Here is a 115,343-nt window from a genome sequence, read left to right on the forward strand (position 1 = left end):
AACGCGGCCCGAACCCGCCCTACGCGTCCTGCTCCGAGCCCAGATCGCGCTGGTACTCCAGCCCTTCCTGACGCACGCCGCCCTGGTTGTGTTCGCCGTCCGGCGGGGCGTCGGGCGCGACGCGGTTCTGCGCGGCCGGATCGTGCGACGCGGGTGAATCGGGCGGATTGGCCAGATTATCGGGCGGCCCGCTCTTGCTGCCGCCCGGCCGGGCGTCGCGCTTCGTATGGCGCGCTGAGCGTCGCAGTGCTGGATGTCTCATGTTCGATGCCTCCAAGGGAAGCCCGCCGCAAGATGAGCGGCATCAGTACAGTCTAGGGGTCACGACGGCAAATTGCCGGTAAAAGAGTCGTCGGCTTTGTAACAAGTACATAAAATCGCTGCGCCGAACTGTGGCGCAGCGCACCAAGCGTGTCAGAGTTGCATGCGCGGCGAGTCGGACGGCGGTCGCATGCTGGCTTGTGGCGTTTGCGTGGGTTGCGGCGGCGGGTCGCCGATCGGCGGGCCGACCGGTTCGATGGGTTCGATAGCGGGCGGCGCCGGACTCGGCACCGTGTCGGGCTCGCCGGGCGTGGGCGGAGGAATCGGCGGCGCCGACGGCGGTTCGATCGGCTCGGGACGATGAGCGTGCTTCGACAGGGGAAGCGCGGGAGCGGCGGTGGTGTCCGGCATATGGGTTATCCTCGTTTGCGTTCCGGTGCTATGGAATGCAGCAAGGCGTGTGCCGTTGTAGCCGCGGCCGCGAGGCGCTGAAGGGATGACGCGGGGCATGAAGCGTTCACGCTTGAACGCCTGGCTGTCTGCCAGGCGAGCCCAAGCCGTGACGCGCTTCAGCGTCCGCGATTAAGCGTCTGCGCCGCCCAGGGCGCGCGATTCATCGGCGGCATCGCCGTCGTCGCGCGCGTCGTTGCCGTACTCCACCAGACGGTTGTACAGCGTCTTCAAACTGATGCCGAGAATCTCGGCCGCACGCGTCTTCACGCCGCCGCATTGCTCGAGCGTGGCCAGAATCAACTGACGATCCGCTTCGGCGAGCGACGTGCCGAACGGAATCGTGATCGCCGTACCGGCCGCGGGCTTCGACAGCGTGATCTGCAACGGCACCGTCGCGGTGCTGTCCGAGTCCGTGCCCGACATGATGTGTGCGCGCTGCACGTAATTCTTCAACTCACGCACATTGCCGGGCCACGGATACGACATCAGCATGTCCTTCACGGCGGCGGGGAAATGCTTTTTCGTGGCGTGGCGCTCGTTGAGTTCGTCGAGGAACGCCTGCGCCAGCAGTTCGACGTCTTTGCCGCGATCGCGCAACGGCGGCAAGCTGATCGGAAACACGTTCAGCCGGTGATACAGGTCGAGCCGCAGCTTGCCTTCCAGCACCGCCTGCTCCGGATCGCGGTTGGTCGCCGCGATCAGCCGCACGTCGGTTTCGATTTCCCTGGTCGTGCCGACCCGCATGAACATGCCGGTTTCCAGCACGCGCAGCAGCTTTACCTGCAACTCGATCGGCATCTCGGTGATTTCGTCAAGGAACAGCGTGCCGCCGTTCGCGCGCTCGAAATAGCCCTTGTGCTGACGGTCCGCGCCGGTGAACGAACCGCGTTCGTGGCCGAACATTTCCGACTCGATCAGATTCGGCGAGATCGCGCCGCAATTGACCGCGAGGAACGCGTGTTTGCGGCGCAAGCTCAGTTGGTGCAGCGTCTGCGCGGCGACTTCCTTGCCGGTGCCCGATTCGCCCACCAGCATGACCGAGGCCGCCGTCGGCGCAACCCGGCCGATCTGGTCGTAGACCTCCTGCATGGCCGGCGAATTGCCGAGCATCAAACCAAAGCGGCCCATGCGGCGCAGCTCGCCGCGCAAGGTGCCGATTTCCGCTTTCAGGTCGCCGGCACGCGGCAGGCGCGACAGGATCGCCTTCACGCGCTGCATGTTGATGGGCTTGACCAGATAGTCGGTGGCGCCCATTTTCAGCGCGTTCACGGCCGACTCGACCGTCGCGTGACCGGTAATCACGATCACTTCCACGCCGGAGCGCGGGTCCAGATCTTCGAACAGATCGACCCCGAGGCCGTCGGGTAGCTTCAAATCCGTAAAGACGACATCCGGCATCTGCCGGACCAGTTGAATGCGCGCTTCGCGCAAATCGCCCGCGGTGGCGGTGGTCAGGCCGTCTTCCCCGATGATGGCGGCAAGCGCCTCGCGGGTACTCGCGTCGTCATCGACAATCAGTACATGTGGCATCGCGTCTCGAAAGCCTGCAAGCGTGAGTGGAGAAACATGCTGGGACGCATGTCTAAAAGCGGCTCGGCGGCACTGCGCCCGGCTGCGGCGCATGGTGTTGCGACGTGAGCACACGCTAACTTCGCATACCCTGCCAAACCGGCAACCTGGTTCAATACTGCAACAATTGACGACAAAACACCGGTTAAGCTACCGTCATTGTTGTTGATTTACCTATTATAAAGCTTTATCGAGACAGTTTAGCAAGGTGCACCTTGCACCCCTGGTTGCACCGCCGGGCAGAGCGGTGCGCCTCCTCATCTCACTGCCAAGCCCGCTGGCCGCGTCTTCGCCGCGATCGATCCTGCCCTGTCCACGCACCGGCGGCGCACTAACTGGCGCACTACCTAACTGCGCGGAAACGGCCACGCGGCGTCGTGCCCGTTCGGATGCGCCGCGCCGTTGGTGCCATGCGCGCCCGGCGTGTCCGGGTTGACCGCCGCTACCGTGGCGGCCGGCGCCACCGGCGCCGCGACCGCGCCGCCCTCGCCTTCCCAGCGGCTCAATTCACGCGCCGCCGGCCCCTGCGCGGCGCGGTTGCGCTGCTGCACGTAGCGAACCGCGAGAAAGCCGCCAAGCGCCATCAGCGCGCCGAAGATACCGATCCTGGGTCGTCCCATCGTGAACTCCTTATGGTCTTAAAGCGAACGGATAGCGTGCCGCGCCTTAGCGCGCGGTCAGCACGCCCAGCACGAAGCCTACGCCTGCGGCAATGCCGATCGAGCGCCACGGGTTATGCCGCACGTAGCGTTCGGTATTGACGGTCGCCGTGCGATAGCGCCGCTGGGCATTCTGCTGCGCGTCGCCGAGCGCGGACTGCAGCGTCTCGACATGGGTGCCAAGCTTGTCGCGCAGCGCGTCGACGCCTTCGCCCGGCACATTGGCGGCAAGTCGCAGCATCTCTTCCGAGTCCTTCAGCAGCACCCGCAGATCCTCGACGATCTTCTGCCCGCCGAGTGCAAGCTGTTGCGTGGTGTCAGTCATCATTCACTCCTGGTCTGAGTTCGGCGTTGGCGTGGGCTTTTCCCTTTTCCGCGCCTGTGCGGGCTGGCGAACCGCCAGCGCCGCGCTCGCCTTGCTTCAATGGATGGCGCAAAAGCACACGCGTGTCGGGTACTAGGCGCAAACGCCGTGCCCGGTAACTTTGCCTCTTCGCAATGCGAGCGAATTCGCGTCAGGCACTTTCGACCGAGCGTGCGGAAAGTGTTTTCGGCGACCGTCACATCGTTTGCCGGAAGCGGCGTCGAAGTGGTTAAATCGACCTTTGTGAGATATTGGCCGTCGCGGCCGATCTCGTTTCAGGCCTGCGCGCCGCAACAACGCAACCCATTTGCACAGGACTCCCCGTTTATGGCGTCAATCGATCTGGACTCGCCCGTCTCCGCCGGCGGCAATACTTCGGCACAGGCGAAGCAGCGCGTCGCGGACGGCATCGCGGGACTCAAATCGTACGGGCTGTTATACGGCTCGTCGCCGGTCATGCTCGATCTGTACGAGCAGATCGAACGCGTGGCCGGCACCGACGCGACCGCGTTGATCATCGGCGAATCCGGCACCGGCAAGGAGCTGATCGCCCGCACGATTCACGATCAAAGCAGCCGCAAAGACATGCCTTTCGTCGCCGTGAACTGCGGCGCGATTCCCGACGAGCTCATCGAAGCCGAACTGTTCGGCCATGAAAAAGGCAGCTTCACTGGTGCGGTGCAGGGCCGCGTCGGCTATTTCGAACACGCGAACGGCGGCACGCTGTTCCTCGACGAAATCACCGAAATGGCGCCGGTGCGTCAGGTCAAACTGCTGCGCGCGCTCGAGACCGGCACGTTCTTCCGCGTCGGCGGCAACGATCTGATCAGCGGCAATGTGCGCGTGATCGCCGCGACCAATCGCGACCCGGCCGTGGCCGTGAAAGAGAACGGACTGCGCGAAGATCTGATGTACCGTCTCGCGGTTTTCCCGTTGCGCGCGCCGCCGTTGCGCGAACGCGAGGGCGATCGTGAATTGCTCGCCCAGCACTTTCTCGCGTTGCTGAACCAGCAGGAATCCGCCAGCAAAAGCTTCAGCAAACGCTCGCTCGAAACATTGCGCACCTGGTCGTGGCCGGGCAATGTGCGTGAGTTGAAAAACGCCGTGTATCGCGCGTTCATTCTCGCGGAGAAGACGGTCGAATTGCCGCATCCGCATCTCGCGTCGCGCGTGAAAAAACCCGTGACGCAGGGCGATGCGATGAGCGTGTGGATCGGCACACCGCTCGCGGACGCGCAAAAACAGATCATTCTCGGCACGCTCAAATATTGCGGCGGCGACAAACGACGCGCGGCGAAAGCGCTCGGCGTCAGTCTCAAAACGCTGTACAACCGCTTGAGCGCCTACGGCGACGAAGGCGGCGCGGACGACGAAGTCGAGCAGTAGAAAATTCCGTCGCGCGGCTTCCTGGCACGCTGACAAGCGCGTCAACAATCCCTTCGCATCGCCAATCAAACGGGTGACTGTCAATCAGAAACCCGCTTGAATCGCACCACTTTTTGCAATTGCTTGCACTTTCCCACTGCCAATTACAAATGGCATCCTGCAAAATGCGGCAGCACGTAGTGCCGCGTAGTTGTCGCATTGGATGACGTGCCGTTCGCTCACCCGGCGCTGTTCGCGCGTGAAACGAAAGGCACTTGCAGGAGCAGAGACAGGGAAATGCAAAAAAGTATGGTGTGGGCCGAATGGGTAAAACAGACGGCCGGGCGTGGACGCCCCAATGCAACCGCGGTCGTTGCACTGGCCGTGGCGATCTCGTCGGCGTTGAGCGGCTGTAGTTCGCTGTACTCGGAAGGCGCCGTGGCCGGAGCCGGTATTGGGGGCGCCGCGCTCGCGGCCAAAGTCACCAGCAATGCGGCGGTCGCCACCGGCATCGGTCTCGGCGCGGTCGCCGCGGCCAAAGCGGGCGTGCAGTACTCGGAGCGCGTGGTCCACACGAATACGCAGGACGGCATCGCCAAGATCGCCGGACCGCTCGACGTCGGCGCGATCGCGCCGTGGAGCGTGACCCACTCGTTCCCGATCGAAGACGACGAACACGGCCGCGTGACCGTCAGCCGCGCGATTAGCGCGGGCGCGCTCGACTGCAAGGAAATCGTCTTCTCGGTCGATACCACCGCCACCAAGAATGTGCCCGCCAGCAGCGCGTTTTACGTCGCGTCGATCTGTCGCGACGGCGACAACTGGAAATGGGCGTCGGCCGAGCCGGCTACCGAACGCTGGGGTGCGCTGCAATGATGGCGGGCTCGTCTGCGGCTTCTTCGGCCGCCTCAGGGGCGTACGTCGTCCGTTGCGTGCCGCGCTCTCAGGTAGCCCGTTGCGGCTCGTGCTGGCCGGCGCAGTGTGCGTCGGCGCGGCGCTGTTGACGAGCGGCTGCTCGTCGGTCGGCGCGGCGAGCGGTGCGGCCGCCGGGGTCGCGTCGGGTCTGGTGACGTCGAACCCGGCGATCGGCATCGGCGTCGGCATCGCGGTGCAAGCCGCAACCGACGAAGCCGTCGGCCGCTACATGCGCAACATGCACGAAGACCAGCAGAACCTGATCGCCGCGCTCGCGGGCGCGATGCCGGTCGGCGAAACGCGACCATGGGCGATCAAGCACACGCTACCAATCGAGAACGGCCACGGCCAGGTGCGCGTGACGCGCGCATTCGGCTCGGCGCTCGCGCTGTGCAAGGAGTTCGTATTCTCAGTGCAGGACGGCGAGGGTGCGAAGGCGCATGAGGACTGGTATACGGCCAGCGCGTGTCAGCAGGATAAGGGCTGGAAGTGGGCGTCGGCGGAACCGGCGGTCGAGCGTTGGGGCAATCTGCAATAAGCGCTCGGCGATAAGCGTTTAGCGGCAAGCACTCGGCGATAAGCGCTCGGCACCAAGCACGCCGCCCCAAGCACACGGCAATAAAAAAACGGCAGGGTCTCCCCTGCCGTTTTTGCCTGCTGCGTCCGGCGAACGAACCGAACCGCGCCAACCCTCTGCGCTTAAGACTCCACGTCTTCCAGACTGAAGATTTCGGTCTGGTCGTTATACGAGAAGATCTCGCCATAACGGCCCCAGTTGATGACCGCGTCGAGCGTCTCTTCCGCCGCGCTGTCCGACAGAAAATCCTCCAGCTCCTGCTCGAAGCGCACGCGCGGCGCGCGATGCCCCGGCCGTTCGTTCAGCACCTTCTTGATCCGCGCGGCGAGCGGCACATGCCGCAGCAGATGCTCGGCGAACATCATCTTCCGTTCCTGAGTGCCGAACTCGGAGAACACCCGCGCCGGCGGCGTCAGGAAAATATCGCCCTCGCGCACGTCGGCGAAACCGAGGTGTTGCAGCACTTCGGCCACCGGGAACAGATCGTCGACCTCCAGATGCAGCGAGCGGGCGATTTCCGGCATGTCGGCGCGGCCGTGGTACGGCGCGGCGGCCAGCGTTTCGATCAGACCCGCCATCAGGTTGGTCGACACATGCGGCAGCCAGCTATGCAACTCGAGACCCTTCTTGGTCTTTTCGTCGGTCTGACGCGCGGTCATCTTCGCGTAGATCTCATCGACGAGGCGGCGGAACGCCGGGTCCAGACGGTTGCGCGGATGCTTGAACGGCACCTTGATCTCGGCGATCACGCGGCCCGGATTCGACGACAGCACCAGAATCCGATCGCACATGAACACCGCTTCCTCGATGTTGTGCGTGACGATCAGCACCGCCTTGATCGGCATGCGGCCTTGCGTCCACAGATCGAGCAGGTCGGTACGCAGCGTTTCGGCGGTCAGCACGTCGAGCGCGGAGAACGGCTCGTCCATCAGCAGCAGCGTGGGGTCAACCACCAGCGCGCGGGCAAAGCCGACGCGCTGACGCATGCCGCCCGACAACTCGCGCGGATAGGCGTTTTCGAAGCCGTCCAGACCGATCAGATCGATCGCAGCCAGCGCGCGGGTGCGCCGCTCGCTCGCGCCGACGCCTTGCGCCTCGAGACCCGCTTCCACGTTCTGCAGCACGGTCAGCCACGGGAACAGCGCGAAGGTCTGAAACACCATCGCGATGCCGCGCGCGGGACCGCTGAGCGGCTTGCCCAGATACGTGACTTCGCCGTCGGTCGGTTCGATCAGACCGGCGATGATGCGCAACAGCGTCGACTTGCCCGAGCCCGAACGGCCCAGCAACCCGACGATCTCGCCTTCGCGCAGCGACAGATTCGCGTCGTCGAGGACGAGCAGCTCGCCCTGCGACTTGTTGAACCCGCGGCACACGTCCTTGACGCGCAGGATCTCTTCGCCGAGGCGCGGCGGCATCGGCGGAGTCTGGATCGGCGCGGCGGTCATAGCAGCTTTAGGATTTTGCATCGCGTTTAGCCTTTATTACTTAATCGAGCCGGAGCTTGGCTTCGGCATAGGCGTACATCGGACGCCACAGCAGGCGGTTGAACAGAGTCACGAACAGGGACATCACGGCGATGCCCATAATGATCTTCGGATAGTCCCCGGCCGCCGTGGTTTGGGCGATGTAGGCGCCGAGGCCGTGCGCGGCGACCTTGGTGTCGCCCCACTGCACGAATTCCGCGACGATACTCGCATTCCACGCGCCGCCCGACGCGGTGATCGCACCGGTCACGTAGTACGGGAAGATGCCCGGCAGCATGATCTGACGCCACCATTGCCAGCCGCGAATCTGGAAGTTCTTGGCGGCTTCGCGGTAGTCGTTCGGGTACGAACTGGCGCCGGCAATCACGTTGAACAGGATATACCACTGCGTGCCGAGCACGATCAGCGGCGACAGCCAGATGTCCGGGTTCAGGTGAAAGCGCACGATCACGATCACGAACACCGGAAACAGCAGGTTGGCCGGGAACGCGGCGAGGAACTGCGCAAGCGGCTGGATCTTTTCAGCCAGCGCCGGACGCAGCCCGATCAGGATCCCGATCGGCACCCAGATCACCGAGGCGATCGCGATCAGCAGAATCACCCGCAACAGCGTGATGAGCCCGAGGACGAACACGTGGCCGACCTCGTCGAGCGAGACGCCGGTACGCACGTAGGTGAACACGCGGTACACCACGTACACCGTGGCGACCAGCACCAGCGCAGCCCACAGCATGTCGCCGAGCTTCGAGCTTTTCTCGCGCTGCGGAATCTGGAAACGCGGCGCGTTGAACGCCGGCAGGCGGAAATTCACCCGCGCGGCCCGCGCGAACATCCAGCCGACCGGCACCAGCAGACGGTGAATCAGACGGGTGCGGCGAATCAGGTCGAGCAGCCAGGATTCCGGCGCGTCGCCCGAGCTGGTGTTTTCCATGCGGAACTTGTCGGCCCACGCGACCAGCGGACGGAACAGGAACTGGTCGTACGCGAGAATCACGACCGTCATGGCGAGAATCACCCAGCCGATCGCGTGCAGGTTTTTGTCCGAGATCGCCTGCGCGAGATACGCGCCGATGCCCGGCAGCGTGATCGTGTTGTTGCCGACGGTGATTGCTTCCGAAGCGACCACGAAGAACCAGCCGCCCGACATCGACATCATCATGTTCCAGATGAGGCCGGGCATCGAGAACGGCACTTCGAGCTTCCAGAAGCGCTGCCACGAGGTCAGATGAAAGCCGCGCGACACTTCGTCCAGATCGCGCGGCACCGTGCGCAGCGACTGATAGAAGCTGAACGTCATGTTCCACGCCTGGCTCGTGAAGATCGCGAAGATCGCCGCCAGTTCGGCGCCGAGCACGCGGCCTGGAAACAGCGCGAGAAAGAAGGTGACCGTAAACGAAATGTAGCCCAGCACCGGCACCGACTGCAGGATGTCGAGAATCGGCACCAGCACCAGACCGGCGCGCCGGCTCTTGGCCGCCAGCGTGCCGTATACGAGCGTGAAGAACAGCGACGCAACCATGGCCGCGAGCATGCGCAACGTGGTGCGCATGGCATATTCAGGCAGGTTCGACGGGTCGAGCGAGATGGCCTGGGTCTTGAGCGTCGACATCGGCGCCAGCGTTTCGTGGAAACCGATCGCCGCCATCGCGATGATGCAGATGATCAGCGGAAACGCGACGAAGTCCCAGCGGTTGGGCAACACCCGCCATGCGGACGCATTGGCGGTGCGCTTCAGGTTGAAGCTGAAATCCATCAGAGGCCCTCCCCGTTGATGAAAGCGAAACGTACGAAGGAGGCCGAGGCAGGCGCGCGACGGTCTGAAGATCGGTCCGGAAAGCGGAAATCAGGCATGGCAAAAACGCGTGGGCGCGGTAAATCGTTAGCGTTGGAGACACGTGGGCCGGTGACGGCCGTGTCCGTGGACGAGCCGCCCGGACCGCAACCATCGAGCCGGACTCCTGTCGCCGCAGGCGCCGCCCGAAGGCTGGCGGGCTTTCCTTGTTTTGGACGGCACGACACTACACCATCCTATGTTTCAGGCACAACCTTTAGCGGTAAATAGCGATATCTCGCGGCAAACGCCTGGTTAAAGCCTGGCGGGGTTTCGAGGCAGGCTTGATCCAGTCGTCAGCTTCGCGTGCGGAAAACCCGCACGACCATCAAGAAACGGGCTGAACTGCCGTTATCAACCTGATCGCCGCGACACACCGTTTGCATTCCCGCAATAACGGTGGCGTCAGGCCCCATGACGGTTAAAATCAGGAGACGACGCACCGGCCGGCGCTCTGTCCGGCCACCGCGCCGCGACACGGCAGCGGCGCATCGCGAGCCGCTTCCACGAGAGCCGAACAGCGCCAGCGCGCTGCCACGAACGAGCTAGTTGCATGTCACAGCCAGACGGATCAGAGGGTCGATGAACAGGACAACCTTGCGCCAGGCAACCGGACCGATCAGCTTCGCGCTGATCGTACTGGTTTGCTGGTTCGTGGCCGGCATGGTCGCGGACCGGATGGTACAGCAAGAGCTGGACGCGGCCCTGCACACGCAGCGGCAGATGTCCACGTCGATCGTCGACAACATGGCGGAAGTGATTGCCAGCGACCTTGCGATGTCGCGGGCCATTCCCGCCACCATGGCCGAAATGGACGTTGTCCAGCACGCTCTGGTGCAATCGCAGAATTATGCCGCGAACGGCGCGGCGGCGGAACCCGCCCTGCACGCCGCGCTGTTAAAAGACGCCCGCATGAGCGCCGTGAGCGAGTTCCTGCACGACGCGCAAGGCTTCTCCGGACTCGACCAGATCTGGCTCGTCAACGCCAACGGCATCTGCGTCGCGTCGAGCAATTCCATCAGCAATCCGCAGGCGGCGCAGCAGTCGTTCGTCGGCATCGACATGCGCGAGCGCGGCTATCTGGCCAACGCGCTGCTTGGGGCTTTTGCGGAAGCCTATGGCGTCGGCCGGGCGAGCGGCGAGCCGGGCATCTTCATCGCCGCGCCGGTTTATGCCGATGGCCTGCTGGTCGGCGTGGTGGTCGCCAAGGTCGGGATCGCGCGGTTGCGCCACTGGGTCGCGCACGCCGGCACCTTCGTCGCCGATGAAAACGGCGTCATCATCATGGCGCACAACAGCGCGCTCGAAGGCCACGCGCTGCCGAATTCGCGCGTCATGCAGATGAGCGACGCCGACCGCAAGATCGTCTACCGCCGCGAAGCATTTACCGATATCAGCATTCAGGTCGACACCCAGGTGCGCGACCAGGCGCCGTGGGTGCCCGCGTCGATCGCCGGGCAGTTGTTCGGCATGAGCGAGCGGCCGGTGCCGTCGCTGTATCAGGCCCGCACCGGCTTGAACTCCGGGCTCTCCGCGCATCTGGTCGATCCGCTGGCGGCCTGGCCCGAACTGTTGCGCAATCACAAGCGAGATCATTTGCTGGTGTTCCTGACGCTGGCCGGCACGGTCGCGCTGGCCTGGGTGATCACCGTGTCGTATGTGCGCGAGCGGCGCCACCATCGCGCCACGCGCGACCTCGCCGAGCAGTTGCAGTCGGCCAATACGCTGCTGTCGGCCGAGGCGCGTCACGACGCGCTGACCGGGGCGCTGTCGCGGCGCTACTTCCTCGACCTGTTGCGCCACGAGATCGAGCGCGCGCATGCCAACAACGAGCCGCTGTGCATGGCGATCGCCGATCTCGATCACTTCAAGCAGATCAACGACCGCTTCGGCCACGCCGCCGGCGACCGCGCGCTCGAACATTTCGTCGACACCTGCCGCGCCGAACTACGCGGCTCGGATGCGATCGGCCGGCTGGGTGGCGAAGAGTTCGGGCTGCTGCTGCCGGCTACCGATCTGGCCGGCGGCCATGAAGTGGTGGAGCGGTTGCGGTTGCGGCTGAAGGCGATACCTTCGCCGAAGTTGCCGGCTTCGGTGGGCTTGAGCGTGAGCATCGGGATTACCGAGCTGTCGCCCGACGACCTGCCCGAACGGATCATGAGCCGTGCCGACACCGCGCTCTACGCGGCGAAATCGGGCGGCCGCGACCGCACCGAAGCCTTGCCGCCCGACGACACCGCGCCGCCCACGCGTACCGTGGCCAACGTCTGGTGAGCATGGCGCCGCGATTGCCGCCGCGGCTTCGCGACACACGCCGCCGGCGCACGTAGCGAAGCGCGCCTCGATGCAGCGCCACTGACGCAACGCAAGTCCCTCCCTCGTGGCTCCCGTAATGAAGCAGGTATGATCGACCCTGATATCTAGGTTGCCGCTACCGCTTTAACGGGAGATTCGCATGAAGGGAAATTTGGTCATCGTCTGTCGGGATCAGGATGCGCACGCATTCGATCATCTGCTGGCTGAATACGGCGCGTTCCAGACGCGCCTGTCGTCGACCACGTGGTATCTGAAGCTGGACGTTGCGCCGGAACTGATTCAGGAGGAGATCCTGGCGCGGCTCGGCAAATACACCACGCACTATATTTTCGAAGCCGAAACGGTGACGTGGAATACGGTGGATGGCGACGCGGCCAATGCGCTGAACACGCTGTTCTCGGACTAGCGTGGATTGGCGTATTGAACTAGAAAACTAGAGAACCCGAGAAGTAAGCGGCCGCGCATGAGCGGCCGCGCGCAGGAAATTACCAGACGCTTTCCGAGATCGCCGCGATTCGCGGCACCGCCTCAAACGGGAAGCTAATCAACACGCGCAAGCCACGACCGCCGTGGTTGCCGATCTCCCACTCCCCGCCTGCCCGCCGCACCAGCCGCTCGACGATCGCGAGCCCGAGCCCGCTATGGCCGTTGCCGCCGCGCGCCGGATCGAGCCGCACGAATGGCCGGCTGGCATTGATCAGATCTTGCGCGGCGATACCGCCGCCGCTGTCGCTGACCGACAGCGTGTAGCCCTGCGCGGTGCGCGCGGTGGCGACGACGATCGGCGGCGCGCCATATGCATGTGCGTTATCGAGCAGGTTCGACAGAATCCGGTCGAGCGTGGCGGCCGGCAGCAGGAACGCGGGCCCCGCGTGCAACTCGGTCTGCACGGCGGGCACACCGCCAGCTACCGCGCGATAGCTGCGCACTACCCGCTCGCATTGCGCGTCGACTTCGACGGCTTCGCTGCGATCGGCGCCGTCGTGCGCGAACACCAGGAATTGCTCGACGATATGCGTCATCGAATCGACGTCGCGGACCACGCCGTCGCGCATTTTCACTTCTTCCATCATTTCAGCGCGCAGCCGCAAACGCGCGAGTGGCGTCTTGAGGTCGTGCGCGACGCCGGCCAGCATCACCGCGCGATCGTTTTCCGTGCGCGCCACTTCCTGCACCATCTGATTGAAACCATGGGTCAATTGCCGCAACTCGCGCGGACCACGCTCCGGTACCGGCGGCACCGGCAAGCCGCGGCCGAAACGCGCCACCGCCTGCGCAAGCGAACGCAACGGACGCTGCAAGGCCCACGCCGCGAACAGCGCCGCCATCACGGCGAACGAGAAAATGATCGCGAGCCACAGCATGGTGCGGTCGAGCGAGCGCGGCGGACGCAACGGCTGCACCGGCACGACGATCCAGTTGGCGTCTGACGCACCGCGCACCCACAGCGTGGGCGGGCGGCCCGGCTCGCCGACGCGCACCTGGGTGCCGGGCGGCATGCGGTCACGCGCGTCTTCGATAAAGCGTTCGAGCGGCGCCGGCATGTCGGCTCGCTCCGCCGGCACGTCCGGGCTGGACGGATCGACCAGCTTCACGCGCGACGGCAACGGCTGATCCGGCGTATGCGCGACGTGCTGACGCACCGCGTCGACGAGGAACGTGGCTTCTTCCACCGCGTAACGCGTCTGCAATTGGCTGCGCTCCAGGCGCATCAATGCGAACCACGCGAAATGCGACAGGAGCAGAACCGCGACGACTAGCAGCGCCAGTCGCCCGAAGAGCGAATCAATGGGCCGACGCATGCTGTTCGCCATCCGGCACGAACACGTAACCACGGCCGCGCACCGTTTGAATGAAGCGCGGCGTGGACGGATCGGTTTCGAGAATGCGACGCAGACGCCACACCTGCACGTCGATACCGCGGTCGGTGCCGTCATATTCCGGACCGTGCAGCAGTTCGAGCAGGCGTTCGCGTGTCAGCGTGCGCATGGGGTGATTGACAAAAATCTTCAGCAGCGCGAATTCGCTGCCGGACAGCGTGAGCGGCTTGTCTTCCAGATTCAGCGTGCGCGACTGGAAGTCGAGCGTAAAGCGGCCGAAGTTGAACGGCTCGCGCTGTTCCGGCGCGGCCGCCGACGGCAACGTGCGACGCCGCCGCAGCACCGCCTGCACACGCGCCAGCAACTCGCGCGGGTTGAACGGCTTGCCGAGGTAGTCGTCGGCGCCGAGTTCCAGCCCGACGATACGGTCGACGTCGTCCGCACGCGCGGTGAGCATGATCACGGGGATGTCGTCGCCCGACGCGCGCAGTTTGCGCAGCGCAGTCAACCCGTCGACGCCCGGCATCATCAGGTCGAGCACGATCAGGTCCGGGCGCTCGCGTTCGAGCCTGCGCTCGAGCGAGCCCGCGTCGTGCAGCACCGAGACTTCGATGCCCTGACGGGCCAGATAGTCGCGCAGCAGATCACGCAATTCGACGTCGTCGTCGACAACCAGTATTTGAGTAGCCATGGGATGGAGTTTAACGCGCAGCTGAAAGGGTTTTCGTTTCCGGACGGCCTTCAAGGGTTACCGGGTGTTACGGTGAAAGCCACCCGTAATGACCCGTAATAGCCGAATCAAGCCACGTAACACAGCGCACGACGCAGTTCTCTACGCTGTGTCTTACCGAATGCAGGCCGTCCACGTTTATCGGTTGCATCGTCGGCTATTCCATTACAAGGAGCCTTACATGTCCACCAAAAAGATGTCGCGCGTTCTCGCCGTTGCCGCCACTGCTCTCGCCATCGGCGCGGGCGCAGCCTATGCAGCCCAACCCGCCGGTCACGGCGGCCCCGGCGGCTGGCACGCCGGTTTCATGAAGCAACTCACGCAGCTGCACGACCAGTTGAAGCTCAACGCGGATCAGGAAAAGCAGTGGCAAGCCGCGCTCAACACAATGAAGCAGAACCATGAGGCAATGCGCGCCAACCACGAGCAGATCAAAGATCAGTTCAAGGCCGCGCAGCAACAGCCGATCCTGGATCTGAACGCAATGTCCGCCGCGCATCAGCAGGTCGAGCAGAAAGATGCGCAACTGCGTCAGCAAACCTCCGACGCGTGGCTGTCGTTCTACAACGGCCTGAACGATCAGCAGAAAACCACCGTCAGCACGGCGCTGAAGCAGCGCTTTGCCAGGATGGAAGCGCGTCACGACAAGATGCGCGAGGGTTGGGAACATCACAAGGGCGCAGCGTCGGCGCCGGCTGCGAATCAGTAATGAGCCGCAGTGTAGGCGGAAGGGGGCGGCTGCCGCCGCCTTCCGGATGCAAAAACGCCACGGAAATTTTCCGTGGCGTTTCTGTTTGGTGGGGCGCGCCGCCCTCCAGTTCAGGCGCGGCGGCGTTCAGGCGCCCAACGAAGCAGACGCTCGAACGCCAGGCCCATCATCCGTTCAGCGGCCCGAGATCGAACAGCAGCACTTCAGCGTCTTCGCCCTTCTCCAGCGTCACCGTGTCGATCTCGCTGAGCTTGGCTGCGTCGCCCGCATGGAGCGCTTCGCCGTTCACCGTCAGCGCGCCGCGCGCTACATGCACATACGCGAGACGCCCCGCCGGCAACGTCAACGTCGCCTGTTCCGCACCGTCGATCAGCGCCGCGTAGATCGAGGCGTCCGCGTGGATCGTCACCGAACCGTCGCGGCCATCGGGCGACGCGACGACGCGCAGACGGCCGCGCTTGTCGGCGTCGACGAAACGTTTTTCCTCGTAGCTGGGGACGTCGCCCGTGCGTTGCGGAATCACCCAGATCTGCAACAGATGCGCGGCGTCCTCCTGCGACGCGTTGTACTCGCTATGCTGCACGCCCGTGCCGGCGCTCATGCGCTGCACGTCGCCCGGACGGATGGTCGAGCCGTTGCCCATGCTGTCGCGGTGCGCCAGCGCGCCGTCCAGCACGTACGTGACGATCTCCATATCGCGATGGCCATGCGTGCCGAAGCCCTGGCCACCGGCAATGCGGTCTTCGTTGATGACCCGCAGCGGGCCGAAATGCACGTGTTGCGGATCGCGATAGTCGGCGAAAGAGAAGCTGTGATACGAGTCGAGCCAGCCGTGGTTGGCGTGGCCGCGTTCTTCGGAACGGCGGATCTCGATCATGGAAGGACTCCCGGTGAGTAATTAGCGATGTACTCAATGTAGGGGCGCACGGCGCGCTACACAATCGGCACGGGCGCACCGGATCGTTCCACAAATCCATGCAATCGAAGCCCGTGGGCGCGTGCGGCGGTTCGGGCCGACGGCGCAACGAGCGGCCGAACCGCCGCGCACGACGCGCGCGCGGCCGCGAGCTGAGCCCGCCGCGCCGGGCAACGTCGCGCTCGCACAACGGCTGGTCCGCCGAGTGGCCGACCCCGGCGCGCCGCACTGGCGCCGCGTCCCTGTTCGGGTAAAATACCGCCCTTTTCAAGACACGTGGGTGCCGAAGGCACGCCGGCCGGGCCTGACAGCCGGGTCGCAAGAGCGCGCCAAGCCGCAGCGGCTCCGCCGCCCCGTCTGAAAACGCAGCCCGCGAACCGATCCCCGATCCCGCGCGGCGCGACAATTTTGACCGCCTAGAATAGCGACGGCCGGCCACGAGCCGGCGTTCGTCGGGATCGAAGCACCACGACGATCAGTTTGATCCAGGAGAAACATGAAGAAGTTCGCACTGTGCGTGGCGCTTGCGGTCATGGCCACCAGCGCGATGGCGAAGGAATGGAAGACCGTGCGCATCGGGGTCGACGCCAGCTACCCGCCGTTCGAATCGGTGGCGCCGAGCGGCCAGGTTGTCGGCTTCGACGCCGATCTGACTCATGCGCTGTGCGCGCGGATGAACGTCAGGTGCGTGTGGATCCAGCAGGATCTCGACGGCATCATTCCGGCGTTGAAGGGCAAGAAATACGATGCGATCGTGTCGTCGCTGACCGTCACGGACAAGCGTCGCGAGCAGATCGACTTCTCCGACAAGCTGTTCGACGCACCGGCCCGCATGATCGCCAAAACCGGCTCGCCGCTGCTGCCGACGCCTGAATCGCTGAAAGGCAAACGCGTCGGCGTCGAACAGGGTTCGACTCAGGAAGCGTACGCCAAAGCGTGGTGGGAACCCAAAGGCGTGACCGTGGTGCCCTATCAGAACCAGGATCAGGTGTACGCCGACCTCGCCTCGGGCCGCCTCGACGCGACGCTGCAAGACGAAATCCAGGCCGACGCGGGCTTCCTCAAGACGCCGCGCGGCAAGGGCTTTGGCTGGGCCGGACCGGACGTTAAGGACCCGAAGACGATCGGCGAAGGCACCGCCATCGGCCTGCGCAAGGAAGATACCGATCTGAAGGCGATGTTCAACAAGGCGCTGGCGCAGGTTCACCAGGACGGCACGTTCAGGAAGCTGGAGAAGCAGTACTTCGACGTCGATATTTATCCAGGACATTAAGCTGGGCGCTGAGCTGGGCACCACGCGGGGCGCCGGGTCAAACCGCAACCGCGGCATCGTCCCGCTCACCGCACATGTCCAGCCGCAGTCAAACCGCCTCACGCAACACCCGCGCTTCTCGGGGCTCGCCCGCATGGGCTTTCCCCGGGCTTCGTAATACAGTCGTCGGCAGTCGGCGACCCGCTTCAGGCAGTCATCCGGCAGTAGCGTCACCCGCAGTAGCTTCACAGGCAGTTTTCATCACGAGAGTCGAAAAGCGCGCTGCAAGTCCGGCAACGGTCATGCAGTCATGATTTGCACAGCGGTGCGCTGTGCGCCGCCGGTCGCGGCGAGCCCCGGGCTCGCGGCAAACGCGGTGCGGAGCTGGCCGCGTCTTTCGCGGTGTGTCACAAGCACATCGTCAAGGACCCCCTATGTACCTTCAAGGCTACGGCCCGCTGCTTCTTAACGGCACCTGGCAAACCGTCAAACTGGCGGTGTTGTCGCTGGCGTTCGCTTTTGTGCTGGGCCTGCTCGGCGCGGCGGCGAAACTGTCCAGGAACCGCTTCTCCCAGGGCGTCGGCACCGTCTACACGACGCTCGTGCGCGGTGTGCCCGATCTGGTGCTGATGCTGCTGCTGTTCTATAGCATCCAGATCTGGCTGAACAACCTCACCGACCTGCTCGGCTGGGATCAGATCGATATCGATCCGTTCGTGGCCGGCGTCGCGGTGCTCGGCTTCATCTACGGCGCGTACTTCACCGAAACCTTCCGCGGCGCGTTTCTCGCGGTGCCGCGCGGCCAGCTCGAAGCGGGCGCGGCCTACGGCATGACCGGCTGGCAGGTGTTCACGCGCGTCATGTTCCCGCAGATGATGCGGTTCGCGCTGCCCGGCATCGGCAATAACTGGCAGGTGATGGTCAAGGCCACGGCGCTGGTGTCGATCATCGGTCTCGCCGACGTCGTCAAGGCGTCGCAGGACGCCGGCAAGGGCACGCTGCGGTTCTTCTTCTTCACCCTGCTCGCGGGGGCGATCTATCTCGTCATCACCACAGTGTCCAACTTCGTGCTGATGTACCTCGAAAAGCGTTACTCGACCGGCGTGCGAAAGGCGGATCTATGATCGAGATCATTCAGGAATACTGGCGCAACTATCTCTATACCGACGGCTACCGCCTCACCGGCGTGGCGATCACTTTGTGGCTGCTGGTGGTGTCGATCGGGCTGGGCTTCTGCCTGTCGATTCCGCTCGCGGTAGCGCGCGTGTCGAAGAAGAAATGGCTGCGCGGCATCGTTTGGCTCTATACGTACGTGTTCCGCGGCACACCGTTGTACGTGCAACTACTGCTCTGCTACACCGGCTTGTATAGCCTCGAGATCGTGCGCAGTCACGAACTCACCAACGCGTTCTTCCGCGACGGCATGCATTGCACGCTGCTCGCCTTCACGCTGAACACCTGCGCGTACACCACCGAGATTTTCGCCGGCGCGATCAAGGCGACGCCATACGGCGAGATCGAAGCGGCTCGCGCGTACGGCATGTCGTCGTTCACGCTGTACCGGCGCGTGATTCTGCCGTCGGCACTGCGCCGCGCGCTGCCGTACTACAGCAACGAAGTGATCCTGATGCTGCACGCCACCACCGTCGCCTTCACCGCGACCGTGCCGGACATCCTCAAGATCGCTCGCGACGTGAACTCCGCGACGTATCAGTCGTTCAACGCATTCGGCCTCGCCGCCCTGCTCTATCTGTGCATTTCTTTCGCGCTCGTGTGGCTGTTCCGCCGCGCCGAGCGCCGCTGGCTCGCGTATCTGCGGCCGCAAGGCAAGTAACCCGGGGCAACGCGCCCTCAGCCAGCCAGCACGCTCAAGGATCCTGATGAACACCAAGAAGCAGAAGCTCTTCGTCGACGAGCTTCACAAACAGTACGGCGACAACGAAGTCCTCAAGGGCGTGTCGCTGAAGGCCAATGCCGGCGACGTGATCAGCGTGATCGGCTCGTCCGGTTCGGGCAAGAGCACGATGCTCCGCTGCATCAACTTTCTCGAACAGCCGAACTCGGGCCGCATCTTCGTCGACGGCGAGGAAGTGCGGACCCAGCTCGCCAAGAACGGCGCGCTGCGCGTGTCCGACCCGAAGCAGTTGCAGCGCGTGCGCACCCGTCTGTCGATGGTGTTCCAGCACTTCAACCTGTGGTCGCACATGAACGTGCTCGAGAACATCGTCGAAGCGCCGATCAACGTGCTGGGTCTGAAGCGCAAGGAAGCCGAAGAACGCGCCCGCGAGTATCTGGAGAAAGTGGGCCTCGCGCCGCGTCTCGAGAAACAGTATCCGTCGCATCTGTCGGGCGGCCAGCAACAACGCGTGGCGATTGCGCGGGCGCTGGCCATGCATCCGGACGTGATGCTGTTCGACGAACCGACCTCCGCGCTCGATCCCGAACTGGTCGGCGAAGTGCTCAAGGTGATGCAGACGCTCGCCGAAGAAGGCCGCACGATGATCGTCGTGACGCACGAAATGGCGTTCGCCCGCAACGTCTCGAATCACGTGATGTTCCTGCACCAGGGACGCGTGGAAGAAGAAGGCCATCCCGACGAGGTGTTCAAAAACACCCGCAGCGAACGCCTCAAACAGTTCCTGTCCGGCAGCCTCAAATAAACACCGTCGAATAGCCCATCATTTGGGCTGTAGTCAAAGTAGCATTACAGGGCGCTTACGAGCGCCCTTTTTGTTTCGCTGAACTGCGCATTTGGGCTGTTTTGGCCGCGAAATCCCACTTTCAACCGTCCCCCACCCCCTCTTTTCGCCCTACTCTGCTGCTTTTCAAGCGTCAATAGTGGCAATCCTTAACGTTGTTGCCGCCGATCCGTGATTCCCTTGTCGCGTAAGGGTTTCCGCCTTTTTCGAAGGTGTCGCAAAGGGTCATTGCGCACATTCTTATTGCAATTTGGAGACATCGGTCGTGGCGGGTACTAATTTCTTCTCCCAGCGAAGTGTATTTTTGATAAATTAGTAACCAAAGTAGCAAAACAAAGTTGATTAAAAGTAGTTTCACTTCAAAAGCACAGAGGAGAACCGGTCGGCGAGGGATCGGCATGACGACCAGATAGCCCCAGGCTACACGTCACGGCAGGAGACCCAATCCACCCGCCAATCTCCCTGGTACCGATTTCTGTTCGGCGCATTTGCGTCCGAACACCATTCGCAGTACTGGGTTTCACTATTTGACAGGGTATGGAGGAGAAGATGAAGAAAGCTTTGCTCGCCGCGGCGCTGATGTCGGCCGGTGTTATTGCGCACGCCCAAAGCAGCGTCACGCTGTACGGCCGCCTGGATGCAGGCCTGGAGTACATGAGCGGCCTGTCGAACGGCAATGGCGGATCGACGAACCGTTTCAAGGCAGAAAGCGGCGACTGGGGTACCAGCCTGTGGGGTATGAAGGGCGTTGAGGACATCGGTGGCGGCAACAAGGTTCTGTTCCAGTTGGAAGGCTCCTTCAACACCATGACCGGCGCAGGCCCTGGCGGTGGCGGTCTCTTCAATCGTTGGGCAACGGTCGGCCTGTCGAACGACGCGTACGGTACCTTCACGATGGGCCGCATGCTGTACATCTCGAACGGCGTGTGGGACTTCGACCCGTTCGGTCAATCGAACTGGTCGTCGGCGTCGCTGGTGCGTGGCCGCAACTGGCCGCAATCGAGCAACAACTTCGCGTACCAGTCGCCGAAGATCGCGGGCTTTGACTTCTACGGTCAATACGCGCTGTCGAACGCAACGAGCTGGAACGGTAACGGCACGACGGCCCAAGGTCGCGAAGCTGGTGCACAGGTCACCTACACGTCCTCGCTGTTCCAGTTGCGCGGCATGTACGACGAAATCCGCAACCCGGCCAACGGCAGTCTCGGCGACCCGTTCAACTTCTCGCGTGAATACACGGGCGCAGCCAACGTTTTCCTCGGCCAGTTCAAGATTCAGGGCGCGTTCCAGGCAGTGCGCACGGCTGGCGTGACTGGCGTCGCGTACGGCACGCCGACCACCCTCGATCACGAATGGGGTGGTGTGACGTGGCAAGCTACGCCGGCAGCTGCGCTTATCGGTGCGGTCTATCACGTGAACGCCAACAACGGCGGTGGCAACGCAACGATCTACACGCTGGGCGGTTCGTACAACCTGTCCAAGCGGACGCTGCTGGACATCCAGGTCGCGACCGTGCGTAACAGCAAGACCGCCAACTTCGGTCTCGAAGCGAACTCGGCAGGCGCAGGCGGCCCGACGACGGGCGGCGGCTTCAACGACAACCCGCTGCCGGGTCACCAGCAATCGGGTGTGTACGCAGGTATTCAACACTCGTTCTAAACGAACGGCGCCCCGGGGGACATTCTTCGGGGCGAAGTCAGACAGTCTTCAAGAGAATCTTTTTCACGCTGCTGCGAGAGGCGCGTATCGGTGCGATGTCCGAAAGGGTATCGCACCGTTTTTTATTTCTGGGCGCGCTTTTGCCTCGGCCCCGGCGCACCGCTGCGGTGCATTCGCGGACCGCGTGGCGACCGCTGCGAACTCGAACGCGCGATCAAACCGCCGCTTCGTTTTCTTCGCCGGTGCGAATCCGGATCACACGCTCCACGTCCGCGACGAAAATCTTGCCGTCGCCGATCTTGCCGGTGCGCGCCGCGCCGATGATCGCGTCGATCACCTGGTCGCACTGATTGTCCGCGACCACGACTTCGATCTTCACCTTCGGCAGAAAGTCGACCACGTACTCTGCACCACGATAGAGCTCGGTATGACCTTTCTGACGGCCAAAGCCTTTGACCTCGGTCACGGTCAGACCCGTGAGGCCGACTTCAGCGAGCGCCTCGCGCACTTCGTCGAGTTTGAACGGTTTGATGACTGCGGTGATGCGCTTCATGGCGAACCTCGTCTCGTGATTGGAAGAGTGAAAGGAAAAGGGATGATTTTGATTCTACGCCGCGCCGGATGCGTTGCGGCAATCCGGCGCGTGCTTCAGGTTTAGCTTGAGGACAAGCGTGCCGCGATGGTTCGCTACCGCTCACTCCACCGGTTCGGTGTAGCGCGACGTGATCGGATAACGCCAGTCGCGACCGAACGCGCGATGCGTGACGCGAATGCCGATCGGCGCCTGGCGACGCTTGTATTCGTTGATCTTGATCAGACGCGTGACGCGTTTCACGTCGTCGACTGCATAACCCGCGGCGATGATTTCGGCGAGCGAGCGGTCCTCTTCCATGTACATGCGCATGATCGCGTCGAGCACGTCGTACTCGGGCAAGCTGTCCTGGTCGGTCTGGTTGTCGCGCAGTTCCGCCGACGGCGCGCGCGTCAGAATCCGCTCGGGAATCACGTCGCGCTTCGTGAATGTGGTGGCCTGGTTGCGGTAGTGGCACAGCTTGTAGACCAGCGTTTTGGCAATGTCTTTGATCACCGCGAAGCCGCCGGCCATGTCGCCGTACAACGTGCAGTAGCCCACCGCCATCTCGCTCTTGTTGCCGGTGGTCAGCACGATCGAACCGAACTTGTTCGACAGCGCCATCAGCAGCGTGCCGCGAATACGGGCCTGGATATTTTCTTCGGTGGCGTCTTCGGCGCGGCCGGCGAACTCTTCGGCGAGCGAACCGCGGAACGCGTCGAACATCGGCGCGATCGCGATTTCGTCGTAGCGCACACCGACGCGGCGTGCCATCTCGGCGGCGTCGGTCGTGGAGATGTCCGCCGTGTAGCGCGACGGCATCATCACCGCGCGCACCCGGTCGGCGCCGAGCGCGTCGCACGCGACGGCCAGCACGAGCGCCGAATCCACGCCGCCCGACAGGCCGATCAACGCGCCCGGGAAACCGTTCTTGTTGATGTAGTCGCGCACGCCCATCACGAGCGCGGCATAGACCTGCGCTTCGAGCGACAGCTCCGGCGCGACCGCCGTACTCAATGGCCGGCCGCCCTCGAATTCGACGATCGCGGTCGCCTCTTCGAACTGCGCCATCTTGGCCACTAACGCACCGTCGGCATCGAGCACGAACGAGCCGCCGTCGAACACCAGTTCGTCCTGCGCGCCGACCATGTTCACGTAGACCATCGGCAAACCGGTTTCGCGAATCCGCGCGCGCAGAATGTCGAAGCGCACCGCTTCCTTGTTCAGGTGATACGGCGAGCCGTTCGGAATCAGCAGCACTTGCGCGCCCGCCGCTTTCGCCATTTGCGCCGCCGACGCATGCCATGCGTCTTCGCAGATCACCACGCCGTACTTCACGCCGTCCAGTTCGAACACGAACGGCTGCGGGTCGGACGCGAAGTAGCGCTTCTCGTCGAACACCTCGGTATTGGGCAGATCCTGCTTGCGATACGTGCCGACCACGTCTCCGCCGACGATCAGCGAGGCCGCGTTGAACGTATCGACCGGCGGCACGCCGCGCTCGATCGGCGCGTTTGCATTACCATGGCCGTGCGCTGTGCTGTGGGCAACCTCGCGCAGCGGATGACCGACCAGCACATGCAAGCCGGCGAACGGCTTCAACTGCGTGGCGAGATCGGCCAGCGCCTCGGCGCTTGCGGTATAGAACGCGGGACGCAGCAGCAGATCTTCGGGCGGATAGCCCGATAGCGCGAGTTCAGGCGCGATCAGCAGCTTCGCACCATCGTTGTGCGCGGCGCGCGCGGCAGCGACAATCTTCGCGACGTTGCCGGCGAAGTCGCCGACAGTGACATTGATTTGAGCAAGAGCGATTCGGGTCTTCATGGCAGGATCGACAGGCAAGCCGGACGGCTTGCGAGTACCGCGGCTGGTCAGCTCGACGGCAACGGACAAATCGGATAAACGAACGGCGTAGTGCATCGGCACCGCGCGGTTCATTGGGAACAGTCACACAGATTGAACCAGGAACGCTTTGATTATCGCACGGGCATTCTGGCGTCGCCCTCCGAGGTAGACGCCGCTGAATGGAACGCGCTACTCGCGCAACAATCGCAACCCACGCCGTTTCTGCGGCACGAGTTTCTGAGCGCGCTGCACGCGACCCGCTGCGCGGTCGCCGATACCGGCTGGGCGCCGCAATTCGTCACGCTCACCGATCCGCGCACGGATAAGCTCGCGGCCGCCGCGCCGGTGTATCTGAAGGGGCACTCGTACGGCGAGTACGTGTTCGACTGGGCGTGGGCCGACGCGTACAAACGCAACGGCTTGCCGTATTACCCGAAGCTGCTGTGCGCGGTGCCGTTCACGCCCGTGCAGGGCAACCGCCTGTTGTCGGCGGATCCGCATGCATTGCGGCATCTCGCGGCCACCTTGATGGCGTTCGCCGAGCAGGCCGACGTGTCGTCCTTGCACGTGCTGTTTCCGACTGAAGCGGAAGGCGCCGCGCTGACCGACATGGGCATGATGCAGCGCGAAGGCGTGCAGTTTCATTGGCTGAACGACGGCTATCGCGACTTCGAGGATTTCCTGTCGACGCTCGAACAGAAGAAGCGCAAGAACATTCGCGCCGAGCGTCGCAAGGTGCAGGAAGCCGGCGTGACGATGCGGCGGATTCGCGGCGAAGACATTCAGGACGCGGACTGGCGCTTCTTCAGCAAGTGTTATCGGCAGACCTATCGCGAGCACTTTTCGAGTCCGTATCTGAACCTCGATTTCTTCCGCATGATCGGCGCGTCGATGCCCGAGAACCTGCTGCTCGTGATCGCCGAATACGAAGGCAAGCCGATCGCCAGTTCGCTCGTGGTGTATCAGCGCGACGCCAAAACCGGCGGCACGCTGTACGGCCGCTACTGGGGCGCGCTCGAACATGTGCCGTGCCTGCACTTCGAGACGGCCTACTACCAGCCGCTGGAGTTCTGCATCGAAGAAAAGCTCGGCGCGTTCGAAGGTGGCGCCCAGGGCGAGCACAAGATGGCGCGCGGCTTTCTGCCCACGGTCACGCGCTCGGCGCACTGGCTCGCGCATCCGGCTTTTGCCGATGCGGTCGGCCATTTCCTCGACAACGAAAAGAACAGCATCCACGCGTATGTGGATGAGCTGCGCGAACACAATCCGTTCAAAGGCTGAAGCGCATTTATGGCGTGGTTTCTTTATCTGCTCGAATGTTCGGACGGCAGCGTCTATACCGGCATTGCCACCGACGTGCAGGCGCGTTTCGACAAACACGTGAGCGGCATGGGCGCGCGTTATACGCGTTCGCGCAAGCCGGTGCAGGTGCTGGCGTCGTTCGAGCTGGCGGACCGGTCGAGCGCGTCGCGCGCCGAGTATTGGGTCAAGCGGCTGGCGCCGCCGGAGAAGCGGGCGCTCGCGGCGGGAGTGCGTACGCTGGAGTCGGTGGTGCCTGTGGCGCCGGTGGTGCCGGTGATCGAGGCCGTGGAAGAAAGCGAAGCGGAAGACAGCGCGTCCTGAAACGGCGCACCGATTGCCCTACCCCCGCGCTTCCCGCATCCGCTCCGTCAACAGTCGCTGCATCAAGGCAAGCTGTCCCACCGCGTCGGCTTCCAATGAGGTCAACCCATCCCGCGCCGGCAGTTCGTGGCGAACCGGTCGCAATGTCCGGTTCAACGCGGCGTCGATCTCCGCGCTCACGCTGTCCGCCCACTCGCCGAGTTCGTCGTGCGTATCCGCCGTATCGCGCCGGTTCGTGCTGAGCCGCAATTGCGTCGCGGTCCCGGCCATTCTGCGCAACAGGCTGAGCACGGTCAGCGTGACCGTATCGACCATCGAGTCTTCGAGCTTCTCCAATCGAATCCGCCCGACGGCCTCCTCCGCGTTATTGCTGGACAGGCCCGCGGCCCGGCGCAAGCGCTCCATGTCCTTATCGCTCTGTCCAGCCAATGTCAGCGCGGCCCGCAGATACGCGAGATTGGCGCGCACCGCGTCGTTCAGATACGCGCGGTAGTCGGATTTTTCGCGGGTCGGCCACAGATAGAACGTGGCCAGCAGCGCCAGCACGCAGCCGAGCACGTTGTTGCCGAGCCGCGTGAGCGCGTACGCGAATTCGCTGGCGCCCGGCGTCGCGAAGTCGGCGACCAGCACGAAGGTCGGCGTCAGGAACAGCACGAACAGGCTGTAGCTGACCGGACGCAGCGCCATGGTCGCCATCACCAGCGGAAACACCGCGAGCGAAATGCCGAGCGGCGAATGGATCGCGTAACCGATTCCCGCCGCCAGCACGCCGCCGACAATACTGCCCGCCACGCGCTCGATACTGCGCGGCCAGGTCGCGGCGATCGACGGTTGCAGGATCAGCAGCGTCGCCATGGTGGCCCAGTAGCCGAACGGCAGCCCGAGCGCGCGGATCACGAGAAAGCCCGTGGTGGTGGTCACGCCGACGCGCGCCGCGTGACGCAAGCCGACCGATTCGATCGACAGGTTCGCTTTGAGCGTCGCCATGATTCGCGTCGACAGCCGCAGCGCGCTGGCCTGCCAGGTTTCGGGCTCGGCGAAGGCCGGCGCGAAATCGACCAGTTCGAAGCCGGACTGCAGCTTCACCGGTTCCAGCAAGGCGGTTTCGAGGCGCCCGGCCAGACGTCGCAAGCGTAGCTGCAAACGGGCGAGGTGCTGCCATTGCGCGTCGCCGGCGGCCGTGCCGGTGCCGCGCAGAACGTTGCCGATCGCCGTCAGCAATCTGGACGCGCGGCGCACGCGCCAGGCGTCGTCCGGCACCCGTTCGCACGCGCCCGACACGGCGATCAGATACGCGAACAAGGCTTCGCCGTCGGTCAGCAACGCGAGCAGCGTGTCGTAGGTGTCGCGCCCGCCCGTTCTCGAGGCCGGCACCTTCGCCAGGATCTTGCGCGAGCGTTCGAGTGCAGCGCGCGCATCGGCGCGGAATTTCGCGGCATGCGTGGCCCATTCGCTCGGCGGTGCATGGCGTTCGAGCAGACGCGCGCTATCCAGCGCGATGTCCGCGAGCCGCAGATAAACGGTACGCAGCGACGCGCGGCTCGCGCCGAACGGATGAATCCGCCAGACGGTCAGACTCAACCCCACCGCGAACAGGCAGCCGATCAGATAGACGCCGAGAAACGCGAGGCCGGCGCGCCGATCGTGCATTGGCCGGTCGACCATCACGACGCAGGCGGTCGCGGCCAGAATCGTTACTTGCGAGGCGGCCGCGCCCCAGATCCGGCCGAACGCGCCGAGGCTCGTGAACAGCAGCAGCGCGATCGCCGCGCACAGCGTGCCCGCGCTGGAGGCGAGCGCGGTGAGGCCGCCGCACAGCGTGGACAGCAGCGCGAAGCCCATCATCGAAGCGAAGCGCGCGCGGTTCGAGCCGCCCGCGTCGGCGAGGCAGGTCCAGAACGCGCCGATCGCGGCCCACGCGAACGCCGGCTCGTGCAGCAGATTGCCGAGCGCGAGCATCGCGGTCGACGCACAGGCCGCCCTCAAGCCCTCCGACAGACTGGCCTCGCTCGTCGCGAACGACACCATCCATACCGGCCGCTTGCGGTAGATCGCGGTGCCGACAGCGTAGAGCCCGCTCGACCAGCGTTGCGGCCACGAGGATGACGACGGGTTGGACTTGCGATTCAGCATCCGGACGGTGTGCTCCTAAAAACGCGCGTTGATCTGGCTAATGACGAAATAGCGACGAACTAACGACGAACTAACGACGAACGCCGGCAAGCGGCAAATAATACGGGTTTACACCTAACTATAAAAATGGCTTCGGTTCATCCTGACGATGCACGCAGGCTATGCGCCCGCAGTCTCTAGAACCGTATGCGATCGGCTTGAAAAGCCCATGAAAAAACCGCGCGGCCCTGGCGGGCTCGCGCGGTTTTTTTTAGCTCGGTGCCGCCGATCGGTCACAACGGACCGATCGACCGGTTGGCAACAGGCGATTTACTTCTTGAAGTTCGCCACGCCTTCCGTGATTTCCTTGTGCGCGGCTTCGATGCCCGCCCAGCCCTCGACCTTCACCCACTTGCCTTTCTCGAGCGCCTTGTATTGCTCGAAGAAGTGCTTGATCTGGTCTTTCAGGTACGCCGGAACGTCGTCGATCGACTTCAGGTCGGCGGTCATCGGGCAGATCTTGTCGTGCGCGACGGCAACCAGCTTCGCGTCCACGCCCGATTCGTCGGTCATTTGCAGCATGCCGAGCGCGCGCGCGCGAACCACCGAGCCGGCAAGCAGCGGGAACGGCGTGATCACCAGCACGTCGACCGGGTCGCCGTCGCCCGACAGGGTTTGCGGAATGAAGCCGTAGTTGGCCGGATAGCGCATGCCGGTGCCGATGAAACGGTCGACGACCAGCAGGCCCAGATCCTTATCGGCCTCGTACTTCACCGGATCGCTTTGCGCCGGGATTTCGATGATGACGTTGAAATCTTGCGGCAGGTCTTTGCCCGCGGGGACGTGATTGAAGCTCATGAGCGCTCTCTGATCAGGATGGAATTCGGAACACGGCGCGCAGTGCATGCGCCCGGACGGTGTGAAGCGTGACGACTCGAATCGCCGCTGCCGCCTCGACATCGCCGCGGGCCGCGGCAGTTGCGGCCGGACAGTGCGGAATGCGCCATTATAGCCAATCGGCCGATGGCGCCTCGGCGAGGATCGGCGCGATAATCATCCGGCGTCGTTCGATTGTGCCTCTCGTTTGTGAACAGCACGTCACCGCCCGCACTTGCGTGGCGCTGCGTGTCACCTCAAGGAGTCTGCATGGAAGAAGCCCGACACTTCATCGGCGGCGAGTGGCGCGCCGCTTCAGGCGGCGAGACGATCGCCGTGCTCGATCCGTCGGACGGCCAGCCGTTCACCCAGTTGGCGCGCGGCACCGCGGCGGATATCGAGGCCGCCGTGCAGGCCGCCCGCCGCGCGTTCGAAGGCGCATGGGGCGCGGCCAGCGCCGCCGAACGCGGCCGCGTGCTGTACCGGCTGTCCATGCTGGTCGCGGCGCATCAGGAAGAACTGGCGCAACTCGAAGCGCGCGACACCGGCAAGCCGCTCAAGCAGGCACGCGCCGATTCGGCCGCCCTCGCCCGTTATTTCGAGTTCTATGCCGGCGCAGCGGACAAGCTGCACGGCGAAACGCTACCCTATCAAGCCGGCTACACGGTGCTGACCATCCGCGAGCCGCACGGTGTGACCGGCCATATCGTGCCGTGGAACTACCCCATGCAGATTTTCGGCCGCAGCGTCGGCGCGGCGCTCGCCACCGGCAATGCGTGCGTCGTCAAACCGGCCGAAGACGCTTGCCTGTCAGTGCTGCGCGTCGCCGAACTGGCGGCCGAGGCGGGCTTGCCGGCCGGCGCGTTGAATATCGTCACCGGCTACGGCCATGAAGCCGGCGCGGCGCTCGCCCGTCATCCCGGCATCGATCACATTTCGTTCACCGGGTTGCCGGACACCGGCAAGGCGGTCGCGCAAATGGCCGCTGAAAATCACGTGCCCGTCACGCTCGAACTCGGCGGCAAGTCGCCGCAAATCGTCTTCGCCGACGCGGATCTCGACGCGGCGCTGCCCGTGCTGGTGTCCGCGATCGTGCAGAACGCCGGGCAAACCTGCTCGGCGGGCAGCCGCGTGCTGATCGACCGCGCCATTTACGAGCCTTTGCTGGACCGCCTGAGCGGTGCGTTCCATGCGTTGCGCGTCGGCCCTTCGCAGGCCGACCTCGACTGCGGGCCGCTGATCAACGCGAAACAGCAGCAGCGCGTGTGGGACTTTCTGTCGGACGCGCAGCACGACGGCATTGCCATGGCGGCGCAAGGCGAAGTGATTTCCGACGCGCCGGAAAGCGGCTTCTACCAGGCGCCCACCCTACTGCGCGACGTACCCGCGAGCCATCGCCTCGCGCGCGACGAAGTATTCGGTCCGGTGCTCGCCGCGATGTCCTTCAACGGCGAAGACGAAGCGCTGGCGCTCGCCAACGGCACGCAATACGGCCTCGTGGCCGGCATCTGGACGCGCGACGGCGCGCGGCAAATGCGTCTCGCGCGACGTCTGCGCTCCGGCCAGGTGTTCATCAACAACTACGGCGCGGGCGGCGGTGTGGAATTGCCGTTCGGCGGCGTCAAGCATTCGGGGCACGGCCGCGAGAAGGGCTTCGAAGCGTTGTACGGTTTCACGGTGTTGAAGACCATCGCGATCCGGCACGGGTAGCGGCCGGCGATCGGCGGTTGGTCGGCGTTCCAGGCAAGCGACGAATTGATTGCAGTCACAACCAACAACGGAGACATCATGCGGTTGACAGGTAAAACGGCCATCGTCACAGGTGGCGGCTCGGGTTTCGGCGAGGGCATTGCGAAGACTTACGCGCGCGAAGGCGCCAACGTCGTGGTCAACGATCTGAACGGCCCGGCCGCGGAGCGCGTGGCGAGCGAAATCGCGCTGGCCGGCGGCAAGGCCATCGCGGTGGCGGGCAACGTCGCGCAGCGCGACGACTGGCAGAAGCTGCGCGAGGCCGCGCTCGAAGACTTCGGCAGCGTGCAGATCGTGGTCAACAACGCGGGCACGACGCATCGCAACAAACCCGTGATGGAAGTCACCGAAGCCGAGTTCGACCGCGTCTACGCGGTGAACGTCAAAAGCCTCTACTGGAGCGTGCAGGAATTCGTGCCGTATTTCCGCGAGCAAGGCGGCGGCAGCTTCGTCAATATCGCGTCGACGGCCGGCGTGCGGCCGCGGCCGGGTCTCGTCTGGTACAACGGCAGCAAGGGCGCGGTGATCATCGCGAGCAAGTCGCTCGCCGTCGAGCTGGGTCCGGACCGGATTCGGGTGAACTGCATCAATCCGGTGATCGGCGAAACGGCGCTGCTGTCGGAGTTCATGGGCGTCGAAGATACGCCGGCCAATCGCCAGCGCTTTCTCGCGGGGATTCCGCTCGGACGCTTTTCGACGCCGCAGGACATCGCCAACGCCGCGCTGTATCTGGCTTCGGACGAAGCCGAGTTCATCACCGGCGTGTGCCTCGAAGTGGACGGCGGCCGCTGCGTGTAGCGGCGGCGGGCTGACGCCTCAGTGTTTTCCCCCGGTATCGATTCGTGATCCAAAGCACCTGGCGCGACTAGAATCCATCGCAGGCGGTACTTCAATTCCACAAGAAAAGAGGAGACACCATGGCAAGTCCTGCAGATCCGCTCCACCACCCCGGCGCGGGCGCGCCCCCTTCCACGTTCGAGGAGGCCACCTACCGCAAGGTCACGTGGCGGCTCGCGCCGCTGCTGATGCTCTGCTACGTGGTCGCGTATCTGGACCGCGTCAACGTCGGCTTCGCGAAGCTGCAAATGACCAGCGACCTCGGCCTGAGCGACGCCGTGTACGGCTTCGGCGCGGGGATTTTCTTCCTCGGCTATTTCATCTTCGAAATTCCCAGCAACGTGATCCTGCACAAGGTCGGCGCACGCGTGTGGATCGCGCGGATCATGGTGTCGTGGGGCATCATTTCGATGCTGACCATGTTCGTCACCACGCCGGCCATGTTCTACGCGATGCGCTTCCTGCTCGGTCTCGCCGAAGCGGGCTTCTTCCCCGGCATCATCCTGTACCTCACCTACTGGTATCCGTCGCACCGGCGCGGCCGCATGACCACCTGGTTCATGACGGCGATCGCGCTGTCGGGCGTGATCGGCGGTCCGGTGTCGGGCTACATCCTGAAGAACTTCAACGGCGCGAACGGCTGGCATGGCTGGCAGTGGCTGTTTCTGCTGGAGGGCGTGCCGTCGGTGATCGTCGGGATTCTGGTGTTCGCGAAGCTGGACGACCGGATCTCGAAAGCCAGATGGCTGACGCGCGAAGAACAGCAACTGCTCGAAAGCCAGGTCTCCGCCGAAGAAGCAACCAAGCACGATATGCCGATCCGCCAGGTGCTCACGAGCGGCCGCGTGCTGATGCTGAGTCTGGTGTATTTCTCGTTCGTGATGGGGCTTTACGGCGTGAGCTTCTGGCTGCCGACCATCATCAAGGCGACCGGCGTGACCGACTCGTTCATGATCGGCCTGCTGTCCGCGATTCCGTTCGCGGCGGCGGTGGTAGCCATGGTGTTCGTGGCGCGCAGCGCGGACCGCACCCGCGAGCGGCGCTGGCATATCGCGGTGCCGGCCTTCGCGGGCGCGCTCGGGCTGGTGCTGTCGGTCGTATGGGCGCACAACACGGTGCTCGCCATGGCGGCGCTGACCCTCGCGACCATGGGCATTCTGACCACGCTGCCGCTGTTCTGGAGTCTGCCTACGGCGATCCTCGCCGGCACGGGCGCGGCGGCCGGCATCGCGATGATCAATTCGATCGGCAATCTGGCGGGCTTTCTGAGCCCGTACGCGGTGGGCTGGCTCAAGCAGGCGACCGCCGCGAACGACTCCGGCATGTACATGCTGGCCGCGTTCATGGTGCTGGGCGGTTTGCTCGCGATCAGCGTGCCGGCCAGGATGGTGAACAAGTGAAGCAGGTCGTCGCGTAACGTCGGGCGTTGGGCGGCAAGCGCTGTGCTGCGCTCGCTGCCTGCTTGACCGGCACAGCATCTGGCGATTCGACGCATCGACGAAAAACAAAAACCCCCGGCGTTCTGCAACGCCGGGGGTTTTTGTTTGTCTGCCTGCGCGGCCCGAATCAGCCAGCGCCCAAGGCAAACCTCACACCACGTTCATGGCCAGCGAACTCTCGCGATAATGCTGGCTCGCCTTATCCGAATCGCCAAGCTGTTCGTGCAAACGCGCCAGCGCACGATGCGAGCGAATCTTCAGCGTCTCGTTGTCGGCCAGTTTCAACGCGCGCTCGAGGAACGATTGCGCCTTGCCCCACAGTTGCTGATGCAGGCACAAACGGCCCAGCGCGAACATCAGGTCGGCATCTTCCGGGCGATCCTTCTGCCAGGCTTCGGCCTTCTGGATCAGCGGCAATGCGTCGCCCGCAGTGGTGTCCGGATAACGGCGCAACAGACGCGCGTCCCAGTTCTGCGCCAGCGCTTCCTCGACGATCTTGCGTGCGTCCTGCGGACGGTTCAGCGCCACCAGCAGTTCGGCGGCGAGATCGGCGAGACGCGGCGAATGACGCTCGGTGGCCGACAGCGAGGTCCACAGTTCAAGCAGCGCGTCGGCGTTATGCCGGCGATCGCGCAGCAGGTTTTCCGCCGCGAGTTGCCGCAAACGCACCGCCACCGCCGGATGAATCGCCTCGCGTTTTTCCAGCGTCTTGACGAGCTTGAGCACTTCGGCCCAGTTCTTCAATTGCTGTTGCGCACGCAACATGATCTGCTGCGCGTGAATACGCCGCGCGCCCTGCGATTGCATCTCGGTCAGCGCGGTCAACGCGCCGTCGGCGTCGCGGCCGTCGGCGCGCATGTCGGCGGTGGCCATCAGGCGGGCGTCGAGCCAGTCGGCTTCGTCGATCTGCGCGAGCCATTCGTCGCGCCGACCGTATTCGTGCATGCGGTGCGCCGCGGTGGCCGCGATCAAACCGGCCGCGCCCTTGTTGTCGCCATTGGCGAGCGCATCTTTCGCGGCCTTTTCAGCGCGCGAAAAACGCCCCGCATAGAGATTGCCGATCGCATCGCGCAACGCCGCATGCGCCTTGGCGACGCGCGAACGCGCGCGGTAAGCCGACACGCGCTGCGGCATGCGCCAGATATTGCGGACGATACGCAGCAGCGCGTACAGCAGGATGAACAGCACCACCAGCCCGACCACGAACAGATTCAACGAAATGTCGACACGGTAAGGCGGATAGATCAACAGCACCTGCCCCATATCGAAGCGCCCGACCACCGCCAGCACCACCGCGACGGCGAACAGCAACGCGAGCCATAGAAGTCCCCGGATCGCCATGATTAACCTCGGTTCCGGTATTGATTGACGGCTTGCAGGCTCGTGTTCAGATTCGGCAGTTCGACCGCGGCGGAACCCGCGTCCACCTGCTTGACCAGATCTTCCACGGTCTGCGTCTTCTTCGACGCGTTGTCGAAGTAGCGCGTCAGCGAAGACTGCGCGGCCTGCAGATCCGATTTCAGCGTGGTCTGGTTGCGCGACAGCAGCGCGAGACGCGCCGACAGCAGGCGCAGCTTCACATTCTCACGCACGAAGTAGCCCTGGTCGGGCGTGATCAGCATCGCGTCGGCGTTGTCGATACGGCGCACCTGCACGAGGCTCGTCAACTGCTGACCGATGCCGGTGCTCACTTCGCGCCACCACACTTTCCAGCGCGGCTCGCCGGTGGCCGCGGCCACCTTCGCCGTGTCGGCCCAGGTCGCGGCCTTCGGCGTGGCATGCGCGATCGGCGACTCGCCCGACAGCGGCAGGCTGTCGATCTGGTCGATCGCGTTGTCGAGCTTGATGGCGAGACCGGTCAGGTCGGTGGACGGCGCGGCCTTCAGCTTGTCGATGTCTTGCGCGATCGCCTTGCGCACCGTGACGGCTTGCGGGCTGTCCGACGCGGCCAGACGCGTGTCCGCACTTTGCAGCGCGAACAGCGCGAGCTGCGTGTTGCCGGTGAGCTGCAACTGCTGGCTCGCGGCCGACAGCATCTGCCCGACTTCGGCGAAGGTCCAGTCGTCGCGATTGCGGGCGAGATCCGTGTATTGCTGCTGCAACGCCTGCTGCGCGGTTTGCGCGTCGGCGAGCTTGCCTTCGAGCTGCGCAACCTGCGCGTCCGATTGATGCACCGTGGCCAGCGCCTGCTCGGTCTTGACGCGCAACTCGCTGGTCTGCGCGTCGTTGGCCTGCTGGCGTTGCGCGAGTTGCTGCTCGGCGCGCTCCACCTTGCGGTTGAGCGCAAAGCCGCCCACGCCCGCCGCACAGGCAAGGATCACGACGACAAACCACAGCAGCGGTCCGCTCGCGCTGCGGCGCTTTTGCGCTTCGTAGGGCGTGAAGGGGGGATTCGGCGGCAACCCGGTGGTCGCGGCCGGCTGGGGTGAAGCGTTCGTGGAAGCGGTCGTTTCAGTCATGCGTGATTGTGCCGGTGAATGAGCCGGGTTGGACGGTGCCGGTTGAACTACGGTCGGAACGGCGGCAAGCAGAGCGCGGGCAATCCGGTCGTCGCCCGCGCCGGACACCGTCATGCTATCAAAACCCAATGCCCGCGCGGTCTGCGCAATACGCGGATGCGGCGTGACGAGCGTGGCGTGTTTGAGCGCGGCGATTTCGCCGGTAGTCAGATGGTCTTGCGCGAGTTCGTGCAGATTGCGCACGCCTTCGGAACTGGTCAGCAGCCACGCGTGCGGCAAACCGGCGAGCAGTTCGTGCACGCGCGCCCAACCGCCGATCGACGGTTCGGGCACCAGACGCCGGTAAGCCGCGACCGTCTCGACCTCGGCGCCGGCTTCGCGCAGACGTTCAGCGAGCCATTCGCGGCCGCCGTCGCCGCGCACGATCAGCACGCGTTGGCCTTCGAAGCCGGTGGCGCCGAGCGCGGTTTCGAGCGCCGCGAACAGACCTTCGGAATCGAAGCGCGCGGTTTCCTCGTCGTTGCCCGACGGCGGGCTGATGACGTTGTACGCCGGCGCCGCGACGCCGTGGCGCGCGAGCGCCTGCACGCTGCCCGGACCGACGACGCCGATCGGCAGCGCATGCGGCCAGATCGCGTCACTGTGCGCGAACGCCTGGTCGATTGCGTTCGGCGACACGAACACGACCAGCGCGTAGCGTTCGAGCGAAGCGAGCGCCGCGCGCAGCGGCGCGGCATCGGTGACCGGTGCGATGTCGATCAGCGGGAAATCGAGCGTGGCGATGCCGGCCTCGGCGAGCCGCGCGATCAGCTCACTCGACTGACCGGCCGGTCGCGTAATCACGACCGTGAACGCCGTCTTGCCGACGGCGGAGGACGAGGTGTTGCCGGAGAAGTCGGCCGTCATCACTCGCCGGTCACCGCGCCGGGGGTTGTGTGGGGATTTGCGCTGTCTGCCGAGCCGGCAGCGGGACCGCTGGCCGTGCTGAGCGCACGCACGATCTCCATCGCGCCTTGCTGTTCGAGCTCATCGGCGACCTGCTGACCGAGCGCGATTGCGCGTTCGACGGTCGGCGCGGGCGCCGAGGCCTGCGCGCTCAACACGCGCTGGCCGTCGGGCGTCGCGACGATGCCGCGCAGATGCAACGCGCCGTCATGCCATGTGGCATAGGCGGCGAGCGGCACTTCGCAACTGCCGCCGAGCGCGCGCGAGACCATGCGCTCCGCTTCGACGGCCGCCGCCGTGTGTTCGTGATGCAACGGCGCGAGCCATGCCGCGAGGTCCACGCGATCGGCGCGAATCTCGATACCGAGCGCGCCCTGGCCCGCCGCGGGCAAGCTGTCTTCCGGATCGAGCAGCGCACGGATGCGCTCAGCGAGACCCAGCCGCTTCAGCCCGGCGGCCGCCAGAATGATCGCTGCGTAGTCGCCACGGTCGAGCTTGCCCAGGCGCGTATCCAGATTGCCGCGCAGCGGCCGCACTTCGAGATGCGGATAACGGATGCGCAACATCGCCTCACGGCGCAGGCTGGACGTGCCGACCACCGCGCCGGCCGGCAACGCGGCCAGTGACTCGTACTGATTCGAGACCAGCGCGTCGCGCGGATCTTCGCGTTCCATGATGGTCGACAACGCAAAGCCCTCGGGCAAGGTCATCGGCACGTCTTTGAGCGAATGCACGGCGAGGTCGGCGCGGCCATCGGCCAGTGCGGCCTCCAGTTCCTTGACGAACAAACCCTTACCACCCACCTTCGACAAAGTGCGATCGAGAATTTGATCGCCACGTGTCGTCATTCCGAGGATTTTTACGTCACAAGATGGATATAATTTGTGCAGCGCACATCGCACATGCTCCGCCTGCCACATGGCAAGGCGGCTTTCTCGCGACGCAATCACAAGCGTGTGGGGTGGCGTAGAAAACGTCTCGGTGTTCATTAGCTTGCTGATCGAATGTCGGGATGTAATAACAAACAATGTTAGCACGCGCCCTTATGTCTCAAGGCACGGCCAGCCGCCGTGCGGGCGCGGTATCGATGGAGGAGACAGGCTTCGCGCAGCGCACGCCTGCCCCATCCCAGCCTGTTCACGCACGGTCGTTCGCGCACCGCTGCCCGGCATGCGGGATGATGCAATGCGGCGCAAGCTGCACGCGTGGCCGACCCGGCCGGCGTGCATCGCATGCCGGCGCACGGTCACCCTCACCGGCGTTTCGGCGGTTCAGCGTGCTGGTTCCACAGCCGTTCTCCATCGGCACCTGTCGTTAGTGCTGTTCACATGCAGTCCGTAGCGCAGTTCCGCAGTAGCAGTTCATCACTCAACAGACCCCGGCTTCCCTGAGGAAACCCATCGTGACGTCTTCCGGATCGGCGCGCCCTGCCCGCCGCAACACTGCATCGCCCAACACCAACGCGGCCGACACCGCCGCGGCGCCTACCGCTTCCGCCGGCTCCACCGCGAGCGCCACGCAGTCGACACCGGCCAAACGCGCCGGCAAAACAGCCCGCGCCGCCCAGCCGGCCCATGCCGCCAAGGCCAGCAAATCCGCTAAAACGTCCACGTCCGCCAAGGCGGCCAAGCCCATGAAAACCGTCAAGACGGACAAGGCCACACCGGCTGCGGCCGGCGTGACTGCGCCGCAGTTGCAGGCCGTGTCGAAAGACACCAAGGTTTCCGCGCCGAAAACCAACGGCCGCACGCGCGAAGACAAGGACCACCCGCTGTTCCAGGACATCCGTTATCTGGGACGCCTGCTCGGCGACGTGCTGCGCGAGCAGGAAGGCGACGCGGTGTTCGACGTCGTCGAAACGATCCGTCAGACGGCGGTGCGCTTTCGCCGCGAGGACGACAGCGCGGCCGCGCAAACGCTCGACAAGAAACTGCGCTCGCTGAGCCCGGAGCAAACGGTCAGCGTGGTGCGCGCGTTCAGCTACTTCTCGCATCTGGCGAATATCGCCGAAGACCGCCACCGCAACCGCCGTCACCGGATTCACGCGCTGGCCGGCTCGACCTCGCAGCCGGGCACGATCGCCCATGCGCTCGAGCGGCTGGTCGCCGCCGGCGCGGCCGCGACGCCGGTGCTGCAGCAGTTCTTCAACGAAGCGCTGATCGTGCCGGTGCTGACCGCGCACCCCACCGAGGTGCAGCGCAAGAGCATTCTCGACGCGCAGCACGACGTCGCCCGTCTGCTTGCCGAGCGCGACCAGCAACTGACCGATCGCGAGCGCACGCACAATGAAGCGATGCTGCGCGCACGCGTCACGTCGCTGTGGCAAACGCGCATGCTGCGCGACACGCGTCTGTCCGTCGCCGACGAAATCGAAAACGCGCTGTCGTTCTATCGCGCCACCTTCCTCGAAGAAATCCCGGCGCTGTACGCCGATATCGAAGAAGCGCTCGCCGAGCACGGCCTCGAAGCGCGTCTGCCGCCGTTCTTCCAGATGGGTAGCTGGATCGGCGGCGACCGCGACGGCAATCCGAACGTCACGGCCGAAACGCTGGAAAACGCGATCACCCGCCAGGCCGCGGTGATCTTCGAACACTACATGGAGCAGGTCCACAAGCTCGGTGCGGAGTTGTCGGTGTCGAACCTGCTGGCGGGCGCGAGCGAGCCGCTCAAGGCGCTCGCCGCCGCGTCGCCCGACCAGTCGCCGCACCGCACCGACGAGCCGTATCGCCGTGCGTTGATCGGCATGTACACGCGGCTCGCCGCCAGCGCGCGCGTGCGTCTGGGCGAAGGCAGCGTGCCGGTGCGCAGCGCCGGCCGCGGCGCGGCGCCGGTGCGTGCGATCCCGTACGACGACTCCGCCGACTTCGTGCGCGATCTGCACGTGCTGATGGATTCGCTCGCCGAGCATCACGGCGCGCCGCTGGCCGCGCCGCGTCTGTCGCCGCTCGCGCGCGCCGCCGAAGTATTCGGCTTCCACCTCGCGAGCATCGACCTGCGTCAAAGCTCGGACGTTCACGAAGCCGTGATCGCCGAATTGCTCAAGCGCGCGGGCGTCGTGGAAGACTACGCGGCGCTGTCGGAAGCGGACAAGCTGGTCGTGCTGCTCGCCGAACTGGCACAGCCGCGTCCGTTGCGTCTGCCGTATGCCGAGTATTCCGATCTCGTGAAGAGCGAACTCGGCGTGCTCGAAGAAGCCCGTGTGACGCGTGAAAAATTCGGCGCGCGCGCGGTGCGCAACTACATCATTTCGCACACGGAAACGGTCAGCGATCTGGTCGAAGTGATGTTGCTGCAAAAGGAAACCGGCCTGCTGCACGGCCGTCTGGGCGACGCCAACGATCCGGCGCGCGCGGGCCTGATGGTGATTCCGCTGTTCGAGACGATTCCCGACTTGCGCAACGCGCCGCACATCATGCGCGACCTGATTTCGCTGCCGGGCGTCGACGCGCTGATCGAACATCAGGGCAACGAGCAGGAAGTCATGCTCGGCTATTCGGACAGCAATAAAGACGGCGGTTTCCTCACGTCGAACTGGGAGCTGTACCGCGCCGAACTCGCGCTGGTGTCGCTGTTCAACCAGCGCGGCGTGACGCTGCGGCTGTTCCATGGCCGCGGCGGCACCGTCGGCCGAGGGGGCGGTCCGACCTATCAGGCGATTCTGTCGCAGCCGCCGGGCACCGTCGACGGTCAGATCCGTTTGACCGAGCAAGGCGAAGTGATTGCCAGCAAGTTCGGCAATCCGGAAATCGGCCGGCGCAATCTGGAAACGGTCGTGGCCGCGACGCTCGAAGCGTCGTTGCTGCCGCACGGCAATACGCCCGCGCAGTTGCCCGAGTTCGAAGAGACCATGCAGCAGTTGTCGGACGCGGCCATGGCGTCGTATCGCGCGCTGGTCTATGAAACGCCGGGCTTCAAGGAGTACTTCTTCGAGTCGACGCCGATCGCCGAGATCGCCGAGCTGAACATCGGCAGCCGGCCGGCTTCGCGCAAACTGCAGGATCCGAAGCAACGCAAGATCGAAGATCTGCGCGCGATTCCGTGGGGCTTCTCGTGGGGCCAATGCCGTTTGCTGCTGACCGGCTGGTATGGTTTCGGCAGCGCGGTGGCCGCGCATCTGGACAGCGCGCCGAGCGACGCCGAACGCGCGCGCCGTCTCACGTTGCTGAAGAAAATGCACAAGAGCTGGCCGTTCTTCTCGAACCTGCTGTCGAACATGGACATGGTGCTGGCGAAGACCGACCTCGCCGTCGCTTCGCGTTATGCGGCGCTGGTGTCGGACAAGAAGCTGCGCAAGCACGTGTTCGAGCGGATCGTCGCGGAGTGGGAACGCACGTCGAAGGTTTTGTCGGAAATCACCGGCAAGAGCGAGCGGCTCGCGGAGAATCCGCTGCTCGCGCGTTCGATCAAGAACCGCTTTCCGTATCTCGATCCGCTGAACCACTTGCAGGTGGAGTTGCTCAAGCGTCACCGCGCGGGCGACACCAACGCACGTGTGCGGCGCGGGATTCACCTGAGCATCAACGGGATTGCGGCGGGGCTGCGCAATACGGGTTAAGCACACGGTTTGAGCGCGCAAGCGGCGTGGTCGGCCGCTTGAACGACAACGCCGGGCACGGAGTTTTTTCCGTGTCCGGCGTTGTCATTTCCGGCTGGGGGTTTTTCCTTCGCGGGTTCCTTTCTCGCTTTCTTGTGCGCGTTCGTTAGTGCGCCTCGACCATCAGCGCATCGAGCTTGAACGAGCCATCTTCCTGCACGTCGAAATAGGCGCGCACCTCGTCCGGCGAATGGGTCCACAGCGAACGGATCGCTACGACCCGCGGCTCCGGCGTGCGCATGCGCGCCACCCACGAACTGAATTCGATATCGATGCGCCAGCGCTCGCGAATCGACGCCTGAAATCCCGCCGCTTCGAAAAATGCGACCCATTCGTCGGCGCGGTAATCGCGGATATGCGAACCGTCGCGCAACACCTCGACCGCCTGCAAGTGCGTATTGAGCAACGGATGATCGCTACCGGCGATATCGATAAACAACACCTTGCCACCCGGCTTCGCCACACGCCGCACTTCCGCGAGCGCGAGCGGCACGTCGTGCCAGTGGTGCGCGCTCATCCGGCTGATCACCCAGTCGAAGCTGTGATCGGCGAACGGCAGCTTTTCCGCCGCGCCCTGCTGCGTGCGAATGTTCGCGAGGCCGCGCTCTTTCGCCGCGCCTTCGACCGTGGCGAGCATTTGCGGCGCGATGTCGTACGCGACCACCTCTTTCGCATGCTTAGCGACCGCGAAGCTCGCGTGGCCCGCGCCGCATCCCATGTCGAGCACCGTCGCGTCCGGCGTCGCGGCGATCGACGTCGCCAGCGTCTGCAGATCGGCGCCGGTGGCATGGGTCTGACTCGTCAAATACGCGGCGGCGGTCGAGCCGAAGGCGTCGGCGACCTGATCGTGATGCTTCATGGGGAGGCTCCGGTTATCGGTTATTGGGTGAAACCCAGCTGATACGGGAAGGCGTTGCTGCGTTCCTGCCGCTACAATAGGGCCCGCCGTGTACCAGTACAAGTTAAGCAATTATTCTGGTATCAAAAGCACCCCCAAAAAAGATCGCCCGAACAATCCTCAATAATCCCCTCTACGCCGCTCTACGCGCCGCCCGCTCAGAATGACCACGCCGCCCACCGCCGACCACCCGCCGCCGCTCGAAGCCACCCCCGCCCGCGCGCTCGGCGACTTCATCCGCGCTCACCGCGAGCGCCTGTCGCCGCAAGCGGTCGGCCTGCCGCCCGGTCCGCGCCGCCGCACGCCCGGCCTGCGGCGCGAGGAAGTCGCGCAACTGTGCGGCGTGAGCCCGACCTGGTACACGTGGATCGAGCAAGGGCGGCCGGTGTCGGCTTCCGCCGAGGCGCTCGCGCGGATCGCGGTCGCGTTGCAGTTGTCGCGCGCCGAGCGGGCCTATCTGTTCGAGCTGGCCGCCCAGCGCGATCCGGCCGAGCCCGATCCGGCCGCCGCCGAGGCGCCTGCCACGCTGCTCGAAACCGTGCGGCTGGTCAACGCGCCGGCCTATGTGCTCGACCGTCAGTGGACCGCGCTGGCGTGGAACGAGCGCGCCGCCGACCTGTTCGTCGGCTGGCTGGACGGCGCGCACGACCGCAATCTGCTGCGCTACACCTTCACCGAACCCGCCGCGAGCGAGCTGATCGTCGACTGGGAAACGCGCGCGCGGCGGCTCGCCGCCGAGTTTCGCGCCGACTCGATCCGCCATCTGAACGACGCGCCCACGCGCGCGCTGATCGACTCCCTCAGCGCCGCCAGCGACGCGTTCACGCGCTTCTGGGCGTCGCAGGACGTCGGCGGCCGCGAGGGCGGGCGGCGCGAATTCAACCATCCGCGCGACGGCCGCATCGTTTATGACCAGATCACGTTCAAACCCGCGCATCGTGAGGATCTGAAGCTGGTGGTGCTGGTGCGCGAGTAGCCGCGCGCGGCGCTCGACACGCCGCCCGGCGTGCGTGTCGCGACTCGTTCGCCGGGTGGGCAGCGCGTTCGCTGCCCACCGCCCTGTCTTCGGCCTGCTCCGCCGGTGTTAAAATCCCTGTCTTTCCGCGCTTCGGCGGCACCTCGCACGCACCGTGCCCTTGCGCCGTCAGCCTCTTCATCGCTCGCTCAACCCCGCTGCTTAACTGCCGCTCAACCGCCGCTTAACTGCCCAACACCATGACGTCCCAACTGCACAAAAAAGGCGAAGCCTGGTCGGCTCGCTTCTCGGAGCCGATGTCGGAACTCGTCAAACGCTATACGTCGTCGGTCTTCTTCGACAAGCGTCTGGCGCTCGTCGATATCGAGGGATCGCTCGCGCACGCCTCGATGCTGGCCGCGCAGAAGATCATCGCCGACGACGACCTCGCCGCGATCCAACGCGGCATGGCGCAGATCCAGGGTGAAATCGAGCGCGGCGAGTTCGAGTGGCAACTCGACCTGGAAGACGTCCACCTGAATATCGAGGCGCGTCTGACCGCGCTGATCGGCGACGCCGGCAAGCGCCTGCACACCGGCCGCTCGCGTAACGACCAGGTCGCGACCGACATCCGTCTGTGGCTGCGCGGCGAGATCGACCGGATCGGCGGCTTGCTGACGGAACTGCGTGTGGCGCTCGTCGACATGGCGGAGAAGAACGCGTCGACCATCATGCCGGGCTTCACGCACCTGCAGGTCGCGCAGCCGGTCACGTTCGGGCATCACCTGCTCGCCTACGTCGAAATGTTTTCGCGCGACGCCGAGCGCATGATCGATTGCCGCAAGCGCGTGAACCGCCTGCCGCTGGGCGCCGCCGCGTTGGCCGGCACCAGCTATCCGATCGACCGTCACGCGGTGGCGAAAACGCTGGGCTTCGACGGCATCTGCGCGAACTCGCTCGACGCCGTTTCCGACCGCGACTTCGCGATCGAATTCACGGCCGCATCGGCACTGGTCATGACGCACGTGTCGCGCTTCTCCGAAGAGCTGGTGTTGTGGATGAGCCCGCGCGTCGGCTTTATCGATCTGGCCGATCGCTTCTGCACCGGTTCGTCGATCATGCCGCAGAAGAAGAACCCGGACGTGCCCGAACTCGCGCGCGGCAAGACCGGCCGTGTGAACGGCCATCTGATCGCGCTGCTGACGCTGATGAAAGGCCAGCCGCTCGCGTACAACAAAGACAATCAGGAAGACAAGGAACCGCTGTTCGACACCGTCGACACGGTCGCCGACACGCTGCGCATCTTCGCTGAAATGGTCGCGGGTATTTCGGTGAAGCCGGAAGCCATGCGCGCCGCCGCGTTGCAAGGCTTCTCCACCGCCACCGATCTGGCCGACTATCTGGTCAAGCGCGGCCTGCCGTTCCGCGACGCGCACGAAGCGGTCGCGCTGGCGGTGCGTATCTGTGCGGATCGCGGCTGCGATCTGGCGGATCTGTCGCTCGAGGAAATGCGCGCGGATCTGCCGAACGTCGCGCATCTGATCGGCGACGACGTGTTCTCGTATCTGACGCTGGAAGGGTCGGTGGCGAGCCGCAATCATCCGGGCGGCACGGCGCCGGAACAGGTGCTCGCGGCGGTGAAGGCAGCACGGGCGGCACTGCAGTAAGCGGCGCCCGGTGTGCGATGAGTGCGCTTGCCGCGCGCTCGTCGCTGACGCTCAAGAAAGCGAATCCTTGAACCGGGTTCGCTTTTTTTTCGTCCTGAATGCGGCATATGAATGTGCCGCGCAAAAAAATAGCCCGCATAAAGCGGGCTAAATGAAAGACTTCCACCGATGCCTCCCGAAAGAGGCCAGCAGAGTGTAGGCGCGTTTTCGCCGCAAACAAATCTGCTCATATTTCAGGCTATTACAAGCTGCGGAGCGGCCCACGTCAGCAGGCCAAACGGGCCGAACTCAGGCGAAAACCGGACGAAAAAAACTGCGCTCATAACTCACGATGCAACGCGTTGCCTGCGCGTACGCGAATGCGGCCTGGCATTCGGCATCGTCCGTTGACTGAATACGGTAAGCCTCGTAAGCCGCCAGTGATTCGAATGTAAACATGGCGAGCGCGACGTTGCTCGCGCCTTCGGACGGCAAAAAATAGCCGTGATGCCGGCCGCCGAATTTCTCGACCAGCGGAATCCACAGCTTGCCGTAATGCTCGAATTCTTTCAGCTTGTACGGGTCGATGATGTAGCGCAGATAGCAGGTGACCATGGTTGCCGGTTTCCGTGTCGGAATGGGTGAATGGATGAAGGCCGGCACACATGATAGGTCAGTTCGCAGCGCCGGCATTTCGACGGCACGCAGGGACAACGCTCATTGAATCACGGCGGTTTTTGACTACCATCCAGCTACACCCTGCCTCAATGCTGCCGCGACCATGCTCATCCGCACACGTCACGTTCGCCGCTTTACCGGAAGGTTTATCGGACGCTTCGGCGCCTCGTCGCGAGCCCTCGTCACGGTGATGGCGTTCGCCATGACCGCCTGCACGTTCACGCCGCCAACCCGCCCGGCCCTCACGATACCGCCCGCCGCCATCAACAGCGCGACGCTCGATCAGTATCGCGACGCCGTCGCGCGACGCATCATCGAACGCAATCCGTCCTATGTGTTGCGCGGCACGCCGCAAGCCATGCTGCGTTCGCTGGTGGTGGTGTCGTTCACGGTGGATCGCAACGGCCGCGTGCTGCAGTCGTCGGTGTATCGCACCAATGGTGACGACGAAGCCGAAAGCACCGCGCTCGCCACCTTGCGACGCGCTTCGCCGCTGCCGCAACCGCCCGGCAAATTGCTCGACGGACGCGGCCAGCTTGAACTGTTCGAAGACTGGCTCTTCAACGACGACGGCAAATTCCAGTTGCGCGAACTGGCCTCGCCGCAAGCGCAAACCATCGACTGACGGCGCGGTCCTGTGCAGAGCGCATGCGTGAGCTCCCTGCACCGCCCTGCCGGGCCGAGCCCGCAGCCGCCCCAAGCTCGCTATAATTTTGCGATTCCCTGCGCCGGACCTATCCGGCATGGCTCACACCGCCCGCTCACCCGCCGGCGCGGCATCGGCCCGATTACCGCGTTGTCGCGCTACCCGCACGCGTCGCGCAAGCCCCTGGTTATTCCCCTGGTATCACCGCATTCCCGCGCGAACACGGCCAGCCGCCGTTGTAAGCTGTTGCTTCGTCGCCCCCGCCGCAGGTGGCCGCACCTCAGTCCACGTCCGACGCCGACGCCGAAGCAAGCCCGAACGAACCCAAACAGAGATGCCGCCCACGTGCGCGCCGCCGCTTCAAGACTCACGGCGCTCGCCGGCATCCACGACAAAAGGAGACCTTGCATGTCCACTTCGCCGATTTCCGCGGCCCAGCCCAATGCGGCCGGGCAGAACAGTAGCGCGCGGATCATCTTCGCGAGCTTTATCGGCACCGCGATCGAGTTCTACGATTTCTATGTCTATGCGACCGCCGCCGCGCTCGTGATCGGACCGGTGTTTTTCCCGCACGGCTCGGCGACCGCTCAGGCGTTGTCGGCCTTCGTCACGTTCGGCATCGCGTTCGTCGCTCGGCCAATCGGCTCGTTCCTGTTCGGCCATTTCGGCGACCGGATCGGCCGTAAATCGACGCTGGTGGCTTCGCTGCTCGTGATGGGTGTGTCCACCACGCTGATCGGCTTCGTGCCCGGCTACGACTCGATCGGCAGCCTCGCGCCGATCCTGTTGTGCGTGCTGCGCTTCGGGCAAGGCATCGGTCTGGGCGGCGAATGGGGCGGCGCCGCACTGCTCGCCACCGAAAACGCGCCGGCCGGCAAACGCGGCTGGTTCGGCATGTTCCCGCAGCTCGGGCCGTCGGTCGGTTTTCTGGCGTCCAACGGTCTGTTCTTCGCGCTGGCTCTGTCGTTGAGCGACGAGCAGTTCCGTAGCTGGGGCTGGCGCGTACCGTTCCTCGTCAGCGCGGTGCTGGTTGCGCTCGGTTTGTACGTGCGTTTGAAAATCGCCGAAACGCCGGCCTTCAAGGCCGCGATCGAACGCAAGGAACGCGTCAAGGTGCCGATCGCGACACTGCTGTCGCAACACTGGCTGCCCACGCTGCTCGGCGCGCTCGCCATGGTGGTCTGCTACACGCTGTTCTACAACGCGACGACGTTTTCGTTGTCGTACGGCGTCTCGGTGCTGCATATTCCGCGACCGACGTTCCTCGGCATGCTGTGCATCGCCGTCGTCTTCATGGCGCTCGCTACGCCGCTGTCGGCCTGGGCCGCGGACCGCTACGGGCGCAAGCCGGTGCTGCTCGTCGGCATTGTCGCGGCGATCCTGTCGGGCTTCACGATGGCGCCGCTGCTCGGCAGCGGACAGACGCCGCTGGTGCTGCTGTTCCTCGTGATCGAGCTGTTCCTGATGGGCGTGACCTTCGCGCCGATGGGCGCGCTGCTGCCCGAGCTGTTTCCGACCAACGTGCGCTATACCGGTGCAGGCGTGTCGTATAACCTCGGCGGGATTCTCGGCGCGTCCGTGGCGCCTTACATCGCCTCGGTGCTGGCGGCGCACGGCGGCCTGCCGTGGGTCGGCGCGTATGTGTCGATCGCCGCGGCGGTCAGCATGATCGGCGTGCTGTGCATGCGCGAAACGCGCGACACCCAACTGATGTGACGCGAGCGACGCAAGGCGGGGGACTTCTGAGTAAATTCCCTGCCTTGCGCGTCTTTTTGACTTGCCTATACTCAACTTCAATAACCCTAAGGCAAGCAGGGAGGCTCGGATGAACGTTCATCTCCACAACGCGGATATCGTCATGATCATTGCGCTGGCGCTACTGTGCTCGCTGCTGCTGGCCTTGCGCTTTCGCCCCGCCACCTGGAAAGGCATCGTGATCGAAGCGCTGGCCGCAAACGCGGCCGCCATCACGGCGGTCATCGCGTTCGAAATGCTGCTGGCGTGACGGCTTAGCGATAGTAGCCGCCGTGATGGTAGTAGCCGTAGCCGCCGCCGTAGTAGTAGCCGGGGGCCGGTGCGACGATGCAGCCGCCGAGGGCCGTGGCGAGCAGAGTGCCTGCGATCAGGGTCAGGATTAAGCGTTTCATATTGTTCTCCATCGAGTCAGATTCATTCGAGCCGAAACCCCGAATGATTTGATTGGACACGATGGCGCCTCGCGCGGGCGTTGCCATTTGTAAAGGAAGATCACGCGGGCGTTACAGGTTTGGGCCTCGCGTTTTCGCGTTATCCGACGCGGCGCCTTGCGAGACTCACATCAGAGGAAAACACCGCCTATACTGGGTTGACCATCAATATCCGGCGCATGCCTTGCTGGCTGCGGTTACGCGGCGCGGCAACCTGAGCGTGGATGTTGCAGCGACCCATTTACGCGCCGTTGAACACGGTTAGGCGGGCGAATCAAAGCGTCACGACTCGAGCCGTAGACGATTAGGTGCTCAACGAATAGCGACAGTTTTAACAGACGTGTAATGCGCGCGCAGAGCCGCAAACCGACTTCGACGCGCGCTACGTGTTCTTCGCGATGATTCCTCTCCGCCCGTTGTTCCCCGACGCGGGCGTTTTTTGGAGGCGCAACGTGGCAGCGTCCGTTCGCTCGGGCGGACTGTGCGTCGCGCCTCTTTTCTTTTTCAGCAAACGATTGCGCTGCGACGCAAGAAGAAACGCTCAGGCCGCCGAATCGTGATGATGCAGGGCCACGTCGTGCGGCTCGGTGTGGACGTAGTCGATCGCTTCGAGCGCGTCGCTGACGGACGGCATGGCGCCGCCGTCGCCGATCGAGATCGAGCGGAACGGCGCATGGATACCGCAATGCGATGGCGAGGTCGCCACGAAGATCATCACGGTGCGCTTGAGCAACGCGTGCGCCAGATGGACGAAGCCGGTATCGGTGCCCACCACCAGCGCGCAGGCGTCGATCATTTGCGCGATTTCAGTCACGCTCATTTTCGGCAACACGGTCGAGCCCGGCACCTGGGCGGCGATCTGCTCCGCCTCGGCGCGCTCGCCTTCCGAACCCCACGGCAACACCACCTTGAAACCGCGCTGCGCCAATTCGCGGCCAACCGCGGCCCAATGACTGAGCGGCCATTTTTTGTCGTCTTTCGAGGTGGCGTGAAAGAACGCCGCTACCGGCGCGGTCTCACCGCCGAACGGAGGTTTGGCCGGCTCGGGCAAACGCAGGTTGTAGATGGGCGGGCCTTCCACGACATAACCCAGCGCCTCGCTCGTGCTCACGCGCATGCCGTGCCACGCATCGCACTGCGGACGCGGGCCGAAGCGCCCGGTGTACGCAAACGCGGCGCCACGCTCGCCCAGATCCTGGTTCTGATAGCCGATACGCCGCGACGAACGCGTCAGAAAGGCGATGATCGCGCTCTTGTAGACACCATGAATGTCGACGACATAGTCGTAGCGGTACGCCCGCAACTCGGCGATCGACGCCGCGATCGCCTTGAAATCGGCCCAGCGGCGGGCTTTTTTGAAGCGCCGCAACGGCGCGGACAGCACGCGGTCCACGCTTTCGCTCCAGTGCACCACCTCGGAGAAGGATTCGTCCGATGCCCAGTCCACCTGAACGCCGGGGAACGCGCGCTTGATATCGGCGACCACGGGCAACGCCTGTACGATATCGCCGAGTGAAGTGACCTTAACGATAAGGACTCGCTTCAGCATCATTGAGGACCTATTAGTTGTTCGAACGTCAAACTATTTTAGCCGACGAATGGATTAATCTTGACCGAAGCCGGCAGCACGCAAACATGTCATTAATACAATGCATTACATCGTCAACCTTACAATAGACCGTTTGCGTACGTTTCAAAATACTTTCTCCCGGTTTTGATGCGTCTGCGGCCCCTATAATTCACCTTTTGCGCCAGCACACGGCTCACCTCTCATGTCCCGCGCTTACCCTCTTCTTTCTTCCGGAATCGTGCGTCGCGCGAGACGCCTGTGGCGGCAATACGGCATTTTCTGGCTCGGCGCGATCGCCGTCGGCCTGGTGGCCGTGCTGTATGCCCGATTGATCGATTGGGGCTACGGCGAATTTCGCACGATGCAGCAACAGCACGTGTGGGCGCCGCTGATCGTGACGCCCGCGGTCGCCGCACTGGCGGTCTGGCTCACGCGCAAATTCTTCCGCGGCGCCGAAGGCAGCGGTATTCCGCAAGTCATTGCCACGCTGCATTCGAAACCCAGTGAGTACGGCGCGCGCCTGCTGTCGTTCCGGATTCTGTTCGGCAAGATCGCCGTGTCGTTCCTGGCGATTCTCGGCGGCTTCACGATCGGTCGCGAAGGGCCCACCGTGCAGGTGGGCGCCGCGCTGATGTTCAATCTGCGGCGGCTCTATCCGCGTTCGAACGCGCTGATCGAGCGGCAACTGGTACTGGCCGGCGCGGCGGCGGGTCTGTCGGCGGCGTTCAACACGCCGCTCGCCGGGATCGTCTTCGCGATCGAAGAGCTCACGCGCAGCTTCGAAGCCCGCGCGAGCGGCGTGCTGATTACCGCGATCATCATCGCCGGTGTGATCGCGCTCGGCTTGAACGGCAACTACACCTATTTCGGCACCATCCAGATCGGCGCGCATTTCCCCGATCTGCTGGCGCTCGCCGTGCTGCTTACCGCGATCGTCACCGGCATCGCGGGCGGTGTGTTCGGCTGGCTGCTGCTGAACACCGCGCGCTGGATTCCGGCGCCGCTGCGTCAATTGCATGGCGAGCGGCCGGTCGCGTTCGCCGCGCTGTGCGGTTTTGCGATCGCGGTGGTCGGCCTGATCTCGGGCGGCACGACTTTCGGCAGCGGCTATGCGGAAGCGCGCGGACTGCTGGACGGACATGAGCATCTGTCGGTGTTCTATCCGTTTCTGAAAATGATCTCGATGGTCGGCTCGTATTTGCCGGGGATACCGGGCGGCATCTTCGCGCCGTCGCTGTCGATCGGTGCAGGCTTCGGCAATCTGCTGCACATGGTGTTCGGCTCGATGCAATTGCCCATGCTGATCGCGCTGGCCATGGTCGGCTATCTGGCCGCCGTCACGCAGTCGCCGATCACGTCGTTCGTGATCGTCATGGAAATGATCGACGGTCACGCGCTGGTGATTTCGCTGATGGCGACCGCGTTGATTGCGAGCCGCGTCGCGCGTCTGTTCGCGCCGCCGTTGTACGAGTCGCTGGCGGAGCGCTATATGAAGCCGCTGCCGCAACCGGCACCCGCGCCCGTGCCGGAAGTCCCCGAGGTCGAGGCGCCGGAACCCGTGGTCGTCAATGAAGCCGACGATGCCGACGAAACCAACAATACGGCGGAACATAAAACCCGGGACAGCGTTCAAGGCCTCACTGAAAACAACGCCAAGAACGACGCTGAAAACGGCACCGACACACCGCGTCAATAAACCACGACGCCCGGCGCGCGCACCACCAAAGGCCGCGCCGGTACAACGACACAACCGGCCAGCATCATCGCCAGCATGGCGATCAGAAGCAGATTCTTTTTCATCACTCGAGTCCTGAAAGTCTAGGGAAACGAAACGCAGGCGCGCGCATCCGCGCGAGGCGCATGTGCGGCGCCTGCGTGCTCTTTGTGTTCAATCGGGGAGAGGCGGCGCGAGCGACTCGATTAGCTCAATCGGCTTGAGCCGCGCCGCGCCAGTCACGCTGAAGGGAGGCGATTAAGCCCAGTGGCCTGCGACCCAGTGGTAATGCGGACCGAATGCGTCCCAGTGGCCCGGCACCCAATGAAAGCCGACGCGTTCGGCTTGCCAGTGACCTGCGGCCCACACATAGCGGCCATGGTCCCAACGCCAGTGACCGTGATCCCACACATAGCCGACGCGCGCAGTCGGTACGACTTCGTAACGCACGGGCGGCGGCGCGTTCGGCGCGATCACCACGACTTCTTCGGCCGAAGCCGATCCCACGGCAGCGACGCCGGCGGCGATCAGAACGGTGTTGGCGAGCAGCACACGCAAGGTCTTGTTCATTTTTCCCTCTGTAGTTGGACACCGAATACGGCGTTATCCGTTTAATGCGCGAGGGGTCGAACTGGCTGACGGCGGCCGTGTAACGGTCCACACGGAAATGCTACGGATTATTTCGCGGAGTGGAAAAGCAGCGAGAAAAGCACGAGGTGAACGGCGGGAAATGAGAAGCGTGGGATAAAAAGCGGAGAGTGAAAAGCGCGGAGAAAAAACCGCGCGCGGCAGAGCCGGCGTTCGCGCGCCGCGTCACATGATGCTTATGCAACACGGACGCGACGCGTCAACCGAACTGAACCGATGAGAACCGCCCAGCCGCTTACGCCGCCGGCGCTCCGGCTTGCGGTATCTCGATCTTGACCTCGAGCACTTCGAGGTCGTCCTGGCGTTCAAGACTCACGCGAATATCGTCGTCGGAGATCTTGACGTACTTCGAAATCACGGCCACCAGTTCGCGTTGCAACGCAGGCAGGTAATCGGCGGGCGCGTGGCCGCCGGCGCGCTCGTGCGCGATGATCAACTGCAGGCGTTCCTTCGCTACCGACGCGGACTTCTTCTTCTCGCCCAGCAAAAACGAAAGAATCGACATGACGTGCGCTCCCCTTACTTGGTGCCGAAGAGGCGCTGCAGCAGCCCGGGCTTCTGGTAATCGGTAAAGCGAAGCGACTTCTGCTCGCCGAGGAAACGCGACACGACGTCTTTATAGGCTTCGGCCACATCGGTACCGTCGAGGTGCACGGCCGGCAGACCCTGGTTCGATGCGTGCAGCACCGCTTCCGACTCCGGGATCACGCCGATCAGATCGATACGCAGAATTTCCTGGATATCGGTCAGCGACAGCATTTCGCCTTCGCTCACGCGCTTCGGGTTGTAGCGGGTGATCAGCAGGTGTTCCTTGATCGGATCCTTGCCTTCGATCGCGCGCTTGGTCTTCGACGACAGGATGCCGAGAATGCGGTCCGAGTCGCGTACCGACGACACTTCCGGGTTCGTCACGATCAGCGCTTCGTCGGCGAAGTGCATGGCGAGCAGCGCGCCCGATTCGATACCGGCCGGCGAATCGCAGACGATGTATTCGAAGTCCATCGCGATCAGGTCGTTGATGATCTTCTCGACGCCTTCCAGCGTCAGCGCGTCTTTATCACGCGTCTGCGAGGCCGGCAGGATGAACAGGTTCTCGCACTTCTTGTCCTTGATCAGCGCCTGGTTCAGGTTGGCTTCGCCCTGGATCACGTTGATCAGGTCGTACACCACACGGCGCTCACAGCCCATGATGAGGTCGAGGTTGCGCAGGCCGACGTCGAAGTCGATCACGGCGGTTTTGCTGCCCCGCAGTGCGAGGGCCGATGCAAAACTCGCGCTCGTGGTCGTCTTGCCCACGCCACCCTTGCCCGAAGTCACCACAATGATTTTTGCCATTACCCTTACCTTGTGTTCGTCAAATTCGTCAATTATGTGCGGCCCTCTTTGCCCTACCGTGCCGTGCTGCGCCGCGTGCCGTTGATTCGCTCAGGGCAACGCGCGCGTCGCGCCGGTTACGTGAGCCGCAGCGGTTCGATCATCAATTTCTCTTCGTCGAGCCAGATCTGCACCGGCTTGCCGTGCACGTCGGCCGGCAGCGGGTTCTCGGTCGTTCGATAGATACCTGCGATCGAGATGAGTTCCGGCTCGAGACACGTGCAGAAAATGCGCGCGTCGTGATTGCCCTGCACGCCGGCCAAAGCCCGGCCACGCAACGGCGCGTAAATATGGATATTGCCTTCCGCGATCACTTCCGCGCCGTAGCTCACGAGGCCGAGCACGACCAGATCGCCCTTCGCGTAGATCCGCTGGCCGGAGCGCAAGGGCTTGTCGACCACCGTGGTTTGCGACGACGTGGCAAGACGCACCGGCTCGGCGGCGGGCACGGGTTCGACCGTGGCGGCGCTGGCGGGCGTACCGTCGGGCGGCAGCAGACTTGCCTGAGCGTTGCCGTTGCCGGCGGTCGACGCAGCGGTGGCCGGGGTAACTGGGGCCGCCGCTGCGGCGTTCGCGGCCTCTTCCTCGGCGGATTTAGCGGTGCTGCCACGGCGGTCGCGCGCTTCCAGCAGCGGCAGCGCGGACTCGGCGGCCCACGTCTGATGCGGATTGGCGACCACGCCGACCGGCCGCATCCGCACGCTGTCGAGCAACTGCGCGATGTCGGCGAGCGGCACACGTTCCGTGTCGGCGAGGCGGCGCACGTCGATCGCGACGACGTCGTTGGCAAAGAATTCGGGGGTCGCCTCGAAGCGCCGGGTCAGCTCGGCACGCATCGCGTCGAGGTCGGTTGTCTTGACCACGAACAGGAGCGTATCGACCGAGCCGCTGCGGAGTTCGAAAAAGGGTGATTTCTTGGGCGACATAGCGTTCGGCAAAAAATTTTGCGTATTTTACAGGCGTCCACGCGCGCGGCCAGTTTTTTTGCCGTGGCAACGGGGAGCCACCGATGACGGTGCCGAAGACACCGCCACGAACGCTGCACAGACGCGGAGGGGAATCGAGCGGCAGGCTGCTGCGCCGCTCGCGAGATCACTGCTGAAATACCTGGGACGTGGTCGGCACGTGCCGCACCAGCAGACTTTCGGCTTGTTCCGGCGCGCGCTGAACGCGCCGGTGTTCGCCGGTCGGACCAAAGCCGAGCGCTTCGTAAAAGCGCATGGCGTTGCGGTTGGCGTCGGCGACCCACGCATAGATTTCCGTGGCGCTTTCGCTCGCGAGCCAACTGCCGGCCGTGTCGACCAGCAATTCGCCGCCACGCAGATGACGCACGGCCGGCGCCACCCACAGTTCGCAGACGAACGCGCGGCGTGCCGCGCTGTCGTCGAAATGCGCTTCGATCAGCCCGGCGGGATGGCCCTCGGTGTAGAGAATAAAAGTGGCGACGGCAAACGACACCGCGCGCTCGGCGGCGGTGGCGTCGAAACTGGCGACATCGGCCGACAACGCGTCCTCTAGCGTAGCGCCGAAGGCATACGGCGCCTCCCGCAGCGACGCGGTACGGAGTTCGCGAAAAACGGCGCCCTGATCAGCGGCGATACGGCGAACGGTCAATGACGGACTCATGCAGACGAAAACCCCTTGAAACCCTAAGGCGTAGCTTTAACCGAACCGGCGTGCGAGTCAAATCATTATTGACCGGATTTGACTCGCACGCGAGGTTTGATACGAGACGTGCGCACATCGAGCAGGCAATTCACGCGCCCGGCATGCAGAGCGCGTGTGATCGATGCAGCGCGCAACCCACGTTCAGGTTGCGCTCAAGGCGCTTCGTAACTGCCGGTGCCATCCGGCCAGGGGGTGAGGAGCTCGTAGCCGTCGTCGGTGACGGCGATCATGTGCTCCCACTGTGCGGACAGCGAGCGGTCTTTGGTGACCACGGTCCAGCCGTCGCGCAGCACCGTGGTGCCGGCGCGGCCCGCGTTGATCATGGGTTCGATCGTGAAGACCATGCCGGGCTTCAGGCGTACGCCCTGCCCCGGCTGGCCGTAGTGCAGCACCTGCGGGTCTTCGTGATACACCTTGCCGATGCCATGCCCGCAATAGTCGCGCACGATCGAGAAGCCGTCGCGTTGCGCCACTTTCTGGATCGCATGGCCGACGTCGCCGAGCGTGGCGCCCGGCTTCACTTCGCGGATGCCGGCAAGCATCGCTTCATAGGTCGTGTCGATCAACTGGCGGCCTACCGTGCTCGGCTGACCGACGCAATACATGCGGCTGGTGTCGCCGAAATAACCGTCTTTGATGATCGCGACGTCGATGTTGACGATGTCGCCGTCTTTCAGCACTTCAGCGCGATTCGGGATGCCGTGGCACACCACCTGGTTGACCGAGGTGCACACGGTCTTCGGAAAACCCAGATAGCCGACATTCGCCGGAATCGACTTTTGCGTATTGACAATGTAGTCGTTGCACAGCGCGTCGAGCTCCTCAGTGGAGACGCCGGCCTTGACGTGCTCGCCGATCATCGCCAGCACGTCGGCCGCGAGGCGACCCGAAATGCGTAACCTGGCAATGTCGTCGGGAGTCTTGTAGGTAATGGCCATGAATTCAGTCGATGGGGTTCGATGGTTCAAAGGACGCTGCGTAATCACATGCCCGCGCGTCCCGCTCTGCATGACCGGCGTGGCCGCCCTGCCGCCTGAAACGGCATGGCGAACCGGCCTACGCCGGCGATCGATCGGCCAATTGTACAGAGGATCGCGCGCCGGCCTCCGCGAACCGGGTCGAACTTGCCAGTCGGACACTTTCGCGCCGGGCGCCACGCGCCGCAAAAAATCCATCGACCGGTACGCGGCGCGCGATGCTGCAAACGCACAAGGAAATCTTTTGTGAGGTTTGCATCTACTCGCAGTTTCGTTCCGTAAAGGCGGGTGAGGACTCGCTTCTTCTGCCTGCATCGATTAGTTCTTCTCAGAAGAACCGAGGCCTCTTTGCGTCCGCGTTTTTGCGTTTTGCAACGCGTGAACAGCAGTCGAGCGCGTGGTTGCATCGCCAGTCCGCGGCATAGGCAGCGAACCAATTGAGGAGCACAGCCATGTCGGAGTCCAGCAGCAAATCAGCAGAGCTTATCGATGCACTCGATCGCCGGGTCGAACGGCGTTTGCAACGCAGACAGTTTTTCCGCAACGCCGGCGGCCTGGGTCTGGGCCTGGTCGGCGGCACGCTGATCAGCGCGTGCGGCGGCGGTTCGGGTTCGAGCGTGTCGGCTCAGACCGCGCCGACCGATCCGGAGATTCTGAACTTCGCGCTGAATCTGGAGTACCTCGAATCGCAGTTCTATACGTACGCGACGACAGGCGCCGGCTTGGCGGCCAGCATGACGGCCGGCGTCGGCACGATGGGCACCGTGATCCCTGGCCAGCAGGTGCCGTTCCAGGATCCCGTGGTGCAGGCGTATGCCAACGAGATCGCCAACGACGAACGCGAGCACGTCGCGTTCCTGCGCAGCGCGCTGGGTTCGGCGGCGGTGGCGATGCCGTCGATCGATATCGGCGGCACCGATCCGAACGGCGCGTTCTCGAACGCGGCGCGCGCGGCGGGCCTGGTCGGCGCGGGTGTCGCGTTCAACCCGTATGCGAGCGACAACAACTTCCTGCTCGGCGCGTTCATCTTCGAAGATGTGGGTGTGACGGCTTATAAAGGCGCCGCGCCGCTGATCACCAACAAGACCTTCCTGTCCGCCGCAGCCGGCATTCTGGCGGCCGAGGCGTATCACGCGAGTCTGGTACGCACGGTGCTGTATTCGAAAGGGATCGACATGACGAGCCTCGTCACGGCCGCCAACGCGATCTCCGCCGCCCGCGCCAGCCTCGACGGCGTCGGCAACGACGATCAGGGGATCACCGGCGCCACTGCCGGCACCTCCAACATCGTGCCGCTCGACAGCAACGGACTCGCGTTCAGCCGCAATTACAGCAACGTGCTCAACATCGTCTATCTGACGAGTTCGGTCGCGACCAAGGGCGGCTTCTTCCCGAACGGCGTGAACGGTGTGCTCAACATGAGCGCCTGACGCAAGCCGTTTGCTGCACCGGCAACGGGTCGCCGCGATGACGATCGCGCTCACCCGTTGGCCGGCCTTTCTCCGTATTGCCTTGAACGCTTGACGACGGACAGGAGCAGTCATGAACGAAGCGACAGGTCAGCCCACCGTGCCGCAAACCCTCACCGAGCAGGCGTGTTTCGACATTCGCGAAACGCTCGCGGGACGGCGACGCGGCCTGCGCGCGATGCTGCCGTTCGCCGGACCGGCGGTGGTGGCCTCGATCGCCTACATGGACCCGGGCAACTTCGCGACCAACATTCAGGCGGGCGCCGGTTACGGCTATACGCTGCTGTGGGTGGTGGCGGTGGCGAACATCGTCGCGATGCTGTTCCAGTCGTTGTCCGCCAAACTCGGGCTCGTCACCGGCAACAATCTCGCCGAGTTATGCCGCGCTGCGTTACCGCGCCGCTACGTGCTCGCGATGTGGGGCATCAGCGAAATCGCGGCGATGGCGACCGATCTCGCCGAGTTCGTGGGCGGCGCGATCGGCGTGTCGTTGCTCACGCATCTGCCGATGATCCCCAGCATGCTGATCACCGCCGCCGTCACCTATGCGCTGCTGCAGTTCGAAAAGCGTGGCTTTCGTCCGCTCGAACTCGCAATCGCGGCGCTCGTCGGCGTGATCGGACTGTCGTATCTCGCCGAATTGCTGATCGCGCCGGTGCATTGGCCGTCGGTCGTCAAACATACGTTCACGCCGGCCATGCCCGATAGCAATGCATTGACGATCTCGGTCGGCATCATCGGCGCAACCGTGATGCCGCACGTGCTGTTCCTGCATTCGGGACTCACGCAGAATCGCGTGACGCCGCGCAATGAAAACGAGCGCGGCAAATTGCTGCGGTTTTCGAATATCGAAGTGGTGGTTGCGCTCGGCGTCGCGGGGCTCATCAACATGGCGATGGTGATCATGGCGTCGAGCGCTTTTCATGCGGGTCACGCGGATATCGCCAGCATCGAAACCGCGTGGCGCACGCTTACGCCGCTGCTCGGCGGCGCCGCGGCGGGATTGTTTCTTGCGGCGTTGATCGCGTCGGGCGTGTCGAGTTCGGTGGTCGGCACAATGGCCGGGCAGATGATCATGCAGGGCTTTGTCGGCTTTCACATTCCCGTGTGGGCGCGGCGTTTGATCACCATGGCGCCGGCGTTCGCCGTCGTCGCGTGGGGCGTCGACGCGACGCGTGCGCTGGTATTGAGCCAGGTCGTGCTCAGTATTGCGCTGCCGGTGCCGATGATCGCGCTGGTGTGGTTCACGTCGCGCGGCGACTTGATGGGGCGCTACCGCAACCGTCGCTCGACGACGATCGCCGCCGTGGTCGGCACGATCGCGGTGTTGGCGCTGAATCTGGTGCTGTTGCTGCAGGTGGCGGGGATTTCGCCGTGGTGAGCGGCTGAGAGCGTCTTAGGCGCTGCGGGTCTGAGGCGCTGAGGATCTGGGGCGATGTGCCGCTGCATCCACTTCGCAGAAAGACACGTACATTGTTCGAACGAATCATCTCGAACGGATCGACTGTCATGCCTCGACGCCTGCTCACCCTGACCGCCGCGCTGGCGCTCGCCGCCCTGGGCGGTTGCAGCGCCACCGGTGTGCTCAACGCCGCCGTCTCGCCCAAGAGTTTCCACGCCGACGACGATATCGCCTACGGCGCCAATCCGCGTCAGAAACTCGACGTCTACACGCCCTCCGCCTCCGCGCCGCAAACTGGCGCGCACGGCCGTCCGGTCGTCGTGTTCTTCTATGGCGGCAGTTGGCAAAACGGCTCGCGCAGCAGCTATCTGTTCGTCGGTGCGGCCCTTGCCGCGCGCGGTTTCGTCGCCGTGGTGCCGGACTATCGGACGTGGCCGGAAACGGCCTTCCCCGGTTTCGTCGACGACGCCGCCAGCGCCGTGCGCTGGGCTCGCGATCACGCCGCCGAATTCGGCGGAGACCCGTCGCGCATCTTCCTGATGGGACATTCGGCCGGCGCGCATATCGTCATGCTGCTCGCTACCGACGGCCGCTATCTCGCCGCCCAGCAGATGAGCAAAAGCGACCTCAGCGGCGTGATCGGCCTGGCCGGTCCGTACGATTTCCTGCCGCTGCACGACGCCACGCTCGAAGACATTTTCCCGCGTGCGTTGCGTGCCGCGAGTCAGCCGATCAACTTCGTGCAGGGCGACGAACCGCCGATGTTCCTCGCCGCCGGCGAGCGCGACACGACCGTCGACCCGGGCAACACGGACCGGTTGGCGGCGAAGCTGCGTCTGGCGGGGGATAAAGAGGTGGAGGTGAAGCACTATCCGCGGATCGGCCACGCGATGCTGGTGGGCGCGATTGCCGGACCGTTGCGCGGTTTTGCGCCGGTGCTGGACGATAGCGTGGCGTTTATCAACAGTCAGGCGACGATCGCGGTGCGGCGGGACAGCACCACGCAGGCGCCTGATGTGGCGTCACAGTCGGCGCCGGTTTCACAGCCGTCCAGGTCCGACAACGTGATTCAAATGCGTCGCCGGATGAAGGCAGAGGCGGCGCCGTGCGAGGCGGCTTCAACGTCAGCATCGGCGTCGGCGTCGGCGTCGGCGTCAATGTCGCTCGCCGAAGCAACTTGCCCGAAACAGCGCACGCCGGGTCACGGCGACTGAACGGCTCACTCCCCGATCCCCAGCAAATGCTTGCGCAAGGTCGGCGCACGCGTCGACGGATCGAGCCAGATGCCGAAGAACGCCCGCGCGAACGCAGGATCGTCGAACTCGCCGGTCATGCGATCGCCGGCATAAAAGCGCACGCCCTTATCCGGCAGATTGACCGCGCTCAACTGATCGCCGGGCGCGACATCCACGAACGCCTGCATCATGTCCGCGCGCCAGCGCGCTAGCGTCTCGGCCGGAATCGGCGCATCGGCCAGACGTTTGATCTCGCCGATGCCCGTCTCCGCCAGCCGCTCACGCTTGATTCCGCGCGTATAGACAATGTGCAACGCAAAGCGCTCGTCGTAATCGACCGGCGTGCGTTCGCTCCACAGTTGCGCGCGATACAGCCGGAAGCCGAACACGGTGAAATCCCCTTCGCCGACGAGTTTCGCCGACTGCACGTCGCCGCGCCAATCGGCGCAGGCGGCGCCGGCCCACAGCATCAGCAGCACAGCGGCGAGCTTGCGCATGTCAGTCCGCCCGGACGAGCACGAACTGCATCACGTCCGTGCGGCCTTCGTCGAAGCCGGCCTCGCAATACGCCAGATACAGCCGCCAGGTCCGCACGAAAATCTCGTCGAAGCCCTGCGTCCGGATCGTATCGAGTTGCGCTTCGAACGCGCTACGCCAGCGGCGCAAGGTCTCCGCATAGTCGCGGCCGAATGCCAGCGACGTCGACGCCACCAGCTTGCCGCGCCGTGCCGCGTCGATGAAACGCTGCGGGCTCGGCAGCATGCCGCCCGGAAAAATGAATTCGCGGATGAAGTCGCTGGTGGCGCGATACGCGGCGAAGTGAGAGTCGTCGATTGTGATGGTTTGGACCACCGCGCGCGCGCCGGGCAGCAGACGCTCACGCAGAATGCTGAAGTACGTCGGCCAGAATTTCTCGCCGACCGCCTCGAACATTTCAATCGAGACGATGCCGTCGTATTGCCCGGTCAGCGTCCGGTAGTCACGCAGTTCGAGCTGCACATGCTCGTCGAGGCCCGCCTCGCGCACGCGTATCCGGCCGAATTCGAGTTGCGCCGGCGAGATCGTCACGCCATGCACCTGAATGCCCTGCCGCGCCGCATGCATCGCGAAACCGCCCCAGCCGCAGCCGATTTCCAGCACCCGCATACCCGCACGCAAACCGAGCGTATCGATGATGCGTTGATACTTCGCGTGCTGCGCGTCTTCGAGCGATTGATGGAAGTCGCCGTCGAACACCGCGCTCGAATACGTGAAGGTGGGATCGAGCCACTGCGCGTAAAACGTATTGCCGATGTCGTAGTGCGCGTGGATATTGCGCCGGCTGCCCGAGCGCGTATTCGGCCGCAGCTTGTGGCGCAACCCGTACCAGAGTTGCGCGAGCCAGCCCCCGTACACCGTGCGTTGCAGCGCACGTTCGTTGCGGATCGCGACACGCAGCAGCGCGGCGAGATCCGGCGTATCGACCCAGAACGAACGCCACGCGTCGGCGAAACCGATGTCGCCTTTGCGCAGAATCGCGCCGCACGCGCGCCAGTCACGCAACTCCAGACGCGCGCCCGGCGCCGCGTGCGGATCGCCGAACACATGCGGCTGGCCGTCGGGCGTGATCAGTTCCACATGCCCGACCTGAATCCGCTCGAGCAAGGACAGAAACAGACGGGCTGACGCGGGGGCGGAGGGGTGCCCGCTCAGGGTTCGGGAAAACGCCATGGCGCAATCTCCTCAATCGGACGAAATGGAACGCGCAGCGGTGGACGGTTGGCCCGCTGCGGCGTGGTCGGTGGATGCGTCGGCATTGCGCCCCGGCGCGGGATGTTTGCCGTAGAACGGCGCTTTCTTCAGCGCGAGGCGCACGGCCTGCCAATGAATTCTGGCGACGACGCCGAGCGTCAGCAGCGGCTGGCGCAGCAACGCGCCAAGCGCGCTGGCGCGCGTCAGCGGTTGCAGATGGCCACCCAGCGCGGTGCGGATCAGCAGACCGTCGGCGTCGCGGTAGTCGATCGCGACCGACGCGTGAAGCCGCGTCTCCCGGACGCGAAATGAGTAGCTGCCTTCCACGCGGCAAAACGGCGACACGTGCAGCACTTTTCTGCACATGAGTTGCGTCTCCGCGGTGATCGGCGCGTTGCCTTCGGCGCTCAACAGATAGCTGTGACGCGCGCCGAACGTGTTGCGAACTTCGGCCAGCAGCGCGCGCAGATTCCCGTCGCGGTCGTGACAGAACCAGAAGCTCACCGGATTGAACGCGTAGCCGAACACGCGCGGAAACGCCTGCAGCCAGATCCTGCCGTCCGCTTCGTCGATACCCGCCGCCGATAGTTGCGCGCGCATCCACACGGCGAGATCGCTGCCGTCGCGCGGACCATGGTCGCGCGTATGCAGACTGAGCGGCCGCCAGCGGTCGATACCGAACCAGCCGCTCGCGAGCGACGCCAGCCGGTCCAGATCGCAGCGCACGTAGAACACCGGATACGTGAAACGATGCGGCCGTGGTCGCAGACGCTCGTGCATCACCTGCCCGGTCAGGAGCCAGGCGGCCGGATCGACGCTGGCGCGGACGGCACTCATAGCTTCGCCCATGCCGGTGAAGCGTCGAAATCGGCGGCAACGCGCAGCGCCGATTTCAGGCCGTCCTCGTGAAAACCGTAGCCCGTCCATGCGCCCGCGAACCACGTGCGACGCTTGCCTTGCAACTGCGGCAGACGGTGCTGTGCATCGATCGCGGCCAGATCGAACAGCGGATGGTCGTAGACGAAGCGGCGCAGTTCGGTGCCGGGCGCGGGCTGCGTGACCGGATTCAGCGTAACGACCAGCGGCGTCTTGAACGGCAGCGGCTGCAACTGGTTCACCAGATAACTGACGCACACCGGATGCGTGCCGTCGACCCGGCGGCTGCCCAGGTAATTCCAGGCCGACCACACGCGTTGCCGGCGCGGCAGCAGGTTCGTATCGGTATGCAGCACGGCGACGTTCGGTTGATAGCGCACCGCGCTCAACACGCCGCGCTCGCCCTGATCGGCATCTTCCAGCAGACGCAGCGTGGTCGGCGCGTGGGTGGCGAACACCACGGCGTCGAAGCGCTGCGCGCTGTCGTCGGTAAAAATGTCGACACCGTGCGCGTCACGCCGCACGCCGCGCACGGCGGTGTCGATGCGCACATCGGTGAGCGTGTCGACGATGCGACGCACATATTCACGCCCGCCGCCGACCACCGTCCGCCACTGCGGACGCCGGTTCACCTGCAGCAACGCGTGGTTCAGGCAGAAGCGCAGGAACGTGGTGGCTGGGAACGCGAGAATGTCGGAGGTCGCGCTCGACCAGATCGCGGCGGCCATCGGCAGCAGATAGTGGCGTTGGAACGCGCCGCCGTAGCCGCCGGCCGTCAGCAGTTCGCCCATCGAGGCGCGCGTTTGCGTCGCGAGTTCGAGGTTCTGCTGGGCGCTGCCGTTAAAACGCATGATGTCGCGCAGCATGCCGATGAACGTCGGCGAGAACAGGTTGCGGCGCTGCGCGAACACGGTGTTCAGATTCGTGCCGGCCCATTCGAGGCGGCCTTCGTCGAGCGAGACCGAGAAGGTCATTTCGCTCGGGTGCGACTGCACGCCCAGTTCGGCGAACAGCGCGATCAGATTCGGGTAGGTGCGGTCGTTGAACACCAGGAAGCCGGTGTCGACGGGATGCGTGTGACCTTCGAGCGTGACGTCGACGGTATTGGTGTGACCGCCAATGTAGCCGGCCGATTCGAACAGCGTGACCTGATGGTTGCGTGCCAGCAGATAAGCGCTGGCGAGGCCCGAAATACCGCCGCCGATAACCGCGACCCGCGATCCGCGCGGTAGTGGGGTGGTCGGTGCCGGGTGGGTCATGGGCGCGTCTCCTGATCGAGGGGCGCGCGGTCGGTGAATGGGATGTAGCGGGGGTTGCGCGTCCTTGAGGGGATTTACGCAACGCGGACCGGAATGGATGCAGGCGTGGCGGAATTAGGGGGCTGATTCTGTGATGTGAAATGGGCGCAGCGGGATGACCCGTATGCGACCTGCTTCACGACGCCCTGCCCGTCTCGCGCCGGGCGGCGTGAGACGGGTGGCGGAACGACGCTCCGGCGATGCGTTTTAGCGCAGCGGGATGATCAGATGCTGGCCGATCAGGATCAGATTGGGGTTCGGCAGGTTGTTGCGCTTCTGCACGTCCACATAGCGGGCGCCGCTGCCCAACTGGCTGAGCGCGATGGCGTTCAGCGTGTCGCCCGAACGCACCACGTAGGTCTTCTCGCCGCCGCTTGCCGCGGTGGTCAGCACCTGGTCGCTGATGAAATATTTCCGCAGCAGATCGAGATACGCCGGCGACTGCTTGACCTTGGCGATGGCCGAGTTCAGGTAGATCAGCAGCGCGCTGTCTTCCTTGCGCACGCCGACCTTGTACGAGAGGTTCGAGCCGTCGAGCTTGGTGACCGCGAACTTCAGATCGGTGCCCTTGATCTCCGCGACGCCGAACGGATAGTCGTAGACGATCGCGTCGACCTGGTGGCCGTCGAGGAAGTGCGCCATCCACGAGCGCTGTCCTTCGATGCTTGCATCCGACAATTCGACGATCTTGCTGTCCGGGAAGGCTTTCTGCACGAACGCCTTCACGTCCGGGTCGCCTTGCAGCACGCCGACCGTCTTGCCCGCGAGATCCGCCGCGGAACGTACCGGCGAACCCTGCGCGACGATCAGCGAATAGCCGAAATCCTCCACATACGGAATCGAATACACGACGCCGCTCGGCGTGTTGTCGGCGAAGGTCAGGCCGTCCATCGCGACATCGACGACCGCGTTGCCCTGCTGGTCGGTCTTCGTGAGCTGATCGGGGACCGCAGGGTACGTGTCCACGCCGTGATGCGTGTCGACCGTGATGGTCGGATGATCGCCCGAGGTGAACTCTTTCTGCGCGAACAGCAGCTTGGCGAAGTCGACGTTGAAGCCTTGCGGCTTGCCGTTGTCTTCCGAATAGAACGGCCGCGACGGATTCTCGACGCTGACGCGTACGACGCCGTTGCTCAGGATCGACTTCAGCGTGTCCTTGTTGGGCACGAAGCCGTCGGGGTTGTTGGCGACGGGCGGCGTCGCGGCGGCGGTGGTGGCGCTGTTGCTGTTATTGCCGGTGCTGCCGCTGTTGCCATTATTACCGCTGTTGCCGGTGTCGATGCCGTTCACCGTGGCGGAGTCTTTGTTAGCGCCCTGCCCGTAGTTGAGGTTTTTCAGGCCGCCTTCGTGGATGTACCAACCAGCCGCCAGCAAAATCAGGAAAAGAACCGAACCCAGAATTTTCTTCATTTTTGGTCGAGTCGAGTTATCGGAAGGTGCGCGAAGGGTGCGCCGGAATTAGTGCGGCGCGGTCGGCGAGCCGATTTGCGGGGCGGGCGGCGTGAGCGTGCCCATTTCGGTGGCGGCCTTCGCCTGCTGCACTTCGGCGCTCTCCATCAGCGACGTTTCCATTTCAGAAAACGCTTTATTGACCGAGTTCATGACCGAATCAAGCGCGGCATCGGTTTTGATTTGCGCGAAGGTGTCGCTGGTCTGCATGCCGGCGATCTTGTTCATGCGTTGCGCGGACTGCGACATATCCCACAGCGCCTTGGCGCGGTCGATCGCGTCGGCGAAACGCTTGAGTTCGTCCTGTACCTGTTTATAGCGACCCTCGCGAAACGCGAGCAGCTTTTTCATGGTCGCCAGCTGGTTTTCGAAACGCGCGGCATCTTCCGGATATTGTTTTTTGAATTGCGCGGTTTTGTCTTCGAAGTTTTTTACTTCGGTACGGAAATCGGTGATGCTTTTCTTGAAGCGCTCGGCGCCTTCCTGTTTTTCGGCCAGTTCGTTGTAAAGCGTTTCGATCGGATTGGCTTTCGCTTCGTTCACGAACATCTTGACCTTCTGGTTCGCGAACTTCATGGCGAGCACGGGACCGAAGTTGATCGCGGCGAGACCGATGACCGCGGCGAGGATCAGGCCGACGAGGCCCTTGACCAGCAGGATGGCGAGCGGCGCGCCGATGGCGATGCACAACCCGATAATCGACCACTTGATGAGCTTGTACTTCGTGCTGCTTTTGGTCGCGTCAACGACCGTATTGCCGACTGACATGTGAATCCCCTTTTGAAGCCTGTTTTACAAAACTGCGTTTGCAAAAAAACTTACGGGACGTCTTTGTGGCTTGTGAACCTTGTGTGGCGTTATTACTTTGCGGTTGCGGGCTGGGTTTTTGGACTTCAGCGGGCAAACGCGGTATGACTTTACAACCACTAAGGCGACGGGGGAAGTGGGGGTGGTTTTGACGCGCGATCGGAAAGGGCTGGCAGGAATTCAAACGCTCGTTGATTCTGACGAAGTCACGTGGCGAATATTTCACAACGCTTTCACTGGAGTTCTAAGCGTGACGTTATGTTCTGATACGTCACGCCCATGCCGATTATCTTCTGCGTTCGCGCCGCCGGGCGGCGCTTCGCTCACGCTGGCGCTTTTGCCGGCGCGGCGAGCCATTCGCGGCCCTTCAGCAGGCCGTTCCAGTACAGCCACGGAAGAAAACCGGACTTCAGATGCCAGGCGAGCGCGCGAGGCACCGTTGGGTCGAGCGGGAACGTGGGCAGCAGCTTGCCGCCGTAGCCGAATTCCGCCAGCACGACCTTGCCTCTCTCGACCGTCAGCGGACACGCGCCGTATCCGTCGTAGAGCGCAGGCAATGGTTTAGCGTCGATCGACGCCAGCAGATTTTCCGCGACGACCACGATCTGTTTGCGAACCGCCGCGGCCGTTTTGGCGTTGGGCGCGGAACACGCATCGCCGAGGGCAAACACCTCCGGATAGCGCGGATGCATCAGCGTGGCGTGATCCACTTCGCACCAGCCGGTCTTGTCGGCGAGCACGCTGTTGCTGACCACGGCCGGCGGAAGCTGCGGCGGGACCACATGCAGCATGTCGAACGGCTTCTCGACACGAACGACGCCACCCGCCTCGTCCTTCACAGCGAACGTTGCGATCTTGCGAGCGCCGTCGACGCTGATCAGATTCGAGCCGAACGCCAGCGACGCCTGATAGCGCTCCACGTATTTCATCAACGACGGCACGAATGCCGCCACGCCGAACAGCACGTCGCCGGCCAGATTGAATTCGACCGAAACCTTGTCGAGCACGTGCTGCTTGCGCCAGTAATCGCACGACAGATACAGCGCCTTTTGCGGCGCGCCCGCGCATTTGATCGGCATGCCCGGTTGCGTGAAAAGCGCCTTGCCGCCCTTCAGTTCACGGACCAGTTGCCAGGTGTACGGCGCGAGATCGAACCGGTAGTTCGACGTCACACCGTTTTTGCCCAGCGTCTCTTCCAGCCCTTCGATCTTTTCCCACGCGAGCCGCAAACCGGGACACACGATCAAACGCTGGTAAGTCAGTGCGCGTCCGTTGTCGAGCCGAACAAGATGCTGTTCGGGTTCGATGGCGTTGGCGCTCGCTCGTATCCAATGCGCGCGCTCGGGCATGACGGACGACATGGGCCGCACGGTGTCGCCGATATTGAAGACGCCCCCGCCGACCAGCGTCCACGCCGGCTGATAGAAATGGCGCTCCGCCGGCTCGATGATCGCGATGCGCAATCCGGGACGGCGGCGCAGCAAGCTCGCCGTCACGCCGATGCCTGCGGCGCCGCCGCCGATCACCACGACGTCGAACGTTTCCGGGCTGTCTGAAGCTGCTGCAGTCGTACTCATCGCGATACCTTTGCTTCCGGAGGGTTGGGTTATGCCGGTCGACACGTTGCAGCGGTGGCCGGTGCCGTCGTCAGGCAGATAGGGTTCTGCCATGAACCGTTAAGCGCTGTTCAATGAAATTGATATCTCGACTCGAATTCTATCGCATTGAACACGCGATAACGATTCCGGCCGCCCTTCAAGATTTTAGATATAGTCACGGCGCATTTTTATTTTATTTCCAGATAGAAGGTAATACTCACTCATCGACACCCTCCACTTTCAGAATTACAAAAATAGAGCCACTTCTGTTACCACAATCAACTCTCGCATTAAGATTCACTTTAAATACCACAATTCGCCATCCTTTCAATAATTTATGCCATATACGTACCGGTTACGTAGTTTCCACGGATACGCCCCCGTCCTTTTAACGCGACAATTATCAAGACGTCGCGCGTTGCTTTCGGACCTGTACGAAACGGACGAACTGCCGCCAGACGAGGGAGCGCGCGCGGACTTTATATGCCCCACGCATTCATCTGCGCAACACGAGCGAAACATGAAAAAGAATCTTAAATTCCGCATCGGCGCCAGCTGGCTGTGTATCGAGAATGGCGACGAATCCGCGCCGGCGTATCCGGATTCGGTATCGGTCGTCTTACGGCAAAGTCAGTCGAACGGGCAGCCTGGCCGGCGTATCGAGATGACCCCGCACGTGCAGCGAAACGCCATCCTCGCACTGGGTCTGCGCTTACTCGATCTGGCGGGTCGCATGACGCCGGAAACGACGTCGTCGGACAGCGAATCGACGCCCAGCAACGCACCATCGCCGAGCCTGCTCGACGACCTCGATGCGACGGATGTTGAGCTTATCGAAAGCCTGCCGCACGAGGAGCCGGTCGATTTCGCGCGCGATGTCTCCCAGAGCGCAAAGCGCCTGCGTAAGCGCATGCCGATTCTGCGCGCTGCACAAAGCGTGCTTGAGCAGTGCAACGATGAGACTGCCACCCGTCTTTATCTGACGCTCGTTGCGGCGGACATGGATGGCAGCTTGCCAGTACGTGTACCTATCGTTGCCGAGTCGAGTTGGTCGCCATGTTTTGAACAATGTGTGAGAACACCGGACACGACGGAACACTGAAAATCATCAAAGCGATACGGATTTAATCCATAAGGCATGTTTAGTTGATCACGGATACCAAGACCCTGTAATCTGCAATCCGTCCGCCCGATTGAGCAAGCGTCGGAGCACCTATGACTCACCATGGTTTTTTGCGTAAGACCGATCATGAAATCCGATAGCGCAATTATCAGCTTCATAGAGAATTTTCCGGTCTCCGCCAGCCTCAAGGAAGCAGACACCGGCAAATACATTATTAATAATAGATACAATTCCCGGCAATTCGGCGTTGAGAATCCGGCGGAACTCGTAGGCCTGACGATCAATGATCTGAAATTCTGTCAACCGGAATGGGGCGCGCAATACGCAGCCGCCATTCAGAAGCTTGATTTTCGTGCGCGCGAAAAGAAAACGCATGTACTCGGCAGGCACCATTTTCTCGACGACAGCGGCGAGGCCCAACTGGAGGAAATGGTCAAATTCCCGGTGCTAGGTTCCCGGAAGAATATTCTGGGCATCGTCACGTATCGGAATGACATTACGCCCACGCTGCCGCCCAACAGCCTCTACCAGCTCTACCTGAATTTTTACGACGTCATGAGTGCGATCAAGCGTGTGCTGGCGTGTCTCGAGATCGTTCCATACTTCGTCACGCTACCTACCGATGCCCAGTTCCGGGTTTTCCTCTTAAAGACTGAGCGGCTCACCAACAAGGAAATCGCCAAGTTTCTCGGCACGTCGGACCGCACAGTGGAAACCCATCTGGACGCCCTGCGCAACAAGGTAGTCGACGGCAATCTGCCCCACGTCCTTTCCCTCGTCAAATGGCATACCCCCTACGCTTCCGATTCAACCCCCTGCTGAGAATCGCGCTCACCGCCAATCTGTTCGAGTGGTACGAATTCTCGCTGACGGCTTTCATGGCCCTCGAAATCGGCCGGCTATTCTTTCCCGCCGCCAACGACAAGACGGCGCTCATGCTGAGTTTCTCGGTGTTCGCGAGCAGTTACCTGGCGCGGCCTTTCGGCAGCGTCTTTTTCGGCGTACTGGGTAATCGGTTCGGCGCGGGGACCGCACTCAGATTAAGCATGATCGGCATGGCGATTCCGGCGTCGTTGATCGCTTTTTTGCCGACCTACCAGACGGCGGGTTATCTCGCGACGGGGCTGCTGATCGCCCTGAAAATACTGCAAGGTTTTGCGGCCGGCGGTGAGTTGCCGTTGAGCGGTTATTTTGTGTCGCTCAACGTGGTGGATAAAAATCGCGGCCTCTACTGCGCGGTGGTCGTGGCGAGCGGCTTCGTCGGTATGTTGCTGGCGTCGGGGATCGTTCTGGCTCTGCCCTATTGCAGCGCCAAGCTGCAACGCTTGCCGGCGGCGGCTCGCGGCGGGTATCTCACCGAGGTATGGCGCTGGCCGTTCCTGCTGTGCATTCCGCTGTCGCTGTGGATCTATTCGCTCAGGTCTTCGATTTCGACGAAACCGGGTAATCAGGCCGATCGTGCATCGCATGCACGGCCCTTATTGCCGTTGATACAAGCCATTGTTCTGGTGGCGTTCATGGAGGCGCATCTTTATACGGCGTTTGTCTGGTTGCCGGGGTATCTCCGCACCTATCTCGGCGTGTCCAGTTTCGACGCTCATTCGACCAACGTGATTACGCTGGTGATTTTTTCACTGTCGATGGTCGCGGCGGGTTACGCCACACGCTGGATAGAGGCATCGAGGCTCGCCCTCATTGGTATCGTGTCTCTGGTCTGCAGTAGTTATCCGCTGTTCGCGTTTCTGCAGCGCGGTGATTTCCTGACGCTGCTGATGGTGCAGGCGGCATTTGCCGTCATGGCGGGTTGTCTGGTCGGCGTTATTTTTGTCGTGCTGCCCGACCTGTTTAAAGACAACTGGCGCAGTTTTGGTATGGTGACCACCTATTCGCTCGCTACCGCGGTGTTTGGTGGGACAGCGCCTGTTGTCGGCGCTTATCTGATCAAGGTGACGCATCTGCTAACCGCGCCCGCGCTTTATATCACCGTGATGGGTGTGCTGGCCGCGCCGGTTGCGTACAGCATTTGCCTGAAGCAACGGAACTTGATTAAGGCGGCCGTCGATCCGGCTGAGGCCGAACAACGACGTGCGTCGTCATCGATTGTTTAACGCTTTTCGCTGAGCTTTAATGAGTCATCTCATGCAGTTACCGCAGACGTTTCTGGTCACGCCTGAACCCGTGGCTGGGAAACCTTTTGGCGACTTTATCGCGTGCCTGGAACGCAGTCTCGAAGCGGGTGTTCGTCTGGTGCAGTTGCGCGCCAAGACGCTGGATGCGCCGCAGTATGCCGGGTTGGCCGAGCAGGCGCTGGCGTGCTGCCGGCGCTACGATGCGCGTTTGCTGGTGAATGCGTCGGCCGAAGTGGCGCTGGCCGTGCACGCCGATGGGGTTCACCTCACGAGTACTCGGCTGATGGCTTGTAGCAGCAGGCCGTTGCCGTCTGGGCTGCTGGTTTCGGCTGCGTGCCATGACGAACATCAGGTGCTGCATGCGAACCGGATAGGTGCGGATTTACTGACCATCTCGCCTGTTATGCCGACGGCCACTCATACGACTGCCACACCCCTGGGTTGGCCGCGTTTTCGTGAGCTTGTGGCACTGACCAAGATTCCGGTTTATGCGTTGGGCGGGATGAGCGTTGATAGCCTGGATGAGGCTCGTAAGTCGGGAGCTCATGGGATTGCGGCGATTCGGTCGCTTTGGGTTAGCGTTGGTGAATAGGGGGTTAGTCTTCGGCCCATTTGCCTCGAAGCGAGATTTTGAGCCCCCAAACAAAAAACCCCGCAAGTCATAGACTTTACGGGGTTTTCTGAAGAAACTTGGCGGAAAGGGTGAGATTCGAACTCACGGTACCCCTAAAGGTACACTGGATTTCGAGTCCAGCGCATTCGACCACTCTGCCACCTTTCCGGGTCTTCCAACTTGTCAGCTGTAAGGCTGCTTCGTCAGATCTCAAGCGGGTCGTTGCTTGAGAGAGAAAGATTATAGAACAGCTCAATCCGATTTCCAAGCCCCTCGTCAAAAAAACTTCAAAGAGACCTGGTCAAGCCGCCGGCACTTCCAACCGCTCCGTCCCACCCAGGTACGGACGCAACGCCGCCGGCACCGTCACCGAGCCATCGGCATTCTGAAAGTTCTCCAGCACGGCGACGAGCGTACGCCCCACCGCCAGCCCCGAACCGTTCAGCGTATGCACCAGCTCCGGCTTGCCTTGTGCATTGCGGAAACGCGCCTGCATCCGGCGAGCCTGGAACGACTCGGTATTCGAGCAGCTCGAAATCTCGCGATACGTGTTCTGCGCCGGCACCCACACTTCGAGGTCGTAAGTCTTCGCGGCCGAGAAGCCCATGTCGCCCGTACACAGCGTGATCACGCGATACGGCAACTCCAGCTTCTGCAGAATCGCTTCCGCATGACCGACCATCTGTTCCAGCGCCTCATACGACGCATCCGGCGCGACGATCTGCACCATCTCGACCTTGTCGAACTGATGCTGGCGGATCAGGCCACGCGTGTCGCGGCCGTACGAGCCCGCTTCCGAGCGGAAGCACGGCGAATGCGCGGTCAGCTTGATCGGCAGCGCGTCGGCTTCGAGGATGCTATCGCGCACCGTGTTGGTCAGCGAAATCTCCGACGTGGAAATCAGATACTGCGTGACCGTATTCTCTTCACCGCCCTTCTCGACACGGAACATGTCGTCGGCGAATTTCGGCAACTGGCCGGTGCCGTACAGAATTTCCGGATTCACGATGTACGGCGTGTAAACCTCCGTATAACCGTGCTGCTCCGTATGCGTGTCGATCATGAACTGCGCCAGCGCGCGATGCAGCCGCGCAATCTGGCCGCGCAGCATCGTGAAACGCGCGCCCGACAGCTTCGCGCCGGTCTCGAAGTCGAGGCCGAGCGGCGTGCCGACGTCGACGTGATCCTTTACCTCGAAATCGAACTGGCGCGGCGTGCCCCAGCGGCGCACTTCCACATTGCCGGCTTCGTCGGCGCCGTGCGGCACGCTTTCGTGCGCGAGGTTCGGCACGCCGAGCAGCAGGTCCGACAGGCCCTTCTGAATCTCTTCGAGGCGGGCCGCCGACGCCTTCATCTCGTCGCCGATACCGCCCACGTCGGCCATCAGCGCCGAGGTGTCTTCGCCCTTGCCTTTCATCGCGCCGATCTGCTTCGACAGGCTGTTACGGCGCGCCTGCATCTCTTCGGTACGGGTCTGGGTATCGCGGCGTTCCGCTTCGAGCGCGGTGAAAGCCGCCGCGTCGAGGGTATAGCCGCGGTCGGCGAGGCGCTTGGCGACGCCGTCGAGGTCTTTGCGCAGCAGCTGAATGTCGAGCATGGGATGGGGCGGGTGTTCGTTATATGAAGCTGGGATTTTAACGCACCGGCGCGGGCGGCCGGTGCGTTAGATGATGAGCGCGTGCGGAATGCCGGCACCGGGCGAATACCCTCAGTCCTTCTTCGGCTTGTTCTCGCTGCGCCACTGCGCATCCAGTTCGGCCAGACGCGCCATCTTGTCGCCGATCTTGCCTTCCAGACCGCGCGGCGTCGGCTCGTACCAATGCGGATCGCGCATATTGTCCGGCAGATAGGTCTCGCCGGCCGCATACGCATCGGGCTCGTCGTGCGCGTAGCGGTATTCGTGACCGTAACCGAGCTCCTTCATCAGCTTGGTCGGCGCATTGCGCAGATGCACCGGCACGCCGCGCGACTGATCCTTGCCGACGAACCGCCGCGCTTCGTTGTACGCGTTGTACCCGGCGTTCGACTTCGGCGCGACCGCCAGATAAATGATCGCCTGAGCCAGCGCCAGTTCGCCTTCTGGCGTGCCGAGGCGCTCGTAGGTTTCGGCGGCGTCGAGCGCGATGCGGGCCGCGCGCGGGTCGGCGAGACCGATGTCCTCCCACGCCATCCGCACGATGCGGCGCGCGAGGTAACGCGGGTCCGCGCCGCCGTCGAGCATGCGGCAGAACCAGTACAGCGCGCCGTCCGGGCTGCTGCCGCGCACCGATTTATGCAGCGCGCTGATCTGGTCGTAGAACGCGTCGCCGCCCTTGTCGAAGCGGCGCAGATTCTCGGCGAGCGCGCTGCCCAGCAACGCGCCATCGATCTCGGTGGTTTTCTGCTGCGCGGCCGCGCGGGCGACGATTTCCAGGTTGTTCAGCAGCTTGCGGCCGTCGCCGTCGGCGGAACCGATCAACGCGTCGCGCGCTTCGTCGGTGAACGTGAGGCCGCCGAGTTCCTGCTGTGCACGGTCGAGCAACTCGCGCTGCTCGTCGTCGGTGAGACTCTTCAGCACGTAGACGGCGGCTCGCGAGAGCAATGCGCTGTTCACTTCGAACGACGGATTTTCCGTCGTCGCGCCGACGAACACGAACAGCCCCGACTCGACGTGCGGTAAGAACGCGTCCTGCTGGCTCTTGTTGAAGCGATGCACTTCGTCGACGAACACCAGCGTCTGGTGCCCGTTCGCGCGATGAATCTGCGCGGTCTCGACGGCTTCGCGGATATCCTTCACGCCCGAAAGCACCGCCGACAACGCGATGAACTCGGCGTGAAACGCATCCGCCATGAGCCGCGCGAGCGTGGTTTTACCGACGCCGGGCGGGCCCCAGAGGATCATCGAATGGGCTTCGCCGGATTCGAACGCGACCCGCAGCGGCTTGTTCGGGCCGAGCAGATGCTTCTGGCCGATCACTTCGTCGATATTGCGGGGCCGCAGGCGTTCGGCGAGCGGAACATTGGCGCGGGGTTCTTCAAACATGACGTTTTGGGGATAATCTCGGCTTTTCCGGACGCGGTCCGTATGAAGGCGGCGGGTTGCCGGATGAATCAGGCCGGCACTTCAGCGTGCGAAGGTGCGGGCAAGGTCCTGCATTATGACAGTGACTGACAGCAACGGCGGCCGGCGGAAGGCCACGCGGATTCGGGCAGCGTGGCAAACGCCGCCCTTCGGACACGAATCGGACAAGACGCAGACGGCCTTTACCGGCGCGGATAAAGACACAGGTGCGTCTTGATGTGCAGATTCGGATTGCCGCAACGATGACCCGCATAGTCCACCTGCTCGCCGGGCCCGAGATCCATGGGGGGCGTCCCCGCTTTTGCCGAGTTTGAGGACGACGGCGAAGCTGACGTGCTGCCGGAAGTCACCGGTTTGCGCGAAGGACTCGCGCATCCGGCGAGACTGGCGATGACAAGAACCGTGACGAGCGATCGAGACAGGAGTGCGCGCATGATCCACCGTAGAGAGCGACATCGGGATGGGCATCTTGCAACGCGACGGTCGCCGTCAACGTGACGCGAAAATGACGAAAATCTCATGCTCCAAGGCCTGCTGCGAAGCACCTTCAGCGACCGGGCAACGCTGACATTTTTCTCATCTGGCGGTCATGGTCACGCACTGCCGGCTTCTCATACTGGGCTCCTGATTCGCCAACCGGCAATCGCTTCCCAGGAGATCCAGATGAACGCCATCAAACTGTCCACGCTTTCCGTCGCGGCACTGCTGTCTATCGGCGCGCTCTCTCAAACCGCGCAAGCGCAGGCCCAGGCGCCTGGCAAGTCGCGTGCGCAAGTACACCAGGAGTTAATCAAGGCTCAGCACGATGGTTCGATTCCGCTCGGCAAAACACAATACCCGCCGAACGAGGCGGTGATTGCGCAGAACAAGCAGACCCACGCGGGCACACGACACAAAGGAGAAACCGCGCCCGCGCTCGACCAGCATGACGCCCCCAAAGCGCGCTAGCGCGGACTGCCGCCGGACGTTTGACGTCCGGCGGCTCAGCGATCAATAGCGCTTAAATAGAGGTCACTCTGTCGCCTGCCTGATCCGGGAACCGCAGCCAGAACCGCGTCAGAACATGCGGCCGGCTCTGCACGCCGCACTCTCCCCCGTGACTATTCATGATCGATCTGACGATCGCGAGCCCTAGCCCGGTGCCCGACGCAGAGTTGTGCCGCGACGGGTCCACCCGGTAGTAGCGCTCGAAGATCCGTTCGATATGATGCGTGTCGATGCCGGGGCCCAGGTCCGACACGCTGATCGTCGTCGCGTCGTCCGCCTGATTGCAGTCGACGGTAATCGCAGTCCCTTCAGGCGCATGAGCCAGCGCATTCGACAGCAGATTGCTGAGCGCTCGCTGATACAGCAGCAGGTCCGCGCGCACCACACCCTGCCCCGTCACGACGATCGACACGCCCGCATCTTCCGCCACCGTCTCGTAGTACCCCGCGACACGTTCGGCCTCCGCCACGGCATCCAGCTCGCGCAGCGACAGCGATGCATCGGCCTGCTCGGAGCGGGCCAGAAACAGCATGTCTTCGATCATCCGCGACAGTCGCTGATATTCGTCGACGCTCGACTCGATCACGTCGCGATACTCGTCCGCGCTGCGGGGCTGCGCCAGCGCGACCTGGGCCGCGGCCTGCAGATTGGTGAGCGGCGTGCGCATGTCGTGCGCGAGGTTCGATGAAAACTGGCTCAACCGCGTGAACGCCTCGTCGAGCCGCGCCAGCATGCCGTTGAAAGCACGGCCCAACTCTCTCAACTCGCCGGACGTATCGAGCGCCGGCAGCGGTTGCGCGAGGCGGCTGGTCGACATATCTTCCGCGCGCGCCACCAGCCGGCGCAGCGGGCTCAAGCCGAGCAGCGCGATGCCATAGGCCAGCGCGGCCGCCGCCACCACGCCCAGCACTTCGATCAGCACGATCGTTTGCGCGCTGGCGCGCAGCAACGCCTGATCGCTGGAGGCATCGTACTGAACCGCGACGCGCACCGACGCGCCGCCCGGGTCCTCGAGCGACGCGTTCGCCACCAGGTATCGGAGCGCCGAACGGCTGCGCTCCAGCCGAACCGGTGCCGGAATCGACAGAACCGGCGCATAAGGTTGAAACCCTGCCGTGCTCAGCAGACGATTGCCTGCCGCGTCATAAATGGCGAGATCCATATTCCGGTGACCATGCAATTGATCGACCCATGTCTCGGCGGTACGCGCAATGTCATCCGGATTGCGTATGGCGGTCAGGTGCATTTGCAGCGCGCTCACGGTCTCGGCCATCTGCTCGAGCGACGCCGACTCGATGCGATTGCGCAGCGCCTCATACAGCCCGAAGCCGCTCGCCGCGAGCACCGCCGACGTGGACAGAATGATGAGCGCCGTCAATCTCGCGCGTAGCGTGCGCGGCAAGATACGCCGTATCACGTGCCGCTGCTCCGGTGTTCCAGCACGTAGCCCATGGCTCGCACCGTGTGAATGAGCTTGGGTTCGTAGGCGTCGTCGACTTTGGAGCGCAGCCGCCTGATCGCCGAATCCACCACGTTCGTGTCGCTATTGAAATTCATGTCCCAGACCTGCGACGCAATCGTCGCGCGCGGCAGAATCTCCCCCTCCCTGCGCATCAGTAGCCAGAGCAGCGCGAACTCCTTCGCGGTCAGCAGAATCGTGTCGCCCTGGCGGGTGGCCTTGCGGCGCGTCAGATCCAGCTCGAGGTCCGCGACCTTGAGCAAGGTCGATTCGCGCGGCTTGCCGCGCCGCAGAATCGTGCGCACACGGGCCACCAGTTCGACGAAATCGAACGGCTTCACGAGGTAGTCGTCGGCGCCGAGTTCGAGACCCTTGACGCGGTCCGACACGTCGTCGCGCGCGGTGAGAAACAGCACCGGCGTCTGCTTCGTGCGCCGCAGTTTCTCCAGCAGTGTCCAGCCGTCGTGACCGGGCAGCATCACGTCGAGAATCAGCAGGTCGTAGTCTTCCGTCTCGGCCTGATGCAAGCCCGTCACGCCGTCCTGAACCCAGTCGACCACGTAGCCCGCCTCGGTCAAGCCCTTGCGCAGATAGGCGCCGGTCTTCGGCTCGTCTTCTACTAAAAAAATCCGCATGCGAACCTACCTTGAAATTAAACCGAAGCGGCGCAGCATCTGACCGACGCCGCCGCGAAACAATCCGGCCACGATGAGGGAACGCCACGAGCCCGAATGCGCGACCCGATAGAGCACGGGCAACACCAGCAGCGTCAACGCCGTGGACGACAGAATGCCACCAATCACCACCGTCGCCAGCGGGCGCTGCACTTCGGCGCCCGTGCCGGTCGCGAAGGCCATGGGCAGAAAGCCCAGCGACGCCACCAGCGCGGTCATCAGCACCGGCCGCAGCCGCGTCAGCGCACCGTCGCGCACGGCCGTGTCCAACTCCGCGCCTTCGTCGCGCAGGCTGCGGATAAACGAAATCATCACGAGACCGTTCAACACCGCGACACCCGAGAGCGCGATAAAGCCAACCGCCGCCGTAATGGATAGTGGAATACCGCGCATCCACAGCGACAGCACGCCACCGCTCAACGCGAACGGAATGCCCGTGAACACCAGCAAGCCGTCTTTCGCGTTATTGAACATGACGAACAGCAGCACGAATACCATGAAGAGCGCCAGCGGCACGACGAGTTTCAACCGCTCGCTCGCGCTCTGCAGTTGCTCGAACTGGCCACCCCACGACAACCAGTAACCCGGCGGCACCTGAACCTCGTCACGAATCCGCTCGCGCGCTTCGGCCACGAACGAACCCACGTCGCGCCCGCGCACGTTCGCGCTCACCACCACGCGCCGTTTGCCGTTTTCGCGGCTGATCTGGTTCGGGCCCGGCGCTACCTCCACGGTGGCCAGCTCCGCGAGCGGCACGTAGGGCGCCTGAATCGACGGTGAAGTCGCGGTCGCCGTCTTGCTCCCGGTCGTGGCCGGCGAGAACGGCAACGCGATCGGCAAGCGCTTGATCGCTTCGATATCCGAGCGCAATTCGTCCGGCAATCGCACCACGATGTCGAACCGCCGGTCGCCCTGGAATAGCGTGCCCGCCTTCTGGCCGCCGACCGCGGCCGCGACCGTGTCCTGCAGATCGCCGACCGTGACGCCGTAGCGCGCCAGCTTGTCGCGGTCGAGCCTGAGCGTGAGCACGGGCAAGCCGGTGGTCTGCTCGACTTTCACCTCCGCCGCGCCCGGCACTTTCTGCAGCGCGGCCGCGATCTTCTCGCCGGTGCCGTTGAGCACCGTCATGTCGTCGCCGAAGATTTTAACGGCTACGTCGCTACGCACGCCCGAGATCAACTCGTTGAAACGCAACTGGATCGGCTGCGAAAACTCATACGCGTTGCCGGGCAACGCGGCGAGCGCCGCCTCGATTTCCCCAACCAGTTGCTCGCGCGTCTTGCTGGGATCCGGCCACGTGTCCACCGGCTTCAGCATGATGTAGCCGTCGGACAGATTCGGCGGCATCGGGTCGGCGGCGATCTCCGCCGTGCCGGTGCGGGCGAACACCCGCTCTATTTCCGGAAAGCGCTGCTTGAGCGTGGTTTCGATCGCCTTCTGCATCTCGACCGACTGCGATAGACTCGTGCCCGGAATGCGCAGCGCCGCGACCGCAAGATCGCCCTCGTTCAGGCTCGGGATGAATTCGCTGCCCAACCGCGTCGCCAGTAAAACACTCAACGCGACGATTGCCACCGCGCCGCTCAGCACGCGCCTGGGCCGCGTCATGAAGGCCGCAAGCACCGGGGCGTAGAGCCGTTTCGCCCAGCTCATCAGGCGATTGTCCTTCTCTTCGACGCGCTCGCCGATAAACAGCGCGACCGCGGCCGGAATGAACGTCACCGTCAACACCATCGCAGCGGCCAGCGCCATCACGACCGTCACCGCCATCGGGTGGAACATTTTCCCTTCGACACCCGTCAGCGCGAAGATCGGCAGATAGACCACCATGATGATGAGCTGGCCGAAGATCAATGCGCGCCGCGCTTCCTGTGACGCCCGGAACACTTCGGCAAAACGTTCGTCGCGAGTGAGCGGCCGGCCCGCCAGCGTCTGCGCATGCGCCAGCCGCCGCACGCAGTTTTCGACGATCACCACCGCGCCGTCGACGATGATGCCGAAATCGAGCGCGCCGAGACTCATCAGGTTCGCGCTGACCTTCGCGTTGACCATGCCGGTGAACGTGATCAGCATGGACAGCGGAATCACCAGCGCGGTGATCAGCGCGGCGCGCAGATTGCCGAGGAACAGGAACAGCACGACGATCACGAGCACCGCGCCTTCGAGGAGGTTCTTCTTCACCGTTTGCACGGCTCTTTCGACAAGCACCGTGCGGTCGTACACCGGCACCGCGCGCACCCCTGCCGGCAGCGTGCGATTGACGTCGTCCATTTTCGCGGCCACGGCTTTCGCCACCGTCCGGCTGTTTTCGCCGATCAGCATGAACACCGTGCCGAGTACGACCTCTTCGCCGTTCGCGGTCGCGGCGCCGGTACGCAACTCGCGGCCAATGTCGACCTGACCGACATCCTTGATCCGCACCGGCACCCCGCCGACGTTGGTCAGCACGACGTTGGCCAGGTCCTCGACCGAACCGGCCTGACCCGGCACCCGCACGAGGTACTGTTCACCACGCCGTTCGATGTAGCCCGCGCCGACGTTGTCGTTGTTGCGCTCGAGCGCGCGCACCACGTCGGCCAGCGTCAGGCCGTACGACATCAGCTTGGCCGGGTTCGGCGCAACGCGAAACTCCTTCACGAAACCGCCCATGGAGTTCACTTCGGTGACGCCCGGCACGTTGCGCAGTTGCGGCTTGATGACCCAGTCCTGCAGCTCGCGCAAATCCACCGGCGTGTAGCGCGTGCCATCCGTTTTGCGCGCGGCGGGGTCCGCCTCGACGGTCCAGAGATAAATCTCGCCGAGACCCGTCGAGGTCGGCCCCATCGCAGGCGTGGCGCCGGGCGGCAGCTTGTCCTTCGCTTCCTGAATGCGCTCGTTCACCAGTTGGCGCGCGAAGTAGATGTCGGTGCCGTCCTTGAAAATCACCGTGACCTGCGAGAGGCCGTAGCGTGAAATGGAACGCGTCTGCTCGAGATTGGGCAGGCCCGCCATCGCCGTTTCGACCGCGAACGTAATGCGCTGCTCGGCTTCGAGTGGCGAATAACCCGGCGCGGCCGTGTTGATTTGCACCTGCACGTTGGTGATGTCGGGTACGGCGTCGATCGGCAGCTTCTGGTAGCTGTAGACGCCCAGCGCTGCGGCAGCGGCGACAGCCAGCATGACCAGCCAGCGGTGCGCCAGGGCGAAACGAATCAGTCTCTCAAACATGGAGATCGTCCTGTGAAACCGGGTGATGGACGCGCGCGCCGTGTGTCGCGCGGCGTCGGAAAAATGCGCGGCGGCTGTTACTCGTGCTCGGCGCTGCCCTTGCCGAGTTCGGCCTTCAGCACGAAGCTGTTGGCGGCCACGTACTGCTGGCCCGTCTTGAGCCCTTTGACGATCTCGACGACGCGTTCATCGCGCCGTCCCGTCTCGACGCCTTGCGCGACGAAGCCCTTGCCCGACTGAACGAACACCGCCGGCGCGCCGTCGATGTCCTGCAGCGCGTCGCTCGCCACCGCAAGCGGTACGGCTTGCCGGCCGGCGTCGACCGAGACGTTGACGAACATGCCCGGGCGCCACGCGCCGTCGGGATTCGGCAGGACCACGCGGGCCGGCGCCGTGCGCGTCTGCTCGCCCAGCAACGCGCCGACATACGCAATCGGCCCGCTCGAGGTCGACTCGAACGCCGCGGCGCTGACGCGCGCTTCGCGGCCGACGCGCACGTCGTTCAGACGCTGCGCCGGCACCGCCATCTCGGCCCATACCGACGACAGATCGGAGATCACGAACAGATTGGCGTCGGCCGCGACGGCCTCGCCGGGCGTCGCGTGTTTCTCGACGATCGTGCCGCCGAACGGCGCGCGCAATTCGTAGCGGTTCAACGCGCCGGCGGAGACCGGCGCATTCAGCGCGGACAGTTTCGCCCGCGCGTTCTGCGTGGCGATCTCGGCTTCGCGCAACTGCACCTGGGCCTGCAGATAATCCTGCTCGGCCGAAATGCGTTCCTGCCAGAGTGTCTTTTCGCGTTCGTAAGCGGTACGCGCGGCGCCGAGGCGGCGTTGCGCGGTCAGGAGTTCGCTTCTGCGCTCGGCCAGATCGACGCTCGCGATCACCGCCAGCACCTGCCCTTGCGCGACCTTTTCGCCGACCGACACGCCGACGCGTTCCACCACGCCGGCCACGCGCGGCACGACATGGGCGGTACGGTCTTCGTTGAATTTGATCTCGCCGGGAAGCTCGAACGACGTGACGACTTGCGCCGGGCCAACTTGCGCGACATCGATACGTGCGGCCTTGATCTGCTCCGGGCTCAGCGCGAGCGCGCCGTCGACGCTGGAAAAAACAAACGACGCGGCTTGCGCCTGCCATTTGAGATTGATGCTTGCATCGAAGACGTGCGGCTTCGCGATCGCCTCGGTGGAGACGAATTTTTGCCCCACCGACACGAATTGCAGGGTTTCCTTCGAACCGTCGTAACGCGTCACCGAGGCGGATAACGTGACGCCCTTGCCAACGGCCTTGCCGTCGACGAACGGATAGACGACGAGACGCGCATTACCCGGCTTTTCGGACAGCACGATTTCGACGGCCAACGCGCCGTCTTCAAGCACGGTGCCGCCGTGCTGGCCGAGGGCCTGGGCCTGGGCCTCGATCGGGTTCGCCTGCGAGGCTTCGGCGCGATTTTCCGCCGCGACGTTCGCCGGCGATTCACGTGTCAACGCCAACGCGGCAAGCGCGATACTCGCGCCGCCGACAAGGGTCGCACTGACGACGATGAGCTTTCTGCGCGACATGATGAATCCTTCAAGGTTGAGAGGGGGTACGGGCGGCATCGGTGCGCAACGGCGTGCCGACCAGCCGGCCGATATCCGCGTAGGCCAGATGCGCGTCAGTCAGCGCCTGCACGTATTGCGACTGCCGCTGGAAAAACGTGCGCTGCGCGTCCAGCACGTCGAGGAGGCCGAACTTGCCGAGTTCGTAGCCGCGCGACATCGCATTGAGTGCCTCACGTGCGGCGGGCAAGACGTCGGCGCCTAGACGGCGGGCTTCCTGCGTTGCGCGTTCGTAGTTGGTATAGGCCTGGGCCAGGGCCAGTTGCAGGCGCGCCGTCTCACTGTCGAAATCGGCGTGCGCCTTCCCGGCGTTATAGACGGATTCGAGTAGCGCGCCTTTGTTGGTGTCGAATAACGGCAGCGGAATCGAGACGCCGACCACCGCCTGGTTGCCACGCGCGCCGCCGGCCGTGATCCGTTTCATGCCGGCGCTGAAGGTGATATCGGGAATCCGTTTGGCACGCTGCACCGAGATGGCGGCGTCGGCGCGCTGCATTTCGGCGCGCGCGGCTCGTGCGAGCGGGGCCTCGGCGAGGCGCGGCATGAGCTGAGCCAAAGGCTCGACGGCGGGCAGGCTTTCCATCTCACCGGAAGCCGGACGCTCGCGCACGAGCGGACTGCCGGTGACGTTCGCGAGCGTTTCCATGGCCATCTCGACGCGCGATCTGGCGTTGCCGAGTTCGATCTGTACGGCGGTCGCGGCGACGCGGGCCTGGGTCGCCTCGACCGGCGAAACCTTGCCCGCACGCACCCGCTTCGCGGCGAGTTCGGCGGAGCGGGCCGCGATACGCGCCGATTCTTCCGCGACCTTCAACTGGCGTTGCGCGGCGAGCAGGCCGTAAAACGCGGCGATTACGTCGGAGCGCAGCGCCGCGCCCCGGCCGTCGAGCGACGCGAGCGCCACCTCACGGCCATACGACGCGACGTCGAGACGCGCCTGACGCTTGCCGCCCAGTTCAACCAGTTGGCTTACCAGTGCGGTGCTGGTCCGATCGGGCCCGCTGAAGCCTTCCTGCAGAAACGAGATGTCGGGGTTGGGGCGCGCGCCCGCTTGCATGAAGGCGCCCTGGGACGCGTCGGCAGTGGCGCGTGCGCCGCGTAGCAGCGGATTGTTCTGGGCCGCGAGGCCGAGCGCTTCGTCGAGGGATAACGGCGACGTGGGTGTCGTGAGGGCAGCGCTTGCTGTTGTTTCGGCAGCAGCGCCTGCCGATGAATCTTGCGCACGCTCAGGAGTGGCTGTCCCCGGCGATGCATAAGCGGACGCCACGGCGGCAAGTGCAAGACAGGCAACGAGGTTGCGGGTAAGCATGGCGTAGAGAATTCGTCGAATAAGTCGGCCGATGCTAAGGTCCCGCCGCGGTGCAAACATGAGGCGAAAATGACAAATCCGTCATGTTTCGCGGCGGCTCCGGTGCGGGTCGAGTGACGCCTGAAACCTGGCCGGGGACGTGGTCGATTCGTGGTCGATCCCAGGCCGATTTAATGCCGATCCGGGCCGTAAGCTGATTTAGGGATAATCTCGGGTTCGCCGGCGGCTGCCCGCCGCCGCGGCGACCTTTTCACGCAGCGCTCACACCAACTTAAAACAGCCGTATAGCAGTTATTTCAGCGTCAGCAATAGATCAAGCATCACCAACAGGGACAAGACCAGATGGCACAAGATCCACTCGCCGGCGACGCCGGTTCCACCTACGCACCGCTCATGCCGGTGCCCGACGCGCGTCGCGCATTCCGCACCGGCGACGCATTCGCGCTCTGGTTCTCGCTCGGCATCGGCCTGCTGGTCGCGCAAGCAGGCGCGCTGCTGGTGCCCGGCTTATCGCTGCCGCATGCATTGCTGGCCATCGTGATCGGCAGCGTGATCGGCGTGGTGCTGCTGGCGCTCGCCGGCGTGATCGGCACGGACACCGGCCTCGCGGCGATGTCGTCGCTGCGGCCGACGCTCGGCGTGCGCGGCGCGTCGGTGCCCGCCGTGCTGAACGCGGTACAACTGGTCGGCTGGGGCTCGTTCGAAGTGATCGTGATGCGCGATTCCGCCGACGCGCTCGCCAAACAGTCGTTCGGCTTCTCCATGCCGCTGATCTGGACCGTGGTCTTCGGCTTGCTGGCGACGCTGCTGGCGATCAGCGGCCCGCTGTCGTTCGTGCGTAAATTCCTGCGCACGTGGGGCATCTGGCTGCTGCTCGCGGGCGCGGCGTGGCTCACGTATAACCTGCTGGCCAAACACGATCTGGCCGCGCTGATGCGCCGTCCGGGCACGGGCGAGATGTCGTTCGGCGGCGCGATCGATCTGGTGGTGGCCATGCCGTTGTCGTGGCTGCCGCTGATCGCCGATTACACGCGCTTCGGCCGCAAACCCGGCGAGACGTTCCGCGGCACGCTGCTCGGCTATGGCATTGCGAACCTGTGGTTCTACGCGCTAGGCGCGATCTACGGCCTCGCGGCCGGCGGCGGCGATGCCTTGCTGACCGGCGCGCTGGCCCAGGCCGGCGGCGGCCTCGCGCTGCTGCTGATCCTGATCGACGAAGTCGACAACGCGTTCGCCGACATTCACTCGGCCGCAGTCTCGACCGGCACGTTCTGGACGCGCGGCAGTGTGCCGATGCTGTCGGCCGCGTTCGGCGCGCTCTGCACGCTGGTCGCGCTGCTGGTGCCGATGGCGAAGTATCAGAACTTCCTGCTGCTGATCGGCTCGGTGTTCGCGCCGCTGTTCGGCGTGGTGCTGGTGGATCACTTCATCGTCCGCAAACGCCGGATCGAAGCTGCCGTGCTCGCCGATCTGCAAGGCCGTTACGGTTTCTCCGGCGGCTGGCATCTGAGCGCGTTCGCCGCGTGGGCGATCGGCATCGTGTCGTATCAGGTGATCAATCAGTGGCTGCCGAATCTCGGCGCGACATTGCCCGCGCTGGCGATCGGCGCGGTGTGTTACTACGCGCTGGTGTCGGTGCGCAAGACGGCGTATGCGTGAGGTTTGATGTCACGCGGTAGCGTCGTCTGAAAATGCGAAAAGGCCTGCAAATGCAGGCCTTTTTTACTTTCCCGGTACGCGGTACGACGTGTGGCTCGTCGCGTCCTATCGCGTGGAAGCCCGATACTCGACGCCCGGCAGCACGCATAGCAACTCGAACGCCAAGTTCGCACCCAGCAGCGCGGTCGTGCCGAACGGATCGTACGGCGGCGCGACTTCCACCAGATCGCAGCCGACGATATTCAGCCCATGCGAGCCGCGAATGATCTCGAGCGCCTGCGGCACCGTCAGCCCGGCGATTTCCGGCGTGCCCGTACCCGGCGCGAAAGCCGGATCGATCCCGTCGATGTCGAACGTGATGTACACCGGGCCGTCGCCCATACGTTCGCGCACGCGCGCCATCAGCGGCGCCAGCGACTGGTTCCAGCACGCCTCGGCCTGCACGACCTCGAAGCCCTGATCGCGGCACCAGTCGAAGTCTTCCGCCGCGTAACCCGTGCCGCGCAAACCGATCTGCACGACGCGCTCGCAATCCAGCAAGCCTTCTTCGACCGCGCGGCGGAACGGCGTGCCGTGCGCGATCTTCTCGCCCATCATCGTGTCGTTGACGTCGGCGTGCGCGTCGACGTGAATCAAGCCGACCTTGCCGTGCTTGCGATGAATCGCGCGCAGGATCGGCAGCGCGATGGTGTGGTCGCCGCCCAGCGTGATCGGCTTGCAATCGTGCTGGAGAATTTCGTCGTACGCGGCTTCGATGCGCGCGATCGAGTCGTGCAGGTTGTACGGGTTGATCGCGACGTCGCCCAGATCGGCCACCCGCAGCGAATCGAACGGCGCGGCGCGCGTCGCCATGTTGTACGGGCGCAGCAGCACCGATTCGCTGCGAATCTGGCGCGGCCCAAAACGCGCGCCGGTACGGTTCGAGGTGCCGAGATCGAACGGCACGCCGACGAAGCAGGCGTCGAACCCTTCGGCCGAGCCGACGTTCGGCAGGCGCATCATCGTCGCGATGCCGCCGCAGCGGGGCATGGCGTTACCGGAGAGCGGCTGCGGCCGTTCGCCGGCGTCGGGAGAAATGAAGGAAGAAGGTTTCATCGTGGCTCGGCAATGAAAAGGCGCTGCAAACGGACTGCAAGCGAAAAACGTGCGAACCGGCCGAGGAGAAAGCATAAGAAGCGCACCTTGCCGGGCGAATCTGGATTCTTAAGCAGTTTCCCTGAAGTTAAAATACGAACAGAATAAACTTCACATCGATTTTCAGCGATGTATCCTGACGCATGTTCTCTCAACTCACCGATCTCGACCTGCGGCTGATCCGCGTGTTCCTCGCCATCGTCGACGCCGGCGGCGTGTCGCCCGCCCAGGCGACCCTCAATGTCGGCCAGTCGACCATCAGCACACAGCTCGCCACGCTGGAAACGCGTCTGGGCTACCGGCTGTGCGAACGCGGCCGCGGCGGCTTCAGCCTGACCGCGCGCGGCGAGCAGTTCATCGACGCGGCGCGTGCGCTGTTATCCGCGGTCGATACCTTCGGCATGCAGGCGCGCAACGTCGGCCGCAAGCTGGTCGGCACGCTGGATATCGGCATGATCGGCCATACGCCGGTGTCGGCCAGCGCCCGTATCAGCGACGCGATCGGTCGCTTCCGGGCGCGCGATCAGTCAGTGCGGTTTTCGATTCTGGTGCGCTCGCCGGGCGAGCTGGAAGAGTTGCTGCTCAATGGGCGGATTCAGGTGGGCATCGGCTATTTCTGGCATCGCGTGCCGTCGCTCGAATACACCGAGGTGTTCGCCGAAGACCAGCTCGCGTATTGCGCGAAGGGGCATCCGCTGTTCACGCAGGCGGGCGCGGTGCCGCCCGCCGAAGCCGCACAGCATGAATGGGCGTGGCGGAGTTATCCGTTGCCCGAGGCCGAGAGTTCGACCACGCCGCAGAACGTGACCGCCGTTGCGGACAATATGGAAGCGGTCGCGATGCTGGTGCTGTCGGGGCATCACCTCGGCTATTTGCCGGGGCATTTCGCGGCGCCGTTCGTCAGGCAGGGGCTGCTCGCGGCGTTGAATCCGGAGTTGATGCGCTATCGCGTCGCGTTTCATATGGTGACGCGGGGGCGACAGCATCGCACGGATATCGTCGAGGCGTTTATCGACGATATGAAGGCTGCGCATCCAGCGCAGATTCTGGAGGTGGAGGCGTAGTCGAGCTGGTTGCGTCCGCCGGCCCCCACCCCGGGATAGTCAGGTAATAGCGGGTCGAGCGACCCGCACCGACCCTGCCCAGTATGCCCATGTCCTCGAGTTCGATGAGTTCGCGCGACGCCGTGGCCCGCGACGTGCCGCCGACGCTCTCGTATTTCCGCGTGTTCATGCCGCCGTCGAAACCATGGGGACCGGCATCGAGCAGCAGCTTGACGACTTTGCGCTGTCGAGTGGTCAGTACCTTGTCCTGATGGTTCATCCAGAAAAGGGCTGTGGCGAGCGCGGCGTCCATGACGCCGGACGCTTCTTCGCAGGACACCCGCACCTGCTCCACGAACCACAGAACCCATGCGGTCACGTCCAGATCGCCATGCTGGGCGCGTTCGAGCTGCTCGTAGTAGTCGCGCCGCTTGTCGAGCAGGCGCTGCGAAGTCCGGATCAAGCGGCTGATCTCACCGTTTTCGCGCGCCAGCACGAGATCGATGAGGACTCGACCGACGCGGCCGTTCCCGTCCTCGAAAGGGTGAATCGTCTCGAACCACAGGTGAGCGAGTGCCGCTTTGACCAGACTGTCGTGCTCGGTCGTGGCGTTGAACCAGTCCAGGAATTGCTGCATTTCGGCCGGGACGTGGGCCGACGACGGCGCCTCGTAGTGCACCCTTTCGCGTCCGAAGCCTCCACTGACCACTTGCATCGGCTCGGCATGCTCGCGGTAGGCCCCGACGAGAATTTTCGTCATGCCCGAGTAGCCGGTCGGGAAAAGCGCCGCCTGCCAGGCACACAGACGCTCATGCGAGAGTGGCGCCGCCCTTTGCAGCACCGCGTCGTCCATGATGTCGAGCAGGCCTTCCACGCTTCGAGGCGCGTTGGCGCCGTCCTGATTGCCGACGCCGAGCCGCCGCGCCACGGACGAACGCACCGCGGTAAGGTTGATGCGTTCACCTTCGATAGCGGCTGTCGCGACGGCGTCCTGACTCCAGGCTTCGGCGGCGAGTTCGAGGCGCTGTTCGAAGCCCAGACCCGCCAGCTTGCCCTCGACAACGCCTTGCGCCCGGTGCGCGCGAGCCAGTTCGGCGCCGACCTGAATGACGTCATAGTGCATGCCGGGCCACGTGGGGGCTTGCCAGATAAGGGACTGTGTCGGTGACATGGCGGAATGAGCCTTGAGGCGATTACGGGCTTTAATCGACTCATAACGTGAGTCGAATCTAAGTATAGTCGACCCTGAGGCGATTGAGCGTCTAATCGACTCAAATTGTAAGTCGATTAGACGCTCAACGTGAACCGCTCCCGGGACCGGCAAGAGCCGACATAAAAAAGCCTCTGTAAGTCAAAGACTTACAGAGGCTTTTGGCAGAATCGAAACCCACTTTCAACCGGCGAAGCGACAGGCCTGACGCCTCCCGCGAACGCTTACCCGTTGATCACATCCGCACCCTTCGGCACCGTGAACTTGAACGCATCCGCCGGCAGCGGCGGGTTCTTCTGAATGTTCGAGAAGGTCAGCAGGGTCACGTTGCCGAACACGTCGTGCAACTCCATTGCTTCGAGATTGCCGTCCTTGAAGCCGATGCCCACGCGTTGGAACTGCGTGTCTTTCGCTTTCGGCGTCAGTTCGAGCCAGTCGATGCCGGCCTTCACGCCCGCATCGCGCAGCGTGAAGTTCTTGTCCAGATCGTTGCTGCCGAACAGGATCGCCGCAGGACTCGCGCCCAACGCCCCGCCAAGACTGCGCACCGTCACCTGATTCAGATCCTTGTCGTACACGTAGAGCTTGTCGCCGTCCGCCTGCAGCAGTTGCGCATAGGGCTTCTCGTATTGCCAGATGAACTTGCCGGGACGCGCGAACGTGAACGTGCCGCTCGACGTTCCGGTCTTGCCGGCGCCGCTGGTGGACAACACGCCGCTCGCGCCCTGCGCCTTGCTCGGCGCGCGCACTTCCTGCTGCACGAAGGTGCCGCGCGCCGAATGCACTTGCGCGACGAACGCCTTCAGTTGCTCGGTGCCGCTCGCGAATGCCTGCGACGCCACCAGCATCGACGCGCCGATCGCCACGCTGCCGACGCCACGCACAAACGTGCGCGCGAGTTGGCCGAAGCGGCTGGATTGAGCACTCTGTCGAACGTGCTGCTGCGCGAATAGCTGCATAGTTTTTTTCTCCCTTGATTGAATTCGTTGAGCGGTCGCGGCGGTGGGTCTGCACCTCGTGCGCCGCGCTGCCTTTCGTGGCCTGTAGCTCGGGCTCCGAGGCTCGTGGCTCGCTCCTGGCTCAAACCCGAGCGGTTTGCCGTCAGCCTTATGCGACATAGCTTAGGCAGCGAGCCTTAAACGGGCCTTAGTGCGGCGTAAAGCGCGCGCCGCACCACCGCACCACAAGTGCGACCAACGCCGCGACGCTTATTCCGCTTCCCGCGCCGGCGCGAGAATCTCGCGATTGCCGTTCGACGACATGGACGACACCACGCCCGAGTTCTCCATCTGCTCGAGCAGGCGCGCCGCGCGGTTATAGCCGATGCGCAAATGCCGCTGCACCAGCGAGATCGACGCGCGGCGGTTCTTCAGCACGACGTCGACCGCCTGGTCGTACAACGGGTCCGACTCGCCGTCGCCCGAGCCGGTTCCGCCGGCACCTGCCGAGCCTTCGTCGCCCTCGCCCGTCACGCCGCCTTCGAGAATGCCCTCGATATAGTTCGGCTCGCCCTGCTCCTTGAGCTTGTCGACCACGCGGTGCACTTCCTCGTCCGAGACGAACGCGCCGTGCACCCGCACCGGCATACCGCTGCCCGGCGGCAGATACAGCATGTCGCCCATGCCGAGCAGCGATTCCGCGCCCTGCTGGTCGAGAATGGTGCGCGAGTCGATCTTCGACGACACCTGGAAGGCCATGCGCGTCGGCACGTTGGCCTTGATCAGGCCGGTGATCACGTCGACCGACGGCCGTTGCGTAGCGAGAATCAGATGGATGCCGGCCGCGCGCGCCTTCTGCGCGATCCGCGCGATCAGCTCTTCGACCTTCTTGCCGACCACCATCATCAGGTCAGCCAGTTCGTCGATCACGACCACGATATTCGGCAGGCGCGACAGCGGTTCCGGATCGTCCGGCGTGAGGCTGAACGGATTCGGCAGCTTCTCTTCGCGCTTGGCGGCTTCGTCGATCTTGTTGTTGTAGCCGGCGAGGTTACGCACGCCGAGCTTGCTCATCAGCTTGTAGCGGCGCTCCATTTCGGCGACCGCCCAGTTGAGCGCGTGACCGGCCTGGCGCATGTCCGTGACCACCGGACACAGCAGATGCGGAATGCCTTCGTAGACGCTCATTTCGAGCATCTTCGGATCGATCAGGATCATGCGGACCTGGTCGGCGCTCGCCTTGTAGAGCAGCGACAGGATCATCGCGTTGATCCCCACCGACTTGCCCGAACCGGTCGTGCCCGCCACCAGCAGGTGCGGCATCTTCGCGAGGTCGGCACACACCGGCTTGCCGCCGATGTCCTTGCCGAGCCCCATGGTGAGCGGCGACGCGGCGTCCGCATAAACCGCCGAGCCGAGAATCTCGGACAGGCTCACGGTCTGACGGCGCAGGTTCGGCAACTCGAGCGCCATGAAATTCTTGCCCGGAATGGTCTCGACCACGCGGATCGACACCAGCGACAGCGAGCGCGCCAGGTCTTTCGCGAGACCGACGATCTGGCTGCCCTTCACGCCCGTGGCCGGCTCGATTTCATAGCGCGTGACGACCGGCCCCGGATACGCGGCGACCACGCTCACTTCGACGCCGAAGTCCTTGAGCTTCTTCTCGATCAGACGCGAAGTGAATTCGAGCGTGTCGGCGGAAATCGTTTCCTGCGCGACCGGCGCGGCGTCGAGCAGCGAGATGGGCGGCAAGGTGGAGTCGCCCGGCAGATCGGTGAACAACGGCACTTGCCGTTCTTTCTCGACGCGCTCCGATTTGGCCGGCGTGACGACCGGCGGCACGATTACGACCGGCTCGTGTTCCTCGATCCGCACGCGGCCTTTTTCGACCTTGCCTTCGCGCTTCACCGCCGCCGCTTCCCCCAGCTTGCGATCGCGGCCGGCCTCGCGGCGCAGCTTCGCGAACGTGACGGCGGAAATGATCGACTCGCCGACCTTTTCCGACACCGACAGCCACGAGAAACGGAAATACAGCGACAAGCCGATCGCGAGCGCGATCAGCAAGGCCAGCGTGCCGCCGGTGAAACCCAGCGCATGCGAGACTCCACGCGCCACCGCCTCCCCGATCACGCCGCCGGGCGCGCGCGGCAACTGCACTTTCAGCGACCACATGCGCAGCGCCTCGATACCGTCGCAGGCGAGCAGCACGAGCATGAATGCGAACGCATCCGCGAGCCAGCTGACGTCGCGCGGCTTGTCTTCCTGCACGTCTTCGTTGCGGGTAATGCGCTTGTAGTTGGCGGAGATATGGCGGCCGAGCAGCACGATCCACCAGTAGGCGGACAGGCCGAACAGCAACAGCAGGATGTCCGACGTCCAGGCGCCGACACGGCCGGCCCAGTTGCCGATATGGTCGACCTGAGCGGCGTGGGTCCAGCTCGGGTCGCGCCGGCTATAGCTGACGAGCGCCATGAGCAGGAACACGCCGAGCGCCACCTGCAGGATCCAGCGGATTTCGGTGAAAAGGCGCGACATGCGGTGCGGCAATGCCTGCGCGCTCGCGGAATAGGGAGCTTTTGCCATTGATCCTGTTGCGTGTGGAGCCACGTACGGCCGATTCCCGGCTGGCGCCTCGCCCAGCGCGGCTTCGGGCCCGCTCGCGGCGACCGGAAACTTCGATCCGGCCTATTGTAAACGCAGTGTCCCGCGCAAGGCTGTAAATGACGGTAACTTGGCCGATTGGCTACACCGACGCGCCGCGGCCCGTGCGGCGACCCTATCGGCGCGATCGGAAAGCTTCATGGAGCAGGCTCGCGCCCCGCCCTTTATAATGCCGCACTAACACCCCATCTGTAGTTTCAGCTCAAGTCGCGCGGCCTCGCATGGGCGAGCCGGGCGCCGTAAAAGGATTCGATCATGCCCGCTACTTCCACGAAACACGCCAAGGTTCTGATTCTCGGTTCCGGCCCTGCTGGCTACACGGCTGCGGTCTACGCGGCGCGCGCCAACCTGGCGCCGGTGCTGGTCACGGGTCTCGCCCAGGGCGGTCAGCTGATGACCACGACCGACGTCGAAAACTGGCCGGCAGATGCCCACGGCGTGCAAGGTCCGGAACTGATGACGCGCTTCCTGGAGCACGCGGAGCGCTTCAACACCGAGATCCTGTTCGACCACATTCACACGGCCAAGCTCGACGAAAAGCCGATCCGCCTGATCGGCGATTCGGGCGAATACACCTGCGACTCGCTGATCATCGCGACGGGCGCGTCGGCGCAGTACCTCGGCCTGGCGTCGGAAGAAGCGTTCATGGGCAAGGGCGTGTCGGCTTGCGCCACTTGCGACGGCTTTTTCTACAAGCAGCAGCACGTGGCCGTGATCGGCGGCGGCAATACCGCGGTCGAAGAAGCGCTCTACCTGTCCGGTATCGCGAAGAAGGTGACCGTGATCCATCGTCGCGACAAGTTCCGCGCCGAGCCGATCCTGATCGATCGTCTGCTGGCGAAAGAAAAGGAAGGCCTGGTCGAGATCAAGTGGAACCACACGCTCGACGAAGTGACCGGCGACCAGACCGGCGTCACCGGCCTGCGCATCAAGCACGCGCAAACCGGCGCAACGGAAGACATCGCGCTGCAAGGCCTGTTCGTCGCGATCGGCCACAAGCCGAACACGGACATTTTCGCCGGCCAGCTGGAAATGAAGAACGGCTACATCATCACCAAGGGCGGCCTGAACGGTTTCGCGACCGCCACCAGCGTGCCGGGCGTGTTCGCTGCCGGCGACGTGCAGGACCACGTCTATCGTCAGGCGATCACCAGCGCGGGCACCGGCTGTATGGCCGCGCTCGACGCGCAACGCTACCTGGAAACCATCGACGAGATGGCCGGCGAGCATGCCATGAGCCAGGAAGCCGGACGTTGATGCACCGCGCCGGGCGGCAACGCACGGCGCAACGGTAAAATGGCGGCTGGGCGTGGCCCGGCCGCCTGCCTGATAAAAGGCCGCGGCTGACAAGCCTGCGGCCTTTTTTGCGTCTGCGTCACGCGTCCTGTTTCATGCGCCCTGTTTCATGCGTCATGCCGCTCGCGATCAGCGTCGCGCGATCGATCTCCTTGTCTGCGTTGTCTTCCCGATATGCCGAAAAACCAGCCCCACCCCAACGAACCGAAGCGCGCCCGCACCGCCGCCAGGGCGGCACCGGAACCCGCCGTCCCCGTCGCCCAGGCGAAGCTCGAAGCGGCGGCCGGTCTTGCCGGCCTCGGCGCGCTGCGCGACGCGTTGAAGGGCGAAACGCAACGGCGCGACCGCGAGCGCGCCGTCGCCGCGGTGGCGCAGCGCGAAGCAACGGCGGACGCCGATCTGTTCCGCCGCGAGATCGGCGCAGTGGCGCCGTTAGCGGTGCCGCCGCGCGCCACGCTGCCGCGCAATCCCCCGCCGCCGCTGCCGGTGCAAACCAGGCTCGACGAAGAAGCCGTCCTGCACGAAGCGATTTCCGACGAGTTCGATCCCGAGGTACTGCTCGAAACCGACGAGACGCTCTCGTATTGCCGCCCCGGCGTCAGTCAGGAAGTCGTGCGCAAACTGCGGCGCGGCGACTGGATCGTGCAGGCGCAAATCGACCTGCACGGCATGCGGCGCGAAGAAGCGCGCGAGGCGCTGGCCGAGTTCATCCGCGAGTCGGTGAAGCGCGGTTTGCGCTGTTTGCGCGTGATTCACGGCAAGGGTTTGGGGTCGATCGGCAAGGAGCCGGTGCTGAAAGGCAAAGTGCGCGCCTGGCTCGTGCAGAAGTCCGAGGTCTACGCGTTCTGCCAGGCGCGTCCGCACGACGGCGGCGCCGGCGCGGTGGTGGTGCTGCTGCAGCCGGGCGCGTTGCCGGCGCACGCCAAATCCTGAGGCCGCCGCGGTGATCCATCCGAGGCTGACGCTGGCGCTGACCCTCATGGAAGCGCTGGCGATTTTCGCGTACGCGATTTCCGGCTTCATCGAAGCCCGCACGCGGCGGCTCGACCCCGTGGGCACCTTTCTCGTGGCGATCGCCACGGCTTTCGGCGGCGGCACGTTGCGCGATGTGTTGCTGGAGCGGCGGCCGTTCTACTGGGTCCAGCATCAGGGTTATCTGATCGCGATCTTCGCGATGTCGCTGTTCGCGCCCACGCTGTTGAAGATGACCTCGCGCCTGCTGTCCGAGCGCGTGCTGCTGGTCGCGGATGCCATCGGGCTGGGCCTGTTCAGTATCGCGGGCACGTCGATCGCGCATGACGCGCAGATGCCGTGGTTCACCGCGGTAATGATGGGTGTGCTGACGGGCGTGTTCGGCGGCGTGATCCGCGACGTGCTGTGCAACGAAGTGCCGCTGATCCTGCGTGACTCGCGGCCTTATGCGACCTGCGCATTCGTGGGCTGCTGGCTGTATGTGCTGCTGGACTATGCAAACGTGGATACCGTGTACAGCGTATTGATCGCGACGGTTTTTATTCTGCTCGCCCGGCTGCTGACGTTCAGGTTCAACGTGCGCTTGCCGCACTGACGGCGATGGCGTTAGTCGAGCGCATTCAGCGTATCGAACGCTGAATCGAGCGCCGCATCGCCCGCGAACGCGAACACGAACGATACAGCGCCCTTCACCCTTACTTATTGGTGGCCAGCGCGCCCGCGCTCTTCGAGCCGCCGAACAGCGCCGTCAGATAGGCCGAGTTGTTGTTCATCGTCGCCATTAGCGTGTTCAGCGCGGTGAACTGGCTCTGATACTGCTTGGTCAGTTGCGTCGCGTAGTCGGCGAGCTTGGACTGCTGCGCGGTGACGCTCTTCAGATCGGCGTTCAACGCGCTGTTGCGCGTGTCGATGATGCCGCCGGTCCGAGTGAACTCCGTGATGCTCCTGTTCAGCTTCGCGCCGAGCCCGTCGGTCGTGTTGAACAGTTGCGCCACGCGCGCCGGCGCGGTGCTGAGCGCCGAGCTCAGCTTCGCATTGTCGATCACCAGCGTGCCGTCCGCCGGATCGCCCTTCAGCGTGATGCCGATATGCGCGAGGCTCACCGTCGAAGTGCCCTTACCCACCCCGCCGCCGATAATCGACGCCAGCGAATTCTTGATGGTCTGCAGCGTGGAGTCGCCGAGCAGCGCGCCGCCGGTCTTCGACGTTTTGTCGTACGAGGACAGTTTGTTGACCGTCGTGACGACCGTGTTGTACAGGTTCGCGAAATTCGTGATCGCGGTGTTTTGCGCGGTGGTGTCCGGTGCGATGGTCAGCGTCTGCGTGGTGCCGATCGCGTCGCGCGACAGATTCAGCGATACGCCGGAGATCGCGTCGGTCACGGCGTTGGTCGCGCTGCGCGCGTCGATCCCGCCGATGGTGAGCAGCGCGTCCTGCGCGGCTTCGCTCTGACGCCAGGCTTTGGTGCTGTCCGACGAGACGAACGTGGACGCCGCGCCATCCGCGCCGGGCGTCGACTTGACGCCGAGCGCCGCCAGGCCCGCATCGTTCTGCACGTTGCTGGTGGTGACGTCGATCGTGTTGGCCGCACCGGTGGTGGCCGCGCGCAGCACGAGGTGGGCGCCGCCCGTGCCGGTCACGATCGTGGCCGTGACGCCCGGGTTGTTGCTCGCCTTGTTGATCGCGTCGGCAATGCCGCCGAGCGTGTTGTTCTTGCTGTCGACCGCGATGTCCATCGACTTGCCGCCGACCGCGATGCTCAACGTGCCGGTGCCCAGTTGCGTGGTCGTGCCGAACGCGGCGGACGCCAGGCTCTGCGACGTGGCGATCTGCTTGACTTCGACGACGTAGCTGCCGGGTACGGCGCCGACGCCCGCTTTCGGGTCGAGTCCTTTACCGCTGGCCGTGGCCGCGAAGGTCGACAGCGTGGTGCCGTCCGACAGATTCTTGATCGCCGCCTGCAGCGCGCTCAGCGCCGACGTCAACGCGCCGTACGCGGACAACGTGGTGTTGTCGGTGGTTTGCCGGGCTTGCAACGCCGCCGACTGACCCGCCGTCTTCGCATTTACTAGCGCCGACACGAGGCTCGCGACGTCCATGGACGAATTGCCGGTCGAGCCGCTGATGATGGATTGCGCCGCCTGCTGCACCTGGTTGCGTGCGCTGGACGTCGCCTGATTGACGGACGTGTTGTTGATCGTAGACATGCCATGGCTCCGTGCGTCGAGTGGTTCGTGATCTCTGGTGTGACGCCCCGGGCCTGTTCAGTTGCGCCATCTATCCGGTCACATCGGCGTCGCTTACATTTTTTTCAAATGTTACACCATATTTCTTGATCCGAATGTGACGATTTGTCGGAAATAAGCCGATGTGATTTGGTTTGAATTCGTCGAAATGAGAGATTTGAGCGCTTTGCGCTCAAAAACGGACGTGGCGCGATGCAATACCACTTTTGGAGAGAACAACGACACCCGACGTCACGATGCGTCCGGGTGTTTGAAGCCGGCAGGGCGCTACTGCGTGATCGCAGCGCGCCCCGCCGTGACGACGTCAGCTCTTACTGGAGGAGCTTCAGAACTTGCTGCGGGTTCGAGTTAGCTTGCGCCAACACCGAGATACCCGCTTGTTGCAGCACTTGCGCCTTGCTCAGGTTCGCCGTTTCTTGCGCGAAGTTGGCGTCCGTGATTTGCGACTGTGCCGACGACAGATCGGTCGACTCAGCTTGCTGCGACGCGGCCCCTTTGACGATCAACACTTATCGCTTTGCGCGACTGTCGCGCAAAGTTTATCAATCCGCCATTTTCAACAACGTCGCGACGGCTTAAAGGTTCATTAATGTCTGATCGACGGTCTTTTGCGTCTTGATCGTCTGCGCGTTCGCCTGATAGTTGCGTTGCGCGGTAATCAGCTTGACCAGTTCGCTAGTCAGATCGACATTCGAGTTTTCCACCGCGCCGCCTTGCAGCACGCCGTGGTTCGTCGAACCCGGCGCCGAAATCTGCGCGACACCCGACTGCGAAGTCTGCTGGAACTCGTTGTTGCCGAGGTTCACCAGACCGTTCTGATTCGAGAAGTTCGCGAGCACGATCTGACCGAGCGCGGCGGTTTGCTGGTTCGAGTAGTTGCCGGTCAGCGTGCCGTCGGCGGCAATCGTAAAGCTCGTCAGCGTGCCGGCGGCATAGCCGTCGGGTTGCAGCGTGTTCACGCCGTTCTTGCCGCCGTACTGCGTCGTGCCGCCAATGTTCAGCGTCAGGTTCTGCGGCGTCGACGAACCGTCCGTGGTCGGCACGCCGAAGTTGAACACGAATGGCGTGGTGGTCGCGACGCCGCTCTTGTCCGTCGTGCCGAGCAGCGTGCCCGACGAGTTGAAATTCGCGTGGCCGATCAGTTGCGCCGCGCCGCTCGACGGACCCGCGTAGACATTCCACGCGCCGGCCGCCGTCTTGGCGAAGTACATGTTGACCGTCTGCGAGCCGCCGAGCGAGTCGTAGACCGTCGTGCTGGTCGAGTAGTTGTACGTCGTCGAGCTGTTCTGGTTGAACGCGATCGGCGTCGGCGCGATCGTGTAGCTGTCGTTCGTGGACGGCAGACCGTTGAACGTGATGGTCTGCCCGTTGCCGAGCGGGATCGCCGTGCCGGCCGTGTAGGCGCCGGTGGTCGCGGTGCCGAGCGTGTTGTCGGTCACCGTGTAGGCGGTCGGGCTCGTGAACTTGACGGTGTAGTTGTCGTTGTTCGTGCCGGACGCCGGACGCGTAATCGTCGCGCCAGGCGTGGTGAGCGTGCCGGCGTTCGCGCCGGGCGTGACGGTCGGCGTGCCGAGCATCAGCTTGTCCTGCGCGTTCAGGTTCAGACCGGCGACGATCTTCGTGGTGGCCTGCGGCGCGATGTTCGCGGTCGGCACGCTGAGCGGCACGGTTTGCGCAGTGTTGACCACCCCCGCGGCGTTCGCGCCGAAGCCCATCAGTTTCAGGCCTTGCGCGTTGGTGATGAAGCCGTTCTTGTCGAGCTGGAACACGCCGTTGCGCGAGTACACCGCCGTCCCGTTGTTCGACAGCTGGAAGAACCCGTTGCCGTTGATCGCGACGTTGAGTGCCTGGTTGGTGCTGTTGATCGTGCCTTGCGAGAACTGCTGCTGCACTTCGGCGAGGCGAGTGCCGATGCCAACCTGATTGCCCACCGCGGTCGCCACCGAATTGGCGTACATGTCGGCGAATTGCGCGGAACCGCTCTTGAAGCCGACCGTATGCGAGTTGGCGACGTTATTGCCGATCACGTCGAGATTCTGCGACGCAGCCGTCACCCCACTCAAACCTTGCTGGTATCCCATCGTGGTCTCCGTTCTGGAAAATCGTAACTTCGGTGGTGTTGTTCTGAAGATGGATGCGGCGCCGTGATGTCGACGCCTGGCAATATCAGGCGCTCGTCGAGTCGCCGGATGCGCCATTGGGAAGAGGACTGACGGCCGGTTGCGATGCCGCGGCGTTCGCATTCGCCAGCGCCAGCGCCAGCGCCGATGCCGATGCCGATGCCGATGCCGATGCCGACACGAGGCTTGAAACGAGGCTCGACATGTTCATCGTCGCGTTGCCGGTCGAGCCGCTCATAGCGGATTGCGCCGCCAGCTGCATCTGGTTCTGCACACTGGCGGTCGCGGTGCTGACCGACGTGGTGGTGATCGATGACATGCAAAGGCTCCGTGCGCCGAGTGATTCGCTGTTTTTGGTGCGACGCCCCGAGCCCGTTGAACTGGGCCATTTATTCGCCACACCCACATCCTTACAATTGTTTCAAATGTTACGCCATATTTCTCAAAAACATTGTGAAGATTTGTCGTAGGAATGCGGCGGTGCAACCCTGTCCGCGGTTTTTACGCAGCGCTCGCGTGCCACGATGTCGACCTCGGCGCGCTATCCGCGCATGTCGATTTCCGCTGTTATTGTTCGTCGTCGGGTAAACGGCCTTGCGGCCGTTGTTGCGCCACAACCGCGCCCCACAAACGCCCACGGTGAACACGATGACCCTGAAGCTTTATGCCCATCCCTTCTCCTCGTACTGCCAGAAGGTCCTGACCGCGCTCTACGAAAACGACACGCCGTTCGAACTGCGCAAGCTGGCGCACGACGACCCGCAAGTCATGGCCGAATTCGCTGCGCTCTGGCCGATCAAGCGCTTTCCGCTGCTGGTCGACGGCAGCCGGACCGTGATGGAGGCGAGCGTGATCATCGAATACCTCGGACTGGTACATCCCGGGCCGGTGCGACTGCTGCCCGCCGATCCGCTCGCCGCGCTGGAGGTGCGCACTATGGATCGCTTCTTCGACAATTACATCTCCACGCCGCAACAACGGATCGTGTACGACAGCATGCGTCCGGATGCGGAGCGCGATCCGATCGGCGTCGCCGAAGCGCGCGCCGCGCTCGACACCGCGTACGGCTGGTTGAACGACGTGATGGCGGAGCGCGAATGGGCCGCCGGCGACCACTTCAGCCTCGCCGATTGCGGCGCCGCGCCGTTCCTGTTCTACGCGGACTGGACGCACCGCATCGGAGCGGCGTATCCGCATGTGCTGGCGTACCGCAAGCGCCTGCTGGCGCGCTCGTCGTTTGCGCGCGCGGTCGACGAAGCGCGGCCATACCGCTCGTACTTTCCGCTCGGCGCGCCCGACCGCGATTAGTCAGACACCCGCCGTCGAGCACACGCCGGCTGCCCCATACACGGGACCGCCGGACCGTCGCGCGGGCGCATCCCTCGTCGCCCGCAAAACCCCACTGCGACAACAGGTTTTCCACCCTATACACTTCACGTCGAAACCCAATTCCGCCCATCACTCATAAGGCAAAAAACATGGACCGTTTCGAAGCGATGGAGATATTTACGCGGGTGGTGGAAGCGAACAGCTTCACCAAAGTATCCGAATCGCTCGACCTGCCCCGCGCCAAAGTCAGCCGCACGATTCAGGCGCTGGAGGAACACGTCGGCGTGCGTCTCCTGAACCGTTCGACGCGCCAGGTCAGCGTCACCGAAGACGGCGCGGCCTTCTACGAACGCTGCGTGAGCATCCTCGCCGAAGTCGCCGAGGCCGAATCGTCGCTGTCGAACAAGCGCGAAAATCCGGCCGGCACGATTCGCGTGGATACGTCCGGCACGCTCGCGCGAGCGCTGCTGCTGCCCGCGCTCGACGATTTCTACCGCCAGTACCCCGAGATCGACGTGCGGCTCGGGCTCGCGGATCGCAATATCGATCTGATTCAGGACGGCGTGGATTGCGTGATCCGCATGGGCACGCCGGAGGAGTCGAGTCTGGTGGCGCGGCGCATCGGCCAGGCGCGCATTGTCACGTGCGCATCGCCGGCGTATCTGGAGCAGTACGGCACGCCGACCACGCTCGAAGAATTGAGCGAGCATCGTGCAGTCAATTACGTGTCGGCGCGCACCGGCCGAACCTTCCCGTTCGAATACGAAGTGGCCGGCGAAATCGCCAAGGTCACGCTGAAGAGCGTGCTCGCGGTGAACGACGGCTCGGTCTACATCGGCGCGGCCGCGCTCGGCCACGGCATCATTCAGCCGTCGCGCTTCATGGTGGCCGATCTGATCAAGGAAGGCGCGCTGAAGGAAATCCTGACCGACCACACGAGCCCGAGTACACCGCTGTCGATTCTGTACGCGCATCGCCGCAATCTGAGCTCGCGGCTGCGTGCGTTTATCGACTGGGTGAGCGAGTTGTCGCGCAACAATCCGGATCTGCGCATCCCGGACGCTTGAGCGGCAAGCGGCGATCAGCGGCAAGCACCACGCACCACGCGCTCCAAAAGCAAAAACCCCATGCGTGACAAAAAACGCATGGGGTTTTTCTTTGCAGAACCCGACTTCGCTGCCGTCAGGCTCTCAACCTCGATCAGGCAATCCGCTCTTCATTCGACGGATCGAACAGCACCGCCTTCGACGTGTCGAACAACAGCGTGGTGTTCGTCAGCGGCTGCGGATTCGACGCCGGGTGAACACGGCTCACGATACGCTTGCCGTTCACCTGCGCGAACACCAGCGTATCCGGACCGGTCGGCTCGATCACGTCGACCTTCACTTCGATCGATTGCAGCTGCGAGTTGTCGCCGTGCGCGCCGCGTGCGTCGGTGATGCGTTCCGGACGCAAGCCCAGAATCACCTCACGGCCCACATGCGACTTCACCTTGGCCGAATCGAACGGCAGGTTCAACGCCGTACGCGTCACACCCGTATCCAGTTCGAGCGCCACGCCCGCGCCCTGCTCCACCAGCTTGCCCTGAATGAAGTTCATCGGCGGCGCGCCGATGAAGCCGGCCACGAACAGATTCGACGGCGAGTCGTAGATTTCCTGCGGCGCGCCGAACTGCTGCACGATGCCGTCTTTCATCACCGCGATGCGGTCGCCGAGCGTCATCGCTTCGATCTGATCGTGCGTCACGTAGACGATCGTCGTGCCGAGGCGTTGATGCAGCAACTTGATTTCCGAACGCATCTCGATCCGCAGCTTCGCGTCGAGGTTCGACAGCGGTTCGTCGAACAGGAACATCACCGGATCGCGCGCCAAGGCGCGGCCCATCGCCACACGCTGACGCTGGCCGCCGGACAGTTGCCCCGGCTTGCGGTCCAGCAGGTGCGTGATCTGCAGCGTGTTCGACACGCGGTCGACGATCTGCGTCTGCTCCTGCTTCGGCACCTTGCGGATGTTCAGGCCAAACGAGATGTTCTCGCGTACCGTCATGGACGGATACAGTGCGTACGACTGGAACACCATCGCGATATCGCGATCTTTCGGCGACAGGTTGTTCACCGTCTTGCCGTCGATCTGGATCTCGCCCTTGGTTACGGTTTCGAGGCCGGCGATCATATTGAGCAGCGTCGACTTACCGCAGCCCGAGCCGCCGACCAGAATCAGGAACTGGCCGTCTTCGATGTCGATGTTGACACCCTTCAGAACCGGCACCCCATTCGGGTAGGTCTTGTACACGTCACGGATGGAAAGGCTTGCCATGCTGTGAATCCTCTTTGTCTCTGGTACTGCTTGAAAACGTCTTGTGTGACGGCGGCGGATCACATCACGCACCGCCGTCCTCGGATAGGTTTAGCCCGGCTTCAGCCCTTCACCGCGCCCGCCGTCAGGCCACGCACGAAATAGCGTCCGGCGACGATGTAGACCAGCAAGGTGGGCAGCGCCGCGATGATCGCGCCGGCCATGTCCACGTTGTATTCCTTCACGCCGGTCGAGGTGTTCACGAGGTTGTTCAGCGCCACCGTGATCGGCATCGAATCGACGCCGGAGAACACGATCCCGAACAGGAAGTCATTCCAGATCTGCGTGAATTGCCAGATCAGGCAGACCATGAAAATGGGCAGCGACACCGGCATCAGAATCTTCGTGAAAATCGTGAAGAAACCCGCGCCGTCGATCCGCGCCGCTTTCACGAGTTCAGCCGGAATGCTGACGTAGAAGTTGCGGAAGAACATCGTCGTGAAGGCGATCCCGTAGATCACGTGCACCACCACCAGACCGGTCGTGGTGTTCGACAGACCCATCATGCCTTCGAAGCGCGCCATCGGCAGCAGGATCGCCTGGAACGGAATGAAACAGCCGACCAGAATCATCGTGAAGATCGGGTCCGCGCCACGGAAGCGCCAGTGCGTCAGCACATAACCGTTGAACGCGCCGATGATCGACGAGATCAGCACGGCGGGAATCACCATCCGCACCGAGTTCATGAAGAACGGCTGCATCCCGTCGCAACGCACCCCGGTACAGGCGCCGCTCCATGCCTTGATCCACGGATCGATAGTCCAGTGCGTGGGCGGCGTCAACAGATTGCCGGTGCGCAACTGATCGATGTCCTTGAACGACGTGGACAGCATCACGTACAGCGGGAACAGGAAGTACAGGGCGAACAGAATCAAGGCCGCATAAATGACGGCACGGCTGATCGTCATCTTAGGCTGCATTGCGGGTGCTCCTCGATTCCAGATACATCAGCGGCACGAGCACGGCGACGACGGTGGCGAGCATCATCATCGACGAAGCCGCGCCGACGCCCAGTTGCCCGCGATTGAACGAAAACGTGTACATGAAAATAGCCGGCAGCGACGAAGACGTGCCCGGACCGCCCGCGGTCAGCGCGACGACCAGGTCGAAGGTCTTGATCGTGATGTGGCAGAGAATCAGCAGCACGGAGAAGAACACCGGACGCATGCTCGGAATCACGATCTTGCGGTAGATGGTGGGCAGCGCCGCGCCGTCCATCTGCGCGGCCTTGAAAATTTCAGCGTCGACGCCGCGCAAACCCGCGAGGAACAGCGCCATCACGAAGCCGGTGGATTGCCAGACGGCCGCGATCACGACGCAGAAGATCGCCTTGTCCGGGTCGCCCAGCCAGCTGAACGAGAAGCTCGTCCAGCCCCAGTCGTGGAACACCTTTTCGAGGCCGACGCTCGGCGTCATGATCCATTGCCACGCGGTACCCGTCACGATGAACGACAGTGCCATCGGGTACAGGAACACGGCGCGCAGCGCGCCTTCGTTGCGGATCTGCTGATCGAGCAGGATCGCGAGGAACAGACCGAGACCGATACAGATACCGATGAACGGAATGCCGAACCAGCCGAGGTTGGCCGCCGACGTCCAGAACACGTCGTTATCGAACAGCTCGCGATAACGGTCGAGACCGACAAAGTTATAACGAGGCATCAACCGCGAATCGGACAGCGACAGAAAGCCGGTAATTGCGATGAAGCCATACACGAAGATCAGGCTGATCACGACGCTGGGTGCGAGCACCAGCTTCGGAATCCAGCGATCGGCAAGCGCCGCCATCGGCGACGTGCGGCGGGCGGCGGTGGCCGTTTTCCCGTTTCCGCTGATAGAAGCAGTCACTACTCGACTCCTGCTGAAACTGAACCGCCGCGATACTCGCGTCTGACAGACGCAAGGCTGCAACGGCCTAGGTGTGACTCGATGAATCCAGAGATGAAACCGCCTGCCGACAAACCAGTCAGCTCAAGCCAGCGGTCTGAAGAGCGCGCCCGATGTGCGTGGAGTCACACCGGGCGCGCCGCTTCGCTTACTTCACTTACTTGGTCTTCGCTGCCTTCGCGAGCGCTGCAACTGCGCTCTTCGAATCCTGCTGCGAGTTCATGAACTTCGTGACCACGTCCGAGATCGCGCCGGCTGCTGCATCCGGTTGCGCCATGCCGTGAGCCAGCGACGGCACATAGCCGCCCGACTTGATCGCCACCTGTTCATCCGCGTACGACTTCTTCGCGCAGTCGTCGAACTTGGCCATCGACACGCCCAGACGCACCGGGATCGAGCCCTTGTTCAGGCTGAACTGTTCCTGGAAGTCCGGCGACATGATCGTCTTGGCCAGTGCCAGTTGACCCGGCGTGGCGGTCTTTTGGCCCTTCTGCTGGAAGAAAACGAACGAGTCGACGTTGAACGTGTAGGCCTTTTCCGTGCCCGGCACAGCAGCGCAGACGTAGTCCACACCCGACTTCTTGCCGGCGTTGGCGAATTCGCCCTTCGCCCAGTCGCCCATGAACTGCATACCGGCCTTGCCGTTGATGACCATAGCGGTGGCGAGGTTCCAGTCACGGCCCGTACGGCCCGCGTCGAAGTAACCCTGGATCTTGCGGACCGTGTCGAACACGCCGACCATCTGATCCGACGTCAGCGTCTTCTCGTCCAGATCCACCAGCGCCTTCTTGTAGAAGCCCGCGCCTTGCGACAGCACGACGTCTTCCCACAGCGTCAGGTCTTGCCACGGTTGACCGCCCATCGCGATCGGCTGGATGCCGTCGGCCTTCATCTTGTCGGCCAGCGCGAAGAACTCAGGCCACGTGGTCGGCACCTTGCCGCCTGCCTTGTCCAGCGCTGCCTTGTTGATGTACAGCCAGTTCACGCGGTGCACCGAGAACGGCGCGGCGACATAGTGACCGTCGGCGTGCATGATCTTGTCGATTTCCGGCGGCAGATTCTTCTTCCAGTCGCCGGCAGCTGCGTCGATCGGCACCAGCACGCCTTGCGACGCCCAGTCCTGAATCAGCGGACCCTTGATCTGCGCAGCGCTCGGTGCGTTACCCGAGATCACCTGCGTCTTCAGTGCCGTCATGGCAGCCGCGCCCGCGCCACCCGCAACCGCGAAGTCCTTCCACGTGTAACCCTGCTTCGTCATGTCGTCCTTGAGGACGCCGACGGCTTTCGATTCGCCGCCCGAAGTCCACCAGTGCAACACTTCGATCGACTCGGCAGCCTGCACGGCCGAGACGCCACACATCAGACCCGCAGCGCACAAAGCGCCCATGATCGCGCGAAATTTCATTGCTTATCTCCTCCAGACACCTGAACAAAAAACAAATGGCCCCTGATGTCGCCAGGGTGCTGTGGTTGGTTCAAACAGGCAAAACACTGGGCGATCGAGCACGGTCGGGCGCATGCGCGAGGCATGTGCCGGCGGACCGATGTCCGGCCGCTGGAAGCTCAACAGATGAGTGGTTCGGGATGCAACTGACTGTCTCCTCTTTTGATTTTTGCCTGCCCGCGTTGAGCGCGGCAGACTCGAGGTGCCTTGCACGTCAATTCGGGCAATCGCCTTTGCTGGCCGGTCGACTTCCCGGCTTTCCCTAAGGCTCGCCGGGCCGTGCTGACACGTGCCGAAAGGCAATGTCCGTTAACATGCAGGGAGCGCCTGCCGATTCGGGAAAACGCGCATCTTGCCTGCCAGCGCACGCTTTTTTCATCGAATTAGCGCTACCTCTTGATTTGGATTGTAGTTAAACTACAATTCAGTGTCAAAAAATATTTTATCGGACTACGGTCGCCCTTTCCGGTCATCCCGGCGGCCCCAGGACATCGACGGAGACTCATGCAAACCGACTCAAGCTTCACCTTCGTTCTCTTCGGCGGAACCGGCGATCTGTCGATGCGCAAGATCCTGCCGGCACTGTTTGAAGCACACCGTGCGGGCGGCATGCTTGCGGATAGCGGCAAGATCGTCGCGGTGGCGCGGCATGCTTCGGATCGCGCGGAGTACATCCAGTGGGTGAACGAGCACGTCAAATCGCATGTGTCGAAGAACGGGGTGGACGAAACGGCGTGGGCGAGCTTTCTCGCGCGCATCGAGTTCATCAACATCGACCTGAGCCAGGCGGAAGACTTCGTGCAGTTACGCGAGGTGATCGAGGGTTTGCCCGGTATCCGCGTGTTCTATCTGGCCACGGGGCCGTCGCTGTTCGTGCCGATCTGCCGCGCGCTCGCGTCGGTGGGGCTGAATGAAAATGCGCGCATCGTGCTGGAAAAGCCGCTCGGCTACGACCTGAAGTCGTCGAATGCCATTAACGATGCGGTCGGCGAAATCTTCACCGAAGAACAGATCTACCGGATCGACCACTACCTCGGCAAGGAACCGGTGCAGAACCTGCTGGCGCTGCGCTTCGGCAATGCGTTGTTCGAGCCGCTGTGGCGCCGCGAGTGGGTCGAGAGCATCCAGATCACGATTGCCGAAGAACTCGGCGTGGAAGCGCGCGGCGACTTCTACGACAACACCGGCGCGTTGCGCGACATGGTGCAGAACCATTTGCTGCAACTGCTTTCCATCGTCGCGATGGAACCGCCGCATTCCATGGATTCGGACTCAGTGCGCGATGAAAAGCTGCGCGTGCTGCGGGCGTTGAAACCGATCGATCCGCGCGATATCGGCAAGGTTGCCGTGCGCGGCCAGTATCATTCGGGCGTGATCCGCGGCAATGCGGTGCCGGCCTACGCCACCGAACCCGGCGTGAAGCCGGACAGCAGCACCGAAACCTTCGTCGCGCTGAAGGTCGAGATCGAGAACTGGCGTTGGGCCGGCGTGCCGTTTTTCCTGCGCACCGGCAAACGGCTGGCCGATCGCGTCGCCGAGATCGTGGTGAATTTTCGTGCGGTGCCGCATTCGGCGCTCGGCGCCTCGGCGTTGCGTGCCGGCGCGAACCGTCTGGTGATCCGTCTGCAGCCGAACGAAACCATTCGCCTCTACTGTCTCGCGAAGCAGCCGGGCGAAGGCATGAACCTCGCCAGCGTGCACCTCGACCTCGCATTCGACCAGTTCTTCCGCGAAGGGCAAATGGAAGCGTATCAACGCCTGTTGCTCGACGTGATCAACGGCCGCCTCGCGCTGTTTGTGCGGCGCGACGAGCAGGAAGCCGCATGGCGTTGGGTCGAACCGATCCTGAACGAATGGAAGGCGTCGATCAAGCCGCCGAAACCGTATGCATCGGGTACGTGGGGACCGGCCGCCTCGAGCGCGATGCTTGCGCAGCACGGCACCTGCTGGCTCGAAGAAGAGAATTGAACTGACACGCGGGACCTTCCCGCTGATCCAACAAAAAAGCAGCACGGAGGAGAAGTGATCCAGCTTCACGCTTTCGACGATCAACGCGCCCAATCCGACGCGTTGGCGAAAGCGGTCGGCGACGCATTACAAGCGTCGCTCGCCGCTCAGGCGGCCACATCCCAAAGCGGTGTGCGCCCGGCCATGCTTGCAGTGTCCGGCGGCAGCAGTCCGCGTCCGTTCCTGCAAACTTTGTCCACGCAATCTTTCGACTGGGCGCGCATTGCCGTGACGCTGGTCGACGACCGCTGGGTGCCGGAAACGGACAGCGCGAGCAACTCGCAACTGGCGCACGACACGCTGTTGCAGAACGCCGCGAAAAACGCCGCGTTCTGGCCGCTGGTCGACAGCACGCAAGAGCTGAACGCGCACGTTGCCGCGCTGAATGCCGACCCGCGCTTTAGCGTGGTGCCGGACGTCGCGATTCTCGGCATGGGTGAAGACGGCCATACGGCGTCGATCTTCGCCGACTCGCCCGAATGGGATCACGCGATCACCACGACCGAGCGCTTCGTCGCCGTGCATCCCGGCAGCGCGCCGCATGCGCGCGTGAGCTGGTCGCTGTCCGCGTTGAAAGAAGTGAAGCATCTGTTTTTGCTGATCGCAGGACCGCGCAAGATGGACGTGCTGAACGCCGCGTCCGCTTCGCTACAAAAAAATGCCATCTCGCAGTTGGCAAACGACAAGGGAGTGAGACTCGATGTCTACTGGTGTGCAAACTAAGGCTGTTCCGGGCGCGGGCCAGCACGCCGATGGACCGAGGCTGCTGGCCGACATCGGCGGCACCAATGCGCGCTTCGCGCTGGAAAACTCACCGGGCGAAATCGGCTCGGTGCACGTGTATCCGTGTGCGGACTATCCGGGCGTTGCCGAAGTTATCAAGAAGTATCTGAAGGACGTCAGGATCGGCCGCGTGAATCACGCGGCGATCGCGATTGCGAACCCGGTCGACGGCGATCAGGTGAGCATGACCAATCACGACTGGAGCTTTTCGATCGAAGCCACGCGCCGCGCGCTCGGCTTCGACACGCTGCTCGTAGTGAACGATTTCACGGCGCTGGCGATGGCGCTGCCGGGCCTCACCGACCAGCAACGCGTGCAGGTTGGCGGCGGCTCGCGCCGGCCGAATAGCGTGATCGGTTTGTTGGGCCCGGGCACCGGCATGGGCGTGTCCGGCCTGATTCCCGCCGACGACCGCTGGATCGCGCTAGGCAGCGAAGGCGGTCACGCCACCTTCGCGCCGGCCGACGAAACTGAAGACATCGTGCTGCAGTACGCGCGCAAAAAGTGGCCACACGTGTCGTTCGAACGGGTGGCTGCGGGTCCCGGCATCGAAGTGATTTATCGCGCGCTCGCGGGCCGCGACAAGAAGCGTGTGGCGGCGAATGTCGACACGGTCGAAATCGTCAAGCGCGCGCTGGAAGGCGAGCCGCTCGCGGCGGAATCCGTCGATGTGTTCTGCGGCATTCTCGGCACGTTTGCCGGCAATATCGCGGTGACGCTCGGTGCGTTGGGCGGCATTTATATTGGTGGTGGCGTCGTGCCGCGGCTGGGCGAATTTTTCGCGAAGTCGTCGTTTCGCAAGCGGTTCGAGGCGAAGGGTCGCTTCGAGGCGTATTTGCAGAACGTGCCGACGTATGTGATTACCGCTGAGTATCCGGCGTTTCTCGGCGTGTCGGCGATTCTGGCCGAGCAGTTGTCGAATCGCGCGGGCGGGAGTTCATCGGCGGTGTTCGAGCGGATCCGGCAGATGCGCGATGCGTTGACGCCCGCTGAGCGGCGCGTGGCGGATCTGGCGTTGAATCATCCGCGCTCGATCATCAACGATCCGATTGTGGATATCGCGCGTAAGGCGGACGTGAGTCAGCCGACGGTGATTCGCTTTTGCCGGTCGCTTGGGTGCCAGGGGTTGTCCGATTTCAAGCTGAAACTGGCGACGGGGTTGACCGGGACGATTCCGGTGAGTCATAGCCAGGTGCATCTCGGCGATACGGCGACGGACTTCGGTGCGAAAGTGCTGGATAACACCGTGTCGGCGATTTTGCAGTTGCGCGAGCATCTGAATTTCGAGCATGTCGAGCGGGCTATCGATCTGTTGAACGGGGCTCGAAGGATTGAGTTTTATGGGCTCGGGAATTCGAATATCGTCGCGCAGGATGCCCATTACAAGTTTTTCCGGTTTGGGATTCCTACCATTGCCTATGGGGATCTTTATATGCAGGCGGCTTCGGCTGCTCTGCTTGGGAAGGGGGATGTGATTGTTGCTGTGTCCAAGTCTGGACGGGCGCCTGAGTTGCTGCGCGTGCTGGATGTTGCGATGCAGGCTGGGGCTAAGGTGATTGCTATTACCTCGAGTAATACGCCTTTGGCTAAGCGGGCTACTGTTGCTTTGGAGACCGATCATATCGAGATTCGTGAGTCGCAGTTGTCGATGATTTCGCGGATTTTGCATCTGGTCATGATTGATATTTTGGCTGTTGGGGTGGCTATTCGGCGGGCTGTGCCTTCGGCTGATGTGGCTGAGACTGTGGCTAAGGCCCGGCAAGGGGCTGATGATGATGCTTCCGCTGTGCTCGATTGGTTGAGTCATGGGGCGGCTTCTTCGGCTCGGGATTGAGGTTAGGGGTTGGGCCTTTGGCGGCGGCAGAGTGGGTTGCTTTCGGTGTTGGCCTTTCCTTGATTTGGTAGTGGTCTATTAGCGATCCCCCTGTGCGGGGCGGCACTAACTTCTCTTTGCCGCGGCAAAGAGAAGTCAGCAAGAGAAAGCCGCTCACACCGCTAATTCTTAAGTGGGGCCCTCGCGCAGTTCCGGTAGTGGTGCATCTGGAATCTGGGTTCTCGCACACTCCGCGTTCGTGACACAGCAGTCATTCTTCCGGCGGCGCTGCGCGCGCCGCAGCGGTCGTTCACCCACGGCAGCGGCTAAGCTGGCTCCTCGCGCTGCGCGCTCGCCGGGCTCGCGCCGGCCCCTGAACGACGAAGATCAGCTCGATATCAACGAGTCGCACCGCCATGCCCACGACGTATTTCAACTCAGCATCAAGTAGCCAACGCAGTATGGACAGCGCAAATCTGCTCCGCATCACTAATTACTTGTGTTTCTGACACGCTCGTTGGGAAATTTCAGAAGAGGGGCATTCGCGCGCTATTTAGCCTGCCCGGGTGATCACTTGCCGCGCTGCTGGTTTTAGACTCGTTTTGTCGTGCACGTCACGACAAACGGGTGTCGCAGCCTGTGAAGCGCGAGCCACCGCACGCAGCAGTGCGGTCGCTTCTGAACGTCCTTTTTCTATGGGCGGGCCTTGGCGGGGGAGCCTCACGGCTCGCCGGTTCTTGGTATCGCGCACCGGTCTGCGAAACCCGGCAATGTGCCCGCTCACCCTGTATTTTCGAACGCGTGTCGGGCGATCCGAGTCAGCATCTGGAGATCGCATATGAGTAAATCCCCCAAGAATTCTCGACGCGCCCCGCGCCCTTCTGTCGATGCCATTCAGTACGAGAAACTTGCACTATCCACATTCGGACTCATTGAACGGTACACAGCGCAGTTGGACAAACTACTGACGCTTGCGACGTCGATTTACCAGAACCCCGCGATAACGCTTGGTGAAAGAACGCGGCAGCGAACGCTACTGGGGCTGTGGGTCGAAACCGGCGAAGACTACCGGCTGGAGGCCGAGGCCGATCGGGAGTTGTACGGCATCATCGCGCTGGATGCGAAGGGCGTTCCTCAAATGCAACTCACAGCGCGTCACGCGGCAGAGCTTTTGACAGGGAAACAGGAAGCGTCGAAGAGCAACGAGACTGACTGCGCAAGCGGTTCGATGCCGACCAGGCGAGCTCGCTCCAAATCATCCTCACGACGGACGGCCGTGACGCACTGACACGAACTCACGGCCACTTTGCCGCGATAGAACAGACGCGACCATGACCTGCACTCGAAAGCAAGACCGGGCATCCCGCATTGGATGCCCGAGTCGCCGAATGTGCTTTTACTATTTTCGGATCAACGCAGCACGGCCTCAACAACGCTAATTCGTTGCCCTGCGCAACAGGCGAATTTGAAAACGCAGGCATGTTCCGCACGCACGACAAATTGCAATTCCCGCTCAGCACGACAAGAAATCACGCGTGGTGTGCGGCACCTCGCGGAGGCGAGACGAAGCCGACGGCCCTCGCGGCGCGAGCTCCCAACCCCCGACTTCAACGCCGACCATTCCGGCGAGCGCGCAGCGCGAGGACCCCGCTTAGCAGGGGAGTGCGTGAACGACCGCCGCGGCGCGCGAAGCGCCGCCGGAAGAATGACTGCTGTGCCACAGACGCGAAATGCGCGAGAACCCAGATTCCAGATGCCCCACTACCGTGGCTGCGCGAGGGCCCCGCTTAAGAATTAGCGGTGTGAGCGGCTTTCTCTTGCTGACTTCTCTTTGCCGCGGCAAAGAGAAGTCAGTGCCGCCCCGCACAGCAATGCTCTCAACTTAAGCCCCAAAGTGCTTGTAAACGAGGCATTGCCCCTGTAAACTTCATCACATAACTCACTGATAAATCAACGATATGAACTCAAATACCAGCGTCCTCGCGGCTTCTGGCTGAGTTCTCCGATTTCCTGCTCGATCCGGCGCTCGCCGATCGCGTGCGTCGTTCTCCCACCGCCTTTACCCGCAATCGCACACTGACCTTGCCGCGCATGGCCGCGCTGATGATGTCGGGCATGTGTGCCAGCGTGCAGACCGAGCTCGACGCGCTGTTTGGCGCACTGGGTGAGCACGGCGCACGCAGCCGCGCCGTCAGTGCGCAGGCGTTCAGCAAGGCCCGACGCGGACTGTCGGCCGACCTGTTCGAACTGGCCCGCGCCCGCCTGATTTCGCTGGCTCAACCCCATATCGATTCGATGCGCTGGCACGGCCTGAGGCTGGTCGCCGCTGACGGCAGCCGCCTGCGCGTGGGCACGCGTCGCGGCCATGAACTGCGCGCCGATCACTACGCGTTTGCACTGTTTCTGCCGGGCTCCGAGCTGACCCTGCACGCGGCGCTTCATCCCGCCGACGGCGCCGAGCGGCAGATGCTGTTCGAAGCGCTGGACGTGCTGCAGCCGCGTACCGATCTGCTGCTGCTCGATCGCGGCTACATCGGCAACACGATGGTGGCGGCGCTGGCACAGCGCGATATTGAGTTCTGCATGCGCGTCGACGCACGTAACTGGAAGTGCGTCACCGCCTTTGCCCGCAGCGGTAAAACCGAGCATGTGGTGACACTGGAAGCGCCTGGCGAGCAGGATGCCCGCGACTATGAACTGATGCGCAGGCCGACTACCGTACGCCTGATCCGGGACGTCACCCCAAGCGGTCGAGTGCGTGTGCTGATGACCTCGCTGCTGGACAGCGAGCGTTACCCGGCTGCATCGTTCGGCGCGCTCTATCATCAGCGCTGGCGCGTCGAAGAAGCGTTCAAACGCCTGAAACACCGGCTGCGACTGGAAGCCGTCACGGGCCTCGATTACCTGGCATTGCAGCAGGACTTCGGCGCAAAAATCCTCGCTGACAATCTTTGCACATTGCTCAGCGAGCTTGATGCGCCGCACGATGACGGGCACGCCAGCCGGCCTAATCGGGTGTACGCACTGGGCGCACTCAAGCCGATCCTCGGCGGGTGCCTGCTGCGTGTCCGACACTGCCTGGACCGCCTCGCCGGTGTGCTGGACGTGATCCGCCTGACCCGATGCCGGGTACAGCCGTCACGCTCTTATCCAAGACCACCAAGAAAAGCCAAGCCCCACTTCCATCTCGCGTACAAACTCGCTTGATGCAGTGGGGCTTAAGTTGAGAGCATTGCCCCGCACAGGGGCAACGCTAATAGACCACCATGACCACAAGGAAAGGCCAACACCCAAGGACCACAACCCTCAAGCCAGCCCACCCGAAAGCGATAAAATCAAACCCCCATCGCCGAAGGCAAAACCGAGCCCCTGATGATCATCCGCCCCCACCTCCACTGGTTCCGAATGCTGCTGGCCTGGCGAGGCTCGGTCCTCCCGCGACTACTCCCCCGCCTATTCCTGATCTTCTGCATTTCAATCATCGCAGTAGCAGCGCACGACCACCTGCTCCCGGTGACATTGAACCTGAACACCACCGCCCCCTTCTCGCTGATAGGCATAGCCCTCGCGGTATTTCTAGGCTTCCGCAACAACGCCAGCTACGACCGCTGGTGGGAGGCGCGCAAGCTGTGGGGCCAACTGCTGAACGAGTCACGCTCGCTAACCCGCGAAGTCCTCACCCTGCCAACCCAACAACTCCCAAAAGAAGACACGCAGGAATTTTTCGCCGCCCTAAGCGCCCTCCCGCACGCACTGCGCCACCAACTCCGCAGGAGCGACCCAACCGAAGACCTCGCCGCACGCCTGCCACAAGCCCTCTTCGACCGCGTCATAGTGTCGCGCTACAAACCCGCAACCCTGATGCTTTACCTCGGCGAATGGGTTCACCGCCAGGCGCGCGCAGGCGCTATCGACCCGATGGCCGTGATCGCCTTCGATCGAAATCTGAATGGACTCTCTGATGTAATCGGCGGATGCGAGCGCATCGCCTCGACGCCACTGCCGTTCGCCTACTCGGTGATGATTCACCGCACGGTCTATTTCTTCTGCGCGTCGCTGCCGTTCGGTCTGGTCGACAGCATCGGCATCTTCACGCCGGTGTTCGCGGTGTTCGTCGCGTACACCTTCATGGCGCACGAAGCCATCGCATCGCAAATCGAAGAACCCTTCGGCACCGACGACAACGACCTCGCACTCAACGCGATGTCCGCGACGATCGAAGACGCCACACGCGATCTGCTAGGCGAAGCGTCTCTGCCGATGCCCAAGCCACAACCCGAAGACTACGCGCTAGATTGATCGATTCGCACGAGGCACTGAACACTGAGCGCGGTCCACGTCGGCGAATACGGTGTCCAGCGCGAGATTCGCATTGGGCGCGTTGCACGCCGCGTGACGCGCCCGGCCTACGCTCAACAAAACGCTCAGCTATTCCCCACCGTCTCCGACAACCGCTTAAGCGTCGCCACCCGCGCCCCGATGATATCGATCCGCCCACGCTCGTCGAGCAACGGCGTCGTGGCATCCAGATACGCATTCCACGCGCGTTGCGCGCGCACCAGCGTCGGCCGTGAACGCGCGGGCATCTTGGCCTGCAAACGACGGTAATAGCGGTTCAGATCGAATGTAGCGTGTTCGCATTGCGCGTCCGATCGGCACGCCCGCAACCGCGCCGGCGGAACGCTGCCGGCGTTAGCCACCGCGCTGCGTAGCGCCTGCGCGCGATCACGCACCGGCTGCAACTGCATATCCGCTTCGGCCAGTATGTACATCGAGCCTTGCGTCGTCGCGAATACGGCGGCGAGCAATTGTTTCTC

The 115,343-nt window shown here is 63.6% G+C and carries 96 protein-coding genes, 1 tRNA gene and 2 pseudogenes (1 of these 99 running past the window's edge); 45 read left to right on the forward strand and 54 right to left on the reverse strand.

The annotated features are described in order from the left end of the window. Positions 1–19 precede the first annotated feature (19 nt). From FA94_RS14420 to FA94_RS14440, 5 genes are all read right to left on the reverse strand, one after another. A complete protein-coding gene (locus FA94_RS14420; RefSeq protein WP_035552233.1) occupies positions 20–262 on the reverse strand; it encodes a hypothetical protein in 243 nt (80 codons plus the stop codon). Between the two features lie 152 nt (positions 263–414). Further along, a complete protein-coding gene (locus FA94_RS14425) occupies positions 415–672 on the reverse strand; it encodes a hypothetical protein (RefSeq protein WP_035552236.1) in 258 nt (85 codons plus the stop codon). Positions 673–843: 171 nt separating this feature from the next. Continuing rightward, positions 844–2,244 carry a sigma-54-dependent transcriptional regulator gene (locus tag FA94_RS14430; protein WP_035552239.1) on the reverse strand — a complete coding sequence of 467 codons (1,401 nt, stop codon included), beginning with the start codon at positions 2,242–2,244 and terminating at the stop codon, positions 844–846. Positions 2,245–2,630: 386 nt separating this feature from the next. Beyond that, positions 2,631–2,903, reverse strand: coding sequence for a hypothetical protein (locus FA94_RS14435; RefSeq protein WP_035552241.1), 273 nt, complete (start codon positions 2,901–2,903; stop codon positions 2,631–2,633). A gap of 46 nt (positions 2,904–2,949) precedes the next feature. After that, positions 2,950–3,267, reverse strand: coding sequence for an ElaB/YgaM/YqjD family protein (locus FA94_RS14440; protein ID WP_035552244.1), 318 nt, complete (start codon positions 3,265–3,267; stop codon positions 2,950–2,952). 366 nt (positions 3,268–3,633) lie between these two features. Between FA94_RS14440 and FA94_RS14445 the strand changes: the two genes are divergently transcribed. The 3 genes from FA94_RS14445 (at position 3,634) to FA94_RS14455 (ending at position 6,124) form a co-directional block, all read left to right on the forward strand. After that, complete coding sequence (locus tag FA94_RS14445) at positions 3,634–4,692, forward strand: sigma-54 interaction domain-containing protein (RefSeq protein ID WP_035562140.1); 1,059 nt, start codon at positions 3,634–3,636, stop codon at positions 4,690–4,692. 276 nt (positions 4,693–4,968) lie between these two features. Beyond that, complete coding sequence (locus tag FA94_RS14450) at positions 4,969–5,547, forward strand: hypothetical protein (protein WP_035552247.1); 579 nt, start codon at positions 4,969–4,971, stop codon at positions 5,545–5,547. A gap of 52 nt (positions 5,548–5,599) precedes the next feature. Next, positions 5,600–6,124 (forward strand): hypothetical protein, encoded by a 525-nt coding sequence (locus FA94_RS14455; RefSeq protein WP_035562143.1) that lies wholly within the window; start codon positions 5,600–5,602, stop codon positions 6,122–6,124. A gap of 161 nt (positions 6,125–6,285) precedes the next feature. Here the strand turns inward: FA94_RS14455 and FA94_RS14460 are convergent, their stop codons facing one another. Together FA94_RS14460 and FA94_RS14465 are read right to left on the reverse strand one after the other, a co-directional pair. Further along, positions 6,286–7,632: an ABC transporter ATP-binding protein gene (locus tag FA94_RS14460; RefSeq protein WP_035552249.1), complete on the reverse strand. Its 1,347-nt coding sequence runs from the start codon at positions 7,630–7,632 to the stop codon at positions 6,286–6,288. Positions 7,633–7,651: 19 nt separating this feature from the next. After that, positions 7,652–9,403, reverse strand: coding sequence for an ABC transporter permease (locus FA94_RS14465; RefSeq protein WP_035552250.1), 1,752 nt, complete (start codon positions 9,401–9,403; stop codon positions 7,652–7,654). A 660-nt stretch (positions 9,404–10,063) separates the two neighbouring features. Between FA94_RS14465 and FA94_RS14470 the strand changes: the two genes are divergently transcribed. After that, positions 10,064–11,755: a sensor domain-containing diguanylate cyclase gene (locus FA94_RS14470; RefSeq protein WP_035552252.1), complete on the forward strand. Its 1,692-nt coding sequence runs from the start codon at positions 10,064–10,066 to the stop codon at positions 11,753–11,755. Positions 11,756–11,936: 181 nt separating this feature from the next. Next, positions 11,937–12,203 carry a hypothetical protein gene (locus tag FA94_RS14475; protein WP_035552253.1) on the forward strand — a complete coding sequence of 89 codons (267 nt, stop codon included), beginning with the start codon at positions 11,937–11,939 and terminating at the stop codon, positions 12,201–12,203. A 79-nt stretch (positions 12,204–12,282) separates the two neighbouring features. On the opposite strand, the gene FA94_RS14480 is transcribed toward FA94_RS14475, so the two are convergent. Together FA94_RS14480 and FA94_RS14485 are read right to left on the reverse strand one after the other, a co-directional pair. Next, a complete protein-coding gene (locus tag FA94_RS14480) occupies positions 12,283–13,599 on the reverse strand; it encodes an ATP-binding protein (RefSeq protein ID WP_035552256.1) in 1,317 nt (438 codons plus the stop codon). Further along, positions 13,583–14,308, reverse strand: coding sequence for a response regulator (locus FA94_RS14485; RefSeq protein WP_035552258.1), 726 nt, complete (start codon positions 14,306–14,308; stop codon positions 13,583–13,585). The genes FA94_RS14480 and FA94_RS14485 overlap by 17 nt, the downstream gene beginning before the upstream one ends. Positions 14,309–14,528: 220 nt before the next feature. Between FA94_RS14485 and FA94_RS14490 the strand changes: the two genes are divergently transcribed. Then, a complete protein-coding gene (locus FA94_RS14490) occupies positions 14,529–15,056 on the forward strand; it encodes a Spy/CpxP family protein refolding chaperone (RefSeq protein WP_035552261.1) in 528 nt (175 codons plus the stop codon). A gap of 166 nt (positions 15,057–15,222) precedes the next feature. Here the strand turns inward: FA94_RS14490 and FA94_RS14495 are convergent, their stop codons facing one another. After that, positions 15,223–15,933: a pirin family protein gene (locus FA94_RS14495; RefSeq protein WP_035552264.1), complete on the reverse strand. Its 711-nt coding sequence runs from the start codon at positions 15,931–15,933 to the stop codon at positions 15,223–15,225. A gap of 535 nt (positions 15,934–16,468) precedes the next feature. On the opposite strand from FA94_RS14495, the gene FA94_RS14505 reads away from it, so the two are divergent. The 5 genes from FA94_RS14505 (at position 16,469) to FA94_RS14525 (ending at position 21,582) form a co-directional block, all read left to right on the forward strand. After that, positions 16,469–17,245, forward strand: a complete 777-nt coding sequence (locus FA94_RS14505; RefSeq protein WP_035552269.1) for an ABC transporter substrate-binding protein — start codon at positions 16,469–16,471, stop codon at positions 17,243–17,245. Between the two features lie 413 nt (positions 17,246–17,658). Beyond that, positions 17,659–18,348: an ABC transporter permease gene (locus FA94_RS14510; RefSeq protein ID WP_035552272.1), complete on the forward strand. Its 690-nt coding sequence runs from the start codon at positions 17,659–17,661 to the stop codon at positions 18,346–18,348. Then, a complete protein-coding gene (locus tag FA94_RS14515) occupies positions 18,345–19,058 on the forward strand; it encodes an ABC transporter permease (protein ID WP_035552274.1) in 714 nt (237 codons plus the stop codon). The genes FA94_RS14510 and FA94_RS14515 overlap by 4 nt, the downstream gene beginning before the upstream one ends. A gap of 46 nt (positions 19,059–19,104) precedes the next feature. Next, positions 19,105–19,884: an ABC transporter ATP-binding protein gene (locus FA94_RS14520; RefSeq protein ID WP_035552278.1), complete on the forward strand. Its 780-nt coding sequence runs from the start codon at positions 19,105–19,107 to the stop codon at positions 19,882–19,884. Positions 19,885–20,472: 588 nt separating this feature from the next. Further along, positions 20,473–21,582, forward strand: coding sequence for a porin (locus FA94_RS14525; protein ID WP_035552281.1), 1,110 nt, complete (start codon positions 20,473–20,475; stop codon positions 21,580–21,582). A gap of 214 nt (positions 21,583–21,796) precedes the next feature. Here the strand turns inward: FA94_RS14525 and glnK are convergent, their stop codons facing one another. Together glnK and FA94_RS14535 are read right to left on the reverse strand one after the other, a co-directional pair. Continuing rightward, positions 21,797–22,135: a P-II family nitrogen regulator gene (gene glnK, locus FA94_RS14530; protein WP_006048444.1), complete on the reverse strand. Its 339-nt coding sequence runs from the start codon at positions 22,133–22,135 to the stop codon at positions 21,797–21,799. A gap of 141 nt (positions 22,136–22,276) precedes the next feature. Next, on the reverse strand, positions 22,277–23,977 hold the full coding sequence (locus tag FA94_RS14535) for an NAD+ synthase (RefSeq protein ID WP_035562147.1): 1,701 nt from the start codon (positions 23,975–23,977) through the stop codon (positions 22,277–22,279). 132 nt (positions 23,978–24,109) lie between these two features. Between FA94_RS14535 and FA94_RS14540 the strand changes: the two genes are divergently transcribed. Together FA94_RS14540 and FA94_RS14545 are read left to right on the forward strand one after the other, a co-directional pair. Next, complete coding sequence (locus FA94_RS14540) at positions 24,110–25,279, forward strand: GNAT family N-acetyltransferase (protein WP_035562149.1); 1,170 nt, start codon at positions 24,110–24,112, stop codon at positions 25,277–25,279. 9 nt (positions 25,280–25,288) lie between these two features. Further along, a complete protein-coding gene (locus tag FA94_RS14545) occupies positions 25,289–25,621 on the forward strand; it encodes a GIY-YIG nuclease family protein (protein ID WP_035552284.1) in 333 nt (110 codons plus the stop codon). A gap of 18 nt (positions 25,622–25,639) precedes the next feature. On the opposite strand, the gene FA94_RS14550 is transcribed toward FA94_RS14545, so the two are convergent. Both FA94_RS14550 and ppa read right to left on the reverse strand, forming a co-directional pair. Continuing rightward, on the reverse strand, positions 25,640–27,754 hold the full coding sequence (locus FA94_RS14550; RefSeq protein ID WP_035552287.1) for an FUSC family protein: 2,115 nt from the start codon (positions 27,752–27,754) through the stop codon (positions 25,640–25,642). 309 nt (positions 27,755–28,063) lie between these two features. Then, positions 28,064–28,591: an inorganic diphosphatase gene (gene ppa / locus FA94_RS14555; protein WP_035552290.1), complete on the reverse strand. Its 528-nt coding sequence runs from the start codon at positions 28,589–28,591 to the stop codon at positions 28,064–28,066. 288 nt (positions 28,592–28,879) lie between these two features. Here ppa and FA94_RS14560 point away from each other — a divergent pair, with 288 nt between their 5' ends. The 3 genes from FA94_RS14560 (at position 28,880) to FA94_RS14570 (ending at position 32,595) form a co-directional block, all read left to right on the forward strand. Continuing rightward, entirely contained in the window at positions 28,880–30,319 is a 1,440-nt protein-coding gene (locus FA94_RS14560) for an aldehyde dehydrogenase family protein (protein WP_035552292.1), read from the forward strand. A gap of 78 nt (positions 30,320–30,397) precedes the next feature. Next, a complete protein-coding gene (locus tag FA94_RS14565; protein ID WP_035552295.1) occupies positions 30,398–31,156 on the forward strand; it encodes an SDR family oxidoreductase in 759 nt (252 codons plus the stop codon). A 119-nt stretch (positions 31,157–31,275) separates the two neighbouring features. Beyond that, entirely contained in the window at positions 31,276–32,595 is a 1,320-nt protein-coding gene (locus FA94_RS14570; RefSeq protein WP_035552298.1) for an MFS transporter, read from the forward strand. Positions 32,596–32,784: 189 nt separating this feature from the next. On the opposite strand, the gene FA94_RS14575 is transcribed toward FA94_RS14570, so the two are convergent. Genes FA94_RS14575 through hemC form a run of 3 tightly spaced genes read right to left on the reverse strand, consistent with a single transcriptional unit; the run spans position 32,785 to position 37,027 of the window. Next, on the reverse strand, positions 32,785–33,975 hold the full coding sequence (locus FA94_RS14575) for a heme biosynthesis protein HemY (RefSeq protein ID WP_035552300.1): 1,191 nt from the start codon (positions 33,973–33,975) through the stop codon (positions 32,785–32,787). A 2-nt stretch (positions 33,976–33,977) separates the two neighbouring features. After that, positions 33,978–35,999, reverse strand: a complete 2,022-nt coding sequence (gene hemDX / locus FA94_RS14580) for a fused uroporphyrinogen-III synthase HemD/membrane protein HemX (RefSeq protein WP_035552303.1) — start codon at positions 35,997–35,999, stop codon at positions 33,978–33,980. Then, positions 35,999–37,027: a hydroxymethylbilane synthase gene (gene hemC, locus FA94_RS14585; RefSeq protein ID WP_035552306.1), complete on the reverse strand. Its 1,029-nt coding sequence runs from the start codon at positions 37,025–37,027 to the stop codon at positions 35,999–36,001. Before hemC ends, hemDX begins: the two co-directional genes overlap by 1 nt. Before the next feature lie 413 nt (positions 37,028–37,440). Between hemC and ppc the strand changes: the two genes are divergently transcribed. Next, positions 37,441–40,593, forward strand: a complete 3,153-nt coding sequence (gene ppc / locus FA94_RS14590) for a phosphoenolpyruvate carboxylase (RefSeq protein WP_035552308.1) — start codon at positions 37,441–37,443, stop codon at positions 40,591–40,593. A gap of 145 nt (positions 40,594–40,738) precedes the next feature. Here the strand turns inward: ppc and FA94_RS14595 are convergent, their stop codons facing one another. Continuing rightward, on the reverse strand, positions 40,739–41,491 hold the full coding sequence (locus FA94_RS14595; RefSeq protein WP_035552311.1) for a class I SAM-dependent methyltransferase: 753 nt from the start codon (positions 41,489–41,491) through the stop codon (positions 40,739–40,741). Between the two features lie 202 nt (positions 41,492–41,693). On the opposite strand from FA94_RS14595, the gene FA94_RS14600 reads away from it, so the two are divergent. Then, on the forward strand, positions 41,694–42,506 hold the full coding sequence (locus FA94_RS14600) for a helix-turn-helix transcriptional regulator (protein WP_035552313.1): 813 nt from the start codon (positions 41,694–41,696) through the stop codon (positions 42,504–42,506). A 239-nt stretch (positions 42,507–42,745) separates the two neighbouring features. After that, complete coding sequence (gene argH / locus FA94_RS14605; RefSeq protein ID WP_035552317.1) at positions 42,746–44,152, forward strand: argininosuccinate lyase; 1,407 nt, start codon at positions 42,746–42,748, stop codon at positions 44,150–44,152. Positions 44,153–44,440: 288 nt separating this feature from the next. Here the strand turns inward: argH and FA94_RS14610 are convergent, their stop codons facing one another. Continuing rightward, entirely contained in the window at positions 44,441–44,746 is a 306-nt protein-coding gene (locus FA94_RS14610) for an NIPSNAP family protein (RefSeq protein WP_035552320.1), read from the reverse strand. Positions 44,747–44,999: 253 nt separating this feature from the next. Between FA94_RS14610 and FA94_RS14615 the strand changes: the two genes are divergently transcribed. From FA94_RS14615 to FA94_RS14625, 3 genes are all read left to right on the forward strand, one after another. Continuing rightward, on the forward strand, positions 45,000–45,434 hold the full coding sequence (locus FA94_RS14615; protein WP_231585121.1) for an energy transducer TonB family protein: 435 nt from the start codon (positions 45,000–45,002) through the stop codon (positions 45,432–45,434). A gap of 429 nt (positions 45,435–45,863) precedes the next feature. Further along, complete coding sequence (locus FA94_RS14620) at positions 45,864–47,171, forward strand: MFS transporter (protein WP_035552324.1); 1,308 nt, start codon at positions 45,864–45,866, stop codon at positions 47,169–47,171. Between the two features lie 109 nt (positions 47,172–47,280). Beyond that, a complete protein-coding gene (locus tag FA94_RS14625; protein WP_035552327.1) occupies positions 47,281–47,460 on the forward strand; it encodes a hypothetical protein in 180 nt (59 codons plus the stop codon). A gap of 4 nt (positions 47,461–47,464) precedes the next feature. Here FA94_RS14625 and FA94_RS39140 read toward each other — a convergent pair whose 3' ends face one another. Both FA94_RS39140 and waaC read right to left on the reverse strand, forming a co-directional pair. Next, on the reverse strand, positions 47,465–47,602 hold the full coding sequence (locus FA94_RS39140; RefSeq protein WP_179706336.1) for a hypothetical protein: 138 nt from the start codon (positions 47,600–47,602) through the stop codon (positions 47,465–47,467). Positions 47,603–48,182: 580 nt separating this feature from the next. After that, positions 48,183–49,187 carry a lipopolysaccharide heptosyltransferase I gene (gene waaC / locus FA94_RS14635; RefSeq protein ID WP_035562152.1) on the reverse strand — a complete coding sequence of 335 codons (1,005 nt, stop codon included), beginning with the start codon at positions 49,185–49,187 and terminating at the stop codon, positions 48,183–48,185. Between the two features lie 226 nt (positions 49,188–49,413). Here waaC and FA94_RS14640 point away from each other — a divergent pair, with 226 nt between their 5' ends. Further along, complete coding sequence (locus FA94_RS14640) at positions 49,414–50,907, forward strand: chloride channel protein (RefSeq protein ID WP_231584959.1); 1,494 nt, start codon at positions 49,414–49,416, stop codon at positions 50,905–50,907. A 276-nt stretch (positions 50,908–51,183) separates the two neighbouring features. Here the strand turns inward: FA94_RS14640 and FA94_RS14650 are convergent, their stop codons facing one another. The 6 genes from FA94_RS14650 to map all read right to left on the reverse strand — a co-directional run bounded on the left by FA94_RS14650 (position 51,184) and on the right by map (position 55,553). Continuing rightward, a complete protein-coding gene (locus FA94_RS14650; RefSeq protein ID WP_035552335.1) occupies positions 51,184–51,495 on the reverse strand; it encodes a YXWGXW repeat-containing protein in 312 nt (103 codons plus the stop codon). Positions 51,496–51,808: 313 nt separating this feature from the next. Further along, the gene (gene minE / locus FA94_RS14655; protein WP_035552338.1) at positions 51,809–52,078 is read right to left on the reverse strand and encodes a cell division topological specificity factor MinE; all 270 of its coding nucleotides are present in this window, start codon (positions 52,076–52,078) and stop codon (positions 51,809–51,811) included. A gap of 14 nt (positions 52,079–52,092) precedes the next feature. After that, a complete protein-coding gene (minD, locus tag FA94_RS14660; protein ID WP_035552341.1) occupies positions 52,093–52,908 on the reverse strand; it encodes a septum site-determining protein MinD in 816 nt (271 codons plus the stop codon). 116 nt (positions 52,909–53,024) lie between these two features. Continuing rightward, positions 53,025–53,873, reverse strand: a complete 849-nt coding sequence (gene minC, locus FA94_RS14665) for a septum site-determining protein MinC (RefSeq protein ID WP_035552343.1) — start codon at positions 53,871–53,873, stop codon at positions 53,025–53,027. A 166-nt stretch (positions 53,874–54,039) separates the two neighbouring features. Continuing rightward, complete coding sequence (locus FA94_RS14670; protein ID WP_035552346.1) at positions 54,040–54,573, reverse strand: GNAT family N-acetyltransferase; 534 nt, start codon at positions 54,571–54,573, stop codon at positions 54,040–54,042. A 194-nt stretch (positions 54,574–54,767) separates the two neighbouring features. Beyond that, positions 54,768–55,553, reverse strand: coding sequence for a type I methionyl aminopeptidase (gene map, locus FA94_RS14675; protein WP_035552349.1), 786 nt, complete (start codon positions 55,551–55,553; stop codon positions 54,768–54,770). 491 nt (positions 55,554–56,044) lie between these two features. Between map and FA94_RS14680 the strand changes: the two genes are divergently transcribed. The 3 genes and pseudogenes from FA94_RS14680 to FA94_RS14690 form a co-directional block, all read left to right on the forward strand. After that, complete coding sequence (locus FA94_RS14680; protein ID WP_035552352.1) at positions 56,045–57,022, forward strand: ferritin-like domain-containing protein; 978 nt, start codon at positions 56,045–56,047, stop codon at positions 57,020–57,022. Between the two features lie 112 nt (positions 57,023–57,134). Next, positions 57,135–58,442: an Nramp family divalent metal transporter gene (locus FA94_RS14685; protein ID WP_035552355.1), complete on the forward strand. Its 1,308-nt coding sequence runs from the start codon at positions 57,135–57,137 to the stop codon at positions 58,440–58,442. A 128-nt stretch (positions 58,443–58,570) separates the two neighbouring features. Then, positions 58,571–59,431, forward strand: a pseudogene (locus tag FA94_RS14690) (alpha/beta hydrolase); the annotation flags it as partial. 251 nt (positions 59,432–59,682) lie between these two features. Here FA94_RS14690 and FA94_RS14695 read toward each other — a convergent pair. The 7 genes from FA94_RS14695 to FA94_RS14725 form a co-directional block, all read right to left on the reverse strand. Continuing rightward, on the reverse strand, positions 59,683–60,195 hold the full coding sequence (locus tag FA94_RS14695; protein WP_035552357.1) for a chalcone isomerase family protein: 513 nt from the start codon (positions 60,193–60,195) through the stop codon (positions 59,683–59,685). A 1-nt stretch (position 60,196) separates the two neighbouring features. Continuing rightward, complete coding sequence (locus FA94_RS14700) at positions 60,197–61,408, reverse strand: SAM-dependent methyltransferase (protein WP_035552360.1); 1,212 nt, start codon at positions 61,406–61,408, stop codon at positions 60,197–60,199. Between the two features lie 12 nt (positions 61,409–61,420). Continuing rightward, positions 61,421–62,266, reverse strand: a complete 846-nt coding sequence (locus FA94_RS14705; protein WP_035552362.1) for a DUF1365 domain-containing protein — start codon at positions 62,264–62,266, stop codon at positions 61,421–61,423. Beyond that, positions 62,263–63,564: an NAD(P)/FAD-dependent oxidoreductase gene (locus FA94_RS14710; RefSeq protein ID WP_035552365.1), complete on the reverse strand. Its 1,302-nt coding sequence runs from the start codon at positions 63,562–63,564 to the stop codon at positions 62,263–62,265. Before FA94_RS14710 ends, FA94_RS14705 begins: the two co-directional genes overlap by 4 nt. A gap of 246 nt (positions 63,565–63,810) precedes the next feature. Continuing rightward, complete coding sequence (locus FA94_RS14715) at positions 63,811–65,013, reverse strand: transporter substrate-binding and LysM peptidoglycan-binding domain-containing protein (protein WP_035552368.1); 1,203 nt, start codon at positions 65,011–65,013, stop codon at positions 63,811–63,813. Between the two features lie 48 nt (positions 65,014–65,061). Further along, positions 65,062–65,820, reverse strand: coding sequence for a hypothetical protein (locus FA94_RS14720; RefSeq protein WP_051980579.1), 759 nt, complete (start codon positions 65,818–65,820; stop codon positions 65,062–65,064). Positions 65,821–66,182: 362 nt separating this feature from the next. Beyond that, complete coding sequence (locus tag FA94_RS14725; RefSeq protein WP_035562161.1) at positions 66,183–67,436, reverse strand: NAD(P)/FAD-dependent oxidoreductase; 1,254 nt, start codon at positions 67,434–67,436, stop codon at positions 66,183–66,185. Positions 67,437–67,977: 541 nt separating this feature from the next. Here FA94_RS14725 and FA94_RS14730 point away from each other — a divergent pair. The 4 genes from FA94_RS14730 to FA94_RS14745 all read left to right on the forward strand — a co-directional run bounded on the left by FA94_RS14730 (position 67,978) and on the right by FA94_RS14745 (position 71,301). Continuing rightward, positions 67,978–68,559: a hypothetical protein gene (locus tag FA94_RS14730; RefSeq protein WP_035552370.1), complete on the forward strand. Its 582-nt coding sequence runs from the start codon at positions 67,978–67,980 to the stop codon at positions 68,557–68,559. A 147-nt stretch (positions 68,560–68,706) separates the two neighbouring features. Then, a complete protein-coding gene (locus FA94_RS14735; RefSeq protein ID WP_051981235.1) occupies positions 68,707–69,402 on the forward strand; it encodes a sigma factor-like helix-turn-helix DNA-binding protein in 696 nt (231 codons plus the stop codon). Then, positions 69,363–70,688, forward strand: coding sequence for an MFS transporter (locus FA94_RS14740; protein WP_081935940.1), 1,326 nt, complete (start codon positions 69,363–69,365; stop codon positions 70,686–70,688). The genes FA94_RS14735 and FA94_RS14740 overlap by 40 nt, the downstream gene beginning before the upstream one ends. Before the next feature lie 19 nt (positions 70,689–70,707). After that, positions 70,708–71,301 (forward strand): thiamine phosphate synthase, encoded by a 594-nt coding sequence (locus FA94_RS14745; RefSeq protein WP_035552372.1) that lies wholly within the window; start codon positions 70,708–70,710, stop codon positions 71,299–71,301. A 99-nt stretch (positions 71,302–71,400) separates the two neighbouring features. On the opposite strand, the gene FA94_RS14750 is transcribed toward FA94_RS14745, so the two are convergent. The 3 genes from FA94_RS14750 to FA94_RS14760 form a co-directional block, all read right to left on the reverse strand. Further along, positions 71,401–71,490, reverse strand: a tRNA-Ser gene (locus tag FA94_RS14750). 133 nt (positions 71,491–71,623) lie between these two features. Further along, complete coding sequence (serS, locus tag FA94_RS14755; RefSeq protein ID WP_035552374.1) at positions 71,624–72,919, reverse strand: serine--tRNA ligase; 1,296 nt, start codon at positions 72,917–72,919, stop codon at positions 71,624–71,626. A gap of 111 nt (positions 72,920–73,030) precedes the next feature. Then, positions 73,031–74,344, reverse strand: coding sequence for a replication-associated recombination protein A (locus FA94_RS14760; protein WP_035552376.1), 1,314 nt, complete (start codon positions 74,342–74,344; stop codon positions 73,031–73,033). A gap of 558 nt (positions 74,345–74,902) precedes the next feature. Here FA94_RS14760 and FA94_RS14770 point away from each other — a divergent pair. Then, on the forward strand, positions 74,903–75,331 hold the full coding sequence (locus FA94_RS14770) for a DUF4148 domain-containing protein (protein WP_353611441.1): 429 nt from the start codon (positions 74,903–74,905) through the stop codon (positions 75,329–75,331). A 52-nt stretch (positions 75,332–75,383) separates the two neighbouring features. On the opposite strand, the gene FA94_RS14775 is transcribed toward FA94_RS14770, so the two are convergent. The 5 genes from FA94_RS14775 to FA94_RS14795 all read right to left on the reverse strand — a co-directional run bounded on the left by FA94_RS14775 (position 75,384) and on the right by FA94_RS14795 (position 83,626). Next, a complete protein-coding gene (locus FA94_RS14775) occupies positions 75,384–76,787 on the reverse strand; it encodes a heavy metal sensor histidine kinase (RefSeq protein WP_035552381.1) in 1,404 nt (467 codons plus the stop codon). Next, on the reverse strand, positions 76,784–77,464 hold the full coding sequence (gene irlR / locus FA94_RS14780) for a heavy metal response regulator transcription factor IrlR (protein WP_035552384.1): 681 nt from the start codon (positions 77,462–77,464) through the stop codon (positions 76,784–76,786). Before irlR ends, FA94_RS14775 begins: the two co-directional genes overlap by 4 nt. A 6-nt stretch (positions 77,465–77,470) precedes the next feature. After that, positions 77,471–80,710, reverse strand: a complete 3,240-nt coding sequence (locus tag FA94_RS14785) for an efflux RND transporter permease subunit (protein WP_035552387.1) — start codon at positions 80,708–80,710, stop codon at positions 77,471–77,473. A 77-nt stretch (positions 80,711–80,787) separates the two neighbouring features. Then, positions 80,788–82,278, reverse strand: coding sequence for an efflux RND transporter periplasmic adaptor subunit (locus FA94_RS14790; protein WP_035552390.1), 1,491 nt, complete (start codon positions 82,276–82,278; stop codon positions 80,788–80,790). 10 nt (positions 82,279–82,288) lie between these two features. Further along, positions 82,289–83,626 carry a TolC family protein gene (locus FA94_RS14795; RefSeq protein ID WP_035552392.1) on the reverse strand — a complete coding sequence of 446 codons (1,338 nt, stop codon included), beginning with the start codon at positions 83,624–83,626 and terminating at the stop codon, positions 82,289–82,291. Positions 83,627–83,968: 342 nt separating this feature from the next. Between FA94_RS14795 and cytX the strand changes: the two genes are divergently transcribed. Next, positions 83,969–85,285, forward strand: a complete 1,317-nt coding sequence (gene cytX / locus FA94_RS14800; RefSeq protein WP_035552393.1) for a putative hydroxymethylpyrimidine transporter CytX — start codon at positions 83,969–83,971, stop codon at positions 85,283–85,285. A gap of 105 nt (positions 85,286–85,390) precedes the next feature. On the opposite strand, the gene speB is transcribed toward cytX, so the two are convergent. Further along, on the reverse strand, positions 85,391–86,380 hold the full coding sequence (gene speB / locus FA94_RS14805; protein ID WP_035552395.1) for an agmatinase: 990 nt from the start codon (positions 86,378–86,380) through the stop codon (positions 85,391–85,393). Between the two features lie 182 nt (positions 86,381–86,562). Here speB and FA94_RS14810 point away from each other — a divergent pair, with 182 nt between their 5' ends. Beyond that, on the forward strand, positions 86,563–87,483 hold the full coding sequence (locus FA94_RS14810) for a LysR family transcriptional regulator (protein ID WP_035552398.1): 921 nt from the start codon (positions 86,563–86,565) through the stop codon (positions 87,481–87,483). Here FA94_RS14810 and FA94_RS14815 read toward each other — a convergent pair. The 3 genes from FA94_RS14815 to FA94_RS14825 form a co-directional block, all read right to left on the reverse strand. Further along, positions 87,428–88,633, reverse strand: coding sequence for a Fic family protein (locus FA94_RS14815; RefSeq protein ID WP_081935941.1), 1,206 nt, complete (start codon positions 88,631–88,633; stop codon positions 87,428–87,430). The genes FA94_RS14810 and FA94_RS14815 overlap by 56 nt on opposite strands. Positions 88,634–88,896: 263 nt before the next feature. Beyond that, the gene (lolA, locus tag FA94_RS14820) at positions 88,897–89,631 is read right to left on the reverse strand and encodes an outer membrane lipoprotein chaperone LolA (protein ID WP_035552400.1); all 735 of its coding nucleotides are present in this window, start codon (positions 89,629–89,631) and stop codon (positions 88,897–88,899) included. Between the two features lie 249 nt (positions 89,632–89,880). Beyond that, positions 89,881–92,196, reverse strand: a complete 2,316-nt coding sequence (locus FA94_RS14825) for a DNA translocase FtsK (protein WP_035552403.1) — start codon at positions 92,194–92,196, stop codon at positions 89,881–89,883. 333 nt (positions 92,197–92,529) lie between these two features. On the opposite strand from FA94_RS14825, the gene trxB reads away from it, so the two are divergent. The 3 genes from trxB to FA94_RS14840 all read left to right on the forward strand — a co-directional run bounded on the left by trxB (position 92,530) and on the right by FA94_RS14840 (position 95,137). Next, positions 92,530–93,531 (forward strand): thioredoxin-disulfide reductase, encoded by a 1,002-nt coding sequence (gene trxB / locus FA94_RS14830; protein ID WP_035552405.1) that lies wholly within the window; start codon positions 92,530–92,532, stop codon positions 93,529–93,531. Positions 93,532–93,744: 213 nt separating this feature from the next. After that, the gene (locus FA94_RS14835; RefSeq protein ID WP_035552408.1) at positions 93,745–94,503 is read left to right on the forward strand and encodes a Smr/MutS family protein; all 759 of its coding nucleotides are present in this window, start codon (positions 93,745–93,747) and stop codon (positions 94,501–94,503) included. A 13-nt stretch (positions 94,504–94,516) separates the two neighbouring features. Then, the gene (locus tag FA94_RS14840) at positions 94,517–95,137 is read left to right on the forward strand and encodes a trimeric intracellular cation channel family protein (protein ID WP_035562172.1); all 621 of its coding nucleotides are present in this window, start codon (positions 94,517–94,519) and stop codon (positions 95,135–95,137) included. A gap of 100 nt (positions 95,138–95,237) precedes the next feature. On the opposite strand, the gene fliD is transcribed toward FA94_RS14840, so the two are convergent. The 3 genes and pseudogenes from fliD to FA94_RS14855 all read right to left on the reverse strand — a co-directional run bounded on the left by fliD (position 95,238) and on the right by FA94_RS14855 (position 98,869). Then, positions 95,238–96,749 (reverse strand): flagellar filament capping protein FliD, encoded by a 1,512-nt coding sequence (fliD, locus tag FA94_RS14845; RefSeq protein ID WP_035552411.1) that lies wholly within the window; start codon positions 96,747–96,749, stop codon positions 95,238–95,240. 350 nt (positions 96,750–97,099) lie between these two features. After that, a pseudogene (locus FA94_RS14850) lies at positions 97,100–97,279 on the reverse strand (flagellin); the annotation flags it as partial. 84 nt (positions 97,280–97,363) lie between these two features. Next, on the reverse strand, positions 97,364–98,869 hold the full coding sequence (locus FA94_RS14855; protein WP_035552418.1) for a flagellar hook-basal body complex protein: 1,506 nt from the start codon (positions 98,867–98,869) through the stop codon (positions 97,364–97,366). Positions 98,870–98,922: 53 nt separating this feature from the next. Between FA94_RS14855 and FA94_RS38625 the strand changes: the two genes are divergently transcribed. The 3 genes from FA94_RS38625 to FA94_RS14870 all read left to right on the forward strand — a co-directional run bounded on the left by FA94_RS38625 (position 98,923) and on the right by FA94_RS14870 (position 101,304). Beyond that, complete coding sequence (locus tag FA94_RS38625) at positions 98,923–99,378, forward strand: hypothetical protein (RefSeq protein WP_156126635.1); 456 nt, start codon at positions 98,923–98,925, stop codon at positions 99,376–99,378. 178 nt (positions 99,379–99,556) lie between these two features. Continuing rightward, positions 99,557–100,216 carry a glutathione S-transferase family protein gene (locus tag FA94_RS14865; protein ID WP_035552423.1) on the forward strand — a complete coding sequence of 220 codons (660 nt, stop codon included), beginning with the start codon at positions 99,557–99,559 and terminating at the stop codon, positions 100,214–100,216. A gap of 170 nt (positions 100,217–100,386) precedes the next feature. Further along, positions 100,387–101,304 carry a LysR family transcriptional regulator gene (locus tag FA94_RS14870; RefSeq protein WP_035552427.1) on the forward strand — a complete coding sequence of 306 codons (918 nt, stop codon included), beginning with the start codon at positions 100,387–100,389 and terminating at the stop codon, positions 101,302–101,304. 133 nt (positions 101,305–101,437) lie between these two features. Here FA94_RS14870 and FA94_RS14875 read toward each other — a convergent pair whose 3' ends face one another. From FA94_RS14875 to FA94_RS14890, 4 genes are all read right to left on the reverse strand, one after another. Then, complete coding sequence (locus FA94_RS14875) at positions 101,438–102,553, reverse strand: ABC transporter ATP-binding protein (protein WP_035552429.1); 1,116 nt, start codon at positions 102,551–102,553, stop codon at positions 101,438–101,440. A 101-nt stretch (positions 102,554–102,654) separates the two neighbouring features. Then, on the reverse strand, positions 102,655–103,512 hold the full coding sequence (locus tag FA94_RS14880) for a carbohydrate ABC transporter permease (protein ID WP_105507541.1): 858 nt from the start codon (positions 103,510–103,512) through the stop codon (positions 102,655–102,657). Beyond that, a complete protein-coding gene (locus FA94_RS14885; protein WP_035552437.1) occupies positions 103,502–104,440 on the reverse strand; it encodes a carbohydrate ABC transporter permease in 939 nt (312 codons plus the stop codon). The genes FA94_RS14880 and FA94_RS14885 overlap by 11 nt, the downstream gene beginning before the upstream one ends. Before the next feature lie 196 nt (positions 104,441–104,636). Then, positions 104,637–105,884: an ABC transporter substrate-binding protein gene (locus FA94_RS14890; RefSeq protein WP_035552441.1), complete on the reverse strand. Its 1,248-nt coding sequence runs from the start codon at positions 105,882–105,884 to the stop codon at positions 104,637–104,639. A gap of 543 nt (positions 105,885–106,427) precedes the next feature. Between FA94_RS14890 and zwf the strand changes: the two genes are divergently transcribed. The 6 genes from zwf to FA94_RS14920 all read left to right on the forward strand — a co-directional run bounded on the left by zwf (position 106,428) and on the right by FA94_RS14920 (position 114,825). Beyond that, positions 106,428–107,891 (forward strand): glucose-6-phosphate dehydrogenase, encoded by a 1,464-nt coding sequence (zwf, locus tag FA94_RS14895; protein ID WP_035552445.1) that lies wholly within the window; start codon positions 106,428–106,430, stop codon positions 107,889–107,891. Between the two features lie 54 nt (positions 107,892–107,945). Continuing rightward, on the forward strand, positions 107,946–108,653 hold the full coding sequence (gene pgl / locus FA94_RS14900; protein WP_035552446.1) for a 6-phosphogluconolactonase: 708 nt from the start codon (positions 107,946–107,948) through the stop codon (positions 108,651–108,653). Further along, complete coding sequence (locus FA94_RS14905; protein WP_035552449.1) at positions 108,631–110,547, forward strand: bifunctional transcriptional regulator/glucokinase; 1,917 nt, start codon at positions 108,631–108,633, stop codon at positions 110,545–110,547. Before pgl ends, FA94_RS14905 begins: the two co-directional genes overlap by 23 nt. 817 nt (positions 110,548–111,364) lie before the next feature. Next, positions 111,365–111,814, forward strand: a complete 450-nt coding sequence (locus FA94_RS14910) for a hypothetical protein (RefSeq protein ID WP_035552451.1) — start codon at positions 111,365–111,367, stop codon at positions 111,812–111,814. 722 nt (positions 111,815–112,536) lie between these two features. Then, the gene (locus FA94_RS14915) at positions 112,537–113,733 is read left to right on the forward strand and encodes an IS4 family transposase (RefSeq protein ID WP_156126636.1); all 1,197 of its coding nucleotides are present in this window, start codon (positions 112,537–112,539) and stop codon (positions 113,731–113,733) included. 165 nt (positions 113,734–113,898) lie between these two features. After that, positions 113,899–114,825 carry a bestrophin family protein gene (locus FA94_RS14920; RefSeq protein ID WP_035552454.1) on the forward strand — a complete coding sequence of 309 codons (927 nt, stop codon included), beginning with the start codon at positions 113,899–113,901 and terminating at the stop codon, positions 114,823–114,825. A 125-nt stretch (positions 114,826–114,950) separates the two neighbouring features. On the opposite strand, the gene FA94_RS14925 is transcribed toward FA94_RS14920, so the two are convergent. Then, positions 114,951–115,343, reverse strand: partial view of a lysozyme inhibitor LprI family protein gene (locus tag FA94_RS14925; RefSeq protein ID WP_081935942.1) — the 3' portion only. 441 nt of this gene lie beyond the right edge of the window; 393 of the gene's 834 nt are visible here — the last part of the coding sequence; its start codon lies off the right edge, out of view; the stop codon is at positions 114,951–114,953.

Origin of the sequence: Burkholderia sp. 9120 (assembly GCF_000745015.1) — a bacterium.
Classification (GTDB): domain Bacteria; phylum Pseudomonadota; class Gammaproteobacteria; order Burkholderiales; family Burkholderiaceae; genus Paraburkholderia.

Coding starts and splice junctions, on each gene's coding strand:
- FA94_RS14560 (WP_035552292.1), top strand. CDS start 28,880: ATGGAAGAAGCCCGACACTTCATCGGCGGCGAGTGGCGCGCCGCTTCA.
- FA94_RS14615 (WP_231585121.1), top strand. CDS start 45,000: ATGGCGTTCGCCATGACCGCCTGCACGTTCACGCCGCCAACCCGCCCG.
- FA94_RS14625 (WP_035552327.1), top strand. CDS start 47,281: ATGAACGTTCATCTCCACAACGCGGATATCGTCATGATCATTGCGCTG.
- trxB (WP_035552405.1), top strand. CDS start 92,530: ATGCCCGCTACTTCCACGAAACACGCCAAGGTTCTGATTCTCGGTTCC.
- FA94_RS14570 (WP_035552298.1), top strand. CDS start 31,276: ATGGCAAGTCCTGCAGATCCGCTCCACCACCCCGGCGCGGGCGCGCCC.
- FA94_RS14490 (WP_035552261.1), top strand. CDS start 14,529: ATGTCCACCAAAAAGATGTCGCGCGTTCTCGCCGTTGCCGCCACTGCT.
- FA94_RS14920 (WP_035552454.1), top strand. CDS start 113,899: ATGATCATCCGCCCCCACCTCCACTGGTTCCGAATGCTGCTGGCCTGG.
- FA94_RS14425 (WP_035552236.1), bottom strand. CDS start 672: ATGCCGGACACCACCGCCGCTCCCGCGCTTCCCCTGTCGAAGCACGCT.
- FA94_RS14515 (WP_035552274.1), top strand. CDS start 18,345: ATGATCGAGATCATTCAGGAATACTGGCGCAACTATCTCTATACCGAC.
- FA94_RS14545 (WP_035552284.1), top strand. CDS start 25,289: ATGGCGTGGTTTCTTTATCTGCTCGAATGTTCGGACGGCAGCGTCTAT.
- FA94_RS14670 (WP_035552346.1), bottom strand. CDS start 54,573: ATGAGTCCGTCATTGACCGTTCGCCGTATCGCCGCTGATCAGGGCGCC.
- FA94_RS14480 (WP_035552256.1), bottom strand. CDS start 13,599: ATGCGTCGGCCCATTGATTCGCTCTTCGGGCGACTGGCGCTGCTAGTC.
- FA94_RS14700 (WP_035552360.1), bottom strand. CDS start 61,408: ATGGCGTTTTCCCGAACCCTGAGCGGGCACCCCTCCGCCCCCGCGTCA.
- FA94_RS39140 (WP_179706336.1), bottom strand. CDS start 47,602: ATGAAACGCTTAATCCTGACCCTGATCGCAGGCACTCTGCTCGCCACG.
- FA94_RS14620 (WP_035552324.1), top strand. CDS start 45,864: ATGTCCACTTCGCCGATTTCCGCGGCCCAGCCCAATGCGGCCGGGCAG.
- map (WP_035552349.1), bottom strand. CDS start 55,553: ATGGCCATTACCTACAAGACTCCCGACGACATTGCCAGGTTACGCATT.
- FA94_RS14790 (WP_035552390.1), bottom strand. CDS start 82,278: ATGTCGCGCAGAAAGCTCATCGTCGTCAGTGCGACCCTTGTCGGCGGC.
- FA94_RS14910 (WP_035552451.1), top strand. CDS start 111,365: ATGAGTAAATCCCCCAAGAATTCTCGACGCGCCCCGCGCCCTTCTGTC.
- FA94_RS14485 (WP_035552258.1), bottom strand. CDS start 14,308: ATGGCTACTCAAATACTGGTTGTCGACGACGACGTCGAATTGCGTGAT.
- glnK (WP_006048444.1), bottom strand. CDS start 22,135: ATGAAGCGCATCACCGCAGTCATCAAACCGTTCAAACTCGACGAAGTG.
- FA94_RS14525 (WP_035552281.1), top strand. CDS start 20,473: ATGAAGAAAGCTTTGCTCGCCGCGGCGCTGATGTCGGCCGGTGTTATT.
- FA94_RS14870 (WP_035552427.1), top strand. CDS start 100,387: ATGGACCGTTTCGAAGCGATGGAGATATTTACGCGGGTGGTGGAAGCG.
- FA94_RS14725 (WP_035562161.1), bottom strand. CDS start 67,436: ATGAGTACGACTGCAGCAGCTTCAGACAGCCCGGAAACGTTCGACGTC.
- FA94_RS14430 (WP_035552239.1), bottom strand. CDS start 2,244: ATGCCACATGTACTGATTGTCGATGACGACGCGAGTACCCGCGAGGCG.
- FA94_RS14520 (WP_035552278.1), top strand. CDS start 19,105: ATGAACACCAAGAAGCAGAAGCTCTTCGTCGACGAGCTTCACAAACAG.
- ppa (WP_035552290.1), bottom strand. CDS start 28,591: ATGAGCTTCAATCACGTCCCCGCGGGCAAAGACCTGCCGCAAGATTTC.
- FA94_RS14770 (WP_353611441.1), top strand. CDS start 74,903: ATGCTCCAAGGCCTGCTGCGAAGCACCTTCAGCGACCGGGCAACGCTG.
- FA94_RS14565 (WP_035552295.1), top strand. CDS start 30,398: ATGCGGTTGACAGGTAAAACGGCCATCGTCACAGGTGGCGGCTCGGGT.
- lolA (WP_035552400.1), bottom strand. CDS start 89,631: ATGCAGCTATTCGCGCAGCAGCACGTTCGACAGAGTGCTCAATCCAGC.
- FA94_RS14470 (WP_035552252.1), top strand. CDS start 10,064: ATGAACAGGACAACCTTGCGCCAGGCAACCGGACCGATCAGCTTCGCG.
- FA94_RS14825 (WP_035552403.1), bottom strand. CDS start 92,196: ATGGCAAAAGCTCCCTATTCCGCGAGCGCGCAGGCATTGCCGCACCGC.
- FA94_RS14535 (WP_035562147.1), bottom strand. CDS start 23,977: ATGAAGACCCGAATCGCTCTTGCTCAAATCAATGTCACTGTCGGCGAC.
- FA94_RS14890 (WP_035552441.1), bottom strand. CDS start 105,884: ATGAAATTTCGCGCGATCATGGGCGCTTTGTGCGCTGCGGGTCTGATG.
- speB (WP_035552395.1), bottom strand. CDS start 86,380: ATGAAACCTTCTTCCTTCATTTCTCCCGACGCCGGCGAACGGCCGCAG.
- FA94_RS14815 (WP_081935941.1), bottom strand. CDS start 88,633: ATGTCACCGACACAGTCCCTTATCTGGCAAGCCCCCACGTGGCCCGGC.
- irlR (WP_035552384.1), bottom strand. CDS start 77,464: ATGCGGATTTTTTTAGTAGAAGACGAGCCGAAGACCGGCGCCTATCTG.
- FA94_RS14680 (WP_035552352.1), top strand. CDS start 56,045: ATGTCGGAGTCCAGCAGCAAATCAGCAGAGCTTATCGATGCACTCGAT.
- FA94_RS14550 (WP_035552287.1), bottom strand. CDS start 27,754: ATGCTGAATCGCAAGTCCAACCCGTCGTCATCCTCGTGGCCGCAACGC.
- FA94_RS14880 (WP_105507541.1), bottom strand. CDS start 103,512: ATGCAGCCTAAGATGACGATCAGCCGTGCCGTCATTTATGCGGCCTTG.
- FA94_RS14610 (WP_035552320.1), bottom strand. CDS start 44,746: ATGGTCACCTGCTATCTGCGCTACATCATCGACCCGTACAAGCTGAAA.
- FA94_RS14575 (WP_035552300.1), bottom strand. CDS start 33,975: ATGGCGATCCGGGGACTTCTATGGCTCGCGTTGCTGTTCGCCGTCGCG.
- FA94_RS14905 (WP_035552449.1), top strand. CDS start 108,631: ATGTCTACTGGTGTGCAAACTAAGGCTGTTCCGGGCGCGGGCCAGCAC.
- FA94_RS14875 (WP_035552429.1), bottom strand. CDS start 102,553: ATGGCAAGCCTTTCCATCCGTGACGTGTACAAGACCTACCCGAATGGG.
- FA94_RS14835 (WP_035552408.1), top strand. CDS start 93,745: ATGCCGAAAAACCAGCCCCACCCCAACGAACCGAAGCGCGCCCGCACC.
- minD (WP_035552341.1), bottom strand. CDS start 52,908: ATGGCAAAAATCATTGTGGTGACTTCGGGCAAGGGTGGCGTGGGCAAG.
- zwf (WP_035552445.1), top strand. CDS start 106,428: ATGCAAACCGACTCAAGCTTCACCTTCGTTCTCTTCGGCGGAACCGGC.
- serS (WP_035552374.1), bottom strand. CDS start 72,919: ATGCTCGACATTCAGCTGCTGCGCAAAGACCTCGACGGCGTCGCCAAG.
- FA94_RS14865 (WP_035552423.1), top strand. CDS start 99,557: ATGACCCTGAAGCTTTATGCCCATCCCTTCTCCTCGTACTGCCAGAAG.
- FA94_RS14495 (WP_035552264.1), bottom strand. CDS start 15,933: ATGATCGAGATCCGCCGTTCCGAAGAACGCGGCCACGCCAACCACGGC.
- FA94_RS14745 (WP_035552372.1), top strand. CDS start 70,708: ATGAGTCATCTCATGCAGTTACCGCAGACGTTTCTGGTCACGCCTGAA.
- FA94_RS14720 (WP_051980579.1), bottom strand. CDS start 65,820: ATGTCAGTCGGCAATACGGTCGTTGACGCGACCAAAAGCAGCACGAAG.
- FA94_RS14595 (WP_035552311.1), bottom strand. CDS start 41,491: ATGAAGCATCACGATCAGGTCGCCGACGCCTTCGGCTCGACCGCCGCC.
- FA94_RS14640 (WP_231584959.1), top strand. CDS start 49,414: ATGTCCCGCGCTTACCCTCTTCTTTCTTCCGGAATCGTGCGTCGCGCG.
- FA94_RS14450 (WP_035552247.1), top strand. CDS start 4,969: ATGCAAAAAAGTATGGTGTGGGCCGAATGGGTAAAACAGACGGCCGGG.
- cytX (WP_035552393.1), top strand. CDS start 83,969: ATGGCACAAGATCCACTCGCCGGCGACGCCGGTTCCACCTACGCACCG.
- minC (WP_035552343.1), bottom strand. CDS start 53,873: ATGTCGCCCAAGAAATCACCCTTTTTCGAACTCCGCAGCGGCTCGGTC.
- FA94_RS14740 (WP_081935940.1), top strand. CDS start 69,363: ATGGCATACCCCCTACGCTTCCGATTCAACCCCCTGCTGAGAATCGCG.
- FA94_RS14650 (WP_035552335.1), bottom strand. CDS start 51,495: ATGAACAAGACCTTGCGTGTGCTGCTCGCCAACACCGTTCTGATCGCC.
- FA94_RS14715 (WP_035552368.1), bottom strand. CDS start 65,013: ATGAAGAAAATTCTGGGTTCGGTTCTTTTCCTGATTTTGCTGGCGGCT.
- FA94_RS14760 (WP_035552376.1), bottom strand. CDS start 74,344: ATGTTTGAAGAACCCCGCGCCAATGTTCCGCTCGCCGAACGCCTGCGG.
- FA94_RS14445 (WP_035562140.1), top strand. CDS start 3,634: ATGGCGTCAATCGATCTGGACTCGCCCGTCTCCGCCGGCGGCAATACT.
- minE (WP_035552338.1), bottom strand. CDS start 52,078: ATGTCGATTCTTTCGTTTTTGCTGGGCGAGAAGAAGAAGTCCGCGTCG.
- FA94_RS14705 (WP_035552362.1), bottom strand. CDS start 62,266: ATGAGTGCCGTCCGCGCCAGCGTCGATCCGGCCGCCTGGCTCCTGACC.
- FA94_RS38625 (WP_156126635.1), top strand. CDS start 98,923: ATGCGGCGCCGTGATGTCGACGCCTGGCAATATCAGGCGCTCGTCGAG.
- FA94_RS14785 (WP_035552387.1), bottom strand. CDS start 80,710: ATGTTTGAGAGACTGATTCGTTTCGCCCTGGCGCACCGCTGGCTGGTC.
- FA94_RS14465 (WP_035552250.1), bottom strand. CDS start 9,403: ATGGATTTCAGCTTCAACCTGAAGCGCACCGCCAATGCGTCCGCATGG.
- FA94_RS14440 (WP_035552244.1), bottom strand. CDS start 3,267: ATGACTGACACCACGCAACAGCTTGCACTCGGCGGGCAGAAGATCGTC.
- hemDX (WP_035552303.1), bottom strand. CDS start 35,999: ATGACGGCCGACTTCTCCGGCAACACCTCGTCCTCCGCCGTCGGCAAG.
- FA94_RS14710 (WP_035552365.1), bottom strand. CDS start 63,564: ATGACCCACCCGGCACCGACCACCCCACTACCGCGCGGATCGCGGGTC.
- FA94_RS14855 (WP_035552418.1), bottom strand. CDS start 98,869: ATGGGATACCAGCAAGGTTTGAGTGGGGTGACGGCTGCGTCGCAGAAT.
- FA94_RS14420 (WP_035552233.1), bottom strand. CDS start 262: ATGAGACATCCAGCACTGCGACGCTCAGCGCGCCATACGAAGCGCGAC.
- hemC (WP_035552306.1), bottom strand. CDS start 37,027: ATGAACACCGAGACGTTTTCTACGCCACCCCACACGCTTGTGATTGCG.
- FA94_RS14730 (WP_035552370.1), top strand. CDS start 67,978: ATGAAAAAGAATCTTAAATTCCGCATCGGCGCCAGCTGGCTGTGTATC.
- FA94_RS14695 (WP_035552357.1), bottom strand. CDS start 60,195: ATGCGCAAGCTCGCCGCTGTGCTGCTGATGCTGTGGGCCGGCGCCGCC.
- FA94_RS14600 (WP_035552313.1), top strand. CDS start 41,694: ATGACCACGCCGCCCACCGCCGACCACCCGCCGCCGCTCGAAGCCACC.
- FA94_RS14795 (WP_035552392.1), bottom strand. CDS start 83,626: ATGCTTACCCGCAACCTCGTTGCCTGTCTTGCACTTGCCGCCGTGGCG.
- FA94_RS14510 (WP_035552272.1), top strand. CDS start 17,659: ATGTACCTTCAAGGCTACGGCCCGCTGCTTCTTAACGGCACCTGGCAA.
- argH (WP_035552317.1), top strand. CDS start 42,746: ATGACGTCCCAACTGCACAAAAAAGGCGAAGCCTGGTCGGCTCGCTTC.
- FA94_RS14435 (WP_035552241.1), bottom strand. CDS start 2,903: ATGGGACGACCCAGGATCGGTATCTTCGGCGCGCTGATGGCGCTTGGC.
- FA94_RS14505 (WP_035552269.1), top strand. CDS start 16,469: ATGAAGAAGTTCGCACTGTGCGTGGCGCTTGCGGTCATGGCCACCAGC.
- FA94_RS14460 (WP_035552249.1), bottom strand. CDS start 7,632: ATGCAAAATCCTAAAGCTGCTATGACCGCCGCGCCGATCCAGACTCCG.
- FA94_RS14810 (WP_035552398.1), top strand. CDS start 86,563: ATGTTCTCTCAACTCACCGATCTCGACCTGCGGCTGATCCGCGTGTTC.
- fliD (WP_035552411.1), bottom strand. CDS start 96,749: ATGTCTACGATCAACAACACGTCCGTCAATCAGGCGACGTCCAGCGCA.
- FA94_RS14475 (WP_035552253.1), top strand. CDS start 11,937: ATGAAGGGAAATTTGGTCATCGTCTGTCGGGATCAGGATGCGCACGCA.
- FA94_RS14735 (WP_051981235.1), top strand. CDS start 68,707: ATGAAATCCGATAGCGCAATTATCAGCTTCATAGAGAATTTTCCGGTC.
- FA94_RS14685 (WP_035552355.1), top strand. CDS start 57,135: ATGAACGAAGCGACAGGTCAGCCCACCGTGCCGCAAACCCTCACCGAG.